General features: G+C 44.6%; 112 protein-coding genes, 1 tRNA gene, 1 other RNA gene, 1 pseudogene and 1 riboswitch (1 of these 116 cut by a window edge). Of the genes and pseudogenes, 31 read left to right on the top strand and 84 right to left on the bottom strand.

The features are described from left to right. The first annotated feature begins 29 nt into the window (after nt 1-29). Entirely contained in the window at nt 30-962 is a 933-nt protein-coding gene (locus tag BMX14_RS04520) for a LysR family transcriptional regulator (protein ID WP_092673403.1), read from the top strand. A 60-nt stretch (nt 963-1022) separates the two neighbouring features. Here the strand turns inward: BMX14_RS04520 and BMX14_RS04515 are convergent, their stop codons facing one another. The 6 genes from BMX14_RS04515 to BMX14_RS16535 form a co-directional block, all read right to left on the bottom strand. Next, complete coding sequence (locus BMX14_RS04515; protein ID WP_177173079.1) at nt 1023-1487, bottom strand: DUF986 family protein; 465 nt, start codon at nt 1485-1487, stop codon at nt 1023-1025. 47 nt (nt 1488-1534) lie between these two features. Next, nucleotides 1535-2383 carry a PTS mannose transporter subunit IID gene (locus BMX14_RS04510; protein ID WP_092673471.1) on the bottom strand — a complete coding sequence of 283 codons (849 nt, stop codon included), beginning with the start codon at nt 2381-2383 and terminating at the stop codon, nt 1535-1537. Between the two features lie 10 nt (nt 2384-2393). Continuing rightward, nucleotides 2394-3194, bottom strand: a complete 801-nt coding sequence (locus tag BMX14_RS04505) for a PTS mannose/fructose/sorbose transporter subunit IIC (protein WP_092673398.1) — start codon at nt 3192-3194, stop codon at nt 2394-2396. 51 nt (nt 3195-3245) lie between these two features. Then, nucleotides 3246-4208, bottom strand: a complete 963-nt coding sequence (gene manX, locus BMX14_RS04500; RefSeq protein WP_092673395.1) for a PTS mannose transporter subunit IIAB — start codon at nt 4206-4208, stop codon at nt 3246-3248. A gap of 168 nt (nt 4209-4376) precedes the next feature. Then, nucleotides 4377-5621: a mannose-6-phosphate isomerase, class I gene (manA, locus tag BMX14_RS04495; protein ID WP_092673392.1), complete on the bottom strand. Its 1245-nt coding sequence runs from the start codon at nt 5619-5621 to the stop codon at nt 4377-4379. After that, nucleotides 5614-5778 (bottom strand): hypothetical protein, encoded by a 165-nt coding sequence (locus BMX14_RS16535; RefSeq protein WP_177173078.1) that lies wholly within the window; start codon nt 5776-5778, stop codon nt 5614-5616. The genes manA and BMX14_RS16535 overlap by 8 nt, the downstream gene beginning before the upstream one ends. 1198 nt (nt 5779-6976) lie before the next feature. Between BMX14_RS16535 and BMX14_RS04490 the strand changes: the two genes are divergently transcribed. Beyond that, the gene (locus tag BMX14_RS04490; protein ID WP_143056384.1) at nt 6977-7510 is read left to right on the top strand and encodes an LbetaH domain-containing protein; all 534 of its coding nucleotides are present in this window, start codon (nt 6977-6979) and stop codon (nt 7508-7510) included. Nucleotides 7511-8138: 628 nt separating this feature from the next. Here the strand turns inward: BMX14_RS04490 and BMX14_RS04485 are convergent. The 16 genes from BMX14_RS04485 to xerD form a co-directional block, all read right to left on the bottom strand. Next, nucleotides 8139-9446: an oligosaccharide flippase family protein gene (locus BMX14_RS04485; RefSeq protein WP_092673389.1), complete on the bottom strand. Its 1308-nt coding sequence runs from the start codon at nt 9444-9446 to the stop codon at nt 8139-8141. A 7-nt stretch (nt 9447-9453) separates the two neighbouring features. Further along, entirely contained in the window at nt 9454-10431 is a 978-nt protein-coding gene (locus BMX14_RS04480; RefSeq protein ID WP_092673386.1) for a glycosyltransferase family 32 protein, read from the bottom strand. A gap of 15 nt (nt 10432-10446) precedes the next feature. Next, nucleotides 10447-11178, bottom strand: coding sequence for a glycosyltransferase family 2 protein (locus BMX14_RS04475; RefSeq protein WP_092673383.1), 732 nt, complete (start codon nt 11176-11178; stop codon nt 10447-10449). A 12-nt stretch (nt 11179-11190) separates the two neighbouring features. Then, on the bottom strand, nt 11191-11961 hold the full coding sequence (locus BMX14_RS04470) for a glycosyl hydrolase (RefSeq protein WP_092673380.1): 771 nt from the start codon (nt 11959-11961) through the stop codon (nt 11191-11193). A 9-nt stretch (nt 11962-11970) separates the two neighbouring features. Beyond that, nucleotides 11971-12966, bottom strand: a complete 996-nt coding sequence (locus BMX14_RS04465) for a glycosyltransferase family 2 protein (protein ID WP_092673377.1) — start codon at nt 12964-12966, stop codon at nt 11971-11973. Nucleotide 12967: 1 nt separating this feature from the next. Next, nucleotides 12968-13999 carry a stealth family protein gene (locus BMX14_RS04460; protein WP_092673373.1) on the bottom strand — a complete coding sequence of 344 codons (1032 nt, stop codon included), beginning with the start codon at nt 13997-13999 and terminating at the stop codon, nt 12968-12970. Between the two features lie 13 nt (nt 14000-14012). After that, entirely contained in the window at nt 14013-15146 is a 1134-nt protein-coding gene (locus BMX14_RS04455) for an EpsG family protein (RefSeq protein WP_092673370.1), read from the bottom strand. A 10-nt stretch (nt 15147-15156) separates the two neighbouring features. Beyond that, a complete protein-coding gene (wbaP, locus tag BMX14_RS04450) occupies nt 15157-16566 on the bottom strand; it encodes an undecaprenyl-phosphate galactose phosphotransferase WbaP (RefSeq protein WP_092673367.1) in 1410 nt (469 codons plus the stop codon). A gap of 60 nt (nt 16567-16626) precedes the next feature. Continuing rightward, nucleotides 16627-18792: a polysaccharide biosynthesis tyrosine autokinase gene (locus tag BMX14_RS04445; protein ID WP_092673364.1), complete on the bottom strand. Its 2166-nt coding sequence runs from the start codon at nt 18790-18792 to the stop codon at nt 16627-16629. Nucleotides 18793-18800: 8 nt separating this feature from the next. After that, nucleotides 18801-19238: an arsenate reductase/protein-tyrosine-phosphatase family protein gene (locus BMX14_RS04440; protein ID WP_092673361.1), complete on the bottom strand. Its 438-nt coding sequence runs from the start codon at nt 19236-19238 to the stop codon at nt 18801-18803. Nucleotides 19239-19240: 2 nt separating this feature from the next. Continuing rightward, nucleotides 19241-20383 carry a polysaccharide export protein gene (locus BMX14_RS04435; protein WP_092673358.1) on the bottom strand — a complete coding sequence of 381 codons (1143 nt, stop codon included), beginning with the start codon at nt 20381-20383 and terminating at the stop codon, nt 19241-19243. Between the two features lie 749 nt (nt 20384-21132). Beyond that, the gene (lysS, locus tag BMX14_RS04425) at nt 21133-22653 is read right to left on the bottom strand and encodes a lysine--tRNA ligase (RefSeq protein ID WP_092673353.1); all 1521 of its coding nucleotides are present in this window, start codon (nt 22651-22653) and stop codon (nt 21133-21135) included. A 9-nt stretch (nt 22654-22662) separates the two neighbouring features. Continuing rightward, a protein-coding gene (gene prfB, locus BMX14_RS04420; protein WP_143056383.1) for a peptide chain release factor 2 occupies nt 22663-23761 on the bottom strand; the annotation gives its coding sequence in 2 pieces (ribosomal slippage) (nt 22663-23685 and nt 23687-23761; 1098 coding nt in all). 85 nt (nt 23762-23846) lie between these two features. After that, nucleotides 23847-25577: a single-stranded-DNA-specific exonuclease RecJ gene (recJ, locus tag BMX14_RS04415; RefSeq protein WP_092673351.1), complete on the bottom strand. Its 1731-nt coding sequence runs from the start codon at nt 25575-25577 to the stop codon at nt 23847-23849. 4 nt (nt 25578-25581) lie between these two features. Further along, nucleotides 25582-26283: a bifunctional protein-disulfide isomerase/oxidoreductase DsbC gene (gene dsbC, locus BMX14_RS04410; protein WP_092673465.1), complete on the bottom strand. Its 702-nt coding sequence runs from the start codon at nt 26281-26283 to the stop codon at nt 25582-25584. A gap of 28 nt (nt 26284-26311) precedes the next feature. After that, the gene (gene xerD / locus BMX14_RS04405) at nt 26312-27199 is read right to left on the bottom strand and encodes a site-specific tyrosine recombinase XerD (protein ID WP_092673462.1); all 888 of its coding nucleotides are present in this window, start codon (nt 27197-27199) and stop codon (nt 26312-26314) included. Nucleotides 27200-27340: 141 nt separating this feature from the next. Between xerD and fldB the strand changes: the two genes are divergently transcribed. After that, nucleotides 27341-27859: a flavodoxin FldB gene (fldB, locus tag BMX14_RS04400; RefSeq protein ID WP_092673348.1), complete on the top strand. Its 519-nt coding sequence runs from the start codon at nt 27341-27343 to the stop codon at nt 27857-27859. A 3-nt stretch (nt 27860-27862) separates the two neighbouring features. Here the strand turns inward: fldB and BMX14_RS04395 are convergent, their stop codons facing one another. Both BMX14_RS04395 and sdhE read right to left on the bottom strand, forming a co-directional pair. Then, entirely contained in the window at nt 27863-28279 is a 417-nt protein-coding gene (locus BMX14_RS04395) for a protein YgfX (protein ID WP_177173076.1), read from the bottom strand. Beyond that, on the bottom strand, nt 28254-28520 hold the full coding sequence (gene sdhE / locus BMX14_RS04390; protein ID WP_092673459.1) for an FAD assembly factor SdhE: 267 nt from the start codon (nt 28518-28520) through the stop codon (nt 28254-28256). Before sdhE ends, BMX14_RS04395 begins: the two co-directional genes overlap by 26 nt. 228 nt (nt 28521-28748) lie before the next feature. On the opposite strand from sdhE, the gene ygfZ reads away from it, so the two are divergent. Then, a complete protein-coding gene (gene ygfZ, locus BMX14_RS04385; RefSeq protein ID WP_092673342.1) occupies nt 28749-29714 on the top strand; it encodes a tRNA-modifying protein YgfZ in 966 nt (321 codons plus the stop codon). Between the two features lie 92 nt (nt 29715-29806). Here ygfZ and trhA read toward each other — a convergent pair whose 3' ends face one another. The 9 genes from trhA to BMX14_RS04340 all read right to left on the bottom strand — a co-directional run bounded on the left by trhA (nt 29807) and on the right by BMX14_RS04340 (nt 40328). Continuing rightward, nucleotides 29807-30460 (bottom strand): PAQR family membrane homeostasis protein TrhA, encoded by a 654-nt coding sequence (gene trhA, locus BMX14_RS04380; RefSeq protein WP_092673339.1) that lies wholly within the window; start codon nt 30458-30460, stop codon nt 29807-29809. A 134-nt stretch (nt 30461-30594) separates the two neighbouring features. Continuing rightward, nucleotides 30595-33462 carry an aminomethyl-transferring glycine dehydrogenase gene (gene gcvP, locus BMX14_RS04375; protein WP_092673336.1) on the bottom strand — a complete coding sequence of 956 codons (2868 nt, stop codon included), beginning with the start codon at nt 33460-33462 and terminating at the stop codon, nt 30595-30597. A gap of 8 nt (nt 33463-33470) precedes the next feature. Next, a complete protein-coding gene (gene gcvH, locus BMX14_RS04370; protein WP_092673333.1) occupies nt 33471-33857 on the bottom strand; it encodes a glycine cleavage system protein GcvH in 387 nt (128 codons plus the stop codon). Nucleotides 33858-33871: 14 nt separating this feature from the next. After that, nucleotides 33872-34966, bottom strand: a complete 1095-nt coding sequence (gene gcvT / locus BMX14_RS04365; RefSeq protein WP_092673330.1) for a glycine cleavage system aminomethyltransferase GcvT — start codon at nt 34964-34966, stop codon at nt 33872-33874. 344 nt (nt 34967-35310) lie between these two features. After that, the gene (gene pncA / locus BMX14_RS04360; protein ID WP_092673327.1) at nt 35311-35967 is read right to left on the bottom strand and encodes a bifunctional nicotinamidase/pyrazinamidase; all 657 of its coding nucleotides are present in this window, start codon (nt 35965-35967) and stop codon (nt 35311-35313) included. Nucleotides 35968-35978: 11 nt separating this feature from the next. Next, a complete protein-coding gene (gene ubiI, locus BMX14_RS04355) occupies nt 35979-37184 on the bottom strand; it encodes an FAD-dependent 2-octaprenylphenol hydroxylase (protein ID WP_092673324.1) in 1206 nt (401 codons plus the stop codon). Nucleotides 37185-37198: 14 nt separating this feature from the next. Then, complete coding sequence (ubiH, locus tag BMX14_RS04350) at nt 37199-38377, bottom strand: 2-octaprenyl-6-methoxyphenyl hydroxylase (protein ID WP_092673321.1); 1179 nt, start codon at nt 38375-38377, stop codon at nt 37199-37201. Beyond that, a complete protein-coding gene (gene pepP / locus BMX14_RS04345; RefSeq protein ID WP_092673318.1) occupies nt 38374-39720 on the bottom strand; it encodes a Xaa-Pro aminopeptidase in 1347 nt (448 codons plus the stop codon). Before pepP ends, ubiH begins: the two co-directional genes overlap by 4 nt. Before the next feature lie 38 nt (nt 39721-39758). Further along, nucleotides 39759-40328 (bottom strand): YecA/YgfB family protein, encoded by a 570-nt coding sequence (locus tag BMX14_RS04340; protein WP_092673315.1) that lies wholly within the window; start codon nt 40326-40328, stop codon nt 39759-39761. 163 nt (nt 40329-40491) lie between these two features. On the opposite strand from BMX14_RS04340, the gene zapA reads away from it, so the two are divergent. The 3 genes from zapA (at nt 40492) to BMX14_RS04325 (ending at nt 41730) form a co-directional block, all read left to right on the top strand. Beyond that, nucleotides 40492-40821 carry a cell division protein ZapA gene (gene zapA, locus BMX14_RS04335; protein WP_048912634.1) on the top strand — a complete coding sequence of 110 codons (330 nt, stop codon included), beginning with the start codon at nt 40492-40494 and terminating at the stop codon, nt 40819-40821. Nucleotides 40822-40862: 41 nt separating this feature from the next. Continuing rightward, nucleotides 40863-41046: non-coding RNA, 6S RNA (gene ssrS, locus BMX14_RS04330), on the top strand. A gap of 78 nt (nt 41047-41124) precedes the next feature. Then, complete coding sequence (locus tag BMX14_RS04325) at nt 41125-41730, top strand: 5-formyltetrahydrofolate cyclo-ligase (protein WP_092673312.1); 606 nt, start codon at nt 41125-41127, stop codon at nt 41728-41730. 20 nt (nt 41731-41750) lie between these two features. On the opposite strand, the gene serA is transcribed toward BMX14_RS04325, so the two are convergent. Then, nucleotides 41751-42989, bottom strand: coding sequence for a phosphoglycerate dehydrogenase (serA, locus tag BMX14_RS04320; RefSeq protein ID WP_092673309.1), 1239 nt, complete (start codon nt 42987-42989; stop codon nt 41751-41753). A 205-nt stretch (nt 42990-43194) separates the two neighbouring features. Next, nucleotides 43195-43887 carry a ribose-5-phosphate isomerase RpiA gene (gene rpiA / locus BMX14_RS04315; protein WP_092673306.1) on the bottom strand — a complete coding sequence of 231 codons (693 nt, stop codon included), beginning with the start codon at nt 43885-43887 and terminating at the stop codon, nt 43195-43197. Between the two features lie 151 nt (nt 43888-44038). On the opposite strand from rpiA, the gene BMX14_RS04310 reads away from it, so the two are divergent. Beyond that, a complete protein-coding gene (locus tag BMX14_RS04310; protein ID WP_092673456.1) occupies nt 44039-44941 on the top strand; it encodes a LysR family transcriptional regulator ArgP in 903 nt (300 codons plus the stop codon). Here BMX14_RS04310 and BMX14_RS04305 read toward each other — a convergent pair. From BMX14_RS04305 to epd, 6 genes are all read right to left on the bottom strand, one after another. Then, nucleotides 44883-45650 (bottom strand): oxidative stress defense protein, encoded by a 768-nt coding sequence (locus BMX14_RS04305; RefSeq protein ID WP_092673303.1) that lies wholly within the window; start codon nt 45648-45650, stop codon nt 44883-44885. The genes BMX14_RS04310 and BMX14_RS04305 overlap by 59 nt on opposite strands. Before the next feature lie 68 nt (nt 45651-45718). After that, nucleotides 45719-46054, bottom strand: a complete 336-nt coding sequence (locus tag BMX14_RS04300) for a LysE/ArgO family amino acid transporter (RefSeq protein ID WP_092673300.1) — start codon at nt 46052-46054, stop codon at nt 45719-45721. A gap of 132 nt (nt 46055-46186) precedes the next feature. Further along, on the bottom strand, nt 46187-47038 hold the full coding sequence (mscS, locus tag BMX14_RS04295; RefSeq protein WP_092673297.1) for a small-conductance mechanosensitive channel MscS: 852 nt from the start codon (nt 47036-47038) through the stop codon (nt 46187-46189). A gap of 170 nt (nt 47039-47208) precedes the next feature. Beyond that, complete coding sequence (gene fbaA / locus BMX14_RS04290; RefSeq protein WP_092673294.1) at nt 47209-48288, bottom strand: class II fructose-bisphosphate aldolase; 1080 nt, start codon at nt 48286-48288, stop codon at nt 47209-47211. 87 nt (nt 48289-48375) lie between these two features. Continuing rightward, nucleotides 48376-49539 (bottom strand): phosphoglycerate kinase, encoded by a 1164-nt coding sequence (gene pgk, locus BMX14_RS04285; RefSeq protein ID WP_092673291.1) that lies wholly within the window; start codon nt 49537-49539, stop codon nt 48376-48378. A 40-nt stretch (nt 49540-49579) separates the two neighbouring features. Beyond that, on the bottom strand, nt 49580-50608 hold the full coding sequence (epd, locus tag BMX14_RS04280; protein ID WP_092673287.1) for an erythrose-4-phosphate dehydrogenase: 1029 nt from the start codon (nt 50606-50608) through the stop codon (nt 49580-49582). 262 nt (nt 50609-50870) lie between these two features. Here epd and BMX14_RS04275 point away from each other — a divergent pair, with 262 nt between their 5' ends. Further along, a complete protein-coding gene (locus tag BMX14_RS04275; protein ID WP_092673284.1) occupies nt 50871-51245 on the top strand; it encodes a hypothetical protein in 375 nt (124 codons plus the stop codon). A gap of 99 nt (nt 51246-51344) precedes the next feature. Here BMX14_RS04275 and tkt read toward each other — a convergent pair whose 3' ends face one another. From tkt to speA, 4 genes are all read right to left on the bottom strand, one after another. After that, nucleotides 51345-53333 carry a transketolase gene (gene tkt / locus BMX14_RS04270; protein WP_092673281.1) on the bottom strand — a complete coding sequence of 663 codons (1989 nt, stop codon included), beginning with the start codon at nt 53331-53333 and terminating at the stop codon, nt 51345-51347. Nucleotides 53334-53455: 122 nt separating this feature from the next. Continuing rightward, nucleotides 53456-53866 (bottom strand): YidB family protein, encoded by a 411-nt coding sequence (locus BMX14_RS04265; RefSeq protein ID WP_092673278.1) that lies wholly within the window; start codon nt 53864-53866, stop codon nt 53456-53458. A gap of 37 nt (nt 53867-53903) precedes the next feature. Continuing rightward, complete coding sequence (gene speB / locus BMX14_RS04260) at nt 53904-54833, bottom strand: agmatinase (RefSeq protein ID WP_092673275.1); 930 nt, start codon at nt 54831-54833, stop codon at nt 53904-53906. Nucleotides 54834-54887: 54 nt separating this feature from the next. Continuing rightward, complete coding sequence (speA, locus tag BMX14_RS04255) at nt 54888-56864, bottom strand: biosynthetic arginine decarboxylase (RefSeq protein WP_092673272.1); 1977 nt, start codon at nt 56862-56864, stop codon at nt 54888-54890. 600 nt (nt 56865-57464) lie between these two features. On the opposite strand from speA, the gene metK reads away from it, so the two are divergent. The 8 genes from metK to ruvX all read left to right on the top strand — a co-directional run bounded on the left by metK (nt 57465) and on the right by ruvX (nt 64647). After that, entirely contained in the window at nt 57465-58619 is a 1155-nt protein-coding gene (gene metK, locus BMX14_RS04250; protein WP_092673269.1) for a methionine adenosyltransferase, read from the top strand. 362 nt (nt 58620-58981) lie between these two features. Then, nucleotides 58982-60379 (top strand): sugar porter family MFS transporter, encoded by a 1398-nt coding sequence (locus BMX14_RS04245; RefSeq protein WP_092673266.1) that lies wholly within the window; start codon nt 58982-58984, stop codon nt 60377-60379. A gap of 52 nt (nt 60380-60431) precedes the next feature. Then, a complete protein-coding gene (locus BMX14_RS04240; RefSeq protein WP_092673263.1) occupies nt 60432-60944 on the top strand; it encodes a SprT family zinc-dependent metalloprotease in 513 nt (170 codons plus the stop codon). A 103-nt stretch (nt 60945-61047) separates the two neighbouring features. Continuing rightward, a complete protein-coding gene (locus BMX14_RS04235) occupies nt 61048-61737 on the top strand; it encodes an endonuclease (protein ID WP_092673260.1) in 690 nt (229 codons plus the stop codon). A gap of 87 nt (nt 61738-61824) precedes the next feature. After that, complete coding sequence (gene rsmE, locus BMX14_RS04230; protein WP_092673258.1) at nt 61825-62556, top strand: 16S rRNA (uracil(1498)-N(3))-methyltransferase; 732 nt, start codon at nt 61825-61827, stop codon at nt 62554-62556. Between the two features lie 95 nt (nt 62557-62651). Beyond that, on the top strand, nt 62652-63602 hold the full coding sequence (gene gshB, locus BMX14_RS04225) for a glutathione synthase (protein ID WP_092673255.1): 951 nt from the start codon (nt 62652-62654) through the stop codon (nt 63600-63602). A gap of 59 nt (nt 63603-63661) precedes the next feature. Next, entirely contained in the window at nt 63662-64225 is a 564-nt protein-coding gene (locus BMX14_RS04220) for a YqgE/AlgH family protein (RefSeq protein ID WP_092673252.1), read from the top strand. After that, a complete protein-coding gene (ruvX, locus tag BMX14_RS04215) occupies nt 64225-64647 on the top strand; it encodes a Holliday junction resolvase RuvX (protein ID WP_092673249.1) in 423 nt (140 codons plus the stop codon). Before BMX14_RS04220 ends, ruvX begins: the two co-directional genes overlap by 1 nt. On the opposite strand, the gene BMX14_RS04210 is transcribed toward ruvX, so the two are convergent. Continuing rightward, entirely contained in the window at nt 64610-65647 is a 1038-nt protein-coding gene (locus BMX14_RS04210; protein ID WP_092673246.1) for a type IV pilus twitching motility protein PilT, read from the bottom strand. The two genes, ruvX and BMX14_RS04210, sit on opposite strands and share 38 nt — an antisense overlap. Before the next feature lie 14 nt (nt 65648-65661). On the opposite strand from BMX14_RS04210, the gene BMX14_RS04205 reads away from it, so the two are divergent. The 4 genes from BMX14_RS04205 to hemW are packed head-to-tail and all read left to right on the top strand — an operon-like array spanning nt 65662 to nt 68687. Continuing rightward, nucleotides 65662-66366: a YggS family pyridoxal phosphate-dependent enzyme gene (locus BMX14_RS04205; protein ID WP_092673243.1), complete on the top strand. Its 705-nt coding sequence runs from the start codon at nt 65662-65664 to the stop codon at nt 66364-66366. Nucleotides 66367-66379: 13 nt separating this feature from the next. Continuing rightward, entirely contained in the window at nt 66380-66934 is a 555-nt protein-coding gene (locus tag BMX14_RS04200) for a YggT family protein (RefSeq protein WP_092673240.1), read from the top strand. A 3-nt stretch (nt 66935-66937) separates the two neighbouring features. Further along, entirely contained in the window at nt 66938-67549 is a 612-nt protein-coding gene (gene rdgB, locus BMX14_RS04195; RefSeq protein WP_092673237.1) for an RdgB/HAM1 family non-canonical purine NTP pyrophosphatase, read from the top strand. After that, nucleotides 67542-68687, top strand: coding sequence for a radical SAM family heme chaperone HemW (gene hemW / locus BMX14_RS04190; protein WP_092673234.1), 1146 nt, complete (start codon nt 67542-67544; stop codon nt 68685-68687). The genes rdgB and hemW overlap by 8 nt, the downstream gene beginning before the upstream one ends. Before the next feature lie 29 nt (nt 68688-68716). Here the strand turns inward: hemW and mltC are convergent, their stop codons facing one another. Genes mltC through mutY form a run of 3 tightly spaced genes read right to left on the bottom strand, consistent with a single transcriptional unit; the run spans nt 68717 to nt 71200 of the window. Next, nucleotides 68717-69793, bottom strand: a complete 1077-nt coding sequence (mltC, locus tag BMX14_RS04185) for a membrane-bound lytic murein transglycosylase MltC (RefSeq protein WP_092673231.1) — start codon at nt 69791-69793, stop codon at nt 68717-68719. Between the two features lie 42 nt (nt 69794-69835). Next, complete coding sequence (locus BMX14_RS04180) at nt 69836-70114, bottom strand: oxidative damage protection protein (protein WP_092673228.1); 279 nt, start codon at nt 70112-70114, stop codon at nt 69836-69838. Nucleotides 70115-70126: 12 nt separating this feature from the next. After that, complete coding sequence (mutY, locus tag BMX14_RS04175) at nt 70127-71200, bottom strand: A/G-specific adenine glycosylase (protein WP_092673225.1); 1074 nt, start codon at nt 71198-71200, stop codon at nt 70127-70129. A 143-nt stretch (nt 71201-71343) separates the two neighbouring features. On the opposite strand from mutY, the gene trmB reads away from it, so the two are divergent. The 4 genes from trmB to BMX14_RS04155 all read left to right on the top strand — a co-directional run bounded on the left by trmB (nt 71344) and on the right by BMX14_RS04155 (nt 74230). Continuing rightward, on the top strand, nt 71344-72063 hold the full coding sequence (trmB, locus tag BMX14_RS04170) for a tRNA (guanosine(46)-N7)-methyltransferase TrmB (RefSeq protein ID WP_092673222.1): 720 nt from the start codon (nt 71344-71346) through the stop codon (nt 72061-72063). Further along, on the top strand, nt 72063-72389 hold the full coding sequence (locus BMX14_RS04165) for a YggL family protein (protein ID WP_092673219.1): 327 nt from the start codon (nt 72063-72065) through the stop codon (nt 72387-72389). The genes trmB and BMX14_RS04165 overlap by 1 nt, the downstream gene beginning before the upstream one ends. A gap of 74 nt (nt 72390-72463) precedes the next feature. Further along, on the top strand, nt 72464-73180 hold the full coding sequence (locus BMX14_RS04160) for a DUF2884 family protein (RefSeq protein WP_092673216.1): 717 nt from the start codon (nt 72464-72466) through the stop codon (nt 73178-73180). A gap of 54 nt (nt 73181-73234) precedes the next feature. Next, entirely contained in the window at nt 73235-74230 is a 996-nt protein-coding gene (locus tag BMX14_RS04155) for an MDR family oxidoreductase (RefSeq protein ID WP_092673213.1), read from the top strand. Here the strand turns inward: BMX14_RS04155 and BMX14_RS04150 are convergent. Beyond that, complete coding sequence (locus BMX14_RS04150; RefSeq protein WP_092673210.1) at nt 74227-75021, bottom strand: siderophore-interacting protein; 795 nt, start codon at nt 75019-75021, stop codon at nt 74227-74229. The two genes, BMX14_RS04155 and BMX14_RS04150, sit on opposite strands and share 4 nt — an antisense overlap. 266 nt (nt 75022-75287) lie before the next feature. Here BMX14_RS04150 and treF point away from each other — a divergent pair, with 266 nt between their 5' ends. Next, on the top strand, nt 75288-76955 hold the full coding sequence (gene treF, locus BMX14_RS04145) for an alpha,alpha-trehalase TreF (protein WP_092673207.1): 1668 nt from the start codon (nt 75288-75290) through the stop codon (nt 76953-76955). A 39-nt stretch (nt 76956-76994) separates the two neighbouring features. On the opposite strand, the gene BMX14_RS04140 is transcribed toward treF, so the two are convergent. Further along, nucleotides 76995-77465, bottom strand: a complete 471-nt coding sequence (locus BMX14_RS04140; protein WP_092673204.1) for a hypothetical protein — start codon at nt 77463-77465, stop codon at nt 76995-76997. A gap of 430 nt (nt 77466-77895) precedes the next feature. On the opposite strand from BMX14_RS04140, the gene BMX14_RS04135 reads away from it, so the two are divergent. Next, entirely contained in the window at nt 77896-78504 is a 609-nt protein-coding gene (locus BMX14_RS04135; RefSeq protein ID WP_092673201.1) for a hypothetical protein, read from the top strand. A 58-nt stretch (nt 78505-78562) separates the two neighbouring features. Here BMX14_RS04135 and BMX14_RS04130 read toward each other — a convergent pair whose 3' ends face one another. From BMX14_RS04130 to prfC, 25 genes and pseudogenes are all read right to left on the bottom strand, one after another. Further along, nucleotides 78563-78814, bottom strand: coding sequence for a FaeA/PapI family transcriptional regulator (locus BMX14_RS04130; RefSeq protein ID WP_092673198.1), 252 nt, complete (start codon nt 78812-78814; stop codon nt 78563-78565). A gap of 25 nt (nt 78815-78839) precedes the next feature. Beyond that, nucleotides 78840-79921 (bottom strand): annotated as a pseudogene (locus tag BMX14_RS17145) (acyltransferase family protein). A gap of 47 nt (nt 79922-79968) precedes the next feature. Continuing rightward, nucleotides 79969-81975, bottom strand: coding sequence for an autotransporter domain-containing protein (locus BMX14_RS04115; RefSeq protein WP_092673191.1), 2007 nt, complete (start codon nt 81973-81975; stop codon nt 79969-79971). A gap of 29 nt (nt 81976-82004) precedes the next feature. After that, nucleotides 82005-82727: a glycosyltransferase family protein gene (locus BMX14_RS04110; RefSeq protein WP_092673188.1), complete on the bottom strand. Its 723-nt coding sequence runs from the start codon at nt 82725-82727 to the stop codon at nt 82005-82007. Then, entirely contained in the window at nt 82712-83359 is a 648-nt protein-coding gene (locus tag BMX14_RS04105; RefSeq protein WP_092673185.1) for an HAD family hydrolase, read from the bottom strand. The genes BMX14_RS04110 and BMX14_RS04105 overlap by 16 nt, the downstream gene beginning before the upstream one ends. Next, nucleotides 83349-83987: a PI-PLC domain-containing protein gene (locus tag BMX14_RS04100; protein WP_092673183.1), complete on the bottom strand. Its 639-nt coding sequence runs from the start codon at nt 83985-83987 to the stop codon at nt 83349-83351. Before BMX14_RS04100 ends, BMX14_RS04105 begins: the two co-directional genes overlap by 11 nt. A gap of 20 nt (nt 83988-84007) precedes the next feature. Then, nucleotides 84008-85018: a WavE lipopolysaccharide synthesis family protein gene (locus BMX14_RS04095; RefSeq protein WP_092673180.1), complete on the bottom strand. Its 1011-nt coding sequence runs from the start codon at nt 85016-85018 to the stop codon at nt 84008-84010. A 6-nt stretch (nt 85019-85024) separates the two neighbouring features. Next, nucleotides 85025-85513, bottom strand: a complete 489-nt coding sequence (locus BMX14_RS16770; protein ID WP_092673177.1) for a hypothetical protein — start codon at nt 85511-85513, stop codon at nt 85025-85027. 3 nt (nt 85514-85516) lie between these two features. After that, on the bottom strand, nt 85517-87256 hold the full coding sequence (locus tag BMX14_RS04085; protein WP_092673174.1) for a hypothetical protein: 1740 nt from the start codon (nt 87254-87256) through the stop codon (nt 85517-85519). A gap of 7 nt (nt 87257-87263) precedes the next feature. Beyond that, the gene (locus tag BMX14_RS04080; RefSeq protein WP_092673171.1) at nt 87264-88019 is read right to left on the bottom strand and encodes a glycosyltransferase family 2 protein; all 756 of its coding nucleotides are present in this window, start codon (nt 88017-88019) and stop codon (nt 87264-87266) included. A gap of 2 nt (nt 88020-88021) precedes the next feature. Next, on the bottom strand, nt 88022-88348 hold the full coding sequence (locus BMX14_RS04075) for a cupin domain-containing protein (protein WP_092673168.1): 327 nt from the start codon (nt 88346-88348) through the stop codon (nt 88022-88024). A 474-nt stretch (nt 88349-88822) separates the two neighbouring features. Further along, the gene (locus BMX14_RS04070; RefSeq protein ID WP_092673165.1) at nt 88823-89149 is read right to left on the bottom strand and encodes a biofilm development regulator YmgB/AriR family protein; all 327 of its coding nucleotides are present in this window, start codon (nt 89147-89149) and stop codon (nt 88823-88825) included. Nucleotides 89150-89425: 276 nt separating this feature from the next. After that, complete coding sequence (locus tag BMX14_RS04060; protein WP_092673159.1) at nt 89426-89671, bottom strand: biofilm development regulator YmgB/AriR family protein; 246 nt, start codon at nt 89669-89671, stop codon at nt 89426-89428. Nucleotides 89672-89847: 176 nt separating this feature from the next. Next, nucleotides 89848-90147 carry a hypothetical protein gene (locus tag BMX14_RS04055; protein WP_092673156.1) on the bottom strand — a complete coding sequence of 100 codons (300 nt, stop codon included), beginning with the start codon at nt 90145-90147 and terminating at the stop codon, nt 89848-89850. Nucleotides 90148-90550: 403 nt separating this feature from the next. After that, entirely contained in the window at nt 90551-91417 is an 867-nt protein-coding gene (locus tag BMX14_RS04050) for a BadF/BadG/BcrA/BcrD ATPase family protein (protein ID WP_092673153.1), read from the bottom strand. Between the two features lie 72 nt (nt 91418-91489). Beyond that, nucleotides 91490-91867 carry a fluoride efflux transporter CrcB gene (gene crcB, locus BMX14_RS04045; protein ID WP_092673150.1) on the bottom strand — a complete coding sequence of 126 codons (378 nt, stop codon included), beginning with the start codon at nt 91865-91867 and terminating at the stop codon, nt 91490-91492. Nucleotides 91868-92060: 193 nt separating this feature from the next. Then, nucleotides 92061-92132: riboswitch (Fluoride riboswitch) on the bottom strand. 162 nt (nt 92133-92294) lie between these two features. Continuing rightward, nucleotides 92295-92370, bottom strand: a tRNA-Phe gene (locus tag BMX14_RS04040). Nucleotides 92371-92469: 99 nt separating this feature from the next. Further along, nucleotides 92470-94452 (bottom strand): penicillin-binding protein 2, encoded by a 1983-nt coding sequence (gene mrdA / locus BMX14_RS04035; RefSeq protein ID WP_092673147.1) that lies wholly within the window; start codon nt 94450-94452, stop codon nt 92470-92472. 169 nt (nt 94453-94621) lie between these two features. Further along, entirely contained in the window at nt 94622-95335 is a 714-nt protein-coding gene (gene deoD, locus BMX14_RS04030) for a purine-nucleoside phosphorylase (RefSeq protein WP_092673144.1), read from the bottom strand. Nucleotides 95336-95388: 53 nt separating this feature from the next. Next, a complete protein-coding gene (gene deoB, locus BMX14_RS04025; protein WP_092673141.1) occupies nt 95389-96609 on the bottom strand; it encodes a phosphopentomutase in 1221 nt (406 codons plus the stop codon). Between the two features lie 76 nt (nt 96610-96685). After that, nucleotides 96686-97465, bottom strand: a complete 780-nt coding sequence (gene deoC / locus BMX14_RS04020) for a deoxyribose-phosphate aldolase (RefSeq protein ID WP_092673138.1) — start codon at nt 97463-97465, stop codon at nt 96686-96688. A 95-nt stretch (nt 97466-97560) separates the two neighbouring features. Beyond that, a complete protein-coding gene (locus BMX14_RS04015) occupies nt 97561-98352 on the bottom strand; it encodes a TatD family hydrolase (protein ID WP_092673135.1) in 792 nt (263 codons plus the stop codon). Nucleotides 98353-98406: 54 nt separating this feature from the next. Continuing rightward, a complete protein-coding gene (locus BMX14_RS04010) occupies nt 98407-98568 on the bottom strand; it encodes a DUF1328 domain-containing protein (protein ID WP_092673132.1) in 162 nt (53 codons plus the stop codon). Between the two features lie 70 nt (nt 98569-98638). Next, nucleotides 98639-99220: a BON domain-containing protein gene (locus tag BMX14_RS04005; protein ID WP_092673130.1), complete on the bottom strand. Its 582-nt coding sequence runs from the start codon at nt 99218-99220 to the stop codon at nt 98639-98641. 168 nt (nt 99221-99388) lie between these two features. Next, a complete protein-coding gene (gene prfC, locus BMX14_RS04000) occupies nt 99389-100978 on the bottom strand; it encodes a peptide chain release factor 3 (RefSeq protein WP_092673127.1) in 1590 nt (529 codons plus the stop codon). A 322-nt stretch (nt 100979-101300) separates the two neighbouring features. Here prfC and ftnA point away from each other — a divergent pair, with 322 nt between their 5' ends. Further along, entirely contained in the window at nt 101301-101822 is a 522-nt protein-coding gene (gene ftnA, locus BMX14_RS03995; protein WP_092673124.1) for a non-heme ferritin, read from the top strand. 37 nt (nt 101823-101859) lie between these two features. Here ftnA and BMX14_RS03990 read toward each other — a convergent pair whose 3' ends face one another. The 4 genes from BMX14_RS03990 to exbB all read right to left on the bottom strand — a co-directional run bounded on the left by BMX14_RS03990 (nt 101860) and on the right by exbB (nt 106764). Beyond that, a complete protein-coding gene (locus BMX14_RS03990; protein WP_230527282.1) occupies nt 101860-103932 on the bottom strand; it encodes a putative bifunctional diguanylate cyclase/phosphodiesterase in 2073 nt (690 codons plus the stop codon). Between the two features lie 200 nt (nt 103933-104132). Further along, a complete protein-coding gene (gene tcuC, locus BMX14_RS03985) occupies nt 104133-105434 on the bottom strand; it encodes an MFS transporter (protein WP_092673121.1) in 1302 nt (433 codons plus the stop codon). 161 nt (nt 105435-105595) lie between these two features. Further along, nucleotides 105596-106018 carry a TonB system transport protein ExbD gene (exbD, locus tag BMX14_RS03980; protein ID WP_092673118.1) on the bottom strand — a complete coding sequence of 141 codons (423 nt, stop codon included), beginning with the start codon at nt 106016-106018 and terminating at the stop codon, nt 105596-105598. 5 nt (nt 106019-106023) lie between these two features. Continuing rightward, complete coding sequence (gene exbB / locus BMX14_RS03975; RefSeq protein WP_177173082.1) at nt 106024-106764, bottom strand: tonB-system energizer ExbB; 741 nt, start codon at nt 106762-106764, stop codon at nt 106024-106026. A 281-nt stretch (nt 106765-107045) separates the two neighbouring features. On the opposite strand from exbB, the gene metC reads away from it, so the two are divergent. Beyond that, nucleotides 107046-108245: a cystathionine beta-lyase gene (gene metC / locus BMX14_RS03970; RefSeq protein ID WP_092673115.1), complete on the top strand. Its 1200-nt coding sequence runs from the start codon at nt 107046-107048 to the stop codon at nt 108243-108245. A 97-nt stretch (nt 108246-108342) separates the two neighbouring features. Beyond that, a complete protein-coding gene (dkgA, locus tag BMX14_RS03965) occupies nt 108343-109173 on the top strand; it encodes a 2,5-didehydrogluconate reductase DkgA (protein ID WP_092673112.1) in 831 nt (276 codons plus the stop codon). Nucleotides 109174-109202: 29 nt separating this feature from the next. On the opposite strand, the gene ftsP is transcribed toward dkgA, so the two are convergent. The 3 genes from ftsP to parC form a co-directional block, all read right to left on the bottom strand. Beyond that, the gene (gene ftsP / locus BMX14_RS03960) at nt 109203-110639 is read right to left on the bottom strand and encodes a cell division protein FtsP (RefSeq protein ID WP_092673109.1); all 1437 of its coding nucleotides are present in this window, start codon (nt 110637-110639) and stop codon (nt 109203-109205) included. Between the two features lie 54 nt (nt 110640-110693). Next, a complete protein-coding gene (locus tag BMX14_RS03955) occupies nt 110694-111431 on the bottom strand; it encodes a 1-acylglycerol-3-phosphate O-acyltransferase (RefSeq protein ID WP_092673447.1) in 738 nt (245 codons plus the stop codon). Between the two features lie 141 nt (nt 111432-111572). Further along, nucleotides 111573-113810, bottom strand: coding sequence for a DNA topoisomerase IV subunit A (gene parC, locus BMX14_RS03950; protein ID WP_092673106.1), 2238 nt, complete (start codon nt 113808-113810; stop codon nt 111573-111575). A 199-nt stretch (nt 113811-114009) separates the two neighbouring features. On the opposite strand from parC, the gene BMX14_RS03945 reads away from it, so the two are divergent. Beyond that, entirely contained in the window at nt 114010-114597 is a 588-nt protein-coding gene (locus BMX14_RS03945; RefSeq protein ID WP_092673104.1) for an NAD(P)H-dependent oxidoreductase, read from the top strand. 12 nt (nt 114598-114609) lie between these two features. Here BMX14_RS03945 and parE read toward each other — a convergent pair whose 3' ends face one another. Next, a protein-coding gene (parE, locus tag BMX14_RS03940; RefSeq protein ID WP_092673102.1) for a DNA topoisomerase IV subunit B crosses the window boundary here: on the bottom strand, nt 114610-115343 show its end. The gene runs 1162 nt beyond the window's last position; the window shows 734 of its 1896 coding nt (coding positions 1163-1896); its start codon lies off the right edge, out of view; its stop codon occupies nt 114610-114612.

Below are 115343 nucleotides of genomic sequence, written 5' to 3'. Positions count from 1 at the left end.
AGAGTGTTGCAAAAAAGAGAACAGTGCCCATGAGCCCATTTTCACGCTTCGCCCTGTATTATTTAGCCGTTGTCCGTCACGGCAGCCTGCGTAAGGCGGCTGAGCAATTACATATCTCCGCGTCGGCCATTAACCGGCAGATTTTGCAGGCTGAGGAGTCGTTAGGCACTCCCCTATTTGAACGACTGGCTGAAGGGCTACGGATGACTACCGCCGGCGAGCTACTGTATGCCGACCTGTTACGCTGGCAGCGGGAATTCGAGGTCACTAAGCAACGCTTCGATGAGATCCAAGGCTTGCAGCGGGGTAAGGTCAAAATAGGATTAGTGCAAGCCCTCAATCAAGGTGAGATCGCCGATTGTTTAGCGCGCTTAGTCGAACAATATCCAACGCTGACATTAGAGATTGTCATTGATAGCAGCCAAGCGATTGGCGAGCAACTGCGTGCCGCGAATCTGGACGTCGGGCTGCTACTCGATCCCGGCGAAGTGACCGGTTTAGAGGTGAGAAGCTTTTGCGAGTTAGAGGTGGGGGTTGCCCTCTCGCCTCAGCACCCCTTGGCCAATGAGAAAACCTTGCGGGTCAGTGACCTTCACGCGCAGCGACATATCCTACCGGGCGAGGATTTAGTGGTACACGGCAGGGTTATCGCGCTTTATCAGCGCGCCGCGTTATCAGTGGAAAATGCGATAGTCTGTAACGACATTGCATTGATTCGTCGCTTTCTGACGAAAAGCAGTGGCGTAGCGATGCTTAGCCGAATTGATGTCCAGTATGATGTGGAGCAGAAAAACTTAGCCTTCATCCCGTTGCATAAGAATCCCACTTCGCCACTCACCTTAGCGTTATGTGTTGCCCCTTCTCGCCAACTTTCCCGCGCTGCACAGCGTGTGATACAACAATTGAGCGAGAGTATTGAGGTGATTGCGGGGAAAAATCTTTCTCAGCAAGGGTTACCCTAATAACATAAGCCTAGCCTGACGCAATGCCAAGAGGCCGTCAGGCTGGTCTAGATGAGATTATCAGCCATCAGGCTGCGCGATAATATGCTGATAAAGACGTTGCAGATCGTCAGCATGTTGAACGCTGAGCGTTACCTGCTGCTGCGCCAAATGCAAGATTAATATTCCTTCTGGCGTAAGTTGGTAGCGATGGACCTGTGGCCAGCGAATAAGTCGCCCCTTAATGACTATTCCTTCGGCGTTAATCCGCGCCATGGGTTGACGTATCCAGCCATACCAGAGGCTGAGTAGTATTAATCCCAATAATAACCCGCTGGTGAGATAGCCCTCTGCGCGTAGCAATTGCTGAATAAAAACAATCAGTAGCAGCACAGTGGCTATCCCCAAATCCTTATGTGACACTCGACGCAAAGGAATCGTCCACTGCGTTGGCGGAAACCTTAACGGTCTCAGCCACTCACTGTAGATCGCTAAGGCTAAACAGAGGCTTACGATAATACTTAGGATAAACGTCTGCACGGTCACGATGCCTCCTTAAGCTTCGCCTCAGCATCCCATGCTGAGGCGATAGGTTAAACGCCTAGTAATCCAGACCAATAGCCGAAAATACCGATGATAAAGAACCCCATGATGATCCATAGCGCATTCACTTTATTACGTAATAGCCACATACAGCCGAAAGTGAGCAGCAGAGGAACTAGCCCTGGCATTAACTGATCGAGGATGTTCTGTACCGTAGTAACGGTCTCGCCGCCTGCTGCATCGGGGACTCTTGATACCACAAGGGGAATATTGACATGTGTCCATTTATTGACCAAGGCTCCTAGTACAAACAGGCCGAGGATCGACGCCCCTTCAGTGAGTTTTTGTAGGAAGCCGCCCCCCATATCCTTCACGATATCGATTCCTTTTTGATACCCGTAGGCAATCCCATAATAACGGGTGAGTAATCGCACCGCGTTAAATAGAACAAAAAACAAGATTGGACCAAGAAGGCTACCACTCATGGCAATCCCAGCGCCTAGTGCCGCAAACACGGGACGAACGGTTCCCCAGTAGATTGGGTCACCGACTCCGGCCAAGGGGCCCATCAGCCCAACTTTGATACCATTGATTGCCCCATCATCAATCGGTGCACCGTTGGCTCGCTGTTCTTCCATCGCCAAGGTTACCCCCAAGATCGGCGCGGCGACATAGGGATGGGTATTAAAAAACTCCAGGTGGCGTTTGATCGCTTGACGTCTAGCGTCATTATTTTCGGGGTAGAGCCGTTTTATCGCCGGGATCATTGAGAAACAGAATCCTAGGGCTTGCATACGTTCAAAGTTCCACGAGCCTTGAAATAAATTAGAGCGAATAAAGACGCCGCGGATATCACTTTTCGTCAGTTTTTTTTCAGTTACCTGCGTGTTATCGACCATATCTTTGTCCCTAGTCCAATTCATTATCGATATCCTGCGACGACGCCGCGGGATGAGAAGTGACTGCTGAACGATTGTATTTGGGGCTAAGTTGGATATAGAGTATCGCCATCACAGCGCCTATTACCCCCAAGGCCACTAAGTTAAAGTTAGTGAATGCCGCCGTCACGAAGCCGAGATAGAAGAACGGCATCAGATAACCCGCTCGCATCATATTAATCACCATGGCGTACCCCACCACCACGATCATCCCTCCGGCAATATTCAGTCCGTTGGTCACCACTTCCGGAATTTTACTTAGCAGCAGCTGAACTTCGCTGGTCCCCACTGAGATGGCGACAATCAATGCGGGAATCGCTATCCTCATGGCTTGCAGGAAGAGTGCTGAGATATGGATCCAAGAGAGCGAGGTTAAATGGCCTTTATTCGCCGCACGGTCAGCCGCATGTTGGAAGCCTACGGTAAGGGTGCGGACGATAATGGTAAAGACCTGACCTGCTGCGGCCAGAGGAATGGCAAGGGCAATACCCGCGCCGATACTCTGTTGACCCGCGATAACCAAAATCGTGGAGATAATGGAGGCGAGGGCCGCATCGGGCGCGACCGCTGCCCCGATATTCATCCATCCTAAGGCAATCATCTCCAGCGTCCCGCCAATGATGATGCCTGACTTAATATCCCCCAGCACTAAACCGATAAGGGTACAGGCCACCAGCGGACGATGAAATTGAAACTCATCGAGAATAGACTCCATTCCAGCAATACAAGCAACGATAAATACCAGTACAATCTGAAGCGTGGTAATCTCCATTGACCCTCTCCTATTAATCATTAAACCCTAGGCTGATATGCGAGAACGCTTTTAGGCTGAAAGTTTATTTAGCAAGTCGATCATGCCTACCCGGTTATCGGAAGAGACTTTACGCACTTCAAGTTCAATCCCCTTAGCCGCCAATCGCTTGAATGCATCGATATCCTGTTGATCGACAGAAACGGCGTTGGTCACCATGGTTTTACCTTGACGATACGCAATCCCGCCGATATTAACCGAGTCAATCTTTACCCCTCCTTCGACGACACGTAACACATCCGTAGGATTGGTAAACAACAACATGACACGTTCGCCGGCATATTTGGGATTTGCGTAGACACGAAGCATCTTCGCGACGTCAACCACATGCGCCGTGACGCCCGGGGGAGCGACTTGTTTAAGCAATGTTTTACGGACGTCATCGGCCGCCACCGCATCACTCACGACGATAATTCGCGTGACCCGCGTCTCTTTCGTCCAGCGCGTGGCGACTTGACCATGAATCAGTCGATCGTCAATACGCACTAAGCCGAATTGCATAACACCTTGTTGAGACGTTGAGGTCGAGGGGGCTCCTGGTGCGTGATTGACAGAGGGTGGTTTGACGGCTGGCGACAACTGGTATTGATAGGCTTTAACACCCTCCCTCCCGGCCTCCAACGCCATCTCGATCAATTGATCGAGGCTGGGGTCGTCATCGCGCGCCATAAAGGATTCAATTAGCATGGGAATATTGACGCCAGCTATCACCTTATAATCACTATGTTCGCTCGCTAAGCGCGTGGCGGCGTTAAAGGGACTGCCTCCCCAGGTATCGGTAAGAAATAGCACTCCTTGTGTCGTTGATAAGCGCGATAATAGGTCGTGGTATTTATTAATTAATGTCTCCGTATTTTCACCGGGGATAAAATCGACTGAACCGACATTAATTTGTTCACCCAATAACATTTCCGTTGTCTTAAGCAACTGCTCGGCTGCTTGGCCGTGCGTTGCGATGATAATTGCTATCGTCAAGGAACCCCCTACTCTGTCACCAGTACTTGGGCCAATGGGGAAAGGATTAATAGATCCATTCGTTAGTGAAGCAACAGCAGTTTATGGGTTAACTTAGTGTAAATATGTGATTGAAAGCATCTATCTATTCACTGACTCAATTAAATCGATGCATATATTAGTGATGGATCACATTTTAAAATCAGATACGCCATCACTAATCCTTTCCTTAACCAGTGAAACATTACCGGTCGGGGAGGCAGTTAAGCCGACCGTCGCCAAGGCGACCTGCCCCTGTCCTTCGAGCGTGAAAGCTCCCTGATTAGCCGGAATAAATGCCGATTCACCCAACGATAGCGTCAAACATTGTTCTTCCGATATCAGGTTAAGCGTTCCCTCTAGGCAAAGTAGGATTTGCGGCAAACCGTGGGTTGACACCCTAACCGGGGAGATAAGGGTAATGATCGATAGCCTGAAGTCTGGGTCGGGCACTGGGTAATGGCTGTGATTACCGTTAACTAAAGGGGATAAAGTAAGTTGCTCGACCTTTTTCTCATGAAACTGCACGTTAGCCACTAACTCATCGATATCGATATGTTTCGTCGTTAACCCCGCTCGCAGCACATTATCGGAATTAGCCATTATTTCTACCCCCATGCCTTGTAGATAGGTATGAGGGGTTCCCGCTGCCAGATACAGAGCCTCCCCCGGTCTGAGGTCAATAATATTCAGAAACAGAGGCATCAACAGCCCGCGGTCATCGGGCCATACTTTCGCAATCATCCGAATAGTTTGCTCGATCTCTACCTCTTGCTGATCTGCGCTTTGTATTAGACGCGTTAAGACTCGCTGTTTTTCTTCCCCTTCAAGCCGTAGGCAGGCAATAAACAGTTGTCGCAATCGCACAGTATCAGGACACTGAATAAAAGCCTTTACGGCGGGGTGGTCCCATTCAAACTTCTGGAAGGCTTGGGAAATTTCGTTGAAAGACTTAAAACCATTTAGCGCCCTGAACGGAGTCAACGCATAGATAACTTCAGGCTTATGATTCGCATCGCGGTAGTTTCTGTTGGGATGGTCGAGAGGTATCCGCAAATTATCTTCGCGTGTAAACCCTTGCTGAGCGGCAAGCTTGGTGGGGTGGACCTGAATCGACAACGGCTGATCAGCTGCCAACAGTTTGAGTAAAAAAGGAAGTTGGTGGAAGCGCTCATAGGTCGCGCGTCCAAGCATAGCAACAGGATGAGCGGCAATTTCTGCGGCTAGACTCTTCCACTGCCCCTGTACCAATAAAGTAGAGCTAGCACTGGGGTGCGCCCCCATCCACACCTCTGCCATCGGTAAATGCGCGGGGTTCGCCAAGCCAAAGCGTTGGGCTAATGCCGTGGATGACCCCCACGCATAGTGCTGCACGCAATTTTTTAATTTATACATCGCGAGTAGGCCTATAAGCCGAGGATTTATACTGTTGGACTAACGTCGATTCAAGTTGTTGAGTAAAGAGGCTCTCCCCCTCACCTACAGTATTATTTGGCGTTAAAACAAGTGTATGACGACCTTGATAGTGAACGTGAATGCAATGCCGTGACATTATGTCCCCTCTTGATGACTCTAGTTGTTAGGCTTCTTAGTCAAACGTAACAATTAGCCTCATTACTACCCTAGTTACCCGGAGCAAACTGTGAACTGAGGCTTGATTGAGTGAGGACATAGGGCTTAGTGAAGGGAAATATAACGCTAGTCACAGATTTTGATGGTGAGCTCGATAAAGGATAGTGGTCTGCGCTGTTGGATCACGCGGCAAAGTAAACCGCCCCAGCGCCGAAATGCTCAGTGCGATAATTGAGACATTACTGTTGGCTACGTTTTGAAAATAGTAAATACCACAGAAGACTTGTTAGGGATATTTGTGGAACTATTACTAAATCTACAGAGAAATTCCCGTCTAAAAAAGCGAGGTCGAAAATGATGGGATCAGCCATTGAGCACCCTTGGTCAGAAATCATCGTATTAACAATAAAGCCTTTACTGGCCTGTTCAGGCCGTGAAGAGGTCACTGTGATCAACAGTGTTTGGCTGTAGAGATCGCCGAAATCTTTTGAGGGGGGAAGCCGCTGTAACCTCCAACGATAAACTGTTGAATATGATATAAACGACCCGACGATTGCTGATAAATCCATGGCATAGTTCATCTCCTAAGGAGTGAGGCAATCAGCATAAAAGATCAAGGATCCAAGGAAAATCAGCTAAATTAAGAATTAGAAAGGGATTTTTTGGGGTGTCTGAATGGAATATAAAAGAGAAACAGGACAATAATCGATAAATGACCATAAAAGAGCTTTATTAAGCATAAAAGTGATAATTGTAACAGTCATGTATCTTTGATAACCATACTCATTAGTACGATTTAATACTGAATAAATATCAACAACAAACTGTACTCATAGTATCATCATCCCGCTACAACGCTAGAATACACAACAATTCACCGCATAATAACAGTTAATTATTCTAAAATAATACTTATTTCGAGCTTATGGTACTGAAAATTAAACGGCGTTATTAGTTAATAATCAATATTGAAACTCATAGACTTAAAAGCAAGTAGACGGTAACCAAAAGAAATATTATATAGGGCAGTACTAATACATCATCCTTCAATAGAAACGTCATACATGTCAAAAATTATAATATCCGAAAGCAAAATAGAGACAATTCCATATTGTCTTATGATTAGACAGATTATACTATCAAAACTCAACCAAATTTAGTTATGTTAGGTATTATTAATGAGTGATAAAAGAAAACATCTGTCGTTGGTAGAAATTATTTTTGAGATTAGGATAAACAAAGGACTAAAAGCAAAAATAGTCATAATGCTGTTTAGATTATCAAACTACTATACCTCTAAAAATTTAATATTGAAAACACTTGGCCTTATTTTTGTTATGTTAAACAAAATGATAAACGAACTCTTATTTAGTGTTGAACTACCTTACAAAACGAAAATAAAAAAAGGATTAATCATTTGGCACCCTCACTGCATTGTAATTAACGCAGGGTGTGAAATCGGATATAACTTTGTTATTAGGCAGGGATGTACTTTAGGGGCGAATAAAAAAGGAAGACCTAATAAATTTATTATAGGGGACGGAGTGACCATGGGAGTTAACTCATCTGTATTATCAGATGACATTGAGGTTGGGGATAATGTTATAATAGGAGCAGGTGTAATTTTATTTAAATCCATAGAGAAAGACCACTATGTAATAAATAAGAATCAACTATTGATTAATAGCTTACCCCGAAAGCAATCCGGTTAAAAATAAAACACTAAGACTTTAAATTAAAACAGGGACGTTTTATAAAAATTTCTTTCTAGAAGTTAACCCCGATTATTAACTCAGGGAGTTTGAATTAACAGCCTAGAAGAAAAGTTTTACAAAAAAACAGAGGATGTCCTGTTAATATAATAATTATTCAATAGAAATTATATATTCTATAGTTATAAGGTATATTGCTTATTTATATTTAATCACTTGAAACTTAACAAGCCAGGTGACTACTTGTTACAATCCTCCTATCCTACTTCGATGGTTCTGATGACCAAGGGCAGCGCGTACAAACCTATAAAATGAGGCTCTAAAAAAACTTGATAGTAGTTTCAACACAACAATCCCCAGTCTATTACTCAATCATTGCGGCTGTAAAAAGTTAAAGTTAGATAATGTAATAATTATGTCATGTATCAATGGTATAAAAGAAATAACTTATTGGGGGATTCGACATGATAATCATCATTACATTAGTAACTATAGTTTTATGGACTACGCTATTACTCTTAGGCATTGGGCTTTGTAAGGCTGCTAGGATTTATGATAGTGGTTCATGAATCATTAGCGCCAAACATCATCCCAATCGTTCCACAAGGGGTAAGCCTTAGGGAAATCATCATTCCCTTTGTTTATATATCCCAACAAAAGTAGAAAAAAACTTTCTAAGATTGAATATGTTAATGAATAATTTGATCATGAGATCCGTTTTAAAGAAAAGGTTAAGAAAACTCACTGATATGAGTTCAATAAAGCAAGCACTCATTGATGCGCCTATTAGGCCATAATGGGAAATTAGAAAAATAGCAACACCACCACCGAGTAGTACGACAAAGAAAGATTTCTTGGCTAAATAAGAGTAGCCATTTAAAGATATTATATAACGACTGATAGCCATACCTAGACCTGATAAGCAAGTTGAAGCAATCAGGAAAAATGTGACAATATAAGCAGCTGAATAACTCTTTCCATATAATGATTCTAGAATGAAGTTTCCAAAAAGATAAAAGAACATAAAATAACCGAAACCTATCAACATTAATATCTGACAAGTAAAAGCAGTCGTTTCATTAGTATTACTATTATTAGAACTATAAAGTTTTGGTGTGATTGAAACGACGATTGCATTATTAATGAATCCCCACATCGTACCTAATGTCATCGCTACCGAATATATTCCTACATCAGAAAGTGAATTATAGTAACCAAGTAGTACTCGTGAAATATTCACATAAATCATTACCGAAACACTTGATATTAAAAGGCCAGTACCAGTAACTATTCCATAGCTAACATACTCTTTTCTAAATCTTATACTCTTCACTGTATAAGTATTATGAGTTTTTAAGAAAATTATAGACCTAATAATAAAAGGAACTAATCCAGTGCATACAATTGATATAGATAAAAAGATAGGTGGCAATTCAAAATGCGCGATGACGAAACGGATAACAAGACTAACAAAGATACCGATAACATTAGCTATAACGTTAAAAAATGATTTTAATCTAGCTTCATTGTAACTGTTGAATACGTCAACAACTGAAAACAGAGAAGATGCACAAACAGCCAATGAAAAATAAAAAGTTAGCTTATCAAAAGTAAAATAAAGATAGAGTTCAGTAATGGCTGCAACAATACTAAACACTAAAAATCGATAAGAAGCAAAAGAGAAAAGAAAATTTAGTCCAGAAGATAAATTTTTGCTTATTCTTTTTATTCCTATCGTATCACTGCCCCATAAGGCAATGGTTTGTATAATAGAGTAATAGTATACTGAAATATTCAACTTACCAAAGTTATCAGGTCCAATATATTTAGCAACATAAGATGTCACAAAAAGCAAGCCAACGATTGAAATTATCTTCTCGCTTAAAAGCCAAACCACATTAGTAAATATTTTGTTTTTAAGTAATTTGTTGACCATGAAAATCCTATTTATCCTCAAGTAGTTTAATAATTTTAGAGGCCATAGAGTGTCGAGTGAAAATTCTATTCTTTAGATATTTATTGAAAAGCTCTCTATCTTTACCAGTCAATTTAATCATGTCTGGCATGATATTAGGATGTTTATTAAGGAAGAAGTTTCTTATAAGATTATACTTCCCCCATCTATTTCTTTTAAACAACCAATTTCGAAAACCACCTGTCATATGATAATTGAATGCATTTTTATCACAATCATACATGATATATGAATTTATCTTTGGCAAGATATTCTGGAATGCTACATAACATACCAAATAATAGGGGTCATAAAGATTAGCTAAAGCTTGTGGTTTTAAAACCCTCGTATTATCTACATAACTTTTAACACCAATTAAGAGGGATCTGTGGAACTCATCTCTCCATAATTTGATTGCTGATGACTGTGGTCGAGCAACTATAAACCAGTTTTCCATTACAGGATTACTGCGGTCGATAAGATTTACTTCTCGGTAAAAGCCTAATAAGTCCACATTTTGATTATCGATAGTTGATTTGAATTTATCAAAAGAATTGAATACTATTACACTCGCATCTAACCAAATCCCACCGTACTTATAAAGAAGCTCTAATCTAATTGCATCTGACTGTTGCTGATGGGTAACCGCTTTTATATCTTCAAAATTAAGATCAACAAATTTGTAAATTGTATCCTTGTTTAGAAAATAAACATTCCACTCTGGATGTAAATTTTTTACCAATTTTAAACAATTCAATACAATTTCAGGTGGTGTATCATTCCAATAAAGCCAAATATTTTTTGGCAGAGGTATATTTTTAGCATTACCATTTTTCACTAAGGGATTATATTCATTTTTACATTCTACTACTTTTTTTTGTAAATTAAGGACTATAGCAATTCGGGTATAGATCCCCCTAAGACAATCTAATAGCCGGACTTTTATTTCTTTTAAAGATAAATTCATTTTCTCTCCAGCTAACTAGTTTCTAAATAACAAAGCATTCAGAGCATAGAAAAAGAAATAGTAAATAGCTTTATGTCTAGGTAATTTTAGTTCTTTACTTAGTAAGTTAAATTGCCAGCATGCAGCAGTAATTTTATTTGATGATAATGAACCTTCAGTAACATAATAATTAACCAATGGTTTATTAGTCACTGAAATATGGCCATGCAGGTCATATAATGAACTAATGTAAATGAAATCTTCATGTCCTATTTTTTTAAACCTTACATTATTTCTTTTATGAACCAAGGAAGACAAACATATTCTGAATTCTTTTTTTAGAAAATCTTTTCTAGATAAAAGGTTTTTATCATAGCCTACCAATTTTCGTTGGTCGCTAATAAAATTATAATGACTGACATTAGGTAAACCGTTGGTAACTGATATTCTTGAAATTTGAGTTTCAAGTTTATCCTTTAACCACTCATCATCACTGTCTATAAAAGCTACAACATCTTCTACAGCTAAATCCAACCCTCTATTTCTGGATTCAGCAACACCAAGATTTTTATCATTAAACATGACTTTGATATTTTTATCATGAATATATTTGTTGATTATTTCACGGCTATTATCTTTTGAAAAGTCATCAATTATATATAATGTGAAATTCGTATAAGACTGAGCAAGTACAGAGGTTATAGCTCTATCTAGTGTCTCGGATGCATTATAAACAGGTAAGATAATTGCGACTGTCATATCATTCATTATTATATCTCTTCAAATTTGACGATAGAGCTTATATAACTCTGTGAGATATCCTTGGCTAATCATTTTCCAAGCATACTTATAATCATCTCGAATCGGTAAATGATCATTATAGTCTGCAAAGATACAATACCCTTGCACTGCCTGATCATCTTCACACCAATTGATAAATCTCAACGATTCATTAATTGCCTTATTAAGAAAATTTTTACATTTCCAGTCTTGAATGCGACTATTCCAATTTATATATGCAAACTCTGAAATAACTACAGGTAATTGGAATTCATCACTGATTCTTGGGATGAAATTTTTACCATAGCCATAAAGATCATCTCTGTATAGATGCAGACCAATAGCATCTATCCTTAATTTCATATCCAAAGCTTTTCTATAAAATTCCCGAGCCCAAGCATGCCCGTGCCCGTCATCAGAACAAGCTGGCCCGACGAGAATGACATCTTCTGGAATAGTTTTCGACAAAAAGGTCCACGCATGAATCGCATCCTTAATACTCATATTGGATTGACTTTTCTTATCTGGCTCATTAAATCCAAGAACAAATTTCGGTTTCTGAATATAATTAACTCCCCTATATTTATATTTATCATCCCATAAAGAAGGACAAAAATTTATATCATGAGAATTCAAAGATTTTTGAATCTCTAGATCAATATGGTCATCCCAATTGTGAGTCCATGATGCATTCGACTCAAGCATATACTGCATCGCTTTAGATTTTAAATCGAACTGGATGGGATACCCTTTCTTATGGCTAAAAGACAAAATTGCCCCTTATCTATATTTATTTATATAGAGTTTTTTAATTAAAGTTAAGGCAACAAACTGCGGAAGAGTTAATATGAGATACTTTATTGCATTGATTTTTTTAAGAGCAAGTAGTTGCTTGAAGGTCAATGAGTTATTAATTTTTTTCTTGATTACTTTTGTATTATCCATACCTTTAACTGCTCTATAGACATAGATACTCATCAAACATGTAGTTTTCTTTAGACCATAATAGAAATTAATATTATTTGTTATATTTCCTCTACCTTCCATACTAATAAGCAATTTAGTATAGGTAGATTTTAATATTTCTAAATAAGTCATTATTTGACTATCAGTCAGCTTTTTTTCAGATAAAGAACCTTCATTTTTAGTATATTGATAACTAGATACTTTAGAGAAAAAGAAACCATCTATAAACTTGATATACTCAAGAACGAATAGTAGATCTTCCGCCATACTTATTTTTTCATTAAATGTGATGTTATTTTCAATAATAATATCGCGAGAGAAAATTTTATTATGTAAATAACCTAATTGATTACTACATTCTAAAACATCATAAGCCTTTTCGAAACATTCCAGATGATAATATCCCTCTAAGTTAATATTTTTAACTCGTTGGTGTTCGTCAATTAAACTGTTACATACTAAGTCATTAGGAGATAAATCCTTTAGAGGGGATATAAGACTCATTACATGTTCGGGAGAAACAGTATCATCAGAATCAATAAATATAATATATTTCCCTGTCGCTGAGGACAAACCCTTATTTCTCGCGCTACTCACGCCACCATTTTCTTTTTCAATAAGCTTTATATTGATCTCATCAGATTTATTTTCTATGAACCTCTCAATTAAATAAGAAGTTCTATCTGCACTTCCATCATTGACAATAATTAATTCAAAATTTTTATATCGTTGATCAACTATACTATTTAGACAATTTACAATGTACATCTCTGCATTATAAACAGGAATTATAATAGATACCTTGTCCATATTAATTATCCATTTCAAAGGATGATTTTTCTGGAAAATTCTTTTCTAAAAAAGAATTTATAATATTTAACACTGTAAACTCATCTTGTGAATCCATATTTTCGTCGTCATTGAGGCAAAAAAAATTAACCTTTCTATTTCCAGTTAAATCTTTAACAGCCTGTTTAGCATCTTCGACTCCACATATATTCTTAATATAATCGTCATTACATTTTTTTGGGTAAAATGCACCTGACATTAAATGCCAATATCTAAAGAGATAATGAGTATAATCATCACTTTTTCTAAATCTATTACTTGAAGATGAGGCCATTTGTGTAGAGAACTTTTCGTGAACCTCTATAAGTGTGCTTTTAAGATATGGTTGAGGATGGTGCCAGTGCCCTATCCAAAAAACCTTTCCTAATATGTTTTTACTTATGAAATTATTAATTTTATCGGTTAAGCTATAAGAGCTATCAGAGAGAAATTCATTTTCAAGTTGCTTAATATCTTTAGAGCTATTAATGAGATTTAAATTATTATTTAAAGAGTCAATCCATATTTTCTTACCCTTAAGAAATTGGAATAACCTACCTCTTTTCACGAGGCTTGTACTAATAAAGTCAACTGGTTTACCATCTTTGAAAAATCTATCCTTTTTTATTGGATTATAGAAAATCATATCATCATTTAGATAGACAAAATTCTCGCTCAATTCCTTTATATTAGGTAAATTCATTTCAATTGATGAGGAATTAAATACAGGAAGGTGTTCGCTATTGAAATATAATTCCTTATGTGTAACGACTTTAACTTTAGGATTATTATCATCCAGCCATTCAGGTTTATGACCTTCTGTAATAAGATATATTTTATTAAACCATGGACAGTTTTTTTCAATTGACCTGAATACAAACCTTAAAGTATCAAAATCTCTAAACCTTGCATCAGAGTTAGCCATTTTATTATAATCGCCACTAAATTGATTCCTTTTATCCTGCCATTCTTTATCATTAGGATCTACCCATGGTAGAACGAAGTCTATTTTCATTATGAACTAAACCTTATAATAATTTAATTTCAGACGAGTAAAAACCCAATGTTTTTAACGTTGAATAGTAACTCATCATAAATGAGAAATAAGAAGCGGAAATAATTAAAACCACTATAATGTGTAATGCATTTATCCTGTACTTTCTCAAAATCAAAATTAATATGATGGGAAAGATAACACCTTCATATCTTTGTATTCTATTTGATGCCTCTGCAAATCCTAAATACAGGATTGATAATGATGCAAGCATCATATAAATTCTTATAAAGATAAATTCAAATCCATGTCCATATTTCCCGTATTTCTTGTAATAAAGAAAATACAAAATTAACCCCAACCCAATTGTGATCACAGTCTTAATATAAAGTGAGGCTGCTGAATTTAATGCCTGAGCATAGATGCTTCCTTCACTGACACCTAAACCGAATGCATCTAAAAGATGTGTGGATATCCCCGTTGCAAACAACAAGAAAGATCCCATTAAAATTAAAAAATGAATTTTTATATTTTTTACTGTCATCGAAACAATTAGTGCCAAGATAACTAATACGAGACTATGATGTGAAAATATAGCTAAAACAGTTAATATTGAGAAGATAATATATTTATTTTCATAAAAATAGGTTATAGCTAATATAAAAATAGCCAAGGCCATTATTTGACGTGTTTGGTTTGCAATCTGCATTAAAAAATCAGAACTACTCATCATCAATATAAAGATGAGAGTAATACAAACTGTTTTTGTCATAATAATATTATTACTTCTATCGCTCTTAAAACTTATTTTTATTATCCTTAACACTGCTAAGGCCAGTGCAGAAGAAGTAATAACTGTAGTAAGTAATACTGATAATTGATAACCTGCTATTTGGTAACCTAATCGAGAAAAGAAGTAGTAGACATAATCCTTTGCCCACAAATAGCTATCTGCACTTACCATCAACTTTGTTAGAGAGTAAAATGTATAAGTATCAGTTCCTACATACTGATCTCTTAATCCGCATACAAAACTTATTAGTAAGATAAATGAAATAGTAATAAATCTTGGTCCAGATAATCTAACCTTAACTGTGAAAATCAAGAAAAGGCAGAGTAATATGTAGGTGAATATATAAAAAACAAGAAATAGAGTTGGATTTAACATTTAAATTCCCTTAATAAGCACCATCTCTTTTCAATACCACTGCAACTGTTTTAAATAGGATTGCAATATCATTCCACATCGACCAGTTTTTAACATACCATGCATCGAAATAAACACGAGTCTCGTAATCAACATCAGAACGACCACTCACTTGCCAAAGGCCAGTCATTCCAGGTTTACTCATTAAATAATAGTCTACTTGTTCTTCATAACGCTCAAGTTCTTCATAAATTATAGGCCTCGGTCCAACTAAACTCATTTCACCCTTAAGAACATTAAAAAGCTGTGGTAATTCATCCATACTCGTTCTACGTAATAGATGCCCTATACTAGTAATTCTGGGATCATTTTTTAGCTTGAAGGTTTCTTCCCATTCTTCACGCGCCTGTGGGTCTTTCTCTAAAAGTTTTTCGAGTAGCTCCTTCGAGTTCACAGCCATAGATCTAAATTTAAGGCACTTAAACTTTGTACCATTTTTACCAATACGCTCATGCCCATAAATTGCAGGCCCACCATCTTTTTTGACTTTCCAACATATGAATAAAAACAATGGCGATACAGCGATAATAATTAACATTGAAAATAGTATATCGAAACTACGCTTAAGTATTCTAGATGACATTTTCTCAAGGTTTTGCTGAACGCGGAATATCATTACTTCGTGACTAAATATAAACGACATATCTGTGCTATCTACAGGCATGCCCCGTAAAGTTGGAATCACGGAGACAAAGCGATATCCATGCAACATTAAATACCTCAACCAATCATTACGCAGGGAACTATTTTCACTCTCAACCGCGATAATTAATTGAACATGTTTATTCAAAATCTTAGTAAGGTCACTTGGAGAGCTATACACCACTGGTATGTTGTCAATCTTATCTAAAGTATTATCTGGATTTTCAGATATAAACTTTGTGACTTTATAACCTAGATTATTCTCGCTCGCGATTGCTTTATAAGCTTCACTGGCATTGTGTCCTGTTCCAATAATGATGGTATCCCGTTGCCAGAGATTTAGTTTGTTTAAAATTTTCTTGGTTAATATTCTCAACATCGGGACTAAAACCCCGATTATTATCCAACACATTACCCAAGGAAAGCGCGGTAGGTCCCACTTTGTAAATGCAATTATAGCCAATTCAAATACAGCAAAGATTACAATAGTACGGATTATTTCTTTCAATTCAAACCAAAATGTCTTTCGGTATATATAGTGATGAAGTCTTATTCCATACCAGGCAATACAAAAAATTGACACTAAAAAATGTAGTTTATTCCAGTGTTCAATATCATAAGTACCCTTTAATTTCTGGTGGAATATAACATTGGTTAAATATAAACTAATCATCAGACCAAATAAATCGGACAAGATGAGTGAACTACTAACAAGCAGATTACGAGATTTTTTAGTCATAATTTCCTCACCACAACGAAGTAGTGGAAGTTAGTTGACCCCACTCAAGTGGGGTTATGATTATTTTTCGTCTTTGTAACTATAATTATAATAATTATAGCCATAACTATAGTAAGAGCTGGATTTTCTAACTACACCATTCAGAATACATCCCTTCACTTCTATACCGCTCTGCTCAAATCTTCTAATACTTACTTGCATTTCTTTTGCCGTATTCTCTTCAAAACGGGCAACAAGTAAAATAGTTCCTACATAACGTCCAATAATTGTTGCATCTGTTACCGCAAGAATAGGTGGGGTATCAACCACTACAATATCGTAATTCTGATTTGCCCAATCTAGTAAAGATTGGAAACGTTGATTCATTAATAATTCTGAAGGATTTGGGGGTAACTCTCCGCGAGATATGAAATCAAATCCAGCTTTGCCGATTTTTTTTACTGTTTGATCGATTTGAATTGTTCCCGAAAGGAACTCAGATAATCCTGGACTTACATCCATATTAAATATCTTATTGGAATATCCCTTTCTCATATCTGCATCGATGAATAATACTCTCTGACCTCCTTGAGCTAACACTGCGGCCAAATTACTGTTTACAAATGTTTTTCCTGCATTTGGGCTCGCACCTGAAATCATTAATATATTATTTTTTGCCTCCATCATGGCAAAGTGTAAACTTGTACGTAGACTTCTTATGGCTTCAATCGCTAGATCTGCTGGATTATCCAGAGCTAAGAAATTTAAATTATCGATCTTCTTTTTCTTTTTATAATTTAATGACTTTGGTAATTTTTTTTCCATCCATTCGGATACTGGAATACTGGCATAAACATTAATCCCTAATTCCTCAAGTTGCTCAGGTGATTCGAGCCCTCTTCGCAAGAATACGTTCATTAATACTATAGCAATTGAAATAAAGGTCCCTAATACTACCCCAATTAGTACAATAATGATTTTCTTTGGCTTCACCGGTTGAGGTACCGTCACCGCATCATCAATAATACGCACATTACCGATAGCACTATTTTTTGCTATTATTAATTCCTGTTGACGATTCAATAGTTGCATATAAACAGCTCTGCCTGATTCAACATCACGACTCAATCTTATAACTTCTTGTTGAGTGGCCGGCATACCAGAGACTTGCTTATTTAATTTTGCCTTTTCTTGCTCAAGGGTTTTTCTTTTTTGAAGTAGTGCAATATAAGTTGGATGATCTTTAGTGAAAAGTTGAGAAACCTCTGCTTCACGGAATGTTAATTGATTCAGTTGATTATCAACATTTACAATTTGCTCTAGTGCTGAACGTGCTTGAAGGTCTAGATCGACTGAGTCACTCTGCTTACGATAGCTACTAAGTTTGTTTTCAGCAGTGTCAAGTTCACTGCGAACCTGCGGTAACTGTTTTTCTAAGAAATCTAAACTTTTACTGTCTTGTGCTGCTTCTCTAGCAATATTTTGTGCAAGGTAATTATCACCTATATTTTCTAACTTCTCTTGTGCGATATCAGGATTAACATCCGTTAGTGTTAGATTAAGCATTCCAGTATCACTGCCTTGGTCAGCTACAGAAAATGCTTTTTGCAACGTTGTAATAGCATCCAAACGAGTGACATAGTTAACCGTAAACACAGTATTTACTGCAGCATCAATTTTATCGATCTGAATGGATAGGCCTTGTACTGATAGAGTCTGACCAACTGTTCCTCTGAGATCATAATTTCCACCCTCCAAATGATAATGTTGTCCATCGATAACCTTGATTTCTAGCTCAGGGACTTTTCCATTTTGAGGAGCAAGATAAATACGGCTCACTATCAAATGTCCTGGATGTTGGCCGGTCAATCTCGCCCAACCTCTACCGAATATAGGGAAGTATTTTTGATTCACTTGTGCTTGTAATGTTAAGTCATCGACTGTTTTTCCTAAAATCATTCTCGACTTAAGTAAAGCGATTTCAGGTGCAGAAACTGGCTGACCTTCTGGTAACATTTGACTTAAATTATTGAGAAGTGAGTTACCTTGTTTTTCTTCTACTTGTATCAATGAGTCAGCTTGGTAGATGGGTGTCGCAAATAATGCATAGCAGATAGCAATACAGGTACAAACCGCCGTCACTGAAATGATTATTTTTTTATGATCAAGAAACTCTCCAATCAAACGAGCGAGATCAATTTCATCTGAATCAGGGGTAGTTGATTTATTCGGTATAACTGATGACATAAATATTCCTATTTTTTTCCCAGTTTGACAGCCCAAGCAGTTGCTGATTGTTCGATTAGTCGGTAGACGTGTTCAAAAGCTTCTCGACTTTGTCTGTAAGGGTCTGGAATTTGTTTGTGATCCATCCAGTGACCAAATAACATCGTTTTACCTCTCGCTTCAGGAGCGATTCGCGTCACAGCTTCTTGATGACATTTTTCCATAACTAAAATAAGGTCATAGTGTTGAGCTAACTCAGATGTGAATTGCTTACCTTTATGTCCATCCAGCGATACCCCTTTTTCTGTAGCGACTAAGTTTGCAGTGTCATCTGCGGTATGGTTCTCCAATGCTCCTGTACCCGCTGAGTCAATGGTTAAGCCCGGTAAGTATTTTTTTAACAGCCGCTCCCCTGTTGGAGAGCGGCAGATATTTCCTGTACAAACAACAAGTATTGAATTGAACATAATTACTTCAGGTCCTTGTAGTAATTAACGGTTTCTGTCATATCATGTACACTTGTAATTGTCGGTAGTATCTGAGTTAACACACGGTTCCAGCGGACGATTGGTGCAGTCGTTACATAAACAATATCGTAAGGTTGTAGTTCAAATTCTGTAGACATCACCATTGTCGATGCATCTTTGGCATTTAATCTGTAGATATTGGCAATATGCCCTCTTTTATCTGTAGGCTTTTGGCGAATAACAAAGATACCTGATGCATCGGCATACTGTTGATTCAAGCCTTTTGCACTACCTAAAGCTTCAGCCAAAGTCATTCCACTACGATCCATTTTAAGGGTAGACTGTTCACCTACTTCCCCAATAACAAAGACTTTTTGGTCATCGTTACGAGGGACAAATAAAATATCTCCCGGATACATCAATCTATTCTGTTGTAAATCACCATGCTGCATCAGTGCTTGCATCGATAACACTGTATCTTTGCCGTTATGGGTTAACACCACATGTCGCCAATCAGCATTTTCAGCAAAACCGCCTGCGGCATTTATTGCATCTACGACGGTCAAAGGTATATTGGTGATTGCTTGTTGCCCAGACTTTGCCACTTCCCCCGTCACATACGCTTTTTGCGAGCGGAATGCGGCGACGGCGACATCGACTTGTGGGCTTTCAACATATTGAGATAAGCGTCTGGCTATTTGTTGGCGCACTTCTGCAAGGGTTTTACCCACAACGTAAACTTTGCCAATGTACGGATAGAAGATAGTACCATCTGCCCCTACCCAGTTACCGGTATCACTAGCGCTACGATAAGTCCCTGCGGGGTTTGTTAGCTCCGGATGATCATAGACAGTAACCATTAACACATCCCCAGGCCCAATTCGGTATTGATAATCGCGCAGCAGCGCATCAAGCTTAGGATTAGATTGTGAGGTCACTGGTGATGGACGAAGTCTTTCGATGAGCTTAGGTGTTACCGGATACACTTCGACTAATTTGCCCCAATCATAATCATTATCTGCATCGGAGGACTGCGCGGAATCTTTTCCTAAGGTCGTTAGTCCCTGTCCAGGAACTATTGTACAACCACTGAGAAACACTGTTAGCACTGCCGCCGCAGAGAATTTAAGTGAGAATTTTTTCATCAAGTTCTATTCGATTAAGTGGATTAATCGCTGCCCTATCACTAGAGTTTGTAAGGCAGCCCTCATTTTCATAAATTGTTGAGCCATAAAAATCGTTATTGAGGCCGAATCTGCACAATGCTGTTTAACTTATCAATACATCGAATGTGTAATTTTATCTAATGCATATAATTATTTTTTTGTATCGTTCTGAATTGGGGATAAAGATAAGTATAAAATTTCATTATGAAATATATAGTCAAGACAAAAAATCAAGTAGCACTAATAATTAATCATTTTTCTTATCGACTAGATATCCCGCCCAATATATTAATTAACATCTTTATTACATATCCACCACTAATTTTGCACGCTACCGCCCCTGGCTTAGAGCTACCAGTCAACCCACAACACATCGATTCCAAAGGATTTATTTTTAAAAAAAAGAGTGATCTCACTATTATATGTAATAAAAATCATCAGCAAGATATTAACTTTTTCAATTTTAAAAGACTTAATACAGGAACATTCCTATTTATAAACATCAGGCATGGATATAAGGATTTTTTATATTCATGATTGTCAATATTTATCTACTTATAAGTAGAGTTTTGTAAAAATCATCAAAGACATTAATATTAGAACAGAATAATTACTACAGATTAATTCCTAATTTCAAAAAATTTACATTTTTTCTATAAATTTTGGTAATCAATAGGCATAAAAAAACCCGCCGGAGCGGGTTCAACAGATTGATGTAGCGTCGAGGCTTATTTGCTGCCAGGTCGCAGTGCTGGGAAGAGGATGACATCGCGGATGGTATGGCTATTTGTGAACAGCATCACCATACGGTCAATACCGATACCTAAACCTGCCGTTGGTGGCAAACCGTGTTCCAGTGCGGTGACATAATCTTCATCATAGAACATCGCTTCGTCATCCCCTGCGTCTTTGGCGTTAACTTGCTGCAAGAAGCGTTCTGCTTGGTCTTGGGCATCGTTAAGCTCGGAGAAGCCGTTACCGATCTCCCGTCCGCCAATAAAGAACTCGAAGCGATCGGTGATCTCTGGGTTCTCGTCGTTACGGCGGGCCAGTGGTGAGACTTCTGCCGGGTATTCGGTGATGAAGGTTGGTTGAATCAGTTGCGCTTCGGCGGTCTCTTCAAAGATTTCCGTGACCACCCGGCCTAGGCCCCAGCTTTTCTCGACTTTTATTCCGATGGATTGCGCGATGGCTACCGCTTTATCGAAATCTTCCAGATCGGTTAATTCGGTCTCTGGACGATATTTCTTGATCGCTTCACGCATCGTTAACTTATCGAATGGCTTACCGAAATCGAAGGTTTGCTCGCCGTACGCCACTTCTGTGGTACCCAATACATCTTGAGCCAAGGTACGGAACAGGCTTTCGGTGAGTTCGATCAGATCGCGGTAATCCGCATAGGCCATATAGAGTTCCATCATGGTGAACTCTGGGTTATGACGCGGAGAGATACCTTCGTTGCGGAAGTTACGGTTGATTTCGAAGACGCGGTCAAAGCCACCTACCACCAAACGCTTCAGGTACAGCTCTGGGGCGATACGCAGATACATGTCGATATCGAGCGCATTGTGATGCGTAATAAAAGGACGCGCGGAGGCACCGCCCGGGATGACTTGCATCATCGGGGTTTCCACTTCCATAAAGTCACGGTCAACCATAAATTGACGCACGCCAGCCATGATTTTAGAGCGAATTTGGAAGGTATGGCGTGATTCTTCGTTGGCAATTAGGTCCAAGTAACGTTGACGATAGCGTGTCTCTTGGTCTGCTAGGCCGTGGAACTTATCAGGCAATGGACGCAGCGCTTTGGTCAGCAGACGTAGTTCGCTGCAGTGGATAGACAGCTCACCGGTTTTAGTTTTGAATAGCTTGCCGCGGGCGCCAAGAATATCGCCAAGGTCCCATTTTTTAAATTGTTCGTTGTAATAGCCTTCAGGCAGATCATCGCGGGAAACGTAAAGCTGAATACGGCCGCCGACATCTTGCAGCGTGGCAAAAGAGGCTTTGCCCATGATACGGCGAGTCATCATCCGGCCTGCTACCATCACGTCGATACCGAGATCTTCTAACTCTTCTTGGCTCTGCTCGTCGTGACGTTGGTGCAGCGCATCAGAGCGATCGGTTGGGCGGAAGTCGTTCGGGAACGGATTTCCTTTCTCACGCAGGGCGTCTAGCTTTTCACGGCGTGCGCTCAGTTCATTATTCAGTTCGAGGGCGAGATCCGCCGGCGCGGGGGTTTGTTCTGACATAAAGGTTCCTTATAGGCCAGCTTTCAAGCTAGCTTCAATAAATCGGTCTAAATCGCCATCGAGGACGGCCTGCGTATTGCGAGTTTCAACACTGGTACGAAGATCTTTAATCCGCGAATCGTCGAGCACATAGGATCGAATCTGACTGCCCCAGCCAATATCGGATTTGTTATCTTCCATCACCTGTTTCTCAGCATTTTTCTTTTGCATTTCCAGCTCATACAGCTTCGCTTTCATCTGCTTCATCGCTTGGTCTTTGTTTTTATGCTGAGAGCGATCATTCTGACACTGGGTGACGGTACCGCTAGGAAGGTGCGTGATCCGTACCGCGGACTCGGTCCGGTTAACGTGCTGTCCCCCCGCCCCAGAGGCACGATAGACATCGATGCGCAGATCGGCTGGATTGATCTCAATATCGATATCATCATCCACTTCAGGATAGATAAAGGCCGAGCTGAAGGAGGTATGACGACGACCTCCCGAATCGAACGGACTTTTACGGACTAGACGGTGAACGCCTGTTTCGGTTCTTAACCAGCCGAAGGCGTAGTCACCGATAATTTTCACCGTCGCGCATTTGATCCCTGCCACATCGCCGTCCGAGACTTCGATGATTTCAGTTTTAAACCCTTTCGCTTCCGCCCAGCGCAGGTACATCCGTAACAACATGTTTGCCCAATCCTGAGCCTCAGTTCCGCCTGAACCTGCTTGAAGGTCAATATAACAATCGGCACTGTCGTATTCGCCAGAGAACATGCGACGGAACTCTAATTCAGCCAGTTTCTTATCGAGCGCATCCAGCTCAACGACCGCCTCATTAAAGGTTTCTTCGTCATCGGCTTCGACCGCTAATTCGACTAACCCGCTGACATCCTCAAGTCCTTGGGCGAGCAGGTCGAAGGTTTCGACAATCGCTTCTAAGGAGGAACGCTCTTTGCCTAGCGCTTGCGCCCGGTCGGGTTCGTTCCAGACATCAGATTGTTCAAGTTCAGCGTTAACTTCTTCTAAACGCTCGTTTTTTGCATCATAGTCAAAGGTACCCCCGAAGAACATCGCTGCGCTCGGTAAGGTCTTGAATACGATTTTTTATCGGATTGATTTCAAACATGGTTTGTTGTCTTAAGTTGAAGATAAAAAAGTAATACAGAGGGGGGAGATTCTACCCGAAACTCCCCCCAGCGTGTAACCTCTTTTTAGGCTTTTGGCCAGAGGTATTCGACTAATAATTGTGCGCTACGTTGCCCGCGATACTCATTCACATCCAATTTGTAGGCTAAGGTCGCCCGCTGAATGCTGGGATCGGGCCATTGACGTAGATCGACGTTAAAGGCAATGCCGTCAATCAGTGGCCCCCCCTCTACTGGTTCGAGCAGTAGCTTTAGATGTTTCTGCCCGACTAACCGTTGTTGCAAAAGTTTAAATTCGCCATCAAACATTGGCTCTGGAAAACTTTGCCCCCAGGGGCCTGCGTTTCTCAGCATCTCCGCCGTCTCAACGTTGAGGTGTTGTGCGCCGAGCTCGCCATCAGACCAGATCACGCCTTGTAGGGCATCGCTATCCAGCCACTCTGTGACCAATTGTGCAAAACAGTCACGAAAGCGCGGGAACTGTTCTTCCGCTAAACTCAATCCTGCCGCCATCGCATGGCCACCAAACTTAAGGATTAATCCGGGATGTTGGCTATCAAGGCGTTCGAGCACATCACGTAAGTGCAGGCCGGTAATCGAGCGGCCCGATCCTTTTAAGGTACCATCGCCAGCTGGGGCGAAGGCAATGACGGGTCGATGAAAACGCTCTTTCAGTCGGGAAGCGACAATACCCACCACCCCCTGATGCCATTCTGGATGGTAGAACGCTAAGCCGCTCGGGAGATGTTGCTGCTTTTCGAGCTGCTCACAGATCAACAACGCCTCTTGTTGCATCCCCTGTTCAATCTCTTTGCGGGTCTGGTTGAGGGCGTCGAGTTCAGTCGCTAACATCCGAGCTTGTGGCTCGCTCTCGGTAATCAGTAATTCGACGCCATGGGACATATCGTCGAGCCGCCCCGCCGCGTTGAGCCGTGGGCCTAAGGCAAAACCAAGATCGCTGGCGTTAAGACGTGAAGCTTGTCGTTGGCTGACCTCAAGCAGAGCCCGGATCCCTGGACGACACTTACCGGCACGAATTCGCTGTAGGCCCTGCCACACCAGTATTCGGTTATTGGCATCGAGCGGCACCACATCCGCGACCGTACCGAGCGCCACCAGATCCAATAAGTCGGCAAGATTGGGGGGCGTCCCGATAAACCAGCCCTGCTCGCGTAAATAAGCTCGCAGTGCGAGCATCACATAAAATGCCACGCCCACCCCAGCCAAATTCTTCGACGGGAAGGTAGCATCCGATAGATTTGGGTTTACCATCGCCGCCGCTGCAGGTAATACCTCGCCGGGAAGATGGTGGTCGGTAATAATAACGGGGATGCCTAACTGCGTGGCGCGCTCCACTCCGCTAACCGAAGAGATACCGTTATCAACGGTAAAAATGAGTTGCGCTTGGCGAGCATGAGCCAGGTCGACGACCTCGGGGCTGAGCCCATAGCCTTGCTCAAACCGATTAGGTACCAGATAGCTGACCCGTTGTGCGCCAAACTGTTGTAATGCCAACACAGATAGCGCGGTACTGGTGGCACCGTCCGCATCAAAGTCACCGACCACCATGATATGACGGTTATCACTCATGGCTTGGTGTAATAACTGCACAGCCCGATCGATGCCGGTCAATCCCTGAGGGGGCAGCAGATAATTCGCGCCCCGCTCCAGTTGCGCAGCGTCAGTAATGCCTCGCTGCCGATACAATTGTTGCAGTAAAGGGTGAATGGCAGCCGAAAGCTCAACGTCAGCCTGTGGCTGACGTCGTTGTAGTTCAGGGTTAGCGCGTGAAGACAAGGGATTATCCTGCGTTGATACGATCCAGATACTGTTTTAGCTCGTTAGGACCTTGATAGCCGGGGATCATGACACCGTTTTTGGTAAGGATCGCCGGTGTCCCCTGAATGCCATATAACAGCCCTAATTGATACTGTTTACCGATATCGATATTGCAGCTGGCGGCTGCAGGCGTTTTACCGCCCATCGCCGCATCAAAGGCCGCTTTACGGTCTTTGGCGCACCACACATTCTTCATCGCTTTTGCGACGTCACCCTGCATGCCTTCCCGCGGGAACGCCAGATAGCGGACAGTGATCCCTAACGCGTTATAGTCTGAGATTTGTTGGTGTAACTTATGGCAGTAGCCACAGGTAATATCGGTGAACACTGTGACAACGTGCTGCTCTTTCGGCGCTTTATAGACAATCATTTCCGGTACCAGTGCTTCCACTTTCTTGTCTAACGTTTGGAAAGTAACGTTAACCGGGGTTTTACCGCTGATGTCGTAAAGTGGGCCTTGGATCATCTGCTTGCCGTCATCAGTAACATAGAGCGCACCATTATCGGTTAAGACTGTGCTGACGCCGGATAACGGTGAAGGCTGGATATCGCTGATACTTACGCCTAATTTAGTTAATGATTGGATGATCGCTGCATTGTTGGCGTAACTGGCGCTGGAAAAGAGTGCGCATAACGCGACCATAGAGAGTAATGATTTCTTCAGCATTTCCTTATCCTTATTGAACACCCCGCTAGGCGCGTGGGTGATGCTGTTGATGCAGTTGACGAAGTCTTTCATTGGCAACATGCGTATAAATTTGTGTCGTCGAGAGGTCGCTGTGACCGAGTAGCATTTGTACGACGCGTAAATCCGCGCCGTGATTGAGCAAGTGTGTCGCAAAGGCGTGGCGCAGCACATGGGGCGAGAGCTTAGCGCTATCAATGCCGGCGATTAGGGCATAATGTTTGATCCGATGCCAAAATGTTTGCCGAGTCATTTGCTGCCCGCGATTACTGGGGAAGACTATATCAATTTTTGCACCATTAATCAGCCAAGGTCGGCCATGTTCGAGATAATTTTCTAGCCAATGGATTGCCTCTTCTCCCAACGGCACCAGTCGCTCCTTATTTCCTTTCCCCAAAATTCTTACCACTCCCTGGCGTAAGCTGAGATCACTTAGGGTTAGTCCAGTCAACTCAGATACTCGTAATCCCGTCGCGTAAAGCAGTTCGATCATCGCTTTATCGCGAAGCTCGAGCGGGATTTCGGTGGAGGGTGCTTCGAGCAGGCGAGCAACCTGTGCTTCACTCAGATCCTTGGGCAGTCGTTGCGGTAATTTCGGGGAAGAGAGTAATGCACTCGGATCATCGAGTCGCAGTTGTTCCCGGTAAAGATATTGAAAAAGCTGACGCATCGCACTGAGCTGCCGGGCGGAACTGGTTGCCCGATAGCCCCCTTCGAGTTTCTCCGCCAAGAAACCTTGTAACTCGGGAGCGCTCACAGTAAGAAGCGCTAATTGGTGCGCCTCGAGCCATTCCAGCAGCTGTTTAAGGTCGCGGCGATAAGCCTCTAAGGTGTTCTCTGCTAAGTTGCGCTCAATCCACAATTGGTCAATAAAGCCTTCTAGAAGGGGATCCATTAACGGGGTTGACGTCGATTTCTTCATTGCTTCGTTTTCCGATTACCTGCGCTAAACGGTCACTATTATGCATCAACTACGCCTCGCTGTATGCTTTCTGATACACTCAACGCAGAATTGGAACCTCAGAGTCAATCAAGTATGAAAATAGGGTTATTTTACGGTTCAAGTACCTGTTATACCGAGATGGCCGCCGAAAAGATCCAAGAGTTTATTGGCCAAGAGATGGTGACCTTACACAATGTTAAGGATGAGCCCCTCTCTGCAATGACCGAGTACGATCTACTGATCTTGGGTATGCCAACCTGGGACTTTGGCGAACTACAGGAAGATTGGGAGGCACAGTGGCAAACACTCGCTGATCTCGATCTGTCTGGAAAGATTATTGCGCTCTACGGGATGGGCGACCAAGCCGGTTACAGTGAATGGTTTTTAGATGCTCTTGGTATGCTGCACGATTTATTGCAACCTAAGGGTGTCTCTTTCATCGGCTATTGGCCAATTACCGGTTATGAGTTTATTAGCCAAAAACCACTGACTGCCGATGGGCAACACTTCGTAGGTCTCGCCTTAGATGATGTGAATCAGTTCGATGAGACAGATGAGCGCATTGCAAACTGGTGCGAACAGATCCTGAGTGAGGTCGCGGAGTTGTTGTAGCGATTATTTCCATTGTCGATGACGGCCTTTCAGCCAATAGAAGCGTAGGTTACGCCACGCTTCTTCAGACATGGTATCCGCCATCAACCAGAAGTGCTGGGTCTGTTGTGCCGACCGCCAGCTGATCATCACCCCCCAAGGTAGCCAACAGAGCGGCGCGCTAAGTCGCCACTGTTGCTGCTGCCAGTACCAGGTCTCTTGATTATCAATACCCAGTAAGCCTATCCGTAATGACAGCCTTGTTAACGTGCGCGACCTTTCAAAAATCACCGCGGCAATTGCTAAGGGCTTAAGAAGATAAAAAACCCCAAACCACGGCGAAGCGACAATAACGACTAAGATGAACAGCACCCAGCCATTGACCGCGATGACGGCATAACGCGAGGGGCGGATCTCAGTTTGCCACAGGTCCGCGTGCACTGTTACGTGTCCGAATAAGTTCGACCATAGCGTTGAGTTCGTCATTCGCTGGCTGTCCATGGCCCATCAACCAATTAAATAAATCAGGATCATCGGCCTTCAGCAGCGCAATAAAGGTACGCTTTTGCGCATCCGTTAAGGTGTGATATTCGTGTTCGAAAAAAGGACGAACGGCAATATCCAGTTCTAACATACCTCGACGGCATGCCCAGTGAATACGAGAAGTGTCTTCAATACTGATTTCTGCTAAGTCCACACGCTATTCCTCTATTATACCCTTAACCAGAGGGAGAGAGTGTACCGCAGCCACAGGTCGAACGGCAGTACAAATCACCACCTCTTCGGCTTGGCTCGCACTTTTGTACTTGCTAATCTCTTTTCAGGCTTTACGCTTTAATGAATAATGAAACCAATTTCGTAAAGCGACCTAAGTCGCTTTCACCTTCACTGTTGGTCGACAGGAGATGTCATGAATTCTCAACCCACAACTACCGCCTATCATTCCGAGCTGGCTCTCTGTACGCTAACAGATTGGGCGCTGGTATCCGCTCAAGGCGCCGATGCCACCGCCTATCTGCAAGGTCAACTTACCGCAGATTTGAGCCAATTAGCCGAGAATGATCATCAACTCGCCGCACATTGTGATGCTAAAGGTAAGATGTGGAGTAACCTGCGTATATTTCACGATGGCGAGGGCTATCGCTATCTATTGCGCCGCGACGTGCGTGAACAACAGCTGACTGAAATAAAAAAATACGCGGTATTTTCTAAGATTACCTTCACCGCCGACGATAATCGTATGCTACTCGGGGTAATGGGCAGCCAAGCCGCTGATTTCCTTAGCCACCACTTCTCACAGCTCCCCGATGCGGCTCAACCACTTGTAAGAGAAGGTGCCACGTCGCTGTTATGGTTAGCCGCTCCTGAACCTCGCTATATCGTCATTACGGATCCCGCTAAAGCAGAGATATTACTTTGTGCTAAGCCAGAGGCGATAAGTGAGCAACAGCGATGGCTGGCCGCGGAGATTGCCGCCGGTATTCCGGTGATCGAGGCCGCCAACACTGCGCAGTTTATTCCCCAAGCCACCAATCTCCAGGCATTGAACGCGATTAGCTTCAAAAAAGGGTGCTACAGCGGCCAGGAGATGGTCGCCCGCGCCAAGTATCGAGGGGCCAATAAACGTGCACTGTATTGGTTGGCCGGTACTGCCGACCAAGCGATTGCCGCCGGAAGCGCAGTCGCGTTACAAATGGGCGAAAATTGGCGTAAAACCGGTACCGTGCTCTGTTCAGTAATGGTTGCCCCTAACACACTGTGGGTACAAGTTGTCCTAAATAACGACTTAGGTAGCGAAGAACGGTTCCGTATCGAGGGGGATGAGAAAAGCGAATTACGGATCCAGCCACTGCCTTATTCGCTAGACGACGCTTAATTTCTTTATGCCTGCCCCCTCAAATCGTTGAGGGGGTTACTGTTAATAATTCTTACGCTGACTAGGCATAAGGTTCACACCCGTGTGAGTCCTTACCGAATATAGAAATAGATTGCGCAAAAATGGCAAATTGCTCCGCCTAATACAAAGGCATGCCATATCGCGTGGTTGAAGGGGATCCGTCGATTTACATAAAAAATCACGCCTAATGAGTAAACGATCCCACCAATTGCCAACAACCATACACTCGCCGCCGAGAGCTTAGTCGCCATTTGGTAGATCACGACCAAGGATAACCAACCCATTAGTAGATATGTCACCACCGATAGCACTTTGAATCGATGGGCAAATACCAATTTAAAGACGATCCCCAACAGTGCCAGTGACCAAATCACCACCATCAGGCCTTCGGCCAAAGGCGAGCGCAACCCGACGAGCAGAAATGGCGTGTAAGTGCCTGCAATAAGTAAATAGATGGCACAGTGGTCGACTTTCTTTAACCAGGGTTTGGCCTGTTGATTGGGGATAGCGTGGTAGAGCGTCGAGGCAAGAAACAGCACAATTATACTGCCGCCGTACAAGCTGTAGCTCACAAAGGTGATGATATCGGCATCACGCTGCAGCGCTTGAACGAGTAACAGGACTAAGCCGACAACACCAAAAAGACAACCTAGGCCATGGCTTACACTGTTTGCTATTTCTTCCGCCAATGAGTATCCGGGAGAATGGATCTGTGTCTTAGCCATAACAGGTGTGTTAACTCCTTTATCATCCAATGAATAACTAGACTAACTGAGAATAAATTCAGAGTACACATGTAAGCTTAAATAAAACTATGAAGAGGTATAACAGCCCCTTTGATAGAGGGCTGTTAAACGCGTTATTGATAATCCGCGATCGGTACACAGGAACATGATAAATTACGGTCGCCGTAGACATCATCCACTCTTTTGACCGTTGGCCAGTATTTATTCTCGGCTCCCGCAGGGAAGACGGCCGTTTCACGGGAATAGGCATGATGCCAGTCACTGACCAGTTCTTGCTGAATATGGGGAGCGTTGACCAGCGGGTTATCGTGCAATGGCCACTCGCCTTCTGCTACTTGCTCGATTTCACGACGGATAGCCAGCATCGCGTTCACAAATCGATCGAGTTCAATCAAGCTTTCGGACTCCGTTGGCTCCACCATCAAGGTTCCCGCTACCGGGAAAGACATGGTCGGTGCGTGAAAACCATAGTCAATCAATCGCTTGGCTATATCCATCTCGCTAATACCCGTTCGTTCTTTGATAGGGCGAATATCAAGAATACATTCGTGCGCCACCCTACCTTCAGGCCCGGTATAAAGAATGTCATAGTCCGACGATAATCGGCTAGCAATATAGTTGGCATTCAGGATGGCAAGGGTGCTGGCTTGCTTTAGCCCCTCGCCTCCCATCATTCTGATATACATCCAGCTAATTGGCAAAATCGACGCACTGCCGAAAGGTGCCGCGGTCACTGCGCCTTGCTCGGTGAGGAGCGTCGACTGGACGATACTGTGCCCGGGAACGAACGACGCGAGATGCGCTTTTACGCCTATCGGCCCCATTCCGGGGCCACCGCCGCCATGTGGAATACAGAATGTTTTATGTAGATTAAGGTGGGAGACATCCGCTCCGATATGTCCTGGCGTAGTGATACCCACTTGCGCATTCATATTGGCCCCATCCAGATAGACTTGCCCACCGTACTGATGGACAATCTCACAGACCTCACGGATGGTCTGTTCGTAAACCCCATGGGTCGAAGGATAGGTGACCATAATGCAGGAGATATGTTCTGCCGCTTGGCTCGCCTTACTACGTAGGTCTTCGAGATCGATATTACCTTGCTTATCACAGGCGACCACCACCACTTCCATTCCAGCCATTTGTGCAGAGGCGGGGTTGGTACCATGGGCAGAGGCTGGGATAAGACAGAGATGACGTTGTGCTTGATGACGGCTTTCATGGTAGCGACGAATCGCCAGCAGCCCGGCATATTCCCCTTGCGCACCCGAATTAGGCTGCATACACAGCGCGTCATAACCGGTCAGAGTGATCAGCCATTCGGAGAGTTGTTCGATCATCTGCAAATAGCCCGCCGCTTGATTCGTCGGGCAGAACGGATGGAGATCGGCAAATTCCGGCCAAGTAATAGGTAACATTTCGGCGACGGCATTAAGCTTCATCGTGCAGGAGCCTAGGGGGATCATCGCCTGATTGAGTGCTAAGTCTTTACGCTCCAGTTTGTGAAGATAGCGCAGCATCTCCGTTTCACTGTGATATTGATTGAAGACCGGATGCGTCAAAATAGCTGTTTCGCGGTGTAAGGCAGGTGGAATAATAGCTTGCTGGCTGACATGATCATCTTCCTGGTCGAGATCAATGGGTATATTCCGTCCTAACAGGACCTCCAACAAAACGATTATATCTTGCCGTTGCGTGGTTTCATCCAGCGTAATGCCCACTGCATGGTGAAGGTCGCTACGCAGATTGATATGCTGCTGTTTTGCCCGCTTAAGCACCTCGGCTTTATCAGACACCTCTACCGTTAAGGTATCGAACCACTGTGAGTAACGCAGGGTTAAGCCATTATCTTGAACGATTTTTGCGAGAATTTTTGTATAACGATGAATACGCTGGGCGATCCGTGCGAGTCCTTTAGGACCATGCCACACCGCGTACATTCCGGCGATATTCGCCAAGAGGACCTGTGAGGTACAGATATTGGAGTTGGCTTTTTCACGACGGATATGCTGCTCACGAGTTTGCATCGCCATACGTAGCGCGATATTGCCTTGCACATCACGGGAAACACCGATGATACGGCCCGGCATTGCTCGCTTAAATGTCTCTTTGGTCGCGAAGAATGCCGCATGGGGTCCACCGTAACCCATTGGTACCCCAAAACGCTGTGAAGAACCAAAAACGATATCAGCCCCTAATTTTCCCGGGGATTCGAGAAGGACTAATGCCATAAATTCAGCGGCGACGGCAACGACAACGCCCTGCTGAGATAACGCTGCAATCAGTTGACGATAGTCATGCAACTGTCCCTGCGACCCGCAATATTGTAGACAGATACCAAAGAGATCTTGGTGGTCTAACGCCCTCTCAGCACGGTCGATAACCAACTCAAAGCCAAAGGTCTCAGCGCGGGTTTTTATAACATCAAGCGTTTGAGGATGAATGTCTTCGGCAACAAAGAATTTGTTAGCATTTTTACGCTTACTCACGCGTTTAGCCATCGCCATCGCTTCTGCCGCTGCCGTAGCTTCGTCAAGTAATGACGCAGAGGCAACATCCATTCCCGTGAGATCTAACGTGACCTGCTGGAAATTAAGTAATGCTTCGAGCCTTCCTTGTGAGACCTCTGGTTGATATGGCGTATAAGCCGTGTACCATCCGGGATTCTCGAGTAAGTTGCGTAGGATCACCGGTGGAGTAAGGACTGCGCTATACCCCATTCCGATCCACGATTTATAACGGAGGTTTTTTGCAGCGATAGCTTTCAGCTCTGCTAACGCCTGATGTTCGCTGGCCGAAGGCAGCTGAAGGGGCGAAGCGGATAATTGGATATTTTCAGGCACGATAGACGCAATCAACGTCGGCAAGTCAGATGCGCCAATTTGCTGCAACATCTGCTTTTGTTGGTCGAGATCCGGACCGATATGGCGGCGAATGAAGGCATCTGGGTGTTCTAACTGGCTGAGTGTTTGCGTCATCGTTTTACTCACTTATTGATCAAGTTTTGGTAGGCATCGGCATCAAGTAATTGATCGAGTTCGTTTTCGTTATTGATCTTGATTTTAAATAACCAGCCAGCCTCGTAAGGTGAGGTGTTGACCAGCTCAGGGCTATCATTGAGTTCGTCGTTAATCGCAACGATTTCCCCGCTCAGGGGCGCATAAATATCGGAGGCTGCCTTCACTGATTCGGCAACCGCACAGTCGTCGCCCACGCTGACTTCGCGACCCACCTCAGGTAAATCAACGAACACCATATCGCCTAATAGACTTTGTGCATGCTCGGTAATCCCCACGGTGACAGAACCATCCTCTTCTCGACGGACCCATTCATGGCTGTCGCGATATTTTAATGATTGTGGAACATTGCTCATTTTTTTCTCCAGTATTAAATCAATGATTTTCCTGCGCGAACAAAGCAGGGTTGTGTCACGGAAACCGGCAGTTCACGCTGGCGAATAAGGACTACCGCCTTATCTCCTATCGTTGCAGGAACCCGTGCAAGCGCGATACTGCAGCCCAAAGTGGGAGAGAAAGAACCGCTGGTGATAACGCCTTGCTGAGGATTGCCGTTGATATCGGTAAAGGAGACCGGTAATTCATTACGGAGGACGCCTTTCTCATGCAGTACCAAGCCAACCAATTTTTCAATCCCCTGCACTTGTTGGCGTTCAAGCGCCGCTCTCCCTAAGAACTCTCGTTCTTCCGGCTGCCAAGCCACCGTCCAAGCCATATTGGCCGCAAGCGGCGTGACGGACTCATCCATCTCTTGCCCATAGAGATTCAATCCAGCCTCTAGGCGCAAGGTATCACGCGCTCCCAAACCAGCCGGTTTAACCCCGACAGCCAACAGTACTTGCCATAACGACGCGGCTTGTGCGGCCGGTACGGCGATTTCATAGCCACGTTCACCGGTGTAGCCGGTGGTCGCGATAAACCAACCGCCACTTTCCACTGAGAAGAAGGGCTTAAGTTCCGCCACCGCGGCACGCTGTTCAGCGCTCATTACCGACTGGGTTTTCTCTATTGCCTCGGGGCCTTGTACCGCGATAAGAGCTAAGTCTCGTCGTTCATCAATTTGAATACCATAGTCCTTAGCCTGTTCTGAGATCCAAGCTAGATCGTTTTCGCGTGTTGCAGAGTTGACCACTAAACGGAAGTGTTGCTCGTCGATAAAATAGACAATTAAGTCATCGATAACGCCCCCTGAAGCATTGAGCATAGCGCTATATAACGCCTTACCAGGAAGCGTTAATTTCGCCACATCATTGGCCAATAGATAACGCAAAAATTCTCGGGTGCGAGCGCCGGTCAGGTCGACAATGGTCATATGGGAGACATCAAACATTCCTGCGGAGCGACGAACGGCATGGTGCTCATCGAGCTGTGAACCATAATGTAGTGGCATCAACCATCCGTGAAAATCGACCATGCGGGCGCCGCTGGCTTGATGTTGTGCAAAGAGGGGGGTTTGTTGACTCATAACACTCCTTCTGCCGCGTAAAATCGCGGTAAGTTAGCTTGCATAGGTCGGGCGTTAGAATTCAGAAACGCAAACGTTATCCTTACTGCACGTTAACACTCATTCGCCCGCTTAGCTATAAGGTGAAATGGGGTCGAGATAGCACCGCACCAAAATAAGGCAATTGAATTTATGAACGCAAAAATACTCGAAAACATCGTATTAGGGGAGTAAATGGCGAAATAACTCGCCATTTTTTTATATTAATAAGTGAGATTGCTCGTTTTACTGAGTCAACTTATTCCGAAATATTGCCTTTCGGATTAGTTTATCTAGGGGTAAAAATGGTCAGTAATTAGAATAAATCAGCTTTCACAACCTTGGTGCAACTGACAAGATGTGAGGAAAATCACACCGGCATCTTGCATCGCAACCTTGGCGCGTTGAAGTGATCCGTCAATATCGATCGCTCGGCAAGCATCCTCTACCACCCAAGTGACTAACCCCGCTTGGGCAGCGTCAATTGCCGTCCACGCGACACAGAAATCTGTGGCAAGACCTGTTATCACAACCTGATCGATCCCCTGCGCTTGTAGCCAAGCGAGAAGCCCGGTTGAGGTACTGCGATCCGCCTCTAGAAAGGCAGAGTAGCTGTCGATGGATTGGTGAACTCCTTTACGCAGAATCAATCTGGCATGAGGAAGGGACAAATCATCGGATAACTCGGCCCCGACACTCCCTTGTATACAGTGATCCGGCCATAAGCATTGAGGGCCATAGGGCATATCAATCACTTGGTAATCTTGATGCTCCGGGTGAGAGGAACTAAAGGAGGAATGGCCAGCGGGATGCCAATCTTGGGTAATCACCACCTGCTCGAATAAGGGAGCAATGCGATTAATCACCGGGATCACCTCATCCCCCCGAGGCACCGCTAGCGCTCCCTGTGGTAGAAAGTCGTTTTGAACATCGACGACAAGCAGTGCCGTATTGTTACCGATTACGATTGTACGGTGCGCCATCTCCCCTCCTTCTATTTTCGCAGCCACTCGGGCAGATCGTGTTCGCCCAAGGCTTGCTTGATCAGCTGTGGTTTAATGCCGGGTAGCTTATCCGCAAGGGTTAAGCCGATATCACGAACCATTTTTTTCAGCGGATGTTGTCCGGCAAAGAGGTCTTGAAAGCTTTGCATACTCGCCAGCATTTTTGCCGCACTCAGCTTACGAAGGCGTTCGTAGCGACGCAGATACAGATGTTGACCAATATCTTTGCCCTCTTGCTGTAGGCGAATGAGCTGACCGATTAGCTCTGCAGCATCCATAAAGCCTAAGTTAACGCCCTGACCCGCCAGCGGATGAATGGTATGTGCCGCATCGCCCACTAACACGAGCCGATGGCTAGCAAATTGTCGTGCGTAACGCGCGGTTAACGGGAACGTTTTACGTTCACTGCTTAGGGTACAAGGTCCTAATTGCATATCGAAGGTGACGGCCAGTTGCTGACAAAATAACGATTCATCCATTAGGCTAAGCTTTTTCGCCATTTGCGGTTCGGTCGACCAGACAATCGAACAACAATGCGGATCTTCAAAAGGAAGAAAGGCTAGGATCCCTTCGCCGTGGAAGACCTGCCGGGCAATACCTTGGTGAGGTTGTTCGGTACGGATGTTGGCGACCAACGCGTGATGCTTATAATCCCAGAACGTCAGCGGAATATCGGCCTTACCTCTGAGCCAAGAATGGGCTCCATCTGCGGCCACCATCAAGCGCGCCGTCATCATGCTGCCGTCTTGTAAGCTGACGAACGTTTCGTTGTCGCCGAAGGCAGTCTGTACCAGTGCGGCATTGGGAATAAGCGTAATATGCGACAGTTTTTCTGCTTTACGCCATAGAGCCGTGTGCAGCACGGAATTTTCGATGATATACCCTAAGCCGTGGCCGCCCAGTTCACCATCATCAAAGGCTATTTGGCCGAAGCTATCTTTTTCCCACACTTTCATACCGTGATAACAGCTGGCACGCATTTGCAGGATATCCTGCCAAACATCCAGTTTCTCCAACAACCGTTGACTTGCGCGGTTTATTGCTGAGACGCGCACCGATAGCGGGTCCTGAGGGGTAAAGCTGGGGGCGGCTCCTTGCTCCAAGATGGCAACGCTGAGCCCTGAATCTTTAAGTCCACACGCGACTGCGAGGCCGACCATTCCCCCACCTGCAATAATAATATCGTAGCTTTGCATGCATATTCTCTTAATTAACGTTTAACCCAGCCTAAGGTTCGGCTAGCGAGGTGGTGCTTCAACCCGGTGACCCGTTCCATCGCGAGTAATCCCAGATTACGGCCAATGATTAAAGGTAAATTATCATTCGCAAAAAGTCGGACTAAGCCATCAGTGATCGAGATGGTCGTCGCGCGGTCTTGTGCTCTTCGCTGCTGGTAGCGATTCAGTACGCTAAAATGGCCTATATCCTGTTGCTGGCGATAAGCCTCCGCTAAGGTTTCAGCCAAACTCATGACATCCCTAAGCCCAAGGTTAAAGCCCTGACCCGCGATAGGATGAAGAGATTGAGCCGCATTACCAATCACTACGCTACGGTGTGTAATCAACGACTGCGCTTGATGCAAGCTCAGCGGATAGGACTCACGCTGACCAACTTCAGTAAACTGGCCAAGTCGCCAGCCAAATTCACGTTGTAACTGCTGTAGAAATAACGCGTTATCTGCCGCCAGGAGTTGTTCACTGGTGGAGGCTGACACGCACCACACTAAGGATAACCGGTTTTCCGACATCGGTAATAGGGCAATGGGGCCATACTGAGTAAAGCGTTCGTAGGCTCGACCATTATGTGGCATTGATGTGCTCACATTAGCGATAATGGCAACTTGATGATAGTCATCACGCTGCCATACAAAGCCTGCTTGGGTTGCGAGGGCTGAACGGCTACCACTGGCAATCACTAAGGTCTGCGCATCAAGCGTTTGACCGCTTTCAAGCGTCACCGATACCTGCTGCGCCGATCGCGTCAAGTTTACCACTTTTTCCGGACAGCGCAGCGTCACACCGGGTGCCTGCTGCAGCCGTTGAAAAAGGACTTTTCCTGCAGCATGCAGCTCAATCACATTGCCTAAGGCAGGTAGATGGTAGTCTTCCCGACAGAGTTCGACCTGACCAAGATGGCCTCGGTCGGAAACATGGATATCGGTGATAGGCGTCGCGAAAGGCTTAAGCGCCGACCAAACACCGATACGCGCAAGTTGCTGACAGGTGCCTGCCGCCAAGGCTATCGCTCGGCTATCAAAACCGGGATGTGCGGGCCCCTGCAGTGAACTCCCTTCAATTAAGGTTACAGGGATTTTACCTTGAGATAAGGTGGAGAGCGCAAGCGCAAGCGTTGCACCCGCCATCCCGCCTCCGACAATAATTACGCTCATAATGGCTTATTTTTACCTAGACGTAGTGCCTGTGCTGATTGCATCAACTGTTCTATCGCGTCAGGATCTTTGACTACCTGCTCCGTTAAGTTTTCATGCCCTGTTTCTGTGATCACAATATCATCTTCGATACGGATACCGATGCCGCGATAACACTCAGGGACTTTTGCATCGGGGGCAATATATAATCCTGGCTCCACCGTTAAGACCATGCCCGGCTCTAGGACGCGAGTACGCTCCACACTACCGTAATGGCCCACATCATGCACATCCAGGCCAAGCCAGTGACTTAATCCATGCATAAAATAGGGACGATACGCTTTTTCTTCGATCAATTGCGTTATATCGCCCTCTAAGATCCCTAGGCGCACTAAGCCCTCAACCTTGATACGGATAACAGCTTCTGTCACCTCAGCAATGGTCACACCAGGACGAAACAGAGATAACGCCGTCGTTAAGGCATGTAAAACAATCTCGTAGAGTTGACGTTGTGGGGCGGTAAATTTACCGTCGATAGGAAATGTTCGGGTGATGTCGCCTGCGTAGCCTTGAAGCTCGCAGCCCGCATCGATCAGGACTAAGTCGCCCTGTTTTAGCTGAGATTCATTTTCAGTGTAATGGAGGATGCAGGCATTATCGCCCCCCCCCACAATGGTGTTGTAGGAAGGAAATCGCGATCCATGGCGTGAGAATTCATGATGGATTTCGCCTTCTAACTGATACTCATACATGCCAGGATGGCACTGCTGCATCGCACGTTGATGGGCCAAAGCACTGATTCGTCCAGCCTCGCGTAAAATCGCCAGCTCTTCATCATCTTTAATCAAACGCATGTCATGAACGATTGGCCGCCAGTCTATCACGGTGGTCGGCGCGCGAAGGTTCTTCCGTTCCCCTTCTCGTAGCGTTTTCAGCGCATGAGCAACCTTTTCATCAGCAAAATCGTATTCACCCTGAGCGTGATAAAGAGTGTTTAGCCCATTAAGGACTTGAGCCAATTGCTGGTCAATCTCATCCCAAGGTAGCGCCCGATCAACACTAAGCTTGTCAATTGCCGCTTCCTGGCCTAGGCGACGGCCAAACCAGACCTCCGCATGGGGATCACGGTAACGGTTAAAGAGAATACTATGGTTATGGTGCTCGTCACTTTTTATCAGAATGAGTAGCGCTTCAGGTTCGTTAAAACCAGTGAAGTACCAGAAATCACTATTTTGGCGAAAGAGATATTCGGTATCTCGGCTTCTTGTTACCTCTGGCGCAGCAAAGAGTAATGCCGCGCTACCCGGTACCATCTGTTTAAGTAACACCTGACGGCGTTGACAGTAATTTTTCTGCGAAATCATACCCTAAGCTCCCTGTAATCCATTTTACCGTGAAAGGATCAATGTAAAGTTGGACCCTGTGTGACGGCTGAGGCATCCGATGGCGGTGTGTTGAAGGTCTCATGACAGAGTAAAGCAGCGACTCTGACATATTCAATGACTTCTTCCAAAGATTGTGCAAGCTCTTCCGGATCTTCATCTTCGTCGTAACCTAACTGAGCGATAGTACGCAGATCGTCGATGGCTTCCCCGGCTTCTCCTTTCACTTTATCTAATTTTGGCTGCGTTACGCCTAAGCCTAGAAGAAAATGGTTTACCCAGCCGGCGAGTGCGTCTGCGCGCTCGAAGACGTTATCGCCTTGGTCATCCGGTAAATAGAGTTGAAAATTGAACCCGTCTTCCTCTAGCGAGTGCAATGTATTATCGTATACCGCTTGCAAGGATTGATGGAGTTGGACAGAGAAGGCTATACCTTCATTAGTTAGGTCATGAACCAGTGCCTTCCAGCTATGATCTTTAGTCCCACCGCAGAGAATTCCGCTGAGTAAACCATGCATCTCAGCGGCAGTCATACCGACACCTTGTGTCGCGAGTTCGCTGTTAAGCGTGTTATAGTTCGGTGAAGTCATAATTATCCATAGTCTTAGGAAAGTGAAGTGAGGTCTATGCTACCATTAGCACCCTCATCGATTCCAGAAAAGGGGTTGTAACTTCTGCCTCAGGTATATATAGTGGCGCCCTTCCAAAGCAAGTGACTTTGGGAGCGGACAACGTAATTATCAGGAAGGTAACATGTCTGCGCAACCGGTAGATATTCATATTTTTGGTCGTTCACTACGAGTGAATTGTCCTCCAGAACAAAAAGAAGCTCTACTTTCTGCCGCTGAAGATCTTGACCAGCGCCTGCAGGATTTAAAACACAGAACACGCGTCACGAATACTGAACAATTAGTGTTTATTGCGGCCTTAAATATTTGTCACGAACTTGCGCAAGAAAAGAACAAGACCCGTGATTATGCGAGCAATATGGAACAGCGTATTCGTGTACTGCAGCAGACTATTGAACAGGCATTAGTCGAACAGGGGCGTATTAGTGATCGCCCCGAAAGTAAATTCGAATAATGGTTTCAGGGATCCTGTGCTATAATCATCCCTGAACAACGTATTCTCTGAGATGTTTGCAAGCGGGCCAGTCCCCTGAGCCGATATTTAGTACTACTAGAACGTGGCGCTTCATATCTTGTGTGCATGCTCGGTTCGTCCGAGAAGCCTAATAGGTATGACGACATGTTCACCTTGAACCAAGGGTTCAAGGGTTACAGCTCGCAGCGGCATCTCGGAGATCCCCCCTCCTCTATAGTTTCTCTTTACTGTCTTGGGTTATCGCCCTATTATCCTTGAGTGCCCTCACAAGGATGTTACGTTATGGACTCACCTCTTCATCAACAGCGCCAAGCTTTACGCCAGCATATGCGTCGCTTAAGACGTTCGCTAAGTGAATCACAACAATTCCAAGCTAGCCAACAACTTGCCGAGCATGCCATCCTCTACTCAGTGATTGAACAATCACAGCGTATTGCGCTCTTTCTCTCGATGGACGGTGAGATCAATACTCGCCCTTTGATTGCGCGATTATGGCATTTAGGGAAAAGTGTTTATCTGCCCCGTATTGATCCCACACAGCCCACTTCCCTATTATTCCAGCGTTTTACTCCACAAACTAATCTAGTAAAGCATCGCTTAGGTATGTTTGAGCCTGAGGAGAATGCCGATGAGATTTGCAGCTTTACTGAATTAGATATGGTAATTGTGCCCTTGGTGGCGTTCGACAGCACAGGCCAGCGTTTAGGGATGGGAGGGGGATTCTATGATCGCCTGTTAGCCGGTTGGCAAAAGACATCGGTTTTTCCGATTGGCGTGGCTCATGATTGTCAGCATCAGGAAAATTTGCCGATTGAATCTTGGGACATCCCGTTACCTGCAGTGATTACTCCCAATAAGTTATGGCAATGGCCAGATAAAGAGGCCTAACGGCCTCTTTCGCATCGTAATTAGTAGAGGAGCCGAGCACGGATTGTGCCTGGAATTTCCTTCATTAGCTGTAAGGCGTTATCGGCCACTTCTTGCTCAGCATCGACATCGATCACAACGTAACCTAAATGTGGCGAGGTTTGTAGGTATTGGCCAACGATATTAATATTTTGGTCGCCAAAGATATTGTTAATCGCGGTTAAGATACCAGGGCGGTTTTCATGAATATGAAGAATACGACTTGCTGAAGCACTGTGCGCCGGCAGTGATACTTCAGGGAAGTTTACTGCAGAAAGGGTTGACCCATTGTCTGAGTATTTCGCTAACTTACCTGCGACCTCAATCCCAATATTCTCTTGCGCTTCTTGCGTAGAACCCCCGATGTGTGGAGTTAGGATGACATTATCGAACTTGCACAGCGGAGAATCGAAGGGGTCACTATTAGAGGCGGGTTCCACAGGGAAAACGTCGATGGCTGCACCACCCAAGTGTTGGCTTTCTAAGGCTTCACACAGAGCAGGAATATCGATAACGGTTCCGCGTGAGGCATTAATTAATAATGCACCAGGTTTCATCGCTGCCAGTTGGTCTTTGCTGATCATATCTTGAGTATTTGCGGTTTCTGGGACGTGTAAACTGACCACATCACTCATCGCTAATAACTTATCCAATGATTCCACTTGTGTCGCATTACCCAACGGTAGTTTACTTTCAATATCGTAGAAATAAACGTACATGCCGAGGCTTTCCGCTAACACACCTAGTTGCATACCAATGTGGCCGTAACCGATGATACCGAGTTTCTTACCGCGTGCTTCAAAGCAGCCTTTCGCATTTTTGTTCCAAATACCACGGTGAGCTTTTGCATTGGCCTCTGGAATACCGCGCATCAGTAATAACAGCTCGCCGATGACCAGTTCAGCGACCGAGCGGGTGTTTGAGAACGGTGCGTTAAAGACCGGAATACCCCGCGACGCCGCAGCCTTAAGATCGACTTGGTTAGTCCCGATACAGAAACACCCTACCGCAATCAGTTTCTCGGCTTCTGCAAAGATTTCTTCGGTTAACTGTGTACGAGAACGTAAACCAACGAAGTGAGCATCGCGAATCGATTCTTTTAGTTGCTCCGGACTGAGCGCAGCTTTATGAAACTCAATATTGGTATACCCTGCTGCTTTTAAATTATCGAGAGCAGATTGGTGAACGCCCTCAACCAACAAAAACTTAATCTTGTCTTTTTCCAGTGAAACCTTAGCCATTAGCCGACCCTATAAAAGTGATTTTCGTAAATACCCTTAGCTAACTGTCAACATAAGAAAAAAATAGGCTAAGAGCAACACCCTAAAAAATATTGAACCGATGGACGCAATCGTTTACCTTCGCGCCATTCAACGCCAAAACACTGTGTAATGCAGGTGATTTAGCGTATTAACGCGAGGTGGGCACTATTTGTGATATAAATCACTATTTGTGGTGGGCGACTCTTTTTTCGTGACCATCACGAATAATTTTCTTTACCCCGTTTTCATCGCCAATTAACGCAATGTCTGCTCCACGTTTCGCAAACAGCCCAACCGTCACAACCCCCGGCAGCGCATTGATGGCGACTTCTAATTTATCCGGATCGTCGATAAGTAAATCGTAGACATCGAGAATAATGTTACCATTATCCGTAACAATATCTTTGCGATACTCTGGACGGCCGCCAAGTTTCACTAACTCGCGTGAGACATAAGCTTGAGCCATGGGGATGACTTCAACGGGTAAAGGAAAATGACCTAAGCAGTCGACCTGCTTAGATTGGTCAGCAATACAGATAAAGGTTTGGGCTACCGCCGCGATGATTTTTTCACGGGTAAGTGCTGCACCACCGCCTTTGATCATCTGCAGAGCAAGATTAATCTCGTCTGCGCCATCGATATACAGAGAGAGTGAGTCGATTTCATTGAGATCGAAAACCGGAATACCATACGATTTTAAACGTTCAGTCGAGGCTTCTGAACTGGACACAGTACCAATAATCTCATCTTTGCGTGTGGCTAATGCATCAATAAAATGGGCGGCTGTTGTACCGGTACCTACACCTACGATCGTATTGGGCTGAACATAGTCGAGTGCCGCCCAGCCTACTGCTTTTTTAAGTTCGTCCTGTGTCATGGTATGTTAAAACCTATACGTGTTTCGGTAGCAGTAGTATAAAACAAGCTTATCTAAAATAGTGATTTTTCATTGGTTGAAGTGTAGTTTTACGCGTTCAATCTCAAAACTAACCGATTTTTTTCTTTCAGTCAGGGACTGAGAAAACATGATTAAAAGACCCGATTACCGCAATCTTCAAGCCCTTGATACCGTTATTCGTGAACGCGGATTCGAACGGGCGGCACAAAAGCTTTGTATCACTCAATCGGCGGTTTCACAGCGTATCAAACAGTTAGAAACACAGTTTGGTCAACCCTTACTGGTACGCACGGTCCCCCCTCGCCCCACCGAACAGGGCCAAAAGTTACTCGCGCTACTGCATCAAGTTGAGCTATTGGAAGAACAGTGGCTGACCGATGAAAAAGGCGGTACGACGCCCCTTCTTCTCTCCATTGCGGTGAATGCTGACAGTCTAGCGACTTGGTTACTGCCGGCATTACGCGATGTCCTCGCCGATTTACCGGTTCGCCTCAATCTACAAGTTGAAGATGAGAGCCGTACACTCGAGCGTCTACGGCGTGGCGAAGTCGTCGGTGCGGTAAGTATACAACCCCGCGCCTTACCGAGCTGCCACGTTGATACCTTGGGGGCCTTGGACTACTTATTTGTTTCCTCTCCAGATTTTGCTAAGCGTTACTTCCCGCAGGGCGTCAATCGTCAAACTCTGCTAAAAGCCCCTGCCGTCTCCTTTGACCACTTAGACGATATGCACCAAGCCTTTTTACAAGAGAACTTCGATCTGCCTCCTGGTAGCTTGCCGTGCCATATTGTTAACTCTTCTGAAGCCTTTGTGCAGTTGGCCAAACAAGGGTCGGTCTGTTGTATGATCCCGCATCTACAAATCGAATCCGAATTAGCGGAAGGGTCTCTGATCGACCTTACACCGGGGTTATATCAACGCCGCATGCTTTACTGGCACAGATTTGCGCCAGAAAGCCGCGTGATGGGACGCGTTACGGACTCTTTGGTTGAGTATGGTCGTCAGGTGTTGCGCCAAGAGAGCGGGTGTTGAGGGTAAAGACCACCTCGACGTTATCGTTGAAATCGAGTTTCTGCTGTTGGTAGGTTTGATCAGGAGTGGTATCGGCCGCCGAAGCTTGTGCGCTCATCATCCTAGCCATCGGCAGGGTGACGTTACGTTGAGTCTGGTAGTTAATGCTCCATACCGAGCCTAGCGAGGCATTGAAGCCTGACGCCAACCCTTTAGCCTTAGTAATAGCATCATTAATTGCCGCTTGCCGCGCTTGTTGCTGATACTGCTCAGGATGGTCAACCCCCATTGATACCGAGCGGATATCATTAAGCCCAGCGGCGAGAGCACCGTCTAATAACGTATTAAGCTTAGCGAGTTGATGCAAGGTGACGTTTACACTGCGTGAGGCTTGATAACCCGTCAGTTTAGGTTTGCCTCGCTGTGAATAGTCATATTCCGCATGAGTGGTAACATTCGCGGCGTTGATATCTTTGTCAGTCACGCCTTGCTGATGCAAAAAATCAAAATACCGAGCTACGCGACTATCCACCTGTTTTTTGGCTTGTGATGCTTGCGCATGGGTGGCATTAACTTCGATAACGATGGTTGCCATATCCGGCTGGGCTTGAACCTGACCCTGTCCGGAAGTGCTGAGATAAGGCGCATTAGGCGTTGTCTCGGCGGACACTGATGTCAGCCATCCAAGGCTCGCACCGAGTAATGCCACTGCAGTAAGTCGTTTTTTCATCGTCACACTCCATTATCCATAGTGTTGCCACATTAGCACGCCTTCACTGGCCAGTCTAAAGGCGAGTGTCAGTAATAAGATAACGACAGTGAATTGACGGCAACGCCTTCGACCTCAGCGCTAATGGGTTGGTAAAGCGTTTTGATTAACCCATAGCTATACCAAAGCAAAAACACCACTCCCATCCATGTCATTGCCAACATTAGCAATGGATAGCGCTGTAAAAATGCTGCGCCGCCCAACACTCCTGTTGTGATGAGTAGCATATCACTGATAACGCAATAGGTTGCTGCGAGGAAAGCATAGCGCCGTAACATTCCTTGACGTAGCACGATAGTGTTCTGAGGCCCGATAGGGAGAATTAACGCCGCGCCCAGTGCAAAGCCTTGTACAAATACAGACATTTTAAGCCCCTTTTTAAAAATAGAGGGCAAGTGTGCGATAAAGAGATATTCGAAAGGAAATTAAAAAAAACGGGGGGCGATTAGCAAAATGAATACTCCACAGCCAGACTCGCTGACTGTGGAAGCAGGGAGTTAGCTCTCACTACTGCGAACGAGATGCACATCCATTTGTGGGAATGGGATCCCGATTTGGTTTTTATCTAAGGCGCGTTTGAAGTCAGCCATGAGGTCCCAATAGACCTGCTGTAAATCGTCGCTTTTGCTCCAGCAACGTACAATAAAGTTAAGTGATGAGGGAGCCATTTCATTCAATGCAACCACAATCCCTTTATCTTTAATCACACGCTTATCTGCTTCGACCACTTCGCGCAGGACTTTCATTGTCAGATCGATATCAGCATCGTACGCCACACCTATGATAAATTCATTACGGCGCTCTGGTTCACGCGAGTAGTTGATGATTTTACCTGTGAAGATTGAGCCGTTAGGAATAACCGCAATCTTACCATCAGAGGTTCTTAGCGTAGTTTGGAAGATTTGTACGTTTAAAACGGTTCCCGAACATCCACCAACATCCACAAACTCCCCCACCCGAATCGGTCTGAAGGTTACCAACAGCACACCGGCTGCAAAGTTAGAGAGAGAATTTTGTAACGCTAAACCGACAGTTACACCAATTGCACCCAGCACGGCAATAAAGGAGGCGGTTTGTACACCCACTCGGCTGACTGCGGCAATCAGGGTGAACGCGATAATCGCATAACGGACAATCATCGAGATAAAGTCGGCGACCGTTTGATCGATATGACGCGAGAGTAAGACTTTATTGATGGCTCTTGAAACGATTTTCGCAATGGTAAACCCGATAAAGAGAATGACCAGCGCTGCGGCGATATTCACTACATAGCTTAATAAAAGTGACTGGTTCTTTTCAATCCAAGTCCCGGCATTATGTAAGCCGTTCACTACGTTAAGATCTTGCATTAAATTATCCTGTCGTTAGTTCCCAATAAATAGCACTGAGCATCTTTGAAAGACGCCCCATAAAAAGGGTAACCAAAAACCCACGAATTGCCAACCTCGTGAGGTAACTTCAAGAAATTTACTACGCTAAATGGAGAAAACGCCAGCGAAGCTGGCGTTTGGGGGAAGGATTACAGACGATCGATGGCATTCAGTTCGCGGAAGGCTTGCTCTAAGCGCACGACCATTGAACTTTGTGCCGCACGTAACCAGACACGTGGGTCATAGTATTTTTTGTTTGGCTTATCGTCACCTTCTGGGTTACCCAGTTGGCTTTGTAAATAACCTTCGTTCTTTTTGTAGAACTGAAGGATACCGTCCCAGTTCGCCCACTGCGTATCGGTATCAATATTCATTTTGATGACGCCGTACTCAATAGACTCTTTGATCTCTTCCGCTGAAGAACCTGAGCCACCGTGGAAGACGAAGTTCAGGCTGTTATGCGGAAGGTTATGCTTCTCACTGACGTAGTCTTGAGAATTTCTCAGAATTTTTGGCGTAAGTTGTACGTTACCTGGCTTGTAGACACCGTGTACGTTACCGAATGATGCGGCGATGGTGAAGTTAGGGCTAATAGCACTCAGTTTTTGGTAAGCGTAGTCAACATCTTCAGGCTGAGTATAGAGCGCCGAGTTATCGAGGTGTGAGTTATCCACGCCATCTTCTTCCCCGCCTGTGCAGCCTAATTCAATCTCAAGCGTCATACCCATCTTCGCCATACGCGCAAGGTATTGACCGCTGATTTCGATGTTCTCTTCTAACGACTCTTCAGAAAGGTCGATCATGTGTGAAGAGAAGAGTGGCTTACCGGTGTTGTTGAAATGTGCTTCACCTGCGTCGAGTAGGCCATCAATCCATGGCAGTAATTTTTTCGCACAATGGTCGGTGTGAAGAATAACCGGTACACCGTATTGCTCTGCCATCAGGTGGACGTGTTGGGCGCCCGTGATGGCACCAAGAATAGCCGCCGCTTGTGGTTTATCAGAGGTAAAACCTTTCCCTGCGAGGAACGCTGCACCGCCGTTAGAAAACTGAACAATCACTGGCGCTTTAGCTTTTGCCGCCGCTTCTAATACAGCGTTGATTGAATCAGTACCGATGCAGTTAACTGCTGGTAACGCAAATTTATTCTCTTTAGCTACTTGGAAAACTTTTTGTACGTCTTCGCCCGTAACGACACCCGGTTTTACGAAATCAAAAATTTTAGACATAAGTGTTGTCCTGTTTCGTTGGTCGTAAGCTGAGATCACCTTTTCAGCGGTAGAAAATAGAGGAGGGTTAGCCCTCCTCAGAATTTTTTATTGTTTCGCACGCTCTTCTAACATTGCTACAGCTGGGAGCTTTTTGCCTTCCACAAATTCAAGGAATGCACCGCCACCCGTGGAGATGTATGAAATTTTATCTTCGATACCAAACAGGTCGATTGCCGCGAGGGTATCGCCGCCGCCTGCGACTGAGAACGCATCGCTATCTGCGATAGCGTTAGCCACGATTTCAGTCCCTTTACGGAAGTTAGGGAACTCAAATACGCCCACTGGCCCGTTCCAAAGGATAGTTTTTGCTTCTCTTAAGATTTTGGCCATTTGCGCCGCAGTCTCGTCACCAAAATCCATAATCTCTTCGTTATCCTGGATTTCGTTAACTTTCTTCACGGTTGCCGGAGCCGTTTCGGAGAATTCAGTCCCCACACGGGAATCAACCGGAACGGGAATGCCATGTTCGTCACGAAGCTTTTTAGCAGCTTCAACGAAATCTGGCTCATACAGAGACTTACCAACGTTATTCTCGATTGCGACGAAGGTATTGGCAATACCGCCCCCCACGATAACGGTGTCGGCAATCCCGACAAGAGATTGCAGTACATCAAATTTAGTCGAGACTTTTGAGCCTCCCACCACGGCAACCATAGGACGCGCTGGATTGCTCATCGCTTTACCTAGCGCTTCAAGTTCTGCTGACAGTAATGGACCTGCACAGGCGATAGGCGCAAACTTACCGACGCCATGAGTTGAAGCCTGGGCGCGGTGAGCGGTCCCGAAAGCATCCATGACAAACACGTCACACAGGGCGGCATACTTTTTCGCGAGGGTTTCTTCGTCCTTCTTTTCGCCTTTATTGAAGCGGACGTTCTCTAGCACCACCAGCTGCCCTGCTTCGACGTTTACACCGTCAAGGTAGTCTTTCGCCAGGCTGACATCTGTGCCAGCAAGCTTGTCTTTTAGGTAGTTAACAACAGGTAGCAGAGAGAATTCTTCGTTATATTCGCCTTCTGTTGGACGACCTAAGTGAGAGGTCACCATTACTTTCGCACCTTGCTTCAGGGCTTGTTCAATGGTCGGTAGTGATGCACGGATCCGCGCATCTGACGTCACTTTCCCATCCTTAACTGGCACATTAAGATCAGCACGAATCAGAACACGTTTTCCAGCAAGATCCAGATCGGTCATTTTGATTACAGACATGGTGAATCCTCTTATTGATTCTTTTAGTTTATCCCGCCGCTTAGGCGACAGGTTTGAAAGTGTTGTCAGACATCGCTAAACAGGTATCGATCATTCGGTTTGCGAAGCCCCATTCGTTATCACACCATACTAGCGTCTTTACGAGGTGTCCTCCACTGACTCGCGTCTGCGAACCGTCCACAATGGCACTGTGGGGATCATGATTAAAGTCCGCCGAAACCAGTGGTAACTCGGTATAGTCGACTATACCATGAAAGCAGCCATTGGCAGCTTCCTGCAATAGGTGATTGACTTGTTGTGCCGTCACTTTTTGTTCTAACGTTACGCTGAGATCAATTGCCGTGACATTAATTGTCGGTACACGTACCGCAATCGCTTCAAATCGATCGAGAAACTTAGGAAATATTCGGGTAATACCTGCCGAGAGCCGGGTGTCGACCGGGATGATCGACTGACTTGCCGCGCGGGTTCTTCGCAGATCATGATGGTAAGCATCAAGGACTTGTTGGTCATGCATCGCCGAATGGATCGTGGTGACCGTACCAGATTCAATACCAAAGGCGTCATCCAACAGTTTGATTATCGGGATAATACAGTTGGTGGTACACGAAGCATTAGAGACAAAGCGATGTTCAGGAAGGAGAGTGTCATGATTAACACCGTAAACAATCGTCGCATCTAAGTCTGGCTCGCCGGGATGAGCGAATAGCACTTTACGCGCTCCAGCTCTATAGTGCGCTTCACCATCGGCCCGACTACCATAAACGCCAGTACAATCTAAGACCACATCAACATCTAAATCTCCCCAGGGCAGTTCGGTGATCGATGAATGATGAAGTAGCGTGATCGCATCTCTGCCAATAAACAGTTGCTCGTCTTCTAACCGGACTTCCCAAGCGAACTGGCCATGAGTCGTATCATATTTTAAAAGATGTGCCATACCACGGCTTTCGGCAACTTCATTTATCGCAACGACGCTAACCTCCAGGTGACGACCTGTTTCATACAGCGCTCGAACAACAGCCCGACCAATTCTACCAAAACCGTTAATCGCTATTCTAAGGCTCATTACTTATCTATCACCTTGATGAACGTAGGGGCTACTCGCCCTAATACTAAGATTATCTTTTGAGGCTACAACGATTTGCTCGAGATTAATACCCTATTCCGTCAAAGCTGAAACGATTCTCGTGAGAATAAATCAACTGCCAAGTTTCGGGAATGATAGAGATCAAGACTAATGAGTAAAATACGATCAAGATCACATTTCAGACCTCTGTCAGCGGTTAACGTTACGCTGTCAGTAAACACTATTTGATAGGGAGAGTGGGATGGACCAAAGAAAGGGATTTATAGTGGGATTACTTGCTTTACTACTCAGTGGCTGCCAACAATCGCCAGAGCGTTTCGTAGTCCCTGTTTCCCCCCTGCAACTCGTGCTCAATGATCTCGGTGATAGCTTCCAAGAGTCGGTGAGTAATTTTTCAATTCAGCAACGTACCTTAGGTGCTTCGTTAGAATCTCCTGATAGCGTCATCTTAGTTGTGGATGAGGATACACCTTTGGACGATTCCATAGCAGCCCAACAGGTAACCTATAAGCTGAGCTATCAACAACAGCAATGGCGAATTATTGATAAACACACGCAACAGCGGTGTGTATCAGGACGTGGATCACAGCAATTCAGTGACGATTTATGTCGCTGAGTTAGGGGGAGATCATTTTAGTCGGAGAAGTGACAAGGAGAGTTTGTAAAAAAACCAGCCAGTGAGCACACCGACTGGTTTTAATTTAGAGAAGAGCGATTACAGAATTGCTTTCGCTTTTGCTACCACGTTATCTACCGTGAAGCCGAACTCTTCGAATAGCTGCTCTGCAGGCGCTGACTCACCGAAGGTAGTCATTCCGACGATCGCACCTTGTAGACCTACATATTTGTACCAGTAATCAGCAATTCCTGCTTCAACGGCGACACGTGCGGTCACTGCGGCGGGAAGGACTGACTCGCGGTAGGCGGCATCTTGCTTGTCGAAGTGGTCGGTAGAAGGCATCGATACAATACGAACTTTACGACCTTCTGCTGTCAATTTTTCTGCCGCGTCAACCGCTAACTGAACTTCAGAACCGGTAGCGATAAAGATAAGCTCTGGCTGGCCTTCGCTATCTTTCAGGATATAGCCACCTTTGCTGATTGCCGCAAGTTGCTCAGCAGTACGCGGTTGTTGCGCGAGGTTTTGACGTGAAAGGATCAGGGCTGAAGGACCATCTTGACGCTCGATCGCTTCTTTCCACGCTACCGCCGTCTCGACTTGGTCAGCTGGACGCCATACGCTCATGTTTGGTGTAGTGCGTAAGCTTGCGACCTGCTCAACCGGTTGGTGAGTAGGACCATCTTCACCTAGACCAATGGAGTCATGGGTGTAAACCAAGATTTGACGTAGTTTCATCAGCGCAGCCATACGGGCAGCATTACGCGCGTATTCCACAAACATCAAGAAGGTTGCAGTGTACGGGATGAAACCAGAGTGCAATGAGATACCGTTGGCAATGGCAGTCATACCGAACTCACGCACACCATAGTGGATGTAGTTACCGGCTGCATCGTCTTTAATCGACTTGGAACCCGACCACATGGTTAGGTTACTCGGCGCTAAGTCAGCAGACCCGCCTAAGTACTCCGGTAACAGTTTGCCATAAGCTTCAATCGCATTTTGCGAAGCTTTACGGCTAGCGATTTTTTGTGGGTTAGCTTGTAAGTCTTCGATGAATTTTTGTGATTCAGCAGCCCAATTTGCAGGAAGTTCATTCGCCGTGCGGCGTTTGAATTCTGCGGCTAATTCAGGGAAGGCTTTCGCATAGGCTTCGAATTTCTCATTCCAAACCTGCTCTTTCTTCTCACCCGCTTCTTTCGCATCCCATGCAGCATAGACGTCTGCAGGAATTTCGAATGGCGCTGCGTCCCACTCCAACGCCTTACGCGTCAGGGTAATTTCGTCGTCGCCTAATGGTGCACCGTGTGAGTCATGAGTACCGGCTTTGTTAGGGGAACCGAATCCGATAACGGTTTTGCACATAATTAGCGTTGGACGTTCTGAAGCACGAGCTTCTTCAACTGCGCGGCGGATTGATTCATTGTTGTGGCCATCAACACCACGGATAACGTGCCAACCGTAGGATTCAAAGCGTAAACCGGTATCATCGCTAAACCAACCATCAGTATGACCATCAATAGAGATACCGTTGTCATCATAGAAAGCGATTAATTTACCAAGCTGTAGTGTCCCGGCTAGTGAACAGGCTTCATGCGAAATCCCTTCCATCATACAACCGTCACCCATAAAGGCATAGGTGTAGTGGTTTACGATGTCATGACCTGGGCGGTTAAATTGTGCGGCCAGCGTACGTTCTGCAATCGCAAAACCCACGGCATTCGCAATACCTTGACCTAGTGGACCCGTAGTTGTCTCAACACCTACGGTGTAGCCGTATTCTGGGTGACCCGGTGTTTTAGAGTGTAATTGACGGAAGTTTTTCAACTCTTCGATCGGTAGATCGTAACCGCTAAGGTGCAACAAGCTATAAATAAGCATCGAACCGTGGCCGTTAGAAAGAATGAAACGGTCACGATCTGCCCATGACGGGTTTTTAGGGTTATGGTTTAAGAATTCACGCCACAGTACTTCAGCGATATCTGCCATACCCATCGGTGCACCAGGGTGGCCAGATTTAGCGCGTTGGACCGCATCCATACTGAGTGCACGAATAGCATTAGCAAGTTTTTTTTCAGAAGGCATCTTTCACTCCAGATCGGATGATTTAGTTGTGTTGATTTTTAAACACTTTCAACACAAATTGGAAACTTAGTTGTTTCAATGTACATGATGTGTCGAACGAAAGTACATTCGATCCGCACAATTTAACGCTTGAAGAGTGAATCTACTAACGAGCCGAGATCATTCTGGGCGTTACCGCTAGCCTCTGGGTGGACTTCACCTTGAGGGGAAATTTTATCAACCAGTTGTGGCAGAACTTCAGATAATGTGCCTGACGCGCCTTGAATATCGGTTCCCAGTTTATCCGCTAATGACTGCAAATCTTGCTGGCTAAAAGCGGATTGGATATCGCTGTGGCTGACTGATTGATTACTCCCGTTACTCAGCCATGAAGAGAGGATTTCCCCTAAGCCACCTTGCTGGAATTTTTGGATAAGCACTTCTACACCGCCCTGCTCTTGTACCCAAGACCAGACCGCTTGAAGTTGACTAAGGGAGTTTTGTTGCCCTTCTCCACCCGTTAATGATCCCACAATGCTATCGAGTAATCCCATCTTACACTCCTCGTAAATAAATTATGTTGAATAATGATTAGCGTTGAGCCTGCTTGTTAGCAGCCTGCACGTGTAGCATGTCTAACGCGACGGTTGCGGCCGCAAGAGCCGTAATATCAGCATGGTCATAGCCAGGTGCAACCTCGACTAAGTCCATTCCTACAATATTTAACCCCTGTAAACCACGGAGTAACTTAGTCGCTTTATCACTGGTCAAGCCGCCCACCACTGGAGTGCCGGTACCGGGTGCATGAGCGGGGTCAAGGCAGTCTATATCGAAGGTCAGATAGACCGGTAAGTCGCCGACTGTTTGACGAATTTTAGTGAGGATATCCTCGACCGCAGTATCGTTAACCCATGCCGCATCCAGGACATTGAAACCTAGGGATGGATCGTACTCAGTCCGAATACCAATCTGCACCGAGTGCTTGGGATCAATAAGGCCTTCTTGCGGCGCGGTATAGAACATCGTGCCATGGTCGAAGGTCGGGCCATTCGAATAGGTATCTGTATGGGCATCGAAATGGACTAAGGCCATTTTACCAAAGTGTTTCGCATGAGCACGCAGCAACGGTAAAGAGATATAATGGTCGCCACCGAAGGTCAGCATACGCTTGCCATTGGCTAAGAGTTTCTCAGCATGTGCCTGTAATTTAGCCGACATGTCTGCAGAATCACCGAAGGCATAAACCAAATCCCCGCCATCGACCACTTTCAGTTGCTGACGCAAGTCGAATTTCCAAGGCCAGCGGCACCCTTCCCAGGCTAAATGCGTGGAGACCTGACGAATCGCATTCGGGCCTAAGCGACTCCCCGGTCGACCCGAGGTCGCCGCATCAAAAGGAACGCCAGTAATGACCCACTCCGCATCGCTTTCATAAGGCTGGAAATTGAGCGGGAAACGCAGAAAACCAAAGGCGTTAGACACCAATGAGTTGTCATATTCGTTACCTAAGGTATTGTACATAATATATTTTTCCCTTGACGAGGGCGCCGACCCTTCAGCGCCTAGACAGTAAAATTATTCATCTTCCAGATAAGTGTAGCCGTATAACCCACTCTCAAACTCTGATAAAAATTGGTCTCTCAGCTCTTCGGCAATATCGCTGGTTTTTACTTGCTGATTAAACAGGCTAAGTAACTCTTGTGGATTTAGCTGAACATATTCCAACATATCCGCGACGGTATCCCCTTCATCGGATAATTCAACATCCACTGCTCCATTTTCGTTAACGTAAACGTTAACGGCTTCGGTATCACCGAACAGATTATGCATATTCCCCAAAATTTCTTGATAAGCACCGACCATAAAAAAGCCGAGCATTGGGGGGTTTTCCGGATCGTATTCCGGCATCGGCATCGTCGTGGCGATCCCATCACCATCAATATAATGATCGATAGTCCCATCTGAATCGCAGGTGATATCTAACAATACCGCGCGGCGTTCGGGTTGTTTGTTCAGCCCTTCAAGGGGCAGAACTGGAAAGAGCTGGTCAATTCCCCATGCATCCGGCATTGACTGGAAAAGCGAGAAGTTGACATAAATCTTGTCGGCCATACGCTCTTGTAACTCATCAATCACGGGACGGTGGGCACGGTTACTTGGGTCCAAGTGCTGTTGAGTGTAATGACAGATATTTAAGTATAACTGCTCCGCCCAGGCGCGTTGTGTCAGAGTATAGATCCCAGAGGAATAGCCGGTATGAATATCGGACAGATCGACTTGGCTATCATGAAGCCATTCGCGTAATGAGCGATGCCCCTGTGTTTCGTGCATTTCCTGCCAAGTTTTCCACATACTTAATAAAGGACGCGGAGAGTCTTCTTCTGGCGGATTCGGCGGAGTAAAACTATTACGCTCAACACCGATAATGTTCGAAACCAACACGGTATGATGAGCAGTTACCGCGCGCCCTGACTCAGTAATAACGGTTGGGTGCTCTAAGCCATGCTCTTCACAGGCTTCCCCAATGGCATAAATGACATTGTTCGCGTATTCATTTAATCCGTAATTCACTGAGCAGTCAGATTGCGAGCGAGTTCCCTCGTAATCGACACCTAAGCCGCCGCCGACATCAAAACATTTGATCTGTACCCCTAAACGAGCCAGTTCCACATAGAAGCGGGCCGACTCACGCACACCGGTATAGATGTCGCGGATATTAGCCATCTGCGATCCAAGATGGAAGTGGAGTAATTGTAAGCTCTCTAAGCGTCCAGCTTGGCGCATAATGTCAACCAGTTCCAAGACTTGTGAGGCTGACAAACCAAATTTCGATTTTTCACCCCCACTTGATTGCCATTTACCGGAACCTTGCGAGGCTAAACGAGCTCGGATCCCTAAGCGCGGCACGACATTCAATCGCTCAGCTTCTTCAAGGACTAAACGTATCTCGGTCATCTTTTCGATAACAAGATACACTTTGTGACCGAGCTTCTCACCGATAAGGGCAAGCCGAATATATTCACGATCCTTATAACCATTACACACAATTACCGAGCTCGTTTGCCCTGCATGGGCTAAAACCGCCATCAACTCTGCTTTAGAACCCGCTTCCAGTCCCAAAGGTTCCCCCGAATTAATCAGGGATTCAATGACTCGTTTATGTTGGTTAACTTTGATCGGATAGACGAGAAAGTAATCACCACGATAACCGAACGATTCACGCGCACGTTTAAAAGCCGCGTTAATTGACCGCAAGCGATGCTGTAAAATCTGCGGAAAGCAAAATAGCGCAGGCAGACGCTGGCCTTGGGCTTCGCGTTCTTTCACCAATTTAGCCAGATCGACACGGGCAGAAGGCATGTCTGGATTTGGACAAACGCTGATATGACCTAATTCATTGACGTCATAATAATTATTTCCCCACCATGCAATATTGTAGGTGCGTAACATCCGGCTTGCTTCTTGATCGTTAACTGCAACCTCTTGCATTGAACGTAGTTCACCTTGTTCGCCTGCGGATGAACCTCGAATATGCTTAATGACGTCGGTCATCTCATGCCTCTATCTTTGATAAAAAACAATTAAGTATTTACCCTAGCGCAACCCGCTAAGCACTGCAAATACTCGTCATAGGTCTACTGCTTCCGCCACGTTCATCACGGATAATTTAGGGTGTACCGAGAAAAAAATGACATTCGCGATAGTCATTTTAGTGCCGATAACTGCAGTGATGGCCGATAACTAAAAGGATAGATCGTCAGGATAAAGTCTCAGCCTATCGACTAGTAATAAGCCTATCTAACCGACTGTTATGGTTAATTTTAATTTCAGTTATCTTAGCGTGAAACGTGTCAATTGTAGATGGCAAGGCGGTTCGCGATTTATACCCCTAAGGGGGTAAAAATGCAAAATGTTTGTCTTGAGTCTAGGCTGTTATCGGTGTCTATGTGGCTATCGATGCGCTAATTCAGAAAAATCGCTGGAATTATTCAGTCATCCTACCCTAGAATAGACGTCCAGATGGAAAACCATCCGATAATGTTTTCCTCCCAATTCACTATTCAAGGTCGTCGTGTGAGAAGACGGCGATGTTGAGGCAGCACTCATTATCAGTGCGCGCGAATTAAATCCCTTAAGCAAGGTAACTATATAATGGCTAAACATCTTTTCACTTCAGAATCCGTCTCAGAAGGGCATCCCGATAAAATCGCTGATCAAATCTCTGATGCCGTTTTAGATGCGATCCTCGAGCAAGATCCCAAAGCACGTGTGGCCTGTGAGACTTATGTAAAAACCGGCATGGTTTTAGTTGGCGGTGAAATCACGACCTCAGCTTGGGTCGACATCGAAGAAATTGCACGTCAGACCGTTCGTGAGATTGGTTACGTGCATTCCGACATGGGTTTCGATGCTAACTCTTGTGCAGTACTGAATGCGATCGGTAAACAATCTCCGGATATTAACCAAGGCGTTGACCGTCAAGACCCACTCGACCAAGGTGCTGGTGACCAAGGGCTGATGTTTGGTTATGCTACCAATGAAACTGATGTGTTGATGCCTGCGCCAGTGACTTATGCTCACCGCTTGGTACAACGCCAATCAGAAGTTCGTAAGGACGGAACTCTGCCATGGCTACGTCCGGATGCTAAAAGCCAGGTGACCTTCCAATACGATGGCGATAAAATTGTCGGTATCGATGCTGTCGTTCTTTCTACCCAACATGCAGAACAAATCGGTCAAAAAGAGCTTCAAGAAGCGGTAATGGAAACCATTATCAAGCCGGTACTGCCGACCGAATGGCTCACTGCGAACACTAAATACTTTATTAACCCAACAGGCCGTTTTGTGATTGGCGGCCCGATGGGTGACTGCGGTCTAACGGGTCGTAAAATTATCGTTGATACCTACGGCGGTATGGCGCGTCACGGCGGCGGTGCGTTCTCAGGTAAAGATCCATCGAAAGTTGACCGTTCAGCAGCCTATGCAGCTCGCTACGTTGCGAAGAACATTGTTGCTGCTGGCTTGGCTGACCGTTGTGAGATTCAGGTTTCTTATGCGATTGGTGTTGCTGAACCAACCTCAATCATGGTCGAGACCTTTGGCACTGAGAAACTCCCTACTGAGCAATTGACCCTGCTGGTACGCGAATTCTTTGACCTTCGCCCTTACGGTTTGATCCAGATGTTAGATCTTCTGCATCCTATTTACCGTGAAACTGCTGCTTATGGCCACTTTGGCCGTGAACATTTCCCATGGGAAAAGACAGACAAAGCTGAAGCACTGCGTGATGCGGCCAATCTGAAATAGTTTCTACTACTCGGGCGGGATTAACCGCCCGAGTTTCTCCCCCTATACATCCTTGTTACTCACCTAATCGCCCCCTTCTTCGCCTAGTGATAACGATTACATTGTCTTAGCTCAGTCGAAATGTGGTCTATTTCATCAATTGGTAAAAAAAATATGATTTATTCAGAGGTTAAGGCTATAACTACCCGATATTTATGTATAGTTCCGTCAAGAACCAGTGAACGAGACCTTTACGAAGCTATTGGATAGCATTTAATTAGCCTTAAATGTAATCGATTACATTGCTGTGATCTGGCTCACTGATAGTTGACATATAATTACGTAGAATCACAAAGATAAGAAATTTAACATCGGAGGCATTCATGCCTGTAAATAACTCAAAGCGTAGAACGTCTAATAAAATGATGACGTTTTTCGTCTGCTTTCTCGCTGCACTCGCAGGTTTATTATTTGGTTTAGACATCGGGGTTATTGCAGGGGCGCTCCCCTTCATTGCCAAAGAATTCAATGTGACACCTCATCAACAAGAGTGGATTGTAAGCTCGATGATGTTCGGTGCTGCAGTGGGTGCGGTCGGTAGTGGCTGGGTGTCCTCGTCACTCGGTCGTAAAAAGAGCTTAATGGCAGGCGCCATCCTGTTCGTGATTGGCTCTTTATGGTCAGCCTTAGCGACTTCACCGGAAATGCTGATTGCAGCGCGGGTACTCTTAGGGCTAGCTGTCGGTATTGCTTCCTACACTGCACCGCTTTATCTTTCTGAAATCGCGCCGGAAAAAATTCGCGGTAGTATGATTTCACTTTACCAACTGATGATCACCATCGGTATTCTTGGTGCGTATCTCTCCGATACCGCCCTGAGCTATAGTGGTGATTGGCGTTGGATGTTAGGGGTGATCACCATCCCCGCTGCGCTGTTATTGATTGGCGTTGTCTTCCTACCGAATAGCCCACGTTGGTTAGCGGCTAAAGGGCAATTTTATGACGCCCAGAAAGTGCTTGATCGTCTGCGTGATACCAGTGAGCAGGCTAAGCGCGAATTAGACGAAATCCGCGAGAGCTTAAAAATCAAGCAAACCGGCTGGGCACTGTTTAAAGACAATAGTAATTTCCGTCGTGCCGTGTACCTGGGTGTGTTACTGCAAGTCGTGCAGCAATTTACCGGTATGAACGTCATTATGTACTATGCACCGAAAATTTTTGAGATTGCAGGTTTCACCAACACCACTGAACAAATGTGGGGAACGGTAATCGTTGGTCTCGTTAACGTCTTAGCGACCTTCATTGCAATCGGTCTGGTTGACCGTTGGGGCCGTAAACCTACACTAGTCCTCGGCTTCATCGTTATGGCGACCGGTATGGGTGTATTAGGAACAATGTTGCACTTAGGCATCCATTCAGCTGGTGCGCAATACTTTGCTATCGCCATGCTATTGATGTTTATTGTTGGTTTCGCAATGAGTGCTGGCCCGTTAATCTGGGTACTGTGCTCTGAAATTCAGCCGCTGAAAGGTCGAGACTTTGGGATTACCGTATCGACAGCGACCAACTGGATTGCGAATATGATCGTTGGTGCGACCTTCTTAACGCTACTGACTAATTTAGGTAATGCGGGAACCTTCTGGTTATATGCAGCCCTGAACGTTGTCTTCATCATTCTGACTCTGTGTCTGATTCCAGAAACCAAAAATGTTTCACTGGAGCACATTGAAAGAAACCTGATGCAAGGTAAAAAACTGAAAGACATCGGCTCACGCGATTAATCAGCTAAGGGGGTGACAGGTTCACCCCCTTTTTTTATGTTACTCTTGCTCCATGAAAAAAAATCTTCGCCTGCCTATCGCTTTACAGCAAGCCATCTACCGCTCGCTTCGCCATCACCTCAGCCTTGCCGCGCCTCTTTTTGATGATCCTCTCCCTGAGCCTTCTATCAGTTGGCAACAACGCGGAACCACTGCAGGTAGCGCTTGGCTAAAGGAGTGGCAAATTCGCCTCAACCCGGTACTGTGCGAAGAGAACCTGTCAGCCTTTGTGGAACAGGTGGTCCCGCATGAGCTCGCCCATCTATTAGTTTGGAAAAAGTTTGGCCGAGTCGCCCCTCATGGCCAAGAGTGGCGCTGGATGATGGAAGAAGTATTGAATGTTAAAGCCGAGCGTACTCATCGCTTTGTCACGACCTCCGTCGCGGGTCAAACCTTCCCCTACCATTGCAATTGCCAGCAGCATGCCCTTACTTTGCGACGTCATAACCGCGTGGTACGTGGGGAAAAGGAATATTGCTGCCGCCGCTGCGCTGCGCCGCTAAAAATAGGTGAATTTCAGGGGTGAATACGGAAATTTCTGGTCAACGATAGCCTAACTTTTACACAGCTGTTCGCGCAAGGATAGGGTATTATGCCGTATTAATGTCACTTTGATAGTTTTCCAGAATATGCGTCTCAAAATCAGTTTTCTTGCTTTCCTTTTTTCAATGTCTCCAGCCTTTGCAAAAGTCTACCAACAGGATAATTTTCAAGCGGCCAAGAAGGCCTCTATTGAGGTCAACCAAGGTGCCAAAGAGTTTTATTGTGGCTGCGATATTCGTTGGCAGGGTAAGAAAGGGATCCCCGATTTAGCCTCCTGTGGTTATGTGCCGCGTAAAAATGCTCAGCGAGCCGCTCGAATAGAGTGGGAACATGTCGTACCGGCCTGGGTATTTGGTCATCAACGTCAATGTTGGCAGCAAGGAGGGAGAAAAAATTGTCGTCAGGACAGCGAGTATCGCAGAATAGAGGCTGACCTACATAATCTCGAACCTGCTGTTGGTGAAGTGAATGGTGACCGCAATAACTTTGCTTACAGCCAGTGGAATGGTACCCCTACTCAGTACGGCGCCTGTGAGATGATTAATGATTTCAAGGCTAAACTGACTCAGCCTGCCGCGCGTGCCCGGGGCCCGATTGCCCGAATTACATTGTATATGCGTGACCAATACCACCTTTCTCTTTCACGTCAACAAACGCAGCTGTTAATGGTATGGAATAAGCTTTATCCCGTCACCCCATGGGAATGTCAGCGCGACCGCCGAATCGCTCGAATTCAGGGTAATGCTAACCCCTGGGTAGCCAAGCAGTGTCAGTAGTCTGGATTGCAATTAGTCGACTCAGCGGTCAAGCTATACGGTATAGTGACAACGGTAATTCATATATTCTACTTAAGAGATAAGACCATGCGCATTCCCCGCATCTTTCATCCAGAAACGCTTCAAAGTCATCAACGTGTTCAGCTTTCTGAAGACGCCGCCAATCATGTTGGCCGAGTATTACGCATGGTCGCCGGACAGCAGGTGCTGTTATTTGATGGCAGTAACCAGGTATTTCTGTCAACGATCGTAGAAGCCAGTAAAAAACATGTCACGGTTGAGACTTCCGATGCAGAACTTGATGACCGCGAGTCCCCCCTCGATATTCATTTGGGACAGGTCCTGTCACGGGGCGAAAAAATGGAATTCACCATTCAAAAATCAATTGAATTGGGGGTTAACACTATTACGCCTTTAATCTCTGAACGTTGTGGTGTAAAACTGGATAAAGAGCGGCTTGAAAAAAAGCTTTCACAATGGCAAAAAATGGCTATTGCCGCGTGTGAACAATGTGGACGCAACCGTATTCCTGATATACGCCCAGTCATGACTTTAGCAGAGTGGCTTTCTGAAGCCAGTGATGCGCTCAAGCTCAATCTCCATCCACGCGCGTCACAAAGCATTAATCGTCTTACCCTTCCCAATAATAAGGTGAGGTTGCTTATCGGGCCGGAAGGTGGCTTATCAGCCGCTGAGATTGAACAAGCCAGCGCTGATAACTTTACCGATATTTTGCTAGGCCCTCGAGTATTACGCACTGAAACCACAGCATTAACCGCTATTACAGCGCTGCAGGTACGATTCGGTGATTTAGGATAATTGATGGTCTGGCATCATCAGTGAAATGGGCGGCTCATCCTTAGGTATACTGAGTCCTTTTTGAGTGAATAAACTAAATTTTGAAGGGGTTGTGAATGATTAAGCTGGGTATAGTGATGGATCCTATTACAACCATCAATATCAAGAAAGATAGCAGTTTTGCGATGTTGTTAGAGGCCCAAAAACGCGGTTATGAAATCCATTATATGGAGATGAACGATTTATCGTTACGCAAAGGTGTTGCGTCAGCGCGTACCCGTGGTCTGACCGTTATGCAAAATGAAGAGAAATGGTTTGAGTTTACGAGTGAGCAGACCCTACCTCTGGCCGAGCTTGATGTCATCCTGATGCGTAAAGATCCCCCTTTTGATACCGAGTTTGTCTACGCGACCTATATTTTAGAAAGAGCCGAAGAGCAAGGCACCCTAATCGTTAATAAGCCTCAAAGTTTACGCGACTGTAATGAAAAACTCTTTACTGCCTGGTTCGCGGAATTAACCCCTGATACCTTGGTTACCCGCAGCCGTGAGACCTTGCGTGATTTCTGGCAAGAACACGGTGACATCATCATGAAACCACTGGATGGCATGGGAGGCGCGTCTATTTTCCGTGTCAAACAAGACGATCCTAATTTCTCCGTCATTTGGGAAACCCTAACCCAGCAAGGCACACAATTTTGTATGGCACAAAATTTCGTCCCGGAAATAAAACAGGGGGATAAGCGTGTTCTGGTGGTCGATGGCGAACCTGTTCCCTATTGCCTGGCCCGTATTCCCAAGTCCGGGGAAACACGGGGTAACTTAGCGGCTGGCGGGCGTGGTGAGCCTCGTCCATTGACCGAAAGTGATTGGGCCATTGCGCGCCAAGTAGCGCCAACACTGAAAGAGAAAGGCCTCATTTTTGTTGGTTTAGACATCATTGGCGATAAATTAACAGAAATAAACGTGACGAGTCCGACCTGTATTCGTGAAATTGAAGCCGAATTCCCGGTATCAATTACTGGTATGCTGATGGACGCGATTGAAAAACGTTTAGCTGAAGCATAATTTCGTTCAACCTTTCTGGTAGCCCAGTGGTTACCAGAAACTCAATCACTCGAGACGTTATGAATTTACAGCACCACTTCCTGATTGCCATGCCCACGTTAGAAGACCCGTTATTTAAGCGCTCCGTGGTTTACATCTGTGAACATAACACTGACGGCGCGATGGGGATTATTATCAATAAACCTTTAGAAAATCTCAATGTCGAAGGGGTATTAGCCAAACTGGACATCGAGCTTTCTGGAGATGGCTCCCAACGTCAGCTTGAGCAACCGGTGTTTACCGGAGGCCCCATGTCTGAAGATCGTGGTTTTATTCTTCACACCGCGCCTCAAAAATATGCCTCCAGTATTGAGGTCTCTCCCGAGACGATGGTCACTACCTCTAAAGATGTGCTTGAAGCCTTAACCACTGACCAGCATCCCGAACACGTCTTGGTGGCACTGGGGTATTGCGCATGGGAACAACAGCAGCTTGAAAATGAGATTTTGGAAAATGCTTGGCTAACCGTTCCTGCCACCAGCGATATTATTTTTCATTTGCCTGCATCAGAGCGTTGGTCGGCCGCAGCGGCAAAACTCGGTATTAATATTCATATGATTGCCAGCGAAGCAGGACATAGTTAATGAGTAATCACACTGTCATTGCCTTCGATTTTGGTACGCGCAGTATCGGTATTGCCGTGGGTCAAACCTTAACGGCGACGGCCTCCCCTCTTACTGCCGTAAAAGCTCAAGATGGCATACCGGATTGGACCCTGATTGAAAAAGTGATCAAGGAGTGGCAACCCGATTATTTGGTTGTCGGTCTACCGCTTAATATGGATGGAAGCGAGCAGGAATTGACTCAGCGAGCTAAGAAATTTGCTAACCGTCTACATGGCAGACTTGGGAAAAAGGTCGAGCTACAAGATGAGCGGCTTAGTACAACTGAAGCTCGCGCTCGACTCTTCGAAAAAGGCGGATTTAAATCCTTATCAAAAGGGCGGGTTGATTCTCAATCTGCGGTGATTATTTTAGAAAGTTGGTTCGAAAATCTTTATCAGTAGTGGTGCGTACCGATTCGCCTTCTTGTTGATGGCATCGTTCAAACGATTGACGAAATGAAGCCACCCCCTCTTGACTGGCTTGTTCCAGTTGCCCCTGTAGCTGATGGAGCTTTGCTTCACGGATCAGATTTCCGACCGCTTTAGTGTTAATTAATAACTCATAAAGGGGGAGCGCTTTTTCTTTCCTATAATGTAGTTGCTGTGCTAATACCGCTCGTAGGCTTTGTGCCAAGTGCTGGCGTGCGGTGTCGCGCTCATGAGGGGGAAAGGCATCCACCAGCCGCTGTAAGGCATGAGTGGTATCTGTACTGTGCAGCGTCGCGAGCACAAGATGGCCGGTTTCTGCCGCGGTCAGCGCTAATTTGATGGTCGTTTTATCGCGTAGTTCGCCAATCACAATAATATCGGGGTCTTGGCGTAACGCCGAAACGATACCGCTGGATAAGTCACTGACGTGTTCACCTATCTCTCGCTGTTGAATCAAACATTGCACAGGACGATGGCAAAATTCGATGGGGTCTTCGAGCATAAGAATGTGTCGCTGGCACTGCTGATTAAGATGATCGATCACTGCCGTGAGTGTCGTCGACTTACCCGACCCGGTGGCCCCGGTAATAAGAAGCAGTCCATCTTCGCCATTAACTAACTTAATGAAGGCACTGGGCAGCTGTAAATGCTCAATATTCCTTACCTGTACGGGGAGTATGCGTAACGACAGCGAGAACCCCTGCTGCTGTTTGAAAAGTGAGGCTCGTACACGTATTCCCTGCTCGCTGGAAAATGCAAAATCGCAATGTCCCTGTTCAGAGAGCTGTTGCAGTAGTCGCTCCGTGATCCGCTGGCGAATAAAAATCTCAAACCAAGCAGGGGTCAATTTCTCTGTGTGAGGAATGATGGCGATCCTATTTTCTCTGCGCCAACGAGGAAATTCTCCGCAGCACAGGTGTAGATCACTCGCGTTATGTTTTACACTACGCGCAATTAATTCTGTTAACTCCATAGTGATTTCCGGTTATGACATCCATTTCTCAAAATTTACACTCAGTGGAACAACGGATCGCCGATACTGCCAAGCAATGTGGGCGTAGTTCTCAAGAAATTACCTTACTTGCTGTAAGTAAAACTAAGCCTGAGAGCGATATTGTCGCGGCTCATACCGCTGGCCAACGCTGCTTCGGTGAGAATTACGTGCAAGAAGGGGTGAGTAAAATTATAGCCTTGGCTCACTTAGCCGATATCGACTGGCACTTTATCGGACCATTGCAGTCGAATAAGAGTCGCCTCGTGGCGGAGCACTTTGCTTGGTGTCATACCGTTGATCGCTTAAAACTGGCGCAACGCCTTTCAGCGCAACGGCCTGAACATCTGCCACCCTTAAATATTTTGATTCAGGTGAATATCAGTGATGAGTCCAGTAAATCGGGTATTCAGGTTGAAGATCTTGACGAGTTAGCTGCGGCGATTCGTCTGCTTCCCCGGTTAACGTTGCGAGGGATTATGGCTATCCCCGCGCCAGAATCTGACTACCCAAAACAGTTAGCGGTTTGTCAGCGTATGGCGAAGCTTTATCACGCTTTAGCAGAGCACTATCCTGAGGTCGATACGCTTTCCTTAGGAATGAGTGATGACCTTGATGCGGCAATCACCGCAGGCAGTACCCTTGTACGAGTGGGTAGCGCGATTTTTGGTGCCCGTCAGTACCCTACTACTTCAGAATAAGCTAAGGAACACTATGTATACCTTGACGTTTTTGGTCAAAACTTTTATCGAACTATACGTTCTCGTACTGTTATTGCGAATCTGGATGCAATGGGCACGTTGTGACTTTTACAACCCACTGGCTCAATTCGTAGTGAAACTGACTCAACCGATTATCGGTCCATTACGTCGCGTTGTGCCGGCTATCGGCCCAATAGATGGCGCGTCGTTACTTCTCGCGTTTATCTTAACGACGCTGAAGTATCCTTTACTGGTTGCGATTAATCACGGCGGCTTCTCGCTATCACTAAGCTTGCTATTGATTGGCGTTTTATCGCTGCTTAAGGCCGCAGGTAATTTAGTCTTTTGGGTTATTTTGATTCGCTCAATTATGAGCTGGGTAAGCCAAGGCCGTAGCTCGGTTGACCACGTGCTTTACCAACTGACCGAACCGTTAATGTCGCCAATCAGACGTTGGTTACCGGCGATGGGTGGAATAGACTTCTCGGCGATGATCGTCATCCTTATCCTCTATGCATTAAATTACCTCGGAATGGACCTTTTCCCTAACCTATGGGTTTGGTTATAAATTATGACGAATCATCTTTCCCCACAAAATGTTGTGTTGGCCACAGGTAATGCAGGTAAAGTCAGCGAGCTGGCTGAGTTATTACGCGATTTTGGCTTAACCATTACTGCTCAAACGGAACTAGGGGTAGGCTCAGTTGAAGAGACCGGGCTAACCTTTATTGAAAATGCCTTGATTAAGGCCCGCCATGCTGCGCGCGTGACCGGTCTGCCCGCCATTGCCGATGACTCAGGTTTAGCCGTCGATGCCTTACAAGGCGCGCCAGGCATTTACTCTGCACGCTATGCGGGCGAAGCGGCTTGTGATAACGATAACCTGAATAAGCTGCTGACGGCCATGCAGGAAGTTCCCGATGCACAACGACAAGCCGCTTTCCATTGCGTCTTGGTCTATTTAACCCATGCTGACGACCCCACACCTATCGTCTGTTATGGACGCTGGCCGGGAATGATTGCTCGTCAACCTAGCGGTCAAGGGGGCTTTGGTTATGACCCAATTTTTTATGTCCCCGAGCAACAGAAATGTGCAGCTGAAATGAGTAAGGCAGAAAAATCTGCACTCTCCCATCGTGGCCAAGCATTACAGCAACTGATGGAAGCGTTACGTAATGGCTAAAGATTTACCCCCACTAAGTTTATATATTCATATCCCATGGTGTGTCCAAAAGTGTCCCTATTGTGATTTCAATTCTCACGCTCTTAAGGGCGAGGTGCCGCATCAGGAATATGTTGAGCATTTACTGAAAGATTTGGATGATAGTCTGCATCTGGTTCAGGGGCGGAAACTCTCAACGATCTTTATCGGTGGGGGCACGCCAAGTTTACTGAGTAGCCAAGCCATGCAACAACTGATGGATGGGGTACGTGAGCGTATCCCGCTCTCCACAGGGTGTGAAGTCACGATGGAGGCTAATCCCGGTACAGTCGAAGCAGAACGTTTCAGTGGCTACCAGCAGGCAGGGATTAATCGTATCTCGATTGGGGTACAAAGCTTCGATGCCGAGAAGTTAACACGGCTGGGAAGGATCCACGGGCCACAGGAAGCCGAGCGTGCGGCACAGCTCGCGACAGGATTAGGGCTGCGGAGTTTTAACCTCGACCTTATGCACGGCCTTCCCGATCAGAGTATTGAGCAGGCTTTGGATGATTTACGCCAAGCGATAGCGCTAAATCCCCCTCATCTCTCGTGGTATCAATTGACGATTGAGCCTAATACGTTGTTCGCCTCACGCCCTCCCAAATTACCCGACGATGACGATTTATGGGATATTTTCGAACAAGGGGATCAGCTACTGCGTGATGCAGGGTATGAGCAGTATGAAACCTCGGCTTATGCTAAGCCCGGTTATCGTTGCGAACATAACCTTAATTACTGGCGGTTCGGAGATTATCTCGGTATTGGCTGCGGTGCTCATGGCAAAATTACGCTTGCCGATGGCAAGATTATGCGTACTGTAAAAACGCGTCATCCAAAAGGCTTTATGCGGGGAGAATACCTCGACCGACAATTTATGGTTGCCGATGAAGATAAAGCCTTTGAGTTTTTTATGAATCGTTTTCGATTGCTGGAACCTTGTCCGCGTCAGGATTTCGTTGATCTAACGGGACTGGCAGAACAACGGGTACGCCCCGCACTCGATAACGCTATTCAAGCCGGTTATTTACAAGAAACTGCCGAGCACTGGCAAATCACCGCTAAAGGGAAGCTATTCTTAAACTCACTACTCGAAGCCTTTTTACCCGAGACAGAATAAAAAAAGCCTTGCTGAGCAAGGCTTTTTTCTTAATAGCGGAAATAACTGCGCTGGGCTTTATCCACTTTATACAGATAACGTCGTGATTCGGCTGCGGGATGTTTACGTACCAAGATACGGTAGACTTCCGTAGGTGGCATCCCATTGATGATCGCCACCGCTTTATCTTTATTGCTAGAGAAAACCTTCAGCACACTCCCTGCCCCACCATTGTAAGCAGTAATGACTGCATAGCGTCTCGATTGCGGATCGGTAATTCCCCCCAGATAGTTATTCTGTAAAATAGACAGATAAGCAGTTCCCGCATCGATATTATTTTCCGGGTCGAGTAAGTAGCTACGGCTCGGTTTCCCCCATTTCCCCTTCATTCTAAACACATCGACGCCAGCGGTATGTTGGACAACCTGCATCAGCCCTAGCGCATCAGAATTACTGATTGCATAGGGGTTGAAACTGGACTCCGTTTGCATGATGGCCAATATCAGTGAGACATCCACTCCATATTGGTCGGAAGCTCGACGTACCATTGGCAGGTAACGGTGTGCACGTTGGTTTAGGTGGTTTGGTACCATCGGGATGGTAACGGACCAGATAACGTGCATCCCGGAAACGCGACGATGCAATTTATATTTAAGCAGGTAGTCGGCAAAGGTGCCCGCACGGCCTTGCCAGCGAATTGGCTGCCCGGTGTTATCCAGTACCTGGCCGTAAAGTAATGGCTCTCGACTAAGATTGATATCGTTAGCGTCCGAATAGAGGTCAACATTACCCGGGTCTTCACCGATCAACAGTGTCGTAATAATCGCTTCACGTAAGCTGGCCATCGGGTTAGTACCCGAGATAGACTCGATGGTAATTTTACCGCTTTCGAAGTTGATGTGGCTGCGCGTGTAGTAATTATCGCTATACTTTACGTAATCTTTTGGGCCAGCAATCAGAACTTCGTTGATCCCCCATATGTTTTCGATGTTATGCGCGAACTGGCCCATAAGGATATCAAAACCATTGGTGTCCTTTACCCAGTCTTCGTGAAAAACGCTTTTTTTATCACTCGAGCACGAGACAAGCAGTGGCGCGATGAGTAGTAGAGGAATCAATTTTTTCATAAGATGACGTTCTGGCTGCTTAGCGTAAAGTTTTATAATTTGTTAGTTTGACTGCTCAGGGGGCGTGTAGCCATCGATCTGAACGTCCTTTCCTTCAAATAAGAAGCTGACCATCTCTTGCTCAATGATCTTGCGATGTTCTGGATTCATCATATTCAATTTTTGTTCATTGATTAACATGGTTTGCTTAGTCATCCACTGCTGCCAAGCTGACTTTGAAATCTCTTGGTAAATGCGTTTACCGATATCACCTGGATAAAGTTGAAAGTCTTGGCCTTCAGCATCTTGATTTAAGAATGTGCAAAAAATTGTACGACTCATAGGTCAATCCTGTTAATTATTATGCGCTATGGCGAGTTCGTGGCTTAGCTCGTTCAAAATACGTTGTACCGGCGCGGCTAATCCTACCGATTGCGGCTGCGCTAAGTTATACCAGAGAGTAACAGATTCCTCCATTAAAGCCGCAACAGTAGACGGCTCTATCATCACCGGAATTATCTGTAAATGGAAATGGCTAAAGGTATGCTTAAAACTATTTAGCTGTTGCTGCTTACCCTTAATGCCGCGCTGCGATAGCCATTGTTCCATCTCTGTGCGATCTGAAAATTGAGGAAAACTGTACAACCCTCCCCAAATACCTAGGCTGGGTCGTTTTTCCAGTAATACCCGATCGTCTTGCTTCAATAACAATAGCCAAGCTTCGCGAGTAGGGAGATCTTTTTTTGGTTTTTTTCCTGGATAATCTTGCCAATTGTGCTGAGCATACGCGATACAGCCTTCATTTAGCGGACAAAGCTCACATTTAGGGCGAGATCGCGTGCAGACCATCGCGCCTAAATCCATCATTGCCTGGTTAAACGCTGCAACCTCTCGTTGCGGGGTAACCGTCTCGCTTAAGGCCCACAATTTACTCTCGACTTCCCGCTGCCCTGGCCACCCCCCGACAGCATAATACCGGGCGAGCACGCGTTTCACATTTCCGTCTAGAATAGGATGATGTTGACCGAGTGAAAGAGAAAGTATTGCTCCCGCTGTCGAACGCCCTACTCCTGGTAAAGCAACGACCTGCTCAAAAGACTCTGGAAATTGACCTTGGTGCTCACTCATCACTTGGCAGGCGGCTTTATGGAGATTACGCGCCCGCGCATAGTAGCCGAGACCTGTCCATAAATGCAGCACCTGATCAATCGGCGCGGCACTGAGCTCGGCAACCGTTGGAAATTGCACCATAAAACGTTCAAAATAAGGAATGACCGTAGCAACTTGGGTCTGTTGCAGCATCACTTCAGACAACCACACCTTGTAAGGCGTTTTTTCTTGCTGCCAAGGCAGCGTTTTTCGGCCAAACTGGTGATACCATGTCAGGACTTGGCTAGCAAAAGATGACGAATCGGTGGTAGTTAACATCGTTTGTACAGAATTCGTGAAGAGAGATGGATAAATTGCAGCATAGACCTAGCATTAAGTAAACCACTGCTTGGTAAAGGCTTGCTAATCATGCTTAACTTTGCATAATCCCCGTTTAAAATTGAAACATTTGTAGGCTTATTATGATTAATGACGTCATTACACCAGAATTTGATGAAGATGGGCGTCCATTACGCCGGATAAGAAGTTTTGTTCGACGCCAAGGCCGCCTCACAAAAGGCCAACAGCAAGCCATAGATGAACTTTGGCCAATCAATGGGGTTGAATACAATGCTGAGCCTATTGATTTTCAACAGGTGTTTGGCCGAGAAGCCCCGTTAGTTTTAGAAATCGGTTTTGGTATGGGGGCATCCTTAGTTGAGATGGCTAAAGCTAACCCTCATCAGAATTTTTTAGGCATCGAAGTGCATGCGCCAGGGGTTGGCGCATGTTTAGCCAGCGCTGAAGAAGCGGGTGTGACAAATCTACGTGTAATGTGTCACGACGCTGTAGAAGTCTTGGAAAAGATGATCCCTGATAATTCGTTACGCCTGGCCCAGCTCTTTTTCCCAGACCCTTGGCATAAAGCTCGCCATAACAAACGCCGTATTGTGCAGATCCCGTTTGCTGAGTTAATCCTCCGTAAATTAAAACTAGGCGGAGTCTTCCATATGGCGACAGATTGGGAAAACTATGCAGAGCACATGCTCGAAGTTATGCAATCTATCCCTGGCTATATTAACCAATCGCCGGAAGGGCAGTATGTTCCTCGGCCTGATTCACGTCCACTCACCAAGTTTGAACAGCGGGGTCACCGCTTAGGGCACGGTGTGTGGGATTTAATGTTTGAGAGGATTAAATAATGGCTGTTAATCGTAGTCGTCGTTTACGTAAAAAATTACATCTTGATGAGTTTCAAGAGTTTGGCTTTTCTGTCGCTTGGTCATTTCCTGCGGGGACCGATACGGCCACAATCGATAAAACTGTTGATGATTTCATCAGTGAAGTGATTGAGCCACAAGGGCTGGCCTACGATGGCAGTGGCTATCTGCAATGGGAAGGCCTAGTCTGCTTACAAAAAACCGGTAAATGTACCGACGAACACCGAACTGCCGTTAGCCAATGGCTCACGGCAAAAGGCCTAGAAAACGTCCAGGTCACGGAACTGTTTGATGTTTGGTGGGACTAAGTCAGTATAATCTCAAGACGGATAATATTTTCTCTATTATCCGTCAACCTCCTCCCCCTTTCTGGAGAAACTCCATGCTACGCAAAGTTCTACTCGCTACGCTACTTGTTTCAGCAGTACAAGCCCATGCCGCTTACCAGTGTGACTCGATCCCTAAAGATGATATCACCCTGTCATCTCAGAGTGTGGCTGTCGTGGGAAGTGATGGCACCATGGTAATTACCCCTAATGGGGATATCACCTTCAACGGTAAGGCTCTTCAGCCCTCCGCAGCGGTACGCCAACAAGCCATAAATTATCAAGCTGCTGTGCGTAAAGATATGCCATGGATTAATCAAGGAGCCCATCAACGGCTCGATCAAGCTAAAACAGCTTTAGACCGTATCATCACCGAAAAACTCGGAGCAGAAAGTGGGATCCATCAACGCTTGGATAACTTAAACTCCCAATTAAAATTGCAGTTTGCACGAGTTCTGTCGCAGAAAAATGATGTAATGACCTATCATCACAGCGCCATTGATAGCGTGCATCAAGACAGTGAAAAACTGGTGCAAAGTGCGATGGGCGGTGTGCTGCAAGATAGCCTGAACGAAATGGGCAATATGAAGAACCTCAGCAGTAACGGTAACCCATTACAAGCATTAGTCGGTAATCTGGGGGGCTTACAACAAGCGGTCCAACAAGAGTGGAAACAGCACGAAGACGATTTCCAACAGTTTGGCCAACAAGTATGCCAACGTGTAACCCAACTCGAGAAACAGCGTATCGCTCTCTATAAATCTGCAAAATAATAGCGGGGGGCCATTCAGGCCCCCTCTTATTTCAGTATCTGGGAGAAAAAGTTTATGGCGTTCAACGCACTCTGGCTCACCGATCCTAAAACCGATACGGATCCCGCTAATATAGTCCAAGTAGATGAAACCACTCTCCCTCATCTTCCCGTTACGCTCCGTGTCCTGTACTCCTCACTTAATTATAAAGATGCCCTCGCTATCCGCGCTAAAGCCCCGGTTATCCGTCAGTTCCCACTCATTCCCGGTATCGACATGATTGGTGAAGTGATAGCCAGCGAATCGATACAATGGCCAATTGGCAAACTCGCAATCGTCACTGGTTGGGGCATTGGTGAACAGTATCATGGTGGGCTGGCTGAAAAATTTACAGCTAAAGCTGAATGGCTGACCGCGCTACCTGAAGGCATAACCCCCACTGATGCGGCGTTGATTGGCACAGCTGGTCTAACCGCTATGCTTGCCGTTTTACAGCTAGAGCAGCAAGGGATCACCCCCGAAAAAGGCCCAATTGCCGTCAGTGGTGCCAGTGGTGGAGTAGGCAGTTTTAGTACGTGGATTTTAGCGAAACTGGGTTATGAGGTCATCGCAATTAGCGGTGACCGTCACGCCGAGGAATATTTAGTTCAGACCTTGGGCGCGAGTTCAATTCTCCCGAGAAGTGAACTGTCTGAGTCCGGGAGAAAATTACAGCCTGAACGCTGGGTGGGAGCGATTGATTGTGTGGGAAGCCATACCCTTGCCAACCTGCTTGCTGCGACGCAACGAAATGGATGCGTGGTCGCCTGTGGAATGGCTCAAGGACTCGAACTGACTACCAGTGTCGCGCCCTTTATTCTTCGCAGTATACGCTTGGTCGGCGTTGATAGCGTTTACTGCGAAGTCGCGCAGCGTAATGCAGCATGGCAGCGCTTCGCGACATTACTGAGTCATTCGTCTCTGCCAATCCCCTATCAAACCATCGGACTGCAGCAAGCCATTGAGTTTGCCGGCCGGCTCCTTGAAGGAGACATTCGCGGGCGCATCGTAGTACAAACAACCTTTAATTAATCTTTGGCATGCCAATAGGCAACTGCTCTGACTAATTCTGGTGAACAACCCCGCTGCTCAATAAAATGATCGCTGAGCTGTTTCACCGCTTTTCCTTCTCCGGTCAACCATACAAAATGGTCATCCGCCGGAAAATGTAAAGGGTTACTGAGACTGATGCACTGCTCAATGCCTGATGCGTCCATCGCGTTATTTTCTAAACAATGTAAATTGTGATCTGCTAGCAATGCCCCTAAGTACTCTTCAACTACCTGACGCTTAGCAAAAGCGATTAGTAGGACGTTGTCTGCACGGAGAGTATTCAATCGCCGTTTCATGGCAGGCAAGCCCGTCTCATCGAAGATATAAAGTTGTTGGGAATACTCATTAGGAATAATTAACGACCCACGTGGACCGCCAATCGTTAGCGAATCCCCAACACTAACATTTTCCGCCCAGTCACTCGCAATGCCTTGTTCATGTCGATAAAAATCGATGACTAGAGAACTCTGACCGTCAAATTCAAGGGGAGTATAGTCTCGTGACTCAGGACGCTGATTATCTGGCCAAACAATGCCTTCATCGGTTACGGTTGGGATGACTGGTGCCGTTGCGATCTTTTCAGGGAAAAAAAGTTTGATATGATCATCGCTCCCCGGTGAGGAAAACCCTGCCAACGCTTGAGATTGAAAAGATATGCGCCAGAATTGTTCTGCGACTAATTGTTTATCACTAACCGTTAGTGTGCGGAATGTTAACTCATTACGAACACGGTGGGGTGCCTGTCTACCAGAACTTAGGGTTTTAGTCATATGTTCTCCTTAGTAAGAATATGTCGAAGTCTACCTTTGCTCGATTAACTTTAATAGTAATAATTCTTATTATCATGTTACGACTCATATCATCCTTTACAATCCCAACTCGAGTAACCTGTTCACTCTTGTACATTAAGACTTAAAGGAAATCTTCGCTTACACTCACTTAGGTAGTCTCTGTACGGTCTAACTATAGTTCATTGTCTATACTGAATTAATACGCCCGTTGCTTATAACCCTATGTGTTAAGGAGGCAATTCTCCATGTCGCGACAACAGAAAGAGCAGATCCTAGATAACGAAAAGGATAGTTATAAGGATAACGGTCTGTACGAAAACGCTCAGGAATTTGAATTGACTGACAATGATAACGATCATGAGCCAGAGCCTGAACACATCGCAGGGATGCCATCTGCCGATGCGCTGACCCCTTCTGACCGCTATTTAGAATTATTCGAAGATGTCCAAAACCAACACATCTTCGAAGACAGCAAAACCTTTGCGGATTGTGCCCCCAAATACGACCCCGTTGATATTTTGATTCTGTATCGTAAATTGGCGCGTCGTAGCCAAGACTTCTCTCTGCGTCAATTTGTACAAGATAACTTCCACCTACCGGAAGAACCTCATAATTATGCTCATGCCGAAACAGAGAAGAGAACGCTTAGCCAGCATATCGATGCGTTATGGCCAGTGATGATCAGAAATCCAGAAAGTCACCATCCTAATACGTCGCTATTACCTTTGCCTAAGCCTTATATTGTCCCAGGCGGACGCTTTACCGAGGTTTATTATTGGGATTCCTACTTTTCAATGCTGGGATTAGCTGAAAGTGGCAAAATCGATTTACTCAAAAATATGACTGATAACTTCGCTTGGTTGATTGAGAAATACGGCCATATTCCCAATGGCAATAGAACCTATTACCTCAGCCGTTCACAGCCACCTGTTTTCGCGCTAATGGTCGAGCTATGTGAATCGGCTAATATTGGCGGTAGCGAGCAATATTTACCTTACCTGATTTCTGAATATCACTATTGGATGGATGGTTCAGGCTCCCTCAATCCCAATCAGGCATTTCGTCACGTGGTCAAAATGCCGGATGGATCGATGCTCAACCGATATTGGGACGATCGCGATACTCCTCGCGACGAATCGTGGCGCGAAGATATCGAAACAGCTTCATCATCGAGTAGGCCCTCAAGAGAAGTATTCCGCGATTTACGCGCAGGTGCTGCCTCTGGATGGGATTACTCATCTCGTTGGTTACGAGACCCTATGAGGCTAGCCAGTATCCGTACCACGCAATATATCCCGATCGACCTCAATGCATTTTTATATAAATTAGAATGCACGATATCGAGTATTGCCAAGAAAAGTGGTGAAGACCTAATAGCTTTGGCATGGGAGAAAAAGGCTGAAGCGCGTATGAATGCTATTAACCACTGGCTATGGGATGCAAAAAGTGGTGTGTTTCGCGATTACGACTGGCGCAGGGAACAATTCGGACTCTTCAGTGCAGCGGCTTCGGTGGCCCTCTTCACCGAACTCGCCACTCCAGTACAAGCTCAACGTATTGCTAAACAGATTAGGGAACAACTCCTCGCATCCGGTGGCTTAATCTCGACAACAATAGAAAGTGGTGAACAATGGGATAAACCCAATGCTTGGGCACCCTTGCAATGGATGACTATTCAAGGCTTAAAAAAATACGGCGAAGATGAGCTAGCAAAGGAAATAGCCGTTCGTTGGCTTAAAACGGTGAGTAAACTTTTTAAAGAAAAACATAAATTAGTCGAAAAATATAATGTGGTGGATGAGGATAATGTGTCTGGTGGCGGCGGAGAATATCCTCTCCAAGATGGTTTCGGTTGGACCAACGGGGTAACCCAATGTCTACTCAAAGAGTATGGACATCATTTAGAGAAATGAAAAAAAGGCCTCCTATTGGAGGCCTCTAACGATAACCCATTAATTGGTGCTATCGCTGATTGATTTTTTTGCACTCGCGGCAGCGTCCTTAGTCTTCTGCCAAGCGCTGCTAGCACCTTGTTTAGTGCTATCTACGCCTTTAGAGGTGGCCTCTTTGGTTTTGTTCCAACCTTCTTTGGTCCCTTCTTTGGTTTTATTCCAACCCTTAGTGGTACCTTCTTTAGTTTTGTTCCAGCTATGTTGTGCACTTTCTTTAGCTTTAGTGCTATCGCTGTTATCACCTTGTAGACGATGCTTCGCTTTGTCTACGTTTTCATTGAGGCGGTTTTTGGATTCAGTCGTTGTTTCAGATGCGCGGTCTTGAGCTTTTTGTGAAGTCTCAGACGCACGGTTTTGAAGTTGCTGAGTCTTCTCTTGGAGTTGCTGAGAAGCAGTAGGCGTCGTATCAGCAAACGCATGGGAAGCCAAAAGTGTCATTGAAATTGCCGCTGCAGTTAATGTCTTTTTCATTTTGATCAATCCTTGTAAGTTGTAATGCCTGTTAAAAACATAGCAATCAAAATGAAAACTGACAAGCAATGAGGCTTAAAACGGAATTTTCTTACATAGATAATGTGCCACGATCACTTAGCGTCGATGAAGTAATGATTATCTCAACATATAAGGGGAAAGATTGGGCATGAAGATAATCATTCCACAGAAAACTAAGAAAACACTTAAAAAGTGAAATATTAAGACTTTATCCAAATTAAAGTTATAAAAAGTAATATTCCCATTTTAAGCGTTTTTTAAATTTGCATATGGAAGAGAAAGAGAAAGCCTGACATAATCGACCTAATCTACTAAAAATTAATAGGATAAAATTAAGAAGCAGAGATTAACATCCCTAACTAATTACTGAACATACACTTAACTTTAACTGTAATGATTATGGTGTTATATGAATAACAAGGAATACGTTCGTTCTATAGCTATCATTGATACATGCAATTTTACAAAAATTGCAATTGAATCAGTCTACCAAAAAATATCTAGGAATATATTAGTACTACGTTTTAATTCTGTACAAGAACTTATCCAATACCCTCAGCGGTCTCAAATTGATCTTGTCTTCTATGATACCTTAACCACCAATAGCGTGATTATTGATCCAGAGTTAGACATTAAAAAAATTAGAGATAGCATTAGCGGAGTGAAAATTTGTATCTTTTCGATATTACATCAATTCATGTCGATCAAAAGTGCAGATTATGAAATTGATAAAAGGTTATCTTTAGAAGATTTTAACTTCTTTACACGTGTGCTCTGTCAAGACGATGGTGAGCGCTGTAAGAGAAATTACAGTGTTGTATTTTATGATAGGATCAACTTATCTAAAGAACAGGTATCGTTGTTGCGTGGCTATCTATTGAATTTAAACACAAAGAATATCGCTGACATCTTGCAATGTAACCTCAGGAAAGTTTATTTTTATCGTGAGGGCACACTGCGAAAAGGAAAACTCAGAGAAAATTTCTATAAAGATATTGGTAGGTTAATCAATCCTTAATGCGCTAAAGGCTACGTTGTAATAAAGCGGAGCCTTTAGCGTTTTAGGCTAAAAATTCTTAACGTGGTACTTTAATGAACCAACGAAGAGAATTGGAGTATAGTTGAGGGGATTTGATAATTTTCCCCTCTTCGACCAATTGGAGGAGCAAGCTCCTGGTAACATAGATACTTGAATCACATTTATCTGAAATATCACGTGTTTTAGGCCATAACTCTAAATCCGGTAATTGGCCCTGTTTAACCTTTGCGCTGTTATGTATTTCACATAATTCAGATACGACTTTTAGCACTTCGTCCTTTTTACTCATTGAGTAATCTCCGTTATAGAATCATTCATAATCTGAATATATATTTCTTTATTTTTCTCGATAATCCCTCTTCGACATAGAGACAGAAAAAATAACTAATAACCCAAGAAAAAAATAAAGATATAAAAAAAAGATTAAATCTAGCTGAAAAACTCCCAAACACTTCACTTCCGAATAGCTGTGTTGATATTTCTATAATGGTAAAAATGACAGCCATATGTAATAGATAAATCGAATAAGATATTCTAGAAGTAAACACTAAAAACCTTGGAACACTTCTTTTGTTTACATCGAAGATCTTTATACTATAGATAAAGACGAACAATGCAGGTATGAACATAAGCCCCATATGTGGATCAGAGAAAAAATAGAGAACCTTTACTTCTAGATAAATTAATATTAAAAAAATCACTATCATTGAAATAAAAATAGAATCCCTAACACGTCCTATAAATGAAGTCACCTCTTTCAAATAGTAGGAAATGAAATAACCCGTTATAAACTCAAGGATAATAGGATTAGTAGCCATGTTAAACCATGCCATTATACCCTGGCTAATATCCCTACCCGAGTATTGCAATAGAAACTCGACGATAAAGATCACGGATAACAAACAAATAATCGCTACTTGTCTATGTTTAGTGATTAGTATACTAATACATACGATTAGGTAAAAAAAAACTCATAATTCAGGGTCCAACCTACGTCTACAACTGGAGAGCCATAGGAGGGTCCTCCTTCAGACAATTGTGGTAGGAATAACAGACTCTTAATCAAGGCCCAAGCCCCTGTAGAGGTAGAATGTAAGGTGTAATTTGTTCCGACATAAAGTAAAGTCACGATAATATAAGCAGGACAAATGCGTATCAATCTGTTAGTTATATACTTTATTGAGTTGTATGATGATGAATCGTATCTGGCTGTATTATGACACGCTAAAAAGCCACTGATGATAAAGAAAATATCAACACCTATATATCCCCTGCGTAAAAATGTTGATTCTAAGGGATGGATAAACCAGCTGTAGTGGTAGAGCACCACAGTAATCACAGCAATGCCACGCAGCGCCTCTATAGCTGATATTCTATTACGATCATTAATCACCATGCTCACCTCATATCTAATAGAGGGAAGATCCCTCTATTAGAATTAACTCAGAAAGTAAAATTCAATCCTGCAGAATAATAGATATCGGATCTTTCATTCCTAATTTTAGGAAAATCTGCGGTAATAAAAGCTTGAGTACTATTATTAATATTAAATGAAGTACCTAACTTAACATTAATATTAGAACTATCTTTTTCTTTAGTGGGTGTGGTAAAGCTTGTCCCTGTGCTTTTCAAGCTTCCACTGATAGAGCTTTCCTTCTTATAAAGAGGGTGGATATAATTCACTTCGAAAAATGGATTAATGCGACTATTCTTCCAAGAGAAATGCCAACCAGTCGATAGATAACTATCGGAAAAACGGTGACGGCTAAATTTCATTGAACTACTGGTCGACGATTTTTCAACAAACCCATTAACTTTACCCTTTCTGTAAAGGACAGAGACGTGGGGACCATGAGAAATCTGCTCACCGATTGCGAAATCATAACCTGCATTTATCGAACCACTGAGATGATTACCCTTAGAAACGCCACGTTCTTTCCTCAATGCTTTACCTAACGGAATGGTACGCGTAATGTCATCAAATTTTATATCACCGACACTGACTTGCGTTGATAACCAGCTTTTACCTAAGAGTAGTTGGGCAAAGAGGGAAAAGGTTTTTTGGGTATAATCAGTATGTAAATAAGGCCCCAGGCTTAAATTATTAGCTCTGCCGATACTAAAGCCTCCCCCTACAGCGAAATACTCATTAGCATTGATAATGACCCCTAAATTACTCTGCTCCCGTGGTTGCTTTGACGAAGAGTTTTGTGCGACACGTTGTCCCTGATAACCACCGAAGAATTGGTAAGGCCGTGAGTTCAGTCTATTCTGCCGGAAGAGAGATAATTGAGTCATAAGGAAACTATTCTGCCCTAACATCAAACTTTGCACAGGTTCGGCGAGTTGAGAGACCATTAAAGGTGCATTAACTAAAGCCGTTATATACTGCGCGATGATTTTATGAGCTTCAGGACTTGGATGAAACCAATCTGAGAATAGGTAAGTTTGGTCGTCATGCCAAGAGGGTTGCGCTTGGTTACAGAAAGGAGCACCGACACCAATCTGACATATTGGTACCAGAATATTGTCAAAACCGTAACTCAACGGGTCATCAATCATTTCTTGAAACAGACTATAGCTATCAACATAAGCTATGTTCCCTTTCAACCCTGAGAGACTTGACTCAAGGTCATGATTAAACTGTTGGGTTAAACGGTTCTCCATTGAGAGCAGAGTACGATAAACATTCGCTATGAGATCATGAGGTAAACGTAAACCGTAGTTATTCAACACTTTGGATAAGGAAGTAATAATAGCTTCCTGACGCTGCTCTTCACCATAGACATTACCCTGCTGACGTAGGGAGTTATCTTGAATCAGATATAAACTTGGAAGATCCAAAATATTGCCACCTAGCAACATTTGAGAAAAACCAAATAGAGCTGTGGCAGTCCAAGGACTAAGACCAGCATTAGGAAGGTTTGGTACCACCACTAAACCAGCCCCTTTATCCAGTAAGGTTCCAACTTGCCTCGCGACAGCTTGTGGCGCATCAGAGAGTTGATAATTAACACCTTCATTGAAGAGATTACCAAAATTTAAATTTAACAAACTCATTTCTACATCAGTAGTAATATCATTCGCCCCTGCCCAAAATATGTATAAATCATCCTTACTTGCCTTACCATTGTTTCGGGTTAAATACTCATCTACTTGTTTTTCAGTTTTGTAAATGAGTAAAGGCGTATTGCTTGCGGTAGCGCCTGATAAAGAATAATTGTTACCACCTGCCGTACTAACGATTAAATCCTTATTAGTAAAATTTAAAGACAATATTTCATTGTAAAGCAGAGAATTATCACCAGCAATATATCTCGATTTTGAACCGAATAAATCTAGGGCACCGCCATCGCTCAAGCTATCACCGAAACTGATAACGTTTTCAAAAGCGAAGAGAGGTGTGGTGAAGCAAGATGCAAAAATCAGTGAAGCAATTGATTTTTTCATTTAACATCCTTATTAACTAATAAAATTAATTACTGATTAAATCTATTAATAGAATTGAAATCATAAAAATTGAAGTATTTCTGAGTTTCTATTTTAGTTGATGATACTTTTACTCCTTCCAGTAAGGCTTCGTTAATACAAGCCGATAAATAAAATATATTATTTGTAGATCTGGATTTAAAAATTGCTGATGTTGCTAGTCTGAAAAACAGGCTCGCTTTCTTGAAATAGAAGAAGCTCGTTAAGGCCTCATTACTCACTGCTTTTTTTTCTACAACCTCAATTATAGAATTAAAGCTATCTCTTTTAATATAAGACCACTTAGGATGGACCGATGAAAAACTCATCAAACCTACATCTGTATTGTTTTCCCTAAAAAGGCTAACTATTTCTTGGCAGTTAACATCCAAAAACTGATCAGCTGAGGAAATAATTATTTCGTCCTCATCATTCCAATACTCCGCTGCTAATAAACAAGTACAAAGTGCACCGGCTGTTGTATCATTCACATTAATAATCTTAGCGTTTTCACTCGCTACTCTCTGAATGATGTTGTCTATTTCATACAATTTATTGGCAAAACTTGGCCTAACATAAATATTATCAAAACTCTCTTTGAAATTTTTGAGATAAGATTGTGAATACTCAAAGATAGTTTTTCCTCTCACCTCATTCAATATTTTAGGAAAAAAAGCACTAGAGTTTTTATGATAAAGTTCTTCGCCAACCATTGGGATTATGATCTTAAGCATTGTGTCCCTTCCAATGAAGATATCTTATTCATTATGTTTATATAATTAACTTCCTCAATATTGCCGATAGCAAGAACGTGTGCACCACTCGCTTTAGCAGCTTTGATTCCATTCTCATTATCCTCAACAATTAAGCATTCTGGAGGTGACAATCCTAGTTTATCAATAGCTTTTATATATATATCTGGTGAAGGCTTACTTTTCACGACATCTTGGTTAGAGAGATAAAAATCAAAGTAATCGATGATGTTTGCTTTAGAAAGCATAACTTCAATCGTTTTTCTAATAGAATTAGAGGCGACAGCTAATTTATAACCATCGAGAGCAAGACGCGATAGCAAGTATTCATGCTGAAATTGAGGATGACAACTTGTTTCAACAATCTCTAATGTATACTTCTGTTTGAGTTGATCTATAAAATTAAATAATTTTAAAGGGAGATCTTTTTCCTTATGTAGTGTCATGAGCTTCTCTTTAGTCGGTAAACCATCGAATCTGCGAAGATGTTGTTCATACTCGATCTGCATACCGAATAATTTTAAAGCTCGATTTAGCGCGTGGTAATGCCATTCTTTGGCATCAATCAACACGCCGTCCATATCGAAAATAACAGCTTTAATTTTATTTTTCATAAAAATACTCAACCACTTTTTCAATTTTATCAGTACAAAGCAATAATTGGTCGGAGCTATAGTATTCTGATGGAAGAGCCTTGATCTCTTTCCACATCTCACTTTCATCTCTTCGATGAAGCTCCGGTGATACAATACAAACCTTCTTACCTAACTCTAGATATTTCGCGACATTTTCGTTGTCTAACGAATTTGCGTGGAAGCTATCTAACCAGATACCTTTTGCATAAAAAAAAAGTTCATTATCAGCTTCATATTCGCTACGTCTCATAAATACGTTCATATCTTTTTCTAAATAATGAAGCGTATCCGGTATTGACATATCAAAACAAAAATAGTTATCTATCTTATAAAATTTCAAAAATTCATTAATATCCTTAGCTAAACCATCCGCCTTTATATTTAATGCTAAGGGCAATCTATGATCATAACTAATGAATAAATTTAAGAATTTCTCAAAACTAATAGACTCTTTTGATGGGATGTCATGGCTTATGACAAGTTCGCCACAATAATCCCTAATGTCCGTCTCGGTACCAAAACCTTGAGAGAATGACCTTTTGAAAGCAGCTATCGAATTTTTTTCTGAAGGATTAAGCCAATATCCTCGATGCGATATTGATATCATTCATGTAACTCCATTTACGTTTACTCCCTACTTTTCAAATCCATTATAATCCTCCTGATTTTCGCCCATCTTAACGGAAGATAAAAACTAAAATAAACTAGCTTATGAATTAACACCTTGGATTTATAATATTTATTATATATTTCATTTTTTTTAATTTTATTATTATAAAATAGCTTATTAAGCTCCAACCAATCAGTAAATTGATAAATCGATCCCTCACCCTTACTTCTATATTTATCAATATACTTAGGCCATACAAACCCAAGTTGATCACAACTAAAAGGTATAAAATTATTGATGTAGTACTTTTCTGACAATAGTGTTATTTCTTTTGATCTAGTTTTGTTACCGCGATAATTAAAGTTAGGTATTTTACTTTTTATATAATTAACCCAGAGATGTTGCTCCGGTACGAAGTGCATCAAAGAGAATATAGCACCATTAAAAATCACCTCAAATATACTTTCATCTAAAATTGGTGCATCAAAAAATTGTAGAACATCTTCTCTTCTCCCCAGTAACATAATATCGCCTGGATGAAAATCAAAGGGTCGGTAAGAGCGGCTATGCCTAGCAAAAAGATTACAGTTTATTACTCTTTCGGTAAACAAAGAACAGGCTTTTTCTCTATTATAGCGCTTATTGATCACCTCTCTATTCAAGAAAAGACTCTTCAAGTTATGATTTATAAAGTAACTATCCGTTCTTAATTTAACGACATAATCTCGGCTAGTAGCATCAATTCCCTTTTTGGAAGAAATGAGCATTCTATTGATATTAGATACCCACTTATATTTTTCATCTCGATATATTAATGCTCCAGGATCTTCACTAAAGATCACCTTCACATCGAAATTTTTCAATTGTGAGGTAAGATATTTTTCCTTTTCAACATCTACAGACCAAGTAGATAGGATAATCTCTGATAGCGGATAAAGAGTCCTCACTCTTTTAATATTTTTTAACACTTCTCTGCATTCGTTATCAAAAAAAACTTTACCTTGGAAGACAAAAGATAACTGATACATAATTAACTACTTCTTTTTTATTAATGACTGTAGAGAACCACTAATATTAATAATAAAATTAGTAATGGTGAAGCCTATAAACCTCATTGATAAGCATTTAATGATTGAAAGATATTCACCATATCTTTGGTTCTTTTCATAGTGTGTATTTAAGTTGAAAAAATTAGTTAACTCATTTTTATAATCATGATTCTTATCGGACACCATAAATATCGATATCTGATAATTTTTTCTGTTAAGGATCATCATTTTTATTAATGTAATCAGATGTTCTCTATAGATATCGTATGTCTTATCGTTGTGTACCTTAACAAAAATAGCATGATGAGTTTGAGTAAGATCGAGATCAAAGTTCTTTATATCCTCTAAGTAAAAACCTATTTTAGTAACAACATATTTCTCATTATCATTTATTTCTAAATATTTATCATACGCGCCGCCATTACACCACAGTCCATACTCTTCTTCGGTAATACCCTGAATTTTCAATATCATAATTTATGCTTTCCAAAGTGTAGTATCTTTTAAACATTGATATACCTTTTTCAAACTCTGAGGAAAATATACCCCCGGGATGAAATATTTCAAATTTACGGCCGAAATTAAATTACCAAAAGTACTCCAGAAACATTTTTCAATAAACCAGTCATCATTTTTCTTATAAAAGGGTGAGGTTGAAAAAGAGTGGAATAGTTGATTATTTAATATAAAGCTCATCACTAAGATTTTTTTCTTTGCTTTTGGACTGGCTGAAGAAAACATAATTCTTATAATATCTTCGTATTCATTTGGCGCCATCGATTCACATAAGATGTAGTACGAGAAATCAGCCATAAACGAATCAATTAAATCAAGTTTAACCGTGATATCACCTATTACTTTCTTGATAATAAGGTATCGAGTAAGACCGGACATTGTAGAACATGACACTTGTAAAAGCGTCTGTTTGCTTGCACCATATTTTCTCGCAAAGGTATAGATACGCTGTCTTGCCTCTTCCTTAGAAATTCGAAAAAGTGGCTTGCGTCTGATGAAAGGAAGGTGTTCTAACATACAGCGTGACATCGTTACCTTCCCCCTGACATTGTTTGTGGCCACATAGCCATAGTAGTGAATTACGGAACGAGAATTCATGCTTTGAGTAATCGCATGTGGATTTACCCGACAAGGTACGCCATAGCTACTCATCCTTATTCCATATTCGATATCTTCATAATCATCCCAAAACAATCGCTCATTCTGTGGATATTTCATCCATAAATTTTTTTTAGTTAGGTATAAGCTACCCGTTAAGTAGTCGTGACCAAATCGAGAGCGAGCAGGATGCTGATAGCAATAAAAGAATTTGCTAATAAGCTTAGTGTCTTTCTTTTCAACGTTATTGATGTCGATCTCTTGCGTTAAATCTTGTGCTATCGTATTAAAGTCGGAGTATTTCCTAGGTAATAAGTTATATTTATCTTGGAAATAGAATGATTGAAATCCAGTGATCGGATAATCGTCACCAAAAGCTAAAACAGCACTGTAAAAATTAATTGGTAATAATACGCGGTCGTGCAATATACAGATATTAGCGAAATGAGCATTTTCAACTAAAATATTTTTCTTTTTAGTCAAATGGTTTATTTTCCCATCGCTGCCATCATCAATAACTTTAACATCCTGAAAGTATTTAAAATCAGGATGTGGCTTGCCACATAAGATAATTTCTTTCTTAGGAACCTCTATTTCTCGTATTCTCTCTACACAACGGTTTAAGAAGATGGGATCGCCACTGCCTACTGGTATACAAAAACTCCAACAATCAAGGCCCTTATCTTGTTCAATCAGTAACGGCGCTATTTTTTTATATTTATAAATTTTACTGTTGATAGTTTCTACCAGCTCGAAACTTTCCCGATAGTAATCTTTATCTAAGAATTGCTCTACTTCAAGTTCTTCTTCAATAAATAAATAACAGCCTACCCTTAATTGATGTGAGACATCCCAAAGTATTTGGGCATAAAAAGGAGACTCACATTGGATGTTGTGGAGAAAAACATTTCCACTTTCAATTTTTTTTAATCTTTCAACACCATTTATGATAATACTTTTTGTAGGATTCACAGACTGAATTTTCGAGAATGTTACGATAGTTAAATCATCAATATTTAAAGATTTATAATATTCCTCATCCAGGATTCTAAATGTCTTTTTTAGAGCCAACCTTTTGTCGTTCTTACAATGTATTATGTTCATGGTATATTCAAAAGTTAGTAGCTTTAATTAGCAGATCATTTTTCATGAAACACTCAAGGTCTTTAGGCACGCCCAAACCATACATACCCTTGAATTCTTCACCTATGTTATAGTGACCGATTACTGCTGAATTTTCTTTAATCAGATAATTGTAGACAGGAGCAACGTAATACTCGCCCATAGAACGATTATCTTCCTTTATCATTCTTCTCGCTGCGGAGCAGAAATCCTTACCTCTTTTAAAGTTATAGATACCGACTGATGCTTCATTGGAAATAACTTCTTTTTCTCTAACCTCTACTACCCTGTTGCTTTCATCTAGCCGTAAGAATGACCACTTTTCATCGTTCGCTGTCATAGTCATTATCATCCCATCAACATTCTCACCATCGGCTGTGCCTAAGTAATCGTTAATATCTACATCGATCCATTGGTCACAATTTGCTATCATCAACCCAGCCTCATCGCTGATGTATTCTTCAGCTTTCAACACAGTTTCTGCTGCTCCGCCTGTTTTTTTATCAACTGAAAGAATAATACAATCGCTACTGGATCTTCTAAGCACCTGCTCCAATTCGGTATCATTCAAATGTTGTGATTGACAAATAAATATAAACCTATGATCTCGATTTGGCTTGATGTTATTAATTACCAATTCAATCATTCTTTTGTTATTTAATTTAATCATTGGTTTGGGATCGGAATAACCGGCCACTTTGAACCGACTTCCCTCGCCAGCCATGGGGATTACAATATTTAGCATAGTTATTTTTCACTTATGTATTTATCGTTTTTAACACTCGGGTATTTTACAACAACAGTTGTCACCTTTGATAATGCATAAAAATCAGTCTCGTCACCAGGTAAAAGAGTAATAATATCTCCTTTTCTGAAGATGGTATCATTCATTTTAGCTTCGCCCTCTATTATTACAGTGAGTTCTGTAGCAATTTTATGCGTATGGCTTTCTTCATAATCGCCGCAATCATAATATTTGACGGCTATCTCTATATCAGATGTTGAATAAATCGAAGGTATAAAATCTCCCACAAACCAACCTTTATACATCGCTTCCAAATTATTTATTTTCATTTAACCAACCCATTAAATTACTTTATTAATTATTCATCATAACTATCATTTTGAATTATAGTTATAAAGTAAAAATTTATTATATGAGCCTAATAATATTTTCTACAAAACTTATATTTAACTGGTTCTTTGCTTTGCACGACATAGTATATCGATTTTCAAACGCTGTAAAATGCATTTAGTAAAACATGCCTAATTGCAAAAGTGGAATAACGATATTTTACTCTAGATATTTTATCTTGCACTATTCAAATATAATTTTTTAATAATACTGAAAAAAATAAAAGATCGCTATTTCAAAAATAGCGATATTTAAAGTTTATTTGAACAATGAAATTTAAAAACTTACTTTTTACAATGGAGTTTTACATGATCAAGCATAACTAATCATTAGGTAAGTAATAGATAATCAAATAGTTCAAGGGGGATGTGCTGCTGAGGGAGGTAGATTGGAATATTATGGATTGATGATATTTATACAATATCGTCTGGTGTGATACCAACAATGATTTCAAGCGCATTGCGTAGAATAAGCGTTTTATCAAAATCATAAGACAACTCAAGTTGTCTAACTAAACTGATAATGATTGCCTTATTGCTAATTACACCCGTCTCCACTAATAATTTTTTAACAGTTCTTCCTAGAATTCTTTTCTCTTTTTCAAAACGATTGTCAATATTTATAATAAAATCTACCGCCAAGGTTGGACGACTCATCAAACGGTAATCAGCACAGTCTGTGAGCGTGTTTAAGGGCTTAGGAGGTGTTTCTCCTAAAAAAAGATCAATGTTTAGTGTCATAGCGGTGTAAGTTGTTGCCGCTTTCGAAGAGCGAACTTTGATTACGAAGAAATTGACTACGTGCTTGGTAGTTTTTAGAGATACTTTGTTTAACCTCTACTATAGATTGTAAACAAGCCTCTTTCCTTTCCTGATTTGCAGAGACTTTAGCCATATCCGTTAACTGGCTAAGTAATGTTGAAGTCGTTATCGCACCACCCGACTTCAACAAAGTGATTACGGCTTCTCCTATGATGTCATCCATACATTTTCGAGTAAAGCCGCTCTCGTTGACCATTAGTTCAATTCTCTTTCAAGTACCATTAGCATCAAATCTTGATAGCGTTTGATCTGGTCATCATTTTCGGCAAGCTCTATACAGTTCATGAGCTTTGCACAAATGCTTTTACGATTAAGACTTTTGCCTGATTCGAGTAGCTCAACGATAAGCATACCCATCAGTTGATCATCAGATAAGTTTTCAATCATTGAAAAAGAGTTATTTTGCTTGGCAAGAAAAGATTCGTTGCTCTGCTGACGCATTTCTAGCTCCTTGTCTATTCATAGGACCCTAACTATTACCTACAAAATAAACAATTTGGCTGCAATTGTACAGATAAGATTAATTAAATTGGTGTATTAAGTGATTCTTTACAAAAGAAGAGACATTTGAAGGATAAAAGGGCCTGCAATGACTTTGCAAGCCCTAATGGTGACGGTTAATCATCATCGCGAGAAACCACCAATCGTAAATCTGCCGGTGATCTCAGTGATACAGAGTCCAGTTTATCCAACCACCCTGCTCGCTCCGGTGTTAAGCATCCTAAGCCTAAATAACCGAGTAGCCAGCGTCTTACCTCGTGCATTAGTAGCAAACGGACCTCATCAGTTTCATTTTCGGCCATCGACTTCAGTTCACTAACTAAATTGTCCGTGGTGACTTCTTCCCTGTTGAAGATAAGGCGGATGGTGACTTCACCAATCAATTCATTACGCTTTACTTCATCAGAAATATACAAATAAACCTCCTTACATTGGAGTATAACTAAACAACTCACTACGCGTTAAGTATAGTCCAATACTGTACGAATTCTAGAACTGTGGCTTATTGCTGAAGTGTAGTATGCCACCAGTCACGCATTTCTCGCTATTATTCTGTCAAGTATAGGAGTTTATAAGTCCGAATGTAAAGACACTCACAATAACTTAATGATAACTCAGTCAATTTAAGGAAATTACACTTAAATTTTTCCCATAATTTTTCAATTTTTTTATATCGGCGAATTACTCAAGTGAGACACAGCTAGACTAAATCATTGATTTAAAAGGGGCTATAATCTATATCTTGGTACTGTTTTTAGGGTCAATTGAGTGAAATTCAACCTTGCTTTTTATTTTCGAAACCACTAATTGAGATCATTCCTAGCCCCACCATCGCTTACCAAGCAAAATTGCCCCGTCTAAAGCATCCCCTTTGGGTTCGATTAACCGCTCGCGTATCTCATCAGATAGCCAAGGAGTAATAGGCGCAGCAATACCTCCGAATAGCGCGATATCGCTTCGCGAAGTATGAATCAAGGCCTGGATCATTGTTTCTGCTTCTGCCGCACACTGTTTAACTAAGCATAATGCGTTGCAATCATCTCGCTTTGCATAATCGAAAATGACCTTCGCGTAGTGAGCCCAATCTCTGGGCTGCGCTTTTTGGGTCCACAGTAGCATCTGCTCTGGGCTATCCTGAAAGCTGCTCATGATGTGATTCATACATGGACTATTTTCGATAATACCTTCATGCGCCAAAAGTACCCTGCGAAGTGCTTTTTGCCCCAAGCTAGCCCCTGATGCAAGGTCCGATAACATAAATCCCCAGCCCCCCATAAGCTTAAAGCGCTGGCCGTCCCATATTGCCCCTTGGCTTCCCGTTCCGCAGATGAATATTGCCCCCGCCTCTCCTTGATGTGCTCCAAAACACGCTGTCTCGACATCTGAAACAATTTTATGTTGTAAGTTGGGTATACACCATTCTGTGAGCCGCTGTATCACACTCGGTACATTTGCCCCTGCCAGACCGGCTACCAAGACGCTATTACCATACTCATCCACTGTCAAATTTGCGAGGGTATAAAGCTCTGTGATAACCTTTTCGATTTCACTTAATGCTGATTCATAGTGACTATAAACGTTTCCGGTACCGCCGCTACATTCAGCGAGGAGATTACCTTGATTATCCACTAAACGTCCGCGACAATGTGTGCCGCCGCCATCAATCCCTATTCTGTACTTTGTCATCGTACCTTTCCCTCTACATATCCTTTAACGAAAAAACATCCATTATTTAAGTCCATTTCAATTTGTAGAATATTAACTCATGGCTGTTACCACTAAAAATCCTAATGCCGTCATCAACAATGAACCCAATACATGTACCAGTATTGACCCTATTGCCCACAGATAGTTTCCAACTTGTAACTGAGAAAAAACTTCCACAGAAAATGTGGAGAACGTCGTCATGCCGCCACATAGCCCAGTCGTGATGAGCACTTTCCAGTAAGGATCAAGTTGTGGTTGACGAAGAAAATATGCCGTTGCCCCACCAATAATAAACCCGCCTAGTAGATTAACCACTAAGGTTCCTGGTGGTAAATTAGGAAATAAGCTGTTTAATCTTAGTGTTAATAACCAACGAATAATGCAGCCTAATGAGCCACCGACAATAACGGCTAATAGTGATTTGAACATCTTATACTCCAACTCGAAAACGTGAATGCGGTGTGTTAGCGACGCAGGAAGGGGCTATTTCTACATTTAACAATAGCTGGCACACCATGCTGAATTGAGTTTTGAAAGAGGATATAAACCAAGTAGAGGGGGACAACTGCACTGTTTTTTTCATTATTTACCCTGACATATAAGCCACTAGTTTGAATAAAGTTATATATCAGGTGTCATCATCCAAAGGAATCTTGGCAGTTGGGAAAGGTGGAACACCATCACCTTGCTACAGAGCATACTGGATAGGATAATCCTCTGCAAGCTGGAGGGTATGACCTTATTTTACGCGAAATCATTAATCCTCTGCTGACTGCGAGGGGGGAGTGGATGAACTAGATGATGGTCTACGGCTAGACACGACAAAGCCCCGCATTTCTGCGAGGCTTTTGAATAGTGGTGCCCGAACTCGGAATCGAACCAAGGACACGGGGATTTTCAATCCCCTGCTCTACCGACTGAGCTATTCGGGCAACGGGGCGCATTAAACCTTATTCACGCTGTCTCGTCAACACTCTTTCTTAAAATTAAATCCGTTTGCTCAACTTTACGACAACTTGTTGGGTTTGCCCTCATCTTGGCTGGGCTATCGCTGGTTTCGGCGTTGCAGTGGTGACCGGCTCGGTAGGCGTCGCCAAAATTGCGCCCGGATGCGCGCTTTCTACCGGGAGCATCGCGGGGACGCCTTGACCAGGAGTTAAACTCGCGTCCGAGTCATGTGGCAACATGATATGATCCAGTATTTTGCGCATTACCGGCGCCGCGACAACGCCATCACTTCCGCCATTTTCCAAGATCAAGGTCACGGCGACTTTAGGATCATCGAACGGGGCAAATGCCGTATAAAAAATATGGTCACGTAATCGCACGGGGATCATTTTGGCATTATAGACTTGGTTTTGACGCAAGCTAAAGACCTGAGAGGTTCCACTTTTTGCCGCAATACCATATGGAGCGGTATGGAAGTATTTGTAACCTGTCCCGTTCGGGGCATTCGCCATACCGAACATCGCCCGTCGCACAAGTCCCCAGTAAGGAGAATCGGCCGCCCCCACTTGAGTGAATTGTTCCGGGGCCTTGTAAGGCTCGACTTGATTACCCAATTGTTGTTTTTGCAGTAAGTGAGGGAGCATCACTTTACCGTTATTCAATAGCGTGACTAGAGCCTTCTCCATTTGGATCGGTGTGGCAATCCAATACCCTTGTCCGATACCGACCGAGATAGTATCACCTTGGTACCACGCTTTTTTACGTGCTTGTAGTTTCCATTCGCGGCTCGGGAGTAGACCGCGATACTCTTCATTGAGGTCAATACCGGATAACTTGCCGTAACCAAATTGGCTCAACATATGGTGTATTCGATCGATACCCATCATGTAGGCGACTTGATAGAAGAAGGTATCTGCTGACTCCTCAATTGCCCGCGTGACATTCAACATTCCATGACCGGTTTTTTTCCAGTCACGGTAGCGGCGGTCGGTACCGGGCAGCGTCCACGTCGGCGCACCAAAGAAACTGGTCTGTGGCGTGATGACATTATTTAACAGCGCAGACATTGCCATATAGGGTTTTACCGTTGAGGCTGGAGGATAAAGCCCCTGGGTTACACGGTTAATTAGCGGCAAGTCTTTATCTTGCAAGAGTTGTTTGTAAGACTGGTAGCTTATCCCTTTAACAAATGGGTTTGGATCATAACTGGGGCTTGAGACCATCGCTAAAACGGAGCCATCGTGCGGGTCTTCTACTAATACCGCTGCACGCTGCCCGACTAACTGACTTTCAACATATTGTTGTAGATGTAAATCCAGGGTTAGCCAGATATTCTTTCCCGCTGTCGGCGGAACTTCATTCAACACACGGATTATGCGACCGTGGTTATCCACCTCAACCTCTTGATAACCGGTTTTACCGTGTAATGCTGATTCATAATATCCTTCAATGCCCTGCTTACCGATATTATGGTCGGCGGCGTAGTTTTCTCCAACGCCCTCTGCATTCAGTCGTTGAGCATCGCGGTCGTTGATTTTCGACACATAACCCACGACATGCGCCAGTGAGGCACCATAAGGGTAAAATCGATCTTGGAACGAGTTAATACTCACCCCGGGGAAACGGTATTCATTGACAGAAAAGCGAGCAATCTCCTCCTCACTCAACTCTTCTTTTACGACAATCGGCTTGTAGCGACTTGTCGATTTAAGGCGCTTTTTGAAATCTGCAACATCTTCCGCCGTAAGATCAATAATGGGCGCGAGTTGATCCAACGTGTCCTGCATATTGCTGATGTTGTAAGGCGTTAACTGAAGATCGTACTGCGTGACGTTCTGAACCAGTGGGATACCGTTGCGGTCATAAATCATCCCGCGCGTGGGCGCAATGGGGATCATTTTGATATCGTTGGCATTAGAGCGTGTTTGGTAATAAGCGTGTTGCTGAATCTGTAAATGCCAGAGATTGATACCAAGAATGGTAAAGCAAAGGCAGACAAAGCCTAACGCTACCAGCGCTCGACGGGTAAATAATTTTTTTTCAGTTTCAAAATTACGCAGATTCATCGACAACTACTATTGGAGGGCCACAAAATTTCAACGCCTATAATAATGGGATTCAACCTCAGCGCCAGTAACATTCGCTTCGGAGACTAAATAAAGTGTGTCATTTGATAACAAATAAGAGCGCCAGAAGCGCTCTTATGTCTAACGATGATAGGGGTTTGCTAGAGAATTAGTCACCCAGTAACACGGATTCCAGAGCAATCTTAATCATATCGTTGAAGGTGGTTTGACGCTCTTCAGCAGTAGTTTGCTCATGGGTACGGATATGGTCTGAAACCGTGCAAATTGCCAACGCTTTCGCACCAAATTCCGCCGCAACCCCATAGATACCGGCCGCTTCCATTTCCACCCCTAAAATGCCATATTTTTCCATCACGTCAAACATTTCAGGCTGAGGAGAGTAAAACAGATCCGCAGAGAAGATATTCCCCACTTTTGCCTCTATGCCCAAGGCCTTGGCCGCTGTTACGGCATTGTTGACCATATCGAAATCGGCTATGGCCGCAAAGTCGTGATCTTTAAAGCGCATACGGTTCACTTTTGAGTCCGTACTGGCTCCAAGACCAATCACAACATCACGCAGTTTAATCTGTGGTAATACCGCACCGCAGGAGCCGACGCGAATAATTTTCTTCACACCAAACTCGGTGATCAGCTCTTTCGTATAGATTGAACAAGATGGGATACCCATTCCATGTCCCATCACTGAAATTTTGCGTCCTTTATAGGTGCCGGTAAAACCCAGCATGCCGCGAACATTGTTTACTTCTACCGCATTTTCAAGGAAGTTTTCTGCGATAAACTTCGCACGTAACGGGTCGCCTGGCATCAATACGACGTCAGCGAAATCACCCATTTCTGCATTAATATGTGGAGTAGCCATCTTTATCTCTTCCTTTCACGTTATCGGTGGGCTTATAAGCCAGCCGATCAATATTAAAATAATGCTTTACCGTATTGCATCAGTTCTAGCTCAAAAAATTTCGCTAAGGTTTGCCCGATATCGGCAAAGGTCTCACGCTGACCTAAGGATCCGGGTTCCACACCTGGACCATAGGTCAACACTGGGATATGTTCACGGGTATGGTCCGTCCCTGACCAAGTTGGATCACAACCGTGATCCGCCGTAAGGATTAGGATATCCCCCTCCTTCACTTGAGCCATCAGCTCCGGTAGACGACGGTCGAATAACTCTAAGCCCCCGGCATAACCTGGCACATCTCGACGGTGACCCCAACTGGAATCGAAGTCGACAAAGTTGGTAAAGACTATGCTGTTATCGGGTGCCAGTTGCATCTCTTTGATTGTTGCATCAAATAAAGCGTCTAATCCCGTAGCTTTCACTTTCTTAGTAATACCTTGTTCGGCATAAATATCTGCGATTTTACCTACGGAAACCACCTCACCCCCAGCCTGTTTAAGCTTGGCAAGAACCGTAGGTGAAGGTGGCTCCACCGCTAAGTCGTGGCGATTACCGGTACGCTCGAAATGCCCTGCTTTATCGCCGATAAAGGGACGCGCAATGACCCGCCCGATGTTGTAGCCACCATCGGTTAACAATTTACGAGCGATTTCGCATAATTGATACAAGCGCTCTAGGCCGAACGTCTCTTCGTGGCAGGCAATCTGGAATACAGAGTCTGCCGAGGTATAAAAGATCGGTTTACCTGAGCGCATATGTTCTTCACCTAGCGCATCTAAAATCACGGTGCCGGATGAATGACAGTTGCCCAAATAGCCCGGTAATTCCGCCTCTTCCACCAACTGCTTTAACAGCGTTTCTGGAAAGGAGTTCTGTTTTTCAGGGAAGTAGCCCCAATCGAACAGCACCGGCACACCAGCGATTTCCCAGTGCCCGGAAGGGGTATCTTTGCCTGAGGAGAGTTCTTGCGCACTCGCGTAAGCGCCTATTACCTCAGCATCGCCATCCATTCCCGCCGCGATTTTCCCTGTTGAAATCTCTGCGGCCTTTACCAATCCAAGCGAGGTTAAGTTAGGCAAGGTCAGGGGCCCTTTTCGACCCTGATCGGCTAATCCTTGTAAACAGGCTTCAGCAATATGGCCAAAGGTATCTGACCCTTTATCACCAAATTTTTCCGCATCTTGGCTGGCACCAATTCCGAATGAATCGAGAACCATTACAAAGGCACGTTTCATACTCATCTCCTTAATAAGGCCAGTGAGATAAAAAATTATCGATCAGAACAGTATGCACCGATTATCGGTTTGAGTCTCAATATTTCGCTTGCAGGTCTTGTTCACCTTCACCGCAGGTCGCCAGTAAACTACTTAACAGGCCTGATGCGCCAAAACGAAAGTGTCGCTTATCTGCCCAATCCGGGCCTAACACCTCGGCGGCTAGCGCCAAATAAGCTGCGGCCTCTTCGGTGGTGCGTACCCCGCCTGCCGCTTTAAATCCTACGCTATCCGCTTTATTTTTATCGCGGATCACTTCAAGCATAATGCGCGCAGCGTCAAGCGTGGCGTTAACCGGCACTTTACCCGTTGATGTCTTAATAAAGTCGGCACCGGCATCGATTGCAATTTCGCTGGCTTGGCGAATGAGTTCGTCTTGCTTTAACTCACCGCTTTCAATAATGACTTTCAGTAATACGCCACTCAATGCGCAAACAGCTTTACACTCGCTGACTAAGGCGAACCCGATATCCGCATCACCTGCTTGCAGCGCGCGCCAAGGGAAAACAACATCTACCTCATCAGCACCGCTCGCAATCGCCGCACGGGTTTCAGCTACCGCAACGGTGATATCGGCATTACCATGTGGAAAATTGGTGACAGTCGCGATTTTAATGTCAGGAGTTTCTTGCAACTGTAACGTCTGTCGCGCCGTCGCAATAAATTGTGGGTAGATACATACTGCAGCGGTATTCCCCATGGTGCTTTTGGCCTGCTGACACAGAGCTATCACTTTTTGCTCGGTATCATCGTCATTTAGCGTGGTTAAATCCATCAGCCCTAAAGCAAATTTAGCGGTCTGGGTTAAATCAGTCATTATCCGTTACTCAATCTTAATGTTTTGGCAATTATACCAAACTGTTAATAATTTAGTGTGAGCTATTAGCAAGATGTATCATCTCACCTTAATAATTAGGATAATACCGCCGATAATTTGGGGAACAAACACAAACTATTTTGCCAGACACAATCTCGAATCTTCTCGACCGATTCGCCTCTCAATTCCGCCAGTATTTGGCAGACCGTGACGACTCGTTCAGGTCGATTGACTTCGCCTTGATAACCGTTGAGCGGCATATCCGGTGCGTCGGTCTCGAGCACCAACTGCTCTAGCGGAACTCTCGCCAATGCCTCTCGCGTTTTATTCGCACGTGGGTAGCTAATACTACCCCCCACCCCAAGATAAAACCCCAAGTCGATAAAACGTTTTGCTTGTTGGTAGCTTCCTGTGAAGCCATGGATTACGCCAGCGGCGGGAAGCGCAGCGTCCTTGAGTACTTTCGATAATGGATCATGGCTTTTACGGGAGTGGAGAATAACAGGAAGGCTGTACTCTTTAGCTAATCGCAGTTGTACCGATAAGATTTCCCATTGCCGTGGCGCTAATGCCGCCAGTTCGGCGGTATAAAAATCTACACCGATTTCACCTATTGCGACTATGTCGTCATGGTTATCCAATAAGTGCCTCAACCGGTCTAAATCTTCGTCGTGGTGCTGGGCTGTCCACAAAGGATGCAGACCTAGCGCGGGAAAGATTTCGGGCGTTGAACGAGCAAGACTTAGGATAGAATTAAAATCATCAGCCTGTGTCGCAGGCGTGACGATAGCCTGTAGCTGCGCTTGACGAATGGCGCCAAGGCTTCGCGTGAGGTGTTGCGCAAAGATTGGGAAATTAAAATGGCAATGCGTGTCAATATAAGGCATAGGTAATAGAAGAGTATGCCAGCATCCTTGCTAGCGAAATTCATGGTACGGGCACTATAACTTCTTACGTCCTGTAAAGAGGCTGACTAGGAATAAGATAATACCCACTACGAAAACAATTTTCGCGGCCCATGCAGCGGTACCGGCTAAAGAACCAAAACCGAGTGCGGCAGCAATCAATGCGACAACTAGAAAGATAATTCCCCAACGAAACATAAGCTACTCCTTAATAACGTTTATCTGCTCAACAGCACATGATGGATATAATTACTCAGCCTTAGACAGATCAGCGTTCAACCTTCAGCTCGTTTTTTACTTTATGGACACCTGAAATTGCGTTAACCAGCGTTTCTGCTTGCTGCTTTTCAGAGTGGGTAGGCACAGCGCCAGTAAGAAAAACTTCACCGTGTCTCGTCGCCACATGAAGATGACGAGTCGTGATCTGTTTATCTGCAAAAAGGCGCATTATGGCTTCACTCGTTGTCGCAACATCGCTGGCGTAAACTTTGACTGAACTCTCTTTTGAGCGACGTACGCGCAATTGGTTGTCCAACGTTTCGACACCAGGTATTTTCTGAACCAGTAACCGGAGATGATCTTTATCTTCCATAGTCGACACAAAACCACTGACCGTTACCTTTCCTTGTTCAGTATTCACGGATAAAGAAGCGACTTGAATCTCTTTATCGTCTAAAATAGCGGCTTTGACTTTAGCCGTTACCGCGGTATCACTAAAATAATGGCCAACGTGATTAACAGATTGGCTCACTAATGAATGATTCTGTTCTGCGGTAACTCCTACACTGACCAGAGTGCTAAATCCCAACATCGTTAGCACGACTGTTTTAAGCGTTAATTTCACTTTCATAACATTTTTTTCTCAGGGGCGACTCTTTAGCCGTTCGCTGAAAAAGTATTATTTTTTCCTTTAATCGTTATTGTAATAAGAATAGTAGAGTTTAGATTTTTTGTACGGTTTTAAGATTTAACTGACTGGTGAGATAAAAAACCCACCTTGATGGTGGGTTGATGACGGTTAGTGTTCGCGGGTTTTACGGAAAATAACGTCTGGGTAACGTTCTTGGGTAATATTAAGATTTACCATGGTCGGCGCGATGTAGGTAAGGTTATCCCCTCCATCCAAGGCAAGATTGACTTCATTTTTCCGCTGGAATTCGTCGAATTTTTTAACGTCATTACCTTCCACCCAGCGTGCGGTCGACACGTTAATCGATTCGTAAATCGCTTCAACGTTATATTCTGATTTTAGTCGTGCCACGACCACATCAAACTGCAGGACCCCAACCGCACCGACGATTAGATCATTGTTACTGATCGGACGGAAAACCTGTACCGCACCTTCTTCAGATAACTGGACCAGCCCTTTAAGCAATTGTTTTTGCTTTAAGGGATCGCGTAGACGAATACGGCGGAATAATTCCGGGGCAAAGTTAGGAATGCCCGTGAACTTCATTTTCTCGCCTTGCGTAAACGAGTCACCAATCTGAATCGTGCCGTGGTTGTGCAAACCAATGATATCGCCGGGCCACGCCTCTTCAACGTGAGCGCGATCGCCTGCCATAAAGGTTAACGCGTCAGAGATCACGACATCTTTCCCCGTGCGAACTTGGTACATTTTCATGCCTTTCTCGTACTTGCCAGAGACGATACGCATAAAGGCAACACGGTCACGGTGTTTAGGATCCATATTCGCTTGGATTTTAAATACAAAACCAGAGAACTTCTCTTCTTCCGCAATAACTTGTCGTTGGTCTGTAGAACGTGGCATTGGAGAAGGTGCCCAGTCGACTAAACCATCTAGCATATGATCAACGCCAAAGTTACCCAGTGCGGTACCAAAAAATACCGGGCTAAGTTTACCCTTTAAAAACAATTCACGATCAAATTCGTGGGATGCTCCCTGAACCAGCTCCAGCTCATCCCGTAACTGACCTGCCAGTTCTTCACCAATCGCTGCATCGACCTCTGGGTTATTCAACCCTTTAATTTTACGGACTTCTTGAATCGTATGACCTTTACCTGATTGATACAAAATGACTTCGTCATCATAGAGATGGTAAACGCCTTTAAACAGCTTTCCACAACCAATTGGCCAAGTAATCGGTGCACAAGCGATTTTTAATTCGCTTTCAACTTCATCGAGCACTTCCATTGGATCACGGATATCACGGTCCAATTTGTTCATAAAGGTGAGAATTGGCGTATCGCGTAAACGAGTCACTTCCATCAATTTACGGGTACGATCCTCTACCCCTTTTGCCGCGTCGATAACCATTAAGCAGCAGTCGACCGCCGTCAAGGTTCGGTAAGTATCTTCCGAGAAGTCTTCGTGGCCTGGGGTATCGAGAAGATTGACAAGTTTGTCATGGTAAGGAAACTGCATCACAGAGGTCGTAATAGAAATCCCTCTCTGTTTTTCCATTTCCATCCAGTCAGATTTCGCGTGTTGATTTGAACCGCGTCCTTTAACTGTTCCTGCAGTCTGAATAGCTTGCCCAAATAGCAGGACTTTTTCAGTAATAGTGGTTTTACCTGCATCAGGGTGTGAAATGATAGCGAAAGTGCGCCGAAGGGCGACTTCTTGCAGAAGGCGTTCTGTAGACATGCTTTTAACTTTAATTCCTGATGTTCGCGAGTACTTGAGCACTCATTAGAGACAATTGCCGTTAGTTTACACGATTTCCCTATTGTTCGGTATTACCCAATGACCTCGTCTGGGATAAAAATTGCTCCTCTGCCCGAGTTGAAGGCGAAGCGAGTAATGCGGACTAAGAATGATTAACAATTACATTCAATATCTGGAATGATTTTTATTATTAAATAATTGATTTTAATGGATTTATTTTCCCTCTTCGCTTTATTTATTCGAAAGCATAGTGCATAATTATTAACCATAGACAGCCGATTTTACTTTTGGGGATACAACTATGCTGACGCCTGATATGGTTTCTCGCTTAAACGAACAACTCAATCTTGAGTTTTACTCTGCCAACCTTTACCTGCAGATGAGTGCCTGGTGCAGCGATAAAGGTCTTGAAGGCGCTGCCTCTTTTTTACGCTCCCATTCGCGTGAAGAGATGGAGCACATGCAACGCTTATTCAACTACCTAAGCGATGCAGGCGCATTGCCTGTGCTGGGTACGATTGAGGCGCCTCCGGTGACGTTTGATTCGGTCAGTGACCTGTTTACTCTGACCTACCGTCACGAGCAGCTGATCACTCAGAAAATTAATGAGCTAGCACATGCCGCGATGACGTCGCAGGACTATTCAACGTTTAACTTCCTGCAATGGTATGTCGCCGAACAACATGAAGAAGAGAAGTTATTCAAAACGGTTCTGGATAAACTGGGAATGCTTGAGAATAGCTCGAATGGACTGTTCTTAATCGATAAAGACCTAGCGGCCATGAACGCAGAATCACACCCTGGTACTGCGCATAACTCATAAGTGCGGTTGCGGACCTACACGAGGTCCGCAATAACTTCTAGGCCCGCACGGGATACTTATTGGCTACTACGGTGATTTCAGAAGGCGGTACTGGCCGACTGAAATAGTAGCCTTGGTGCACGTCACAGCCTAAATTGACCAAATAGGTTTGTTGCTCTTCGCTTTCTACCCCTTCCGCGACAATATTTAAATTCATATTTTTCGCCAGTTCGATAATCATCGACAATAATTGAGGATCTGTATCCTTATGACCAATACTATTGATAAAGGCGCGATCAATTTTAAGTTCTGTCGCAGGCATATTCTGTAAATAGAGCAAGCTTGAATACCCTGTACCGAAATCATCGATGGCCACCTGCACACCAATCGCTTTCAATTCTTCGAGGATCTTAATGCTCTCTTGCGGATAACGCATTGCCGTCGTTTCAGTGATTTCCAAAATTAATTTCTTAGGGGCCAGACGATACTCTTCAAGCGTTCTGGTCACTAAGTAGATTAAGCTTTTTTGCTCAAACTGTTGAGCAGAGAGATTGACAGATATGGAGAGATGATCTGCCCCTTGTTGATGCCATATCGCCAGCTGATGACACGCCTCATTTAATACCCACTCGCCCAGTAACAAGATCATCCCCGTTTGCTCGGCGATAGGCAGAAACTTATCCGGCGTTTTCAATCCACGTTCTGGATGCTGCCAGCGAACCAAGGCTTCGTAACCAATGATCTCACCAGACGTAACATTTAGTTTAGGTTGATAAAATAACCGTAATTCATTGTTATGAATAGCACGCCACAATTCATTTTTTAGCTGTACTTGACTGCGACCAATCGGACTCATCGATGGTTGGTATATACTGAAACCGTTACGTCCACTGTTCTTAGTGTGATACATCGCCGAGTCTGCATTAAACAGCATCTCTCGTGCTTCAATGCCATGCGCAGGAAACATCGCAATACCGATGCTTAAAGAGACTCTCAGCTCAAAGGCTTCAACGAGGAATTCAGGCTCAATAGCAGCGACCAGTTTTTCAGCTAACAGTGAGGCATCCATCTCTGAGTTTGCATTAGACAATAAAACAAACTCGTCACCCCCGACTCGCGCCAAAATATCACTAGGGTTAACCGCTGCATTAAGCCGCTTAGCCACTTCAACTAATAGCTTATCACCGATATCGTGGCCATACGCGTCGTTCACCATCTTAAACCCATCGAGATCCATATAAAGCAGGCTGAAGCTTGATGAATTGTACTTAGCGCTTTGAATGTAGTCGTTGAGTTTATCTTCAAATAAGGTGCGATTGGCGAGAGTCGTCAGCGGATCGTGCAACGCCATTTGGCGCAGCTCTTCATTGGTCTGCTTAAGTTTAGTGGTCATACGAGATACGCGTAATTGTGACTCAATCATTGACCCGAATAAGTTACTCCCTAAGATAATGAGGGTGAACATAAATACCCAAATGATCAATCGTTGTGAGCCAACCCCCCCTGGTAAAACCTGCATCGTGGATTCAAAATGAGCGGCGTACATCCCGGTGTAGTGCATACCCGCTATCGCTGCACCCATGATCAATGCCGCAAAAAAGCGACGGTTTAATACTCCCGCATAGTTATTACGGAGCCTAAATGCCAGCCATAATGCGACGGCAGAGGCGGTATAAGCAATAATAATTGAGATAATGACTGGTGTCTTATGCCAGACAATCGGCTGGCTAATACGCAGACCAGCCATCCCGGTATAGTGCATCGCAATAACCGAAGACCCTAAGATTATCGAACCAATAAGTAGATTCGTTAACGTAAATTGGTTATGTCGAAATACCGCCCATAACGCAATAATAGAACCGACAACCGCAACAATAATAGAGAAGACCGTTTCACCCGGGTTATAGCGCATGGGCATTTGAAAATGCATCGCCATCATACCGATGAAATGCATCGACCAAATGCCGATCCCCATCGCTGCCCCACCGCCAATCAACCAAAATAGGGCTTTCATTCCACGGCTATCGGCCACTCTGGCGACAGTATCTAAAGCAGAGAAAGAGGCGAGGAACGCAATAAATACAGAGGCGAGCACTAAGCCGCTGTCCCACGTAACATGCATCATATTCATTGTGTCCAACTGGCTCTCCTACTAAGTCCTAATGGGGCAGATTTTTCTTCTAACCGAGCATAGAAAGGATTAATTACCTCAATATTACGTGATTAAGACGCCAGTAAATACATATTTTAAGAATATGATGATTAGATTATTTTATGTATTTGACTTGCAGCAGATAACCGGCTACCCGCTGCTTAAAGGAATTGATAATGCTACCGTACTGAACGGTTATAACGCTTAACCAGCCATCCCAACCAAAGCGATCCAACAAAACCGCAAATTGCCGCAAAGGTTAACCATGCTCCAGGCATTGCTTTGTCACCTGTGCTATGAATTAGATAACTCGATATCGCTGGGGTAAACCCACCGAACAACGCCGTAGCCAAACTGTAGGCGAGAGAAAATCCTGACGCTTTAACGTCGGCGGGCATAACCTCTGCCAGCCAAACCACCATCGCACCGTTATAACTCGCATAGAGAAATGAAAGCCACAACTCGGTTTCAATGAGATGGGTGAAAGTTGGTGTAGCCACCAGCCAGCGCAACACCGGCCACGCGGTGAAAATCATTAATACCGTGAATATAATGAGTAGAGGACGGCGACCTAGCCGATCAGAAAGCGCGCCCATAATAGGTAACCAAAATAGGTTTGAGATGCCGACGAATAAGGTGACTAAAAAGCTTTGCTGATCACTCATGTTCAACACCGCTTTACCGAACGTTGGGGTAAATGCGGTAATCATGTAAAACATGACCGTCGTGGTCACTACCATAAACATCCCTGCAATCACCAATGCCCAGTTACGTAACACTGATCGAGCAATCTCACGCATCCCTGGACGATGTTTCCTCTCTTTAAAGGCCTCCGTCTCTTCGAGTGAACGACGAATATAAAATAAGAAGGGCACCACCATACAGCCAATAAAGAATGGAATACGCCATGCCCAATCGGAGACCACCTGTTTGCCTAATAAATGATTCAGTCCTAATCCCAATAATGCGGCAAAGATAACTGAAATTTGTTGGCTACCTGACTGCCAACTGACAAAAAAACCCCGACGCCCTGGGGGCGCTATTTCGGAAAGATAAACGGAGACTCCGCCTAACTCTACCCCCGCCGAGAAACCTTGTAGTAAGCGGCCCACCAATACTAATATTGGCGCAAAAATACCGAGGGTGTGGTAACCCGGGACGACGGCAATGGTTAAGGTACCTAGAGCCATTAACCCTAAGGTAATCAATAATCCTTTACGTCGCCCGTGTTGATCGATATAGGTGCCAAGGATCACGGCACCGAGAGGACGCATTAAAAACCCTGCACCAAAGGTCATCAGCGTTAGCATCAAGGAGGCATAGGGGTTGCTCCCCGGAAAGAAGGTATTGGCTATGGCGCTGGCGTAATAGCCGAAGACCATGAAATCATACATTTCGAGGAAGTTACCGCTTGTCACGCGGAAGATCGATTTCGCATTTTGCCAAGCCGAAGGCCTGGAGGAAGATTCTGTATAACTCATTCAACATTTCTCACTTTTTTTGTTTTTTTAAGGCTAACCGTCCTCCCTTTTTAACCCCATTAAATCAACTTTTCATTAAAAAAATTATAACAATTAATAAACAAAAGTCATCTTGGCAAAAAAAATCCTCCCGAAGGAGGATGGTTTTATGCCATAGACCGTTATTTGGGTGCGCTTTCTAAGCCCATTAGCCCTATCTTGAGATAACCTGCGCTGCGTAGGTCATCCATGATACTCATCAGTGTGGCGTAATCGATGCTTTTATCTGCTTGGAAAAAGATTGTGGACTCTTTATTGCTTTGAGTCTGTGCAATTATTTTTTGTACCAGATCTTCCTTACTGACTGCATCGTTGCCGACGAAAAGCTGATTCCCTTCTTTCACACTCAGGTAAACCGGTTTTTCTGGTCTGGGTTGTGGCGTGCTGGTGGATGCAGGAAGATTGACACGTACATCGACCGTTGCTAAAGGCGCAGCCACCATGAAGATGATAAGTAAGACTAACATCACGTCGATAAAAGGCGTGACGTTAATCTCATGCATTTCACCGTCGCCCTCTACTTCATCATTGAGTCGCATTGCCATGACAATTACCCTACGCGTAGTTTTTGAGTAGCCGTATTTTGCGTCATTGGCGTGTAACGACTGCTTTGCAGGTCCGCATCACGACTTTGTAACAGGATAATCTGTGCAGCAGTGTCGCCTAAAGACGCTTTATAGCCGGCGATCATCCGTGCAAAGACGTTGTAAATAACGACCGCGGGGATGGCCGCGACTAATCCTACTGCGGTCGCCAATAGCGCTTCAGCAATCCCAGGCGCCACAACCGCGAGGTTAGTTGTTTGCGTTTTAGCGATACCGATAAAGCTATTCATGATCCCCCATACCGTACCGAATAAACCGATGAAGGGCGAGACTGACCCAATGGTGGCCAAGAAACCGTTATTACGGCCAGCGTGGCGACCAATCCGAGCAACTTGGCGCTCTAAACGAAAAACCGTACGCTCTTTAATTCCCGCTTGGTCATCGCTTTGCGCGGACAACACGCGTTCATCAAGCGCTTCTGCGACAAGCATGGCCGCATGACTATTTTTAGCAAATTGCTGCGTAATTTTTCCTGCGCCATCAAGCGTACGAGCTTCTTTTAGGGCAAGCTGATCCGCGTTAAGACGACGTTTTGCAGCACTTAGCTCAGTGTATTTTGCAAAGAAAATTGCCCAGGTTGCAACGGAGGCGAGTAGCAAACCCATCATTACAACTTTAACAACAATATCAGCATGTTGGTACATGCCCAATACAGATAAATCTGTCTGCATCAGATTATTGGTCACCACACTCATCTTCTAGCCTCGGTTTGTTGCGTAAAACAATTGACGCTATGATACCAAAAGCAAACTCTATTGATAGTAGTTATCATTACTATTTACATAATGAAAAAGCTCTCTCGAATAATATTCGCTAAAAACAGCCAGTTATAACCAGAGATCGGGCTAAGTTTTTTAAGAGGTTGTAAGTATACTGTTATGACTGTTTAGCCTAAGAAAACCCTCCCCTTTTCCATCAACTCTGCTTACTCTACTCATAATTGAATTTTACTGATTTGGGGATCGTAATGTCCGATAAGCAACATTTTGAAACGACGCTCATTAGTGCTGGTCGCAAACCACGTTACACGCAAGGCGCAGTAAACGCGGTTATCCAACGCGCCTCCTCCTTAGTCTTCCCTACGGTAGCGGATAAGAAAATCGCCACTGCTGGCCGAGCGAAAGGGGAGCTTTTTTATGGTCGCCGCGGCACCTTGACCCACTTTGCGTTACAAGATGCGATGACTGAATTGGAGAGCGGTGCGGGCTGTGTACTCTATCCCTGCGGTGCGGCCGCGGTGGCAAATGCTATTCTGGCTTTTGTTGAAGCGGGCGATCATATCTTGGTAAGCGGATCCGTCTATGAACCGACACAAGATTTTTGCTCAACGATTTTAAAGAAACTTGCCGTTGAAACGACCTATTTCCCCGCCCTTTCCGGTGCAGAGATAGCCGAATGGCTGCGTCCTACGACCCGGGTCGTCTTTTTAGAATCACCCTCGTCGATCACCATGGAAGTCCAAGATATTCCTGCCCTTATCGCGACAGTACGTCGTATAGCTCCGCAAGCGGTGGTTATCGTCGATAATACTTGGGCTGCCGGAGTCCTGTTCAAGGCCTTAGAAGCGGGAGCAGATATCTCAATTCAAGCCGGGACCAAATACTTAGTTGGCCATTCCGATGCCATGATTGGCACCGCCGTGGCGAATGAACGTTGTTTGGAACAACTGAGAGAAAACTCTTATTTAATGGGGCAGATGGTTGATGCAGATACCGCGTACGTGACGGCTCGTGGATTACGTACACTCGCTGTTCGCTTACGACAGCACGAGACGGCAAGTCTGGAGATTGCCCAATGGCTGAGTCAACGAGATGAAGTATTTCGAGTGAATCATCCCGCCCTGCCTGAATCCCCTGGACACTGCTTCTGGCAACGAGATTTTTCAGGGAGTAGCGGCTTATTCTCTTTTATTCTTAATGAGAAGTTGGAGCCTGCAAGGCTCGCCCACTACCTCGACCATTTCGACCACTTCAGTATGGCGTACTCTTGGGGCGGATTTGAGTCATTGATTCTGGCTAACCAACCCGAGGAGATCGCTGCGATTCGTCCCGTCGGTCAATTGGACTTTACTGGGACACTGATCCGACTTCATATCGGATTAGAACACCCTCAGGATTTGATTGCAGATTTAGAGAGAGGCTTCGCCCGACTGAAAGAACGGGTGTAAACACTCCGAAAAGCGTGTTTTCGCCCCACAAGCTGCCTTTATTGTCTACACTTAGGCTCATTATTTGTGATCATTTGATCGAGAGAAGGAGCCTAAAATGTCTCAGCAACTAGATGTCACGCTGCACGATGGTCGTACCATGCCTCAACTTGGCTTGGGAGTATGGCAAGCTTCGATTGAACAAACCCAAGAAGCTGTCACCCACGCTCTGAATACTGGTTATCGTTCTATCGATACTGCGGCAATCTATAAAAACGAAGAAGGTGTTGGTCAAGCATTGCAAGCGTCTTCACTGGCTCGCGATGACCTGTTTATCACCACTAAATTGTGGAATTCTGATCAGACTGATTGGCAACGCGCAGCAGAGACCAGTTTACGTAAGCTGCAGCTAGATTATGTTGATCTCTATCTTATGCACTGGCCCTGCCCACAACAGGACAACTATGTTAAAGCATGGGAAGGTATGATCGATCTGCAGCGCCAAGGACTCGTTAAAAGCATCGGCGTGTGTAATTTCCAAGAGACTCATCTGGAACGCATTATCCGTGAAACAGGGGTGACGCCTGTCGTCAACCAAATCGAGTTACACCCGTTATTTCAGCAACGCCAGCAACATACTTGGAATGCCCTGCATAAGATCCACACCGAATCGTGGAGTCCTTTAGCACAAGGGGGAGAGGGTGTTTTCGATCAAGAAATCATCCAAACGCTGGCGAAAAAATACCAGAAAACGCCTGCGCAAGTCGTTATCCGTTGGCACTTAGATAGCGGTTTAATCGTCATTCCAAAATCGGTCACGCCCAAGCGTATCGACGAGAACTTCGCGGTATTTGACTTTAAGCTGGAAAAAGAAGAATTGAAGGCAATTGCTTCTTTAGACAGCGGTAAGCGCCTCGGCCCTGAGCCAGAGACCTTCGAGAAGCTCTAAAGTAGAGGCCTCCCAATCGGGAGGCCTAACTAGTAGCCACTATTCAAGGTGGATGAGGGTTGAACCAAGAGTTGGCCCACGGCTCCCTGATCGAACTGCTCTAAGGTTTGACTGCCATAAATGAAGGGGAAATGTGCCGAAGAGGTTTGAGGGAAGGTTACCAACAATTCGACGCTACCATCTACCCAAACCGTGTCTTTCCAACCCCGATCTTCGACCATCGGCGGCGCACCGTTCACACTCTTAATTAAGAACATCGCCCCTTGTACTGAGAAGGATTGTGGAAGATCGGCTTCTACCGTCCAACGTTCGAAACTCCCCTGCTGCACAGTCATATCCACGCGTTTAACGTCCCATGCCCTATCATTTATCCCGGCGGGAGAATCGTTTAAACGAATCTGTCGGCTTTGACTGGTCAGGCCAGTTTCAAGCGCTGAGACTAAAGAGGTCGGCACACTGTCGGTGACTAGAGGCAATAACCCTGTCGGTCTTAACGTTAATACTAAGGTTGAGGTCAACACGGTTGAAGGTTCGAAGATGCCTCGAATTCTCTCCATAATTGTCGCTTCGGTTCCCGCCGTAATGGAAACGTTATGACCGTCAGACAGGTCGATCAATACTTCGCGACGCTCACCGGGGGCCAGAGAGAGTTGTGTAGTGGTTACCGGCGCAGACATAAACCCTTGATCACCGGCAATCACGGTAAAAGGGCGGTTGTCGGAAAGTTGCAATAGGTAACGACGGGCATTTGATGCATTTAATAAGCGAAGGCGGACCCAACCGCGAGAAGCATTAAAATAGGGTTTCTGCGACCCATTGACCAGCAGCGTGTCGCCAAGGAAAGGAGTCGAACTCTCTTCGTAAACGGGTGTGCCAAAATTATCTAACCGCTTGTCTTGTATAATCAATGGAATGTCATCGACACCATAATGCTTAGGCAGTGGTAACTGCTTACTCACTTCATCCTCGACTACCCACAATCCGGCAAGCCCACGATAGACTTGCGAACCGGCATGCTGCGAAGTATTGGAATGATACCATAGCGTCGCGGCCGGTTGGCGTATAGGTAAAATTGGCGACCAATCGACTTCCGATGAGATCAAGCGCGGTGCCCCGCCGGACAAAGGTCCAGGGACATGCAAACCGCTAACCATCATCGAGACAGACTCTGTCAGACGATTGCTATAAATGAGTTTAACGTCGTCGCCGCTCCAGACCTTCACTGTTGGCCCTAGATACATACCATTAAAGCCGATGCAGTCAGCCTGATTACGACCATTGAACGCCCAATGTGCCTCTTGCATCATTAGGAATATGGGCTGTCCGCGGCGTGATTCGATTAACGGCGGAATATAGAGCGGATTACTCCCCTCATCATCTGCAGCAAAGACCGCTTTTGGAAGCAAAGTGGGACCGACAGCCGCCACCGCTGAATACTGGATAAATTTGCGCCGAGTTAAAGACATTAACGAGTAACCTTAAACAAAAGGGTAATGTGTGAGCCTTGGTATAAGCCGTAATTAATTAACGCGGTCTGTTTCACGACGTGCAACTTCAGCGTTTAACTCATCCAATTTTTGCTGCATCACTTCACGACAGTAATTGGTCAACTTTCTTGCTGATTGATCTTGGAAAGGAGTGGTATCAATTGGCGGTAGCATTTCGATAATAACTAACCCATTTCTCAGGCGATTAAGGTTAATTTTGTCATGAGTGTCCGATACCACTATGGGAATGATCGGTACCCCTGCCGCCAATGCTGCGTGAAATGCGCCGGTTTTAAAAGGTAATAATCCACGGCCACGGCTACGTGTCCCTTCTGGGAACATCCAGAATGACACGCGGCCATTTTTCAGTTGTTCCACAACTTGGTTAATACTGCCGTGTGCTTTTGCCTTGTTATCGCGGTCAATCAGTAAATTACCCGTCAGCCAATACAATTGACCGAAAAAAGGGATCCACGCTAGGCTCTTTTTACCGACAGTGACCGTCGGGGCTTGCACCATATTCGCCGCAGTCACCATGTCGTAGTTATTTTGATGGTTAGCGATATAAATCGCGTTACCGACTTCTTCAATTCCGGCAGGCTTACGAATATCAAGCGTAATACCAAATACGTGGCTTAATTTACCAAACATATGGGCGAAGGTCGCCACATGTCGTGGATTGCGTGGCGAAAATAGACACCATATACAGCCGACTAAACAGACCAGAATAGAGTACACGACGACGATGATCGCTCGTAAAATTAACAGCATATTGCCCTCAAATAAGGAGAATGCACTCACTCCCCTCCTTAAATATTCTTCATTCAAGGATAGTATCGCTCAAGCCTAAAGCCCTTTACGCGATACCCCTTCCCTTACCCAAGCTTTGTTCATTCTGCAAAGTGAAGACAATTATTCAATATCGACGCGATCAATACGTTGTAATCCTCGCGGTAATAATGTCCCTTTGCGGCCTCTCTCTGCTTTAAATTTCTGTAACTCTTCACTACGGAGTTTCAGTTTACGTTTACCGACGTAGAGCGTAACGCTACTTTCTTCATTCAGTAAAAGTAGCCATAACAGCTTATCTTTTCCTGCCGCGAAATCGGCGCTTGGAATGGAAATAATTTTATTCCCTTTTCCTTTCGATAATTGCGGCAGATCGCTGACGGAGAACATTAGCATTCGACCCGCTTCGGTAATGACTAACAGCTGATCGTTGGCCGGATCAATAACTTGTGGCGTCATGACCTTCGCTTGATCAGGTAATGTCAGCAAGGCTTTACCGGATTTAGTCCTTGATTGTAAATCTGCAAAAGTACAGATAAAGCCGTAACCGGCATCCGATGCCATGAGCAACTTAGTTTCATCCGGTTCCATCAGCACCTGTTGCACGGTTGCCCCAGGTGGCGGCGTAATTTTACCGGTGATCGGTTCACCCTGCCCTCGCGCTGAAGGGAGCGTACTCGGATCTAAGGTGTAGCTACGACCAGTCGAGTCAATCACGCTAACGGGTTGATTGCTTTTACCTTTGGCCGATGCTAAGTAGTTATCTCCGGCTTTATAGCTCAGTCCCGTTGGGTCAATATCGTGACCCCGCGCAGCGCGTATCCACCCCATTTGTGATAGGACAATGGTGACCGGTTCGGAAGGGACTAAATCTGTTTCGCTGATTGCTTTAGCCTCACTACGTTCTTGCAGAGGTGAGCGACGATCATCGCCATAGAGTTTGGCATCCGCTTGTAACTCTTTCTTCAATAACGTATTCATTTTACGTTCTGACGCTAATAGCGCTTGTAACTCATCGCGCTCTTTTTCTAGATCTTGCTGCTCACCTCGAATCTTCATCTCTTCAAGACGGGCGAGGTGACGTAATTTCAATTCGAGGATAGCTTCTGCTTGTGTCTCACTTAATCCAAACCGAGCGATTAACGCACGCTTAGGCTCATCCTCATTACGGATTATTTCGATTACTTCGTCGATATTCAAGAACGCGACAAGAAGGCCTTCTAAAATATGTAATCGGTTTAACACTTTTTCTAAACGATATGACAATCGACGACGCACGGTATCGCGTCGATACGTTAGCCACTCACTAAGAATTTCTCGAAGATTCTTGACGGCTGGACGATTATCCAAGCCAATCATATTCAGGTTAACACGATAGCTCTTTTCTAGATCGGTCGTGGCAAAGAGGTGATTCATCAATGCTTCACTATCGACACGATTTGAACGCGGCACAATGACGATGCGTGTCGGGCTTTGATGGTCAGATTCATCGCGGAGATCCTCGACCATCGGTAGCTTTTTATTACGCATTTGGGTCGCGATCTGTTCCAACACCTTAGATCCAGAGGCTTGGTGAGGTAACGCAGTGACGACGATCTCACCATCCTCTACTTGCCAGACGGCGCGCTGGCGGATACTGCCGCGTCCGGTTTCATAAATTTTGCGAATCTCTTTACGTGGTGTGATGATTTCCGCTTCCGTCGGAAAATCCGGACCTTGAACAATATCTAATAGTGATTCTAAAGAGGTCTCGGGTTTATCGATGAGAGCAATGGTCGCCTGAGCCACTTCGCGCAGATTATGTGGCGGAATATCCGTGGCCATTCCCACCGCAATACCGGTAGTACCATTTAGCAGGATATTCGGTAAGCGCGCAGGCAGCATTTTCGGCTGTTCCAGCGTACCATCAAAGTTTGGAATGAAATCGACCGTGCCCTGCCCTAGTTCAGCCAATAATGTTTGAGCATATTTAGAGAGTCGCGACTCGGTGTAACGCATGGCAGCGAAGGACTTTGGATCATCTGGCGCCCCCCAGTTACCTTGCCCATCGATCAGTGGATAACGATAGGAAAATGGCTGCGCCATGAGTACCATGGCTTCATAGCAGGCGCTATCGCCATGGGGGTGGTACTTACCGAGCACATCACCGACAGTACGCGCCGATTTTTTAAATTTTGCGCTAGCATTGAGACCCAATTCTGACATCGCATAAATGATGCGACGCTGTACCGGTTTAAGGCCGTCTCCAATATAAGGCAATGCGCGATCCATAATGACATACATCGAATAATTGAGATAAGAATTCTCAGTAAATTCGTGTAGTGCGCGGCGCTCAACGCCGTCCTGCGTGATTACACTCATGAATTATTCCTCACTTCACTCCCGGGATACCTATTTCTGGCGGGATTATTTGCCCGCGATAGTACCTTATTAGACATCGTTAGTCACAATAACTCTGATTTTGCTCTGCGCCGCTACCGCATAGAGCGTTAATTATCTGCGCGTAAATTGTGGATAATTCTTGAGGACAACTCCCCTAATTTGACATGAGAGAAGACTAATGAGCCACATCCACATTATTGATGGCGGGACCACCTTCGGCCACTCGCAAGGTGAACTCAACCATACCTTGGCCACCACCGCGGAAGAGACACTCAACGCTCTGGGTCACAAAGTGACTAAAGTGCGTGTGACCGATGACTATGATATTGAACAAGAGATTGAACAGTTTGTCGCTGCCGATAGCCTTATTCTGCAGATGCCAGGCTGGTGGATGGGCGAGCCATGGACGGTAAAGAAATACATCGACGAAGTGTTTACCTTCGGACACGGACGCCTTTATGCCAATGATGGACGCAGTCGCGACAATAGCGAAAAACATTATGGTTCTGGTGGCCTGTTGCAGGGCAAACACTACCTGCTATCATTGACTTGGAACGCGCCGCTGCAGGCATTTACCGATAAAGAACAGTTCTTCGAAGGTGTCGGCGTCGACGGTGTTTACCTGCACACACACAAGGCCTTCCAATTCTTAGGGATGACCGCACATCCAACCTTTATCTGTAACGATGTGATTAAACGTCCTGATGTCCCGACCTATATCCGTGACTATCAAAAACACCTGACCGATACCTTCGGCCAGGCGTAATACTTCTGGGGATCAGAGTTCGATCTCGACCTGATCTCCTTGCTCCTGTAGCCAATTCCGGCGATCTTCCGAACGCTTCTTCGCGAGTAGCATATCCATAACCCGTAGGGTTTCCGCCTCATCCTCATCGCTAATCGTCAGTTGCACCAGACGACGAGTATTCGGATCTAAGGTGGTTTCACGCAGTTGTGATGGGTTCATCTCGCCCAAGCCTTTGAAGCGCTGTACGCTAATTTTTCCCCGCTTACGGCTAAGCTTATCAATGATGACCTCCTTTTCATCATCATCCAGCGCATAATGCACCTCTTTACCCAGATCGATGCGGTACAGCGGCGGCATGGCGACATAGACGTGGCCATTACGCACTAAGTTTCTGAAATGTTTAACGAACAGCGCGCATAATAACGTGGCGATGTGTAATCCGTCAGAGTCAGCATCGGCCAAAATGCAGACTTTACCGTAGCGCAGTTGGCTTAAATCTTCACTGTCTGGATCGATACCGATCGCCACCGAAATATCATGCACCTCTTGAGATCCCAACACTTCATCAGAAGAGACTTCCCATGTATTAAGAATTTTTCCCTTAAGAGGCATTATCGCTTGGAATTCGCGCTCGCGGGCTTGTTTTGCGGATCCCCCGGCAGAATCGCCCTCGACCAGAAACAGTTCGGTCCGAGACAAGTCTTGCGCCGTACAGTCGGCTAGTTTTCCGGGTAATGCCGGCCCACTGGTCAGTTTCTTACGCA

The sequence above is a fragment of the Rosenbergiella nectarea genome (genome assembly GCF_900111105.1).
Classification (GTDB): Bacteria; Pseudomonadota; Gammaproteobacteria; order Enterobacterales; family Enterobacteriaceae; genus Rosenbergiella; species Rosenbergiella nectarea.
Note: the sequence above shows the minus strand (reverse complement) of the source record. Positions and strands in the feature narration are given on the sequence as shown.

Coding starts and splice junctions, on each gene's coding strand:
- BMX14_RS03945 (WP_092673104.1), top strand. CDS start 114,010: ATGAGCCACATCCACATTATTGATGGCGGGACCACCTTCGGCCACTCG.
- BMX14_RS04135 (WP_092673201.1), top strand. CDS start 77,896: ATGAATAACAAGGAATACGTTCGTTCTATAGCTATCATTGATACATGC.
- BMX14_RS04440 (WP_092673361.1), bottom strand. CDS start 19,238: ATGTTCAATTCAATACTTGTTGTTTGTACAGGAAATATCTGCCGCTCT.
- metK (WP_092673269.1), top strand. CDS start 57,465: ATGGCTAAACATCTTTTCACTTCAGAATCCGTCTCAGAAGGGCATCCC.
- pgk (WP_092673291.1), bottom strand. CDS start 49,539: ATGTCTGTAATCAAAATGACCGATCTGGATCTTGCTGGAAAACGTGTT.
- ubiI (WP_092673324.1), bottom strand. CDS start 37,184: ATGCAAAGCTACGATATTATTATTGCAGGTGGGGGAATGGTCGGCCTC.
- BMX14_RS04060 (WP_092673159.1), bottom strand. CDS start 89,671: ATGCGTCAGCAGAGCAACGAATCTTTTCTTGCCAAGCAAAATAACTCT.
- BMX14_RS16535 (WP_177173078.1), bottom strand. CDS start 5,778: ATGTCACGGCATTGCATTCACGTTCACTATCAAGGTCGTCATACACTT.
- BMX14_RS04480 (WP_092673386.1), bottom strand. CDS start 10,431: ATGAATTTATCTTTAAAAGAAATAAAAGTCCGGCTATTAGATTGTCTT.
- BMX14_RS04130 (WP_092673198.1), bottom strand. CDS start 78,814: ATGAGTAAAAAGGACGAAGTGCTAAAAGTCGTATCTGAATTATGTGAA.
- BMX14_RS04070 (WP_092673165.1), bottom strand. CDS start 89,149: ATGACACTAAACATTGATCTTTTTTTAGGAGAAACACCTCCTAAGCCC.
- tkt (WP_092673281.1), bottom strand. CDS start 53,333: ATGCCTTCTGAAAAAAAACTTGCTAATGCTATTCGTGCACTCAGTATG.
- BMX14_RS04115 (WP_092673191.1), bottom strand. CDS start 81,975: ATGAAAAAATCAATTGCTTCACTGATTTTTGCATCTTGCTTCACCACA.
- metC (WP_092673115.1), top strand. CDS start 107,046: ATGTCCGATAAGCAACATTTTGAAACGACGCTCATTAGTGCTGGTCGC.
- rsmE (WP_092673258.1), top strand. CDS start 61,825: ATGCGCATTCCCCGCATCTTTCATCCAGAAACGCTTCAAAGTCATCAA.
- speB (WP_092673275.1), bottom strand. CDS start 54,833: ATGTACAATACCTTAGGTAACGAATATGACAACTCATTGGTGTCTAAC.
- deoB (WP_092673141.1), bottom strand. CDS start 96,609: ATGAAACGTGCCTTTGTAATGGTTCTCGATTCATTCGGAATTGGTGCC.
- BMX14_RS04460 (WP_092673373.1), bottom strand. CDS start 13,999: ATGAAAATAGACTTCGTTCTACCATGGGTAGATCCTAATGATAAAGAA.
- dkgA (WP_092673112.1), top strand. CDS start 108,343: ATGTCTCAGCAACTAGATGTCACGCTGCACGATGGTCGTACCATGCCT.
- gcvT (WP_092673330.1), bottom strand. CDS start 34,966: ATGAGTCAACAAACCCCCCTCTTTGCACAACATCAAGCCAGCGGCGCC.
- BMX14_RS04005 (WP_092673130.1), bottom strand. CDS start 99,220: ATGAAAGTGAAATTAACGCTTAAAACAGTCGTGCTAACGATGTTGGGA.
- fbaA (WP_092673294.1), bottom strand. CDS start 48,288: ATGTCTAAAATTTTTGATTTCGTAAAACCGGGTGTCGTTACGGGCGAA.
- BMX14_RS04510 (WP_092673471.1), bottom strand. CDS start 2,383: ATGGTCGATAACACGCAGGTAACTGAAAAAAAACTGACGAAAAGTGAT.
- mrdA (WP_092673147.1), bottom strand. CDS start 94,452: ATGAATCTGCGTAATTTTGAAACTGAAAAAAAATTATTTACCCGTCGA.
- BMX14_RS04095 (WP_092673180.1), bottom strand. CDS start 85,018: ATGTATCAGTTATCTTTTGTCTTCCAAGGTAAAGTTTTTTTTGATAAC.
- pncA (WP_092673327.1), bottom strand. CDS start 35,967: ATGGCGCACCGTACAATCGTAATCGGTAACAATACGGCACTGCTTGTC.
- pepP (WP_092673318.1), bottom strand. CDS start 39,720: ATGATTTCGCAGAAAAATTACTGTCAACGCCGTCAGGTGTTACTTAAA.
- treF (WP_092673207.1), top strand. CDS start 75,288: ATGTCGCGACAACAGAAAGAGCAGATCCTAGATAACGAAAAGGATAGT.
- gcvH (WP_092673333.1), bottom strand. CDS start 33,857: ATGAGCAATGTTCCACAATCATTAAAATATCGCGACAGCCATGAATGG.
- ruvX (WP_092673249.1), top strand. CDS start 64,225: ATGAGTAATCACACTGTCATTGCCTTCGATTTTGGTACGCGCAGTATC.
- gshB (WP_092673255.1), top strand. CDS start 62,652: ATGATTAAGCTGGGTATAGTGATGGATCCTATTACAACCATCAATATC.
- tcuC (WP_092673121.1), bottom strand. CDS start 105,434: ATGAGTTATACAGAATCTTCCTCCAGGCCTTCGGCTTGGCAAAATGCG.
- BMX14_RS04505 (WP_092673398.1), bottom strand. CDS start 3,194: ATGGAGATTACCACGCTTCAGATTGTACTGGTATTTATCGTTGCTTGT.
- BMX14_RS04050 (WP_092673153.1), bottom strand. CDS start 91,417: ATGACAAAGTACAGAATAGGGATTGATGGCGGCGGCACACATTGTCGC.
- BMX14_RS04435 (WP_092673358.1), bottom strand. CDS start 20,383: ATGAAAAAATTCTCACTTAAATTCTCTGCGGCGGCAGTGCTAACAGTG.
- BMX14_RS04140 (WP_092673204.1), bottom strand. CDS start 77,465: ATGAAAAAGACATTAACTGCAGCGGCAATTTCAATGACACTTTTGGCT.
- BMX14_RS04200 (WP_092673240.1), top strand. CDS start 66,380: ATGTATACCTTGACGTTTTTGGTCAAAACTTTTATCGAACTATACGTT.
- rdgB (WP_092673237.1), top strand. CDS start 66,938: ATGACGAATCATCTTTCCCCACAAAATGTTGTGTTGGCCACAGGTAAT.
- BMX14_RS04300 (WP_092673300.1), bottom strand. CDS start 46,054: ATGTCTGTATTTGTACAAGGCTTTGCACTGGGCGCGGCGTTAATTCTC.
- BMX14_RS04100 (WP_092673183.1), bottom strand. CDS start 83,987: ATGATATCAATATCGCATCGAGGATATTGGCTTAATCCTTCAGAAAAA.
- mscS (WP_092673297.1), bottom strand. CDS start 47,038: ATGCAAGATCTTAACGTAGTGAACGGCTTACATAATGCCGGGACTTGG.
- BMX14_RS04110 (WP_092673188.1), bottom strand. CDS start 82,727: ATGCTTAAGATCATAATCCCAATGGTTGGCGAAGAACTTTATCATAAA.
- BMX14_RS04275 (WP_092673284.1), top strand. CDS start 50,871: ATGGACCAAAGAAAGGGATTTATAGTGGGATTACTTGCTTTACTACTC.
- epd (WP_092673287.1), bottom strand. CDS start 50,608: ATGAGCCTTAGAATAGCGATTAACGGTTTTGGTAGAATTGGTCGGGCT.
- xerD (WP_092673462.1), bottom strand. CDS start 27,199: ATGGATCCCCTTCTAGAAGGCTTTATTGACCAATTGTGGATTGAGCGC.
- BMX14_RS04490 (WP_143056384.1), top strand. CDS start 6,977: ATGAGTGATAAAAGAAAACATCTGTCGTTGGTAGAAATTATTTTTGAG.
- fldB (WP_092673348.1), top strand. CDS start 27,341: ATGAAAATAGGGTTATTTTACGGTTCAAGTACCTGTTATACCGAGATG.
- gcvP (WP_092673336.1), bottom strand. CDS start 33,462: ATGACGCAAACACTCAGCCAGTTAGAACACCCAGATGCCTTCATTCGC.
- ftnA (WP_092673124.1), top strand. CDS start 101,301: ATGCTGACGCCTGATATGGTTTCTCGCTTAAACGAACAACTCAATCTT.
- BMX14_RS04220 (WP_092673252.1), top strand. CDS start 63,662: ATGAATTTACAGCACCACTTCCTGATTGCCATGCCCACGTTAGAAGAC.
- BMX14_RS04235 (WP_092673260.1), top strand. CDS start 61,048: ATGCGTCTCAAAATCAGTTTTCTTGCTTTCCTTTTTTCAATGTCTCCA.
- BMX14_RS04105 (WP_092673185.1), bottom strand. CDS start 83,359: ATGAAAAATAAAATTAAAGCTGTTATTTTCGATATGGACGGCGTGTTG.
- BMX14_RS04325 (WP_092673312.1), top strand. CDS start 41,125: ATGGACTCACCTCTTCATCAACAGCGCCAAGCTTTACGCCAGCATATG.
- trhA (WP_092673339.1), bottom strand. CDS start 30,460: ATGGCTAAGACACAGATCCATTCTCCCGGATACTCATTGGCGGAAGAA.
- BMX14_RS04445 (WP_092673364.1), bottom strand. CDS start 18,792: ATGTCATCAGTTATACCGAATAAATCAACTACCCCTGATTCAGATGAA.
- BMX14_RS04080 (WP_092673171.1), bottom strand. CDS start 88,019: ATGCTAAATATTGTAATCCCCATGGCTGGCGAGGGAAGTCGGTTCAAA.
- deoD (WP_092673144.1), bottom strand. CDS start 95,335: ATGGCTACTCCACATATTAATGCAGAAATGGGTGATTTCGCTGACGTC.
- BMX14_RS04205 (WP_092673243.1), top strand. CDS start 65,662: ATGACATCCATTTCTCAAAATTTACACTCAGTGGAACAACGGATCGCC.
- BMX14_RS04475 (WP_092673383.1), bottom strand. CDS start 11,178: ATGAATGATATGACAGTCGCAATTATCTTACCTGTTTATAATGCATCC.
- BMX14_RS04085 (WP_092673174.1), bottom strand. CDS start 87,256: ATGAACATAATACATTGTAAGAACGACAAAAGGTTGGCTCTAAAAAAG.
- BMX14_RS04160 (WP_092673216.1), top strand. CDS start 72,464: ATGCTACGCAAAGTTCTACTCGCTACGCTACTTGTTTCAGCAGTACAA.
- BMX14_RS04245 (WP_092673266.1), top strand. CDS start 58,982: ATGCCTGTAAATAACTCAAAGCGTAGAACGTCTAATAAAATGATGACG.
- BMX14_RS03955 (WP_092673447.1), bottom strand. CDS start 111,431: ATGCTGTTAATTTTACGAGCGATCATCGTCGTCGTGTACTCTATTCTG.
- BMX14_RS04465 (WP_092673377.1), bottom strand. CDS start 12,966: ATGGACAAGGTATCTATTATAATTCCTGTTTATAATGCAGAGATGTAC.
- BMX14_RS04015 (WP_092673135.1), bottom strand. CDS start 98,352: ATGCCTTATATTGACACGCATTGCCATTTTAATTTCCCAATCTTTGCG.
- BMX14_RS03990 (WP_230527282.1), bottom strand. CDS start 103,932: ATGAATATGATGCATGTTACGTGGGACAGCGGCTTAGTGCTCGCCTCT.
- rpiA (WP_092673306.1), bottom strand. CDS start 43,887: ATGACACAGGACGAACTTAAAAAAGCAGTAGGCTGGGCGGCACTCGAC.
- BMX14_RS04010 (WP_092673132.1), bottom strand. CDS start 98,568: ATGTTTCGTTGGGGAATTATCTTTCTAGTTGTCGCATTGATTGCTGCC.
- ubiH (WP_092673321.1), bottom strand. CDS start 38,377: ATGAGCGTAATTATTGTCGGAGGCGGGATGGCGGGTGCAACGCTTGCG.
- BMX14_RS04150 (WP_092673210.1), bottom strand. CDS start 75,021: ATGACTAAAACCCTAAGTTCTGGTAGACAGGCACCCCACCGTGTTCGT.
- speA (WP_092673272.1), bottom strand. CDS start 56,864: ATGACCGACGTCATTAAGCATATTCGAGGTTCATCCGCAGGCGAACAA.
- BMX14_RS04340 (WP_092673315.1), bottom strand. CDS start 40,328: ATGACTTCACCGAACTATAACACGCTTAACAGCGAACTCGCGACACAA.
- BMX14_RS04520 (WP_092673403.1), top strand. CDS start 30: ATGAGCCCATTTTCACGCTTCGCCCTGTATTATTTAGCCGTTGTCCGT.
- BMX14_RS04075 (WP_092673168.1), bottom strand. CDS start 88,348: ATGAAAATAAATAATTTGGAAGCGATGTATAAAGGTTGGTTTGTGGGA.
- mltC (WP_092673231.1), bottom strand. CDS start 69,793: ATGAAAAAATTGATTCCTCTACTACTCATCGCGCCACTGCTTGTCTCG.
- serA (WP_092673309.1), bottom strand. CDS start 42,989: ATGGCTAAGGTTTCACTGGAAAAAGACAAGATTAAGTTTTTGTTGGTT.
- zapA (WP_048912634.1), top strand. CDS start 40,492: ATGTCTGCGCAACCGGTAGATATTCATATTTTTGGTCGTTCACTACGA.
- deoC (WP_092673138.1), bottom strand. CDS start 97,465: ATGACTGATTTAACCCAGACCGCTAAATTTGCTTTAGGGCTGATGGAT.
- BMX14_RS04210 (WP_092673246.1), bottom strand. CDS start 65,647: ATGGAGTTAACAGAATTAATTGCGCGTAGTGTAAAACATAACGCGAGT.
- BMX14_RS04305 (WP_092673303.1), bottom strand. CDS start 45,650: ATGAAAAAACGACTTACTGCAGTGGCATTACTCGGTGCGAGCCTTGGA.
- BMX14_RS04265 (WP_092673278.1), bottom strand. CDS start 53,866: ATGGGATTACTCGATAGCATTGTGGGATCATTAACGGGTGGAGAAGGG.
- lysS (WP_092673353.1), bottom strand. CDS start 22,653: ATGTCAGAACAAACCCCCGCGCCGGCGGATCTCGCCCTCGAACTGAAT.
- BMX14_RS04155 (WP_092673213.1), top strand. CDS start 73,235: ATGGCGTTCAACGCACTCTGGCTCACCGATCCTAAAACCGATACGGAT.
- BMX14_RS04165 (WP_092673219.1), top strand. CDS start 72,063: ATGGCTGTTAATCGTAGTCGTCGTTTACGTAAAAAATTACATCTTGAT.
- wbaP (WP_092673367.1), bottom strand. CDS start 16,566: ATGACTAAAAAATCTCGTAATCTGCTTGTTAGTAGTTCACTCATCTTG.
- ygfZ (WP_092673342.1), top strand. CDS start 28,749: ATGAATTCTCAACCCACAACTACCGCCTATCATTCCGAGCTGGCTCTC.
- BMX14_RS04455 (WP_092673370.1), bottom strand. CDS start 15,146: ATGTTAAATCCAACTCTATTTCTTGTTTTTTATATATTCACCTACATA.
- BMX14_RS04240 (WP_092673263.1), top strand. CDS start 60,432: ATGAAAAAAAATCTTCGCCTGCCTATCGCTTTACAGCAAGCCATCTAC.
- prfC (WP_092673127.1), bottom strand. CDS start 100,978: ATGTCTACAGAACGCCTTCTGCAAGAAGTCGCCCTTCGGCGCACTTTC.
- trmB (WP_092673222.1), top strand. CDS start 71,344: ATGATTAATGACGTCATTACACCAGAATTTGATGAAGATGGGCGTCCA.
- BMX14_RS16770 (WP_092673177.1), bottom strand. CDS start 85,513: ATGATATTGAAAATTCAGGGTATTACCGAAGAAGAGTATGGACTGTGG.
- BMX14_RS04180 (WP_092673228.1), bottom strand. CDS start 70,114: ATGAGTCGTACAATTTTTTGCACATTCTTAAATCAAGATGCTGAAGGC.
- BMX14_RS04485 (WP_092673389.1), bottom strand. CDS start 9,446: ATGGTCAACAAATTACTTAAAAACAAAATATTTACTAATGTGGTTTGG.
- mutY (WP_092673225.1), bottom strand. CDS start 71,200: ATGTTAACTACCACCGATTCGTCATCTTTTGCTAGCCAAGTCCTGACA.
- crcB (WP_092673150.1), bottom strand. CDS start 91,867: ATGTTCAAATCACTATTAGCCGTTATTGTCGGTGGCTCATTAGGCTGC.
- ftsP (WP_092673109.1), bottom strand. CDS start 110,639: ATGTCTTTAACTCGGCGCAAATTTATCCAGTATTCAGCGGTGGCGGCT.
- hemW (WP_092673234.1), top strand. CDS start 67,542: ATGGCTAAAGATTTACCCCCACTAAGTTTATATATTCATATCCCATGG.
- exbD (WP_092673118.1), bottom strand. CDS start 106,018: ATGGCAATGCGACTCAATGATGAAGTAGAGGGCGACGGTGAAATGCAT.
- parC (WP_092673106.1), bottom strand. CDS start 113,810: ATGAGTGTAATCACGCAGGACGGCGTTGAGCGCCGCGCACTACACGAA.
- manA (WP_092673392.1), bottom strand. CDS start 5,621: ATGTATAAATTAAAAAATTGCGTGCAGCACTATGCGTGGGGGTCATCC.